Source organism: Streptomyces sp. NPDC049879 (assembly GCF_044461265.1).
GTDB lineage: Bacteria > Actinomycetota > Actinomycetes > Streptomycetales > Streptomycetaceae > Streptomyces.
On the sequence record NZ_JBITKT010000001.1, the window covers coordinates 1,012,847 to 1,126,050 of the forward strand.

Here is a 113,204-nt window from a genome sequence, read left to right on the forward strand (position 1 = left end):
CGGCCGCCGCCGCGCCCGCCGCGCTGACGGGCTGGACCGACTGGGCCGACCTGCGCAAGCCGCAGATGCGCGTCGGCCTCGTCCACGCGCTCGCCAACACGGGCGCGCTCGCGCTGTATACGACGTCCCTGTGGAAGCGGCTGCGCGGCCGCCGCATGGCGGGCAAGGCGTACGGCTTCGCGGGCCTGGCGCTCGTCTCCGTCGGCGGCGCGCTGGGCGGGCACCTCGCCTACCGGCAGGCCTCCGGCGCGAACCACGCCGAGCAGGTCCCCGCGCTGGCCGACTCCGAGTGGCACGCCATCGCCATGCTGTCCGACCTGCCGGTCGGCCGGGCCGTGAAGGCGGAGGTGGGCGACATCGCGGTGATGGTGGTGCGCGAGGCGGGCGGCCCCGTACGCGTCCTGGCGGACCGCTGCTCGCACATGGCGGGCCCGCTGTCCGAGGGCGAGGTCGCGGAGGGCTGCGTGGTCTGCCCCTGGCACGGCAGCACGTTCCGGCTGGACGACGGGTGGAACGTGCGGGGTCCCGCGACCGCGCCGCAGCCGGTGTTCGAGACGCGGGTGGTCGACGGCCGGGTGGAGGCCCGTTTCCCCGAGCATGCGAGGAAGAACGGCTGAGCGGGTACCCGCCCACCGGAACGACCGCGACACACCGAGGAGGCCGCCATGTCCGACCCGATGGGCGACGACGTGTACCAGCCGACCGAGAGCACCGACCGGGACGACCCCACCTACACCGGTGACCTGGAGAACTCCCTGGACGAGCCCGGCCTCGACGAGGTGCTCGACGAGGGCTACTCGCCGCCCGAGAAGCCCCTCGCGGTGACGGGCCACGGCCTGACCGCCCGCGAGCAGGAGGACGGCGAGACGCTGGACCAGCGGCTGTCCGAGGAGGTCCCCGACGTCCAGCCCCCGCCGGGGGACGGCATCGGGGACCAGCCGGACGCCTGGGGCGAGCCGGTGGCGGACGGCGAGGCGGGCGAGGACCGCTCGGGCCGCCTCGTCGCCTCCGACATGGACCCGGCGGCCAACTCGGGCTTCGACTCGGCGCCCGAGGGGGCGCGTCCCGTGCGGCCCGACGACGTGACGGCGCTGGACGTCGGCATCGACGGCGGCGCGGCCGGGGCGGAGGAGGCGGCGATGCACATCGCCGACATCGACGAGGACACGGACGTCGACACGGCGGGCGACCCGGACGCGGAGGACCTGTGACGGGGCGCGCCCCCCTCCGGGGGTGATCCGCCGGTCCGGCCGGTCCGTCCGATCAGTGGCTGCCGGGCCCCCTGCGAGGGGCCCGGCAGCCGCCGTGTCCGGCGCCGGTCAGGTGCCGCCGGTGAGCCGCGTCACCAGCAGGTCGATCCGTTCGGCCTGGTACGCCACGGGCGTCCTGCCGCCCGCCGCCAGCACCGTCAGGCCGTGCAGCGACGCCCACGCCGCCTCGGCCAGTGCCGCCCGCCGCGGGTCCGCCGGGGCGAACACGGCCGTGAACGCGTCGAAGCAGTCGCGCAGCGGCGGCGGCGTCTCCTCGTGGCCGAACACCAGGTCCGTGGGCATGACGAACATGGCCTGGTACAGCGCCGGGTGCCGGACGGCGAACTCCCAGTACGCGCCCCCCACCGCCCGCAGCGCCCGGGTGACGGGCGCGGGGCCCCCGCCGGGGACGGCCTCCCCGGCGCGCCGGAGCGTGGCGGCCAGCTCCGTGAACCCCTCCAGGGCGACGGCGCGGACGATCCCCTCCTTGCCGCCGAAGTGGCTGTAGAGGACGGGCTGGCTGTACTCGACACGTTCCGCGAGCCGCCGGGTCGTGACGGCCTCCCAGCCCTCGGTCTCGGCCAGTTCGCGGGCGGCCGTGATGATCAGCTGATGACGCTGTGCGCGCTCCCGGGCGCGGCGTGTGCTGGTGGTCATGCTCTCGACCCTAGCAGCGCTAGACAGGCTTGTCCCGCTAGTGCTAGCGTCTCCCTCGTTCGCTAGCGGCGCTAAGTCACCTGTCGCCGACAGTGCACCGTCATGTCAGCCCCGGACCCTGAGGAACCACCGTGCTCACCACCATCTCCCTCGTCCTCGTCGCCGTCGTCGCCGTCGGGATCATCGGCATCGGCATACGTTTCCTCGTCCAGCCGGAGCGCGCCGGCACGGACTTCGGCCTGCCCGCCGCGTACGGCGCCCCCCGGCCCTGGGCGAACATCAAGGGCGTCCGCGACATCACCTCGGGCCTCGTCCTCCTCGTCGGACTGCTCCACGGCGACGACGTCCTCCTCGGCTGGCTGACGCTCGCCTCGACCTTCACCGCGTGGGGGGACGCGGGCGTCGTCCTCGGCGCGAAGGGCCCCAAGGCCGCGGCGTACGGCATCCACGCCGCCACCGCCGCGGTCATGGGGGCCGCCTCGCTCGTCCTGATCCTGTCCTGACGCCCCAACGCGCCACGCAGCCCGGCCCGTTCGCCCCCGCCGCCCACCTGTCATCCCCTAGTGTTCAACCACAGGTGGCCGGGGGAGGGGCGCGCGGGATGCGGGTCATGCACGTCGTCACATTGCACACACCGACGCACGAGTTCGGCGGCCCGACGCGGGTGGCGTTCCACCAGTGCAGGGAGTTGAACGCCCGGGGCGAGCACGCTGTCCTCGTCGCGCTGGGGGACGGATTCCCCGCCGGGCCGCTGCCGCGCAGGGTGGACGGGGTGCCCGTACGGCTGTTCCCCGCCCGGCACGTGCTGCCGCGCTTCGAGGTCAGCGGCATCACATCGCCCGCACTGCTCGCCCGCGCCTGGTCGTTCGTCCGCTCCGCCGACATCGTGCACGTCCACCTGATGCGGGACCTCATCACCCTCCCCATCGCCCTGCTCGCACTCCAGGCGGGCACCCCGCTGGTCCTCCAGACCCACGGCATGATCGACCCGACCGACAAACCTGTCGCCCGCCTGGTGGACGCGCTGGGCATACGCCGCGTCCTCCACCGCGCCGACGCCGTGCTCCACCTCACCGAACGCGAACGCCACGAGACCGCCGCCGTCCTCGCGCCCCGCCCCATCGCGCCGCAGTACCGGCTGGTCAACGGCGTCCCCGCGCAGGCGCGCCGCCCCCGGCCGCCGGGCCCGCCCACCGTGCTGTACCTGGCACGCGTCCAAGCCGGCAAGCGCCCCGAGGACTTCGTGCGCGCCATGCCCGAGATCCTGGCCGAACGCCCCGACACCCGCTTCGTCCTCGCAGGACCCGACACCGGCGCCCTGGACGGCACGCTGGCCCTCGCCGACCGGCTCGGCGTGCGCGCCGCACTCCACCACCCCGGCGCGCTGGACGGCCCCGCCGTGCTCGAAGCGCTGCGCGCCGCCGACGTGTTCGTCCTCCCGTCGAGCCAGGACGCGTTCTCCGTCTCGGTGCTCGAAGCGATGTCCGTCGGCACGCCCGTCGTGATCCGGGAGGGCACCGGGCTCGCGCCCGACGTCGCGCGCGCGGGCGCGGGGCGCGTCGTCCCCGCGCCCGGGGCGATCGGGCGCGCCGTCCTCGACCTGCTCGAACCGGCCGCCCAGGAGGCCGCGTCGCTCGCCGCCTGGCGCCTCGTCAGGGACGAGTACACCCTCGACGCCGTCCTCGACACGCTCCGCTCGGTGTACGCCCGTGTCCTCGGCGGCCGGGCGTGACCGCCCGGGCACCCCGCGTGGCGGAGCGGTGCCCACGACCGTTACTCTCAGCTTTTCCGTGTGTGCGGGGGACGCGGGTCCCCCGACCGGCGAACGGACGAGGAGACCCGGATGACCGACCACGACGAGGCGCCAGGAGGCGACGCCGGGCAGGAGCGTGAAGGCACGCCCCCGCGGCCCCGGGTGGACCCGCGCGCCGGGTACGCCGGTCTCCCCGACCCGCCGCCCCCGCCGCCCGAACCCCCGACGGCCGCCCTCCCCGCGACCCCGCCCACGGCTCAACTCCCGGCGGCCCAACTCCCGGCGGCCCGCGCCGAGATACCGGCCGACGCCCCACCCCCCGGCGCCTTCGGCCCCCCGCCGTACGCGCCCCCGCCGCCCGGTGGCGGCCACGGCATCGGCCCCGTCGAGTACGGCGGCGGCTTCGGCGCCCACCTGCCGCCGCCCCCGCCCCCACCGGCCGCCCCGCGCCCGCCGCGCGACCAGCGCCTCGCCCTCACGGCCGCGCTGCTCAACCTCAGCGGCCTCGGCCTCGGCCACCTCTACCTGCGCCGCTGGTGGCACGTCCTGCCCAGCCTCCTGCTGACCGCCGCCCTCCTCGCGATGGCCCTCCCGGTGACGGCCGACGGCGTGTCCGGGCGGTGGGTCGCGCTGTACGCCGCCGGGGTGCTGCTCCTCGCCGCCGACGCCTGGCGGCTGGCGCGCCCGGCCGGTCCCGAACGCCGCCCGCTGCTCGCGCCGGTCGTCGCCGGGGTGCTGCTGCTGGCGATCCCGGCGGGCGCCGTCGTCTTCTTCGGGGACGCGCAGCGGCGCGCGCTGGAGAGCGACCTCCAGGACCGCCTGACCGCGACCGACGAGCTGGTCGAACGGGCCGCCGCCGATCCGTTCGGCGAGTCGGAGGACCGCTACCGGTCGGCCGTCACCGACTACCTGGGCGTGCGCGACGCGCACCCGGACACCGACGCCGCCGCCGAGGTGCCCGACCGCCTCGACGCCCTGTACGAGCGCGCCACCGCCCCGGCGGACGGCGCGGACGGGGCGGAGGAGACCGACCACTGCCGGGCCCTCGCGCCGCTGCGCTTCTTCCGCGACCTGCCGGACGACACCGGCGACGACCCGGAGACGCGGCGCCTGTCCGCCCGCGCCACCGACGCCCTGCCGGAGCCGCTGCACGGCTGCGGGCTGCGGCTCACGTCGCAGCGCGACATCGACGGCGCCGAGGTCCCGTTCACCGAACTGCTACGCGACCACGCGGACTCGCCGTTCGCCACCGGCCTGCCGGACGAGCTGGGCGGCATGCGGAACGCCGCGATCGAGGGCGTCGAGGGCGACGATCCGTGCGGCTCGCTCGGGCAACTGCGGGACTACAACGCGCTGTTCGCCGAACTGCCGGGCGAGGAGTTCCCGCGCATGGCGGCCGAGGGCGAGGAGCCGGTGCCGGACGGGCTGTGGGCGTGCGGCACGGCGCAGTTCCGCGACGGCGACTTCGCGGACTCCGAGGAGACGCTGCGCGAACTTCTCGATGTGGCACCCGACCACGAGGAGGCGGACTACGCGGGGGACGTCCTGATCGCCGCCCAGATCGCCGTCGACCTGCCGGCCGCGGGCGAGGACCTGCCGCCGCGGCCCGGCTCCGGCGCGGGCGGCGCCACGATCGAGGTCGAGATCTTCAACGACTCGCCCGACCCGCTCGAACTCCTGTGGACCGGCCCCCGGACCGGCAGCAGGACCATCGACGCCTGCGCCTCGTGCGACTACTACCCGAGCGTCACCGACGACGACGAAACGTGCGCCGAGGACATCGACTACCCGAGCACGACCCTCGAACTCCCGGCGGGCTCCTACCACTTCCTCCACCGGGCCCCGGAAACCGGCGTCAGCACGCTCGCCGAGACCGAGGTCTTCGAGCCGGACTACATCTACACCTGGTGCACCTACACGACTGAGGACCAGTCGCTGCTGCCGGGCGGTCCCGGCGGCACCGACGCCTGACGGCCCCGCCGCCCCCCTCACCGCCGCGCCGCCGCCCCCTCCCGGGCGGCGGCGCCGCCACGCGGCGCCACGACCCACCGCGCCGCCCGCCGCACCGGCGGCGACGCCAGCGCCGCCGACAGCGCGCACGCCATCACCGGCACCACCGCCTGCTCCGGCCACGACCGCACCCACGCCACGGCGCCCCACTCCAGCAGCGGCCGCAGCACGAGCGGATGCAGCACGTACACGTACATCCCGCCCGCCCCCAGCCAACTCACCACCGGTACGCGCCTCCTGGGCATCAGCCGCAGCAGCGCCAGCGCGCCCGCGACACCCACCAGCAGCACGCCCGCACGCGCCAACGGCCCCCAGGCGGAGCCGTACGCGCCCTCCATCCGCAGCCACGCGTAGGGGACTTCCTGCCGCGCGTACCAGCCCGCGACGCCCACGCCCAGCAGCAGCGCCACGGCCGCCCGTCCGCTCCACGCCACCCCCGGCCGCAGCGCCGCCGCCCCCCGCCGCCGGAGCTGCCACCCCACCAGGAAGAACGGCAGGAAGCACAGCGTCCGCGACAGCGCCAGCCAGCCGCCGATCCCGCCCGCGTACCCGGCCGCCAGCGCCGCCGCCACCGCGTACGCCACGGGCCACCGCAGCCGCGCCAGCCAGGGCAGCGCGAGCCGCCACACCAGCAGCGACAGCAGGAACCACGCCACCCACGCGGGCGTGTCCACGTGGAACCACCAGCGCCCGGTCATCCACCACCGCTGCACCGAGTGCAGCAGCCCGGCGACCAGGTAGGGGACCGCCAGCGTCCACGCCAGCCGCCGCACCGCCTCCCGGGTGAGCGGCGCGGCGGAGCTGAAGTACCCGGCGACGATGGCGAGGACGGGCACCCGCAGCGGCCACGTCGCGACATACAGCCACACCAGGCCGTCGCGGTCGTGCAGTTGGTCCACGAGGTGCCCGAACAGGACGAGCGTCCCCGACACATAGCGGATCGTGTCCCAGTACGGATCACGGACGGCGGCACGCCGCCACGGCAGGAGATCGGTCACACACCGCAACGTATGAACGCCCCGCCCTCGCGGTCGTCCGCGCCGCCGCGGATCTTCCGCCGTACTCCCGGAGTACTACGCGCCGACGCGCCCGATCCCGAGGTGGAAACGCAACAGCCGCGTCACGTCAGGACCGAACACCGCCTCGGCGTCCGGGAGTCGCGCGGCGAGCGCCGCCGCGACGGCCGGGGGCGGGGCCGCGTACGCCGTCGCCGCGTCGTGCGCCAGCCACTCCCTGACGTCGTTCCTGGCGCGGGCGCGCAGTGCGGGGAGGGGGTCGGTCAGGAGCCCCAGGTCGGTGAGCAGCCGGGTCGCGGTGTCCCGCTCGCGCAGCAACCGGTAGGCGGCGGTGCGGACATGGCCCGGCCGCGTCGAGGCGAGGAGGTCCCGCAGGTGCTCCGCGTCGACGCCGGACGCGTGGGGGTGCAGGGCGCGGGTGACCTGGCGGACGACCGCCCCGGACGGATCGGTGAGCAGCCCTGTGAGGACAGCCGGGTCGGCCGCGCCCAGGCGCCGCAGTGCCCGGACGGCCTCGGCCCGGCCGCGCGGCAGGGGGTGGGCGAGCCAGGGGCGGAGCAGGTCCGCGTCGGCGGCGCTGCCCGTCTCGCCGAGCCCGGCGACGGCTCCCGGCGCCGGCCCGGGGGCGGCGGCGAGGATGCGGTAGCGCGTCGCCGGGTCGGTCCCGTGGCGGCGCGCGGCGGCCTGCGCGACGGCGCGCACGATCGGACTGCGGTCGGCGAGCGCGGCCACGGCGGGGGAGGGGTCGCCCGCGACCGCCTGAGCCCACACCGCCGCCGCGCGGACGGCGGCCGTGCCGCTGGACAGCAGCGGCCGGACGAGCCCGGGAGTCCCGGCCGCGGCGGCGGCGCGGACGGCGGCCTCGGCGCACCGGACGCGGATCACCGGGTCGGCGTCGTACCGCGCCGCGCACAGCGCCCCGGCAAGGGCCAGCTGTCCGGTATCGAGCGCGATGCCGTACGCCGCACGGCGGATGCGTGTGTCGGGCGCGACGAGCGCGGCCTCCAGCACGCCGGGCGGGCCCGCCCGCAGGACGGCCTCCACGCGGTCGGCCAGCCAGCGGCCTTCGCCGCGCTCGCGCAGGGCGAGGGCGACGCCCGCGACCGCGACCACGACATCCCCCGAGGGCGCGGCGAGCCGCCGGGCCAGCGCCGACCGGGCGCGTTCACGCACGGGACGCACCCATTCGGCCGCCCGCAGCGCCAGTACGGGCAGGCCCGGCGCGCCGGTGGACGCGGCCAGCCGCGCGACGGCCGTCTCGCGGACATGGCCGTTGGGGTGGCACGCGGCGAGCACGAGACCCACGGGCGGGGACACGCCGTCGGCCAGCCGCCTGGCCGTCGCGGCGGACCGGTGCGGTGCCCCGCCCCAGGCGCGGCGCACCGCCGTGTCCAGCGCCGTCCACAGGCGGGCGTCCGCGTCCGCGAGGAGGCGTTCCGCCTCGGCGAGCACGGCCGGGTCGCCGTCGCGATCGGCGGCGAGCAGCAGCCCGGCGAGCGCGTCCGAGCCGCTGCGGGGCGCGGCCAGGGCGGCGGCCGTCGCGTCGCGCAGCTGCCGTGCGGTCGGCGGTTCCGGGAGCTGGTCGTACGGGGTCAGGGCCGCCCGGCGGGCGTACACGGCCTCCAGCGCGCGGACCCTCTCCACCGGTCCGGGCTTCGGAAGCCTCTCTTCCTGGCTGTCCGGCATGGCATGCCCCCTCTCGTCCCGGCGGTCCATGATCGCCGTGTGCGGTGGGGGAGCGCGAACGGTTTCGGGGGCGCGGTGGTCTGTCCGGTGCCGCGCCCCCGTTCTGCCGGTCAGGTGTCGTCGCGGCGCAACTCCCGTGTCTTCACGCCGATCTGCCAGCGGTAGAAACTCATCGCCAGCGCGTAGTCGAGCCCGGCGCGGCCGTCGAGGAAGCCGCGGCGTGCGACGTACGCCCAGCCGAACGACAGCAGCGGCTTCAGCGGCGCGCGGTGGAACAGCTGCCCCTGCCGCGTCTTCGCCGTCCTGATCTCCTCCCGCACCTCCGGGCGCGTCTCCAGCCACGCCTCCCAGTCCGAGTAGCGGTTGTGCCGCTCGAACCAGGTGCGCACCGGGTCGAGGTCCTGGTGCTCGATGGGCGCCCGGAGCCGGAACACCGGGTCCGCAAGCGGCTGGTAGTGCCCCTCCTGCTCGCCCATTCCCGGCGCGGCCAGGTCGTCCGGCTCGGGGAAGCGGACGCGGGTGCGGTCCACCAGCGCACGCTTCACGATGGTGTGCCCGTGCCGCAGCCTGCGGCCCCCGAACCAGTAGCCGAGCGGGATGTCGAACGCGGCCGGGCGCACCGTCCGCCCGTCCAGGAAGATCCGCCGCAGCTCGGCCAGGAGTTCACCGCTGACGGTCTCGTCGCCGTCCAGGAAGAGCACCCAGTCCGTGTCGCGGTGGACGTGGTCGAGGATCCACTGCTTCTTCTTCGGGTACTTCCCGTCCCACGTGTACGGGACGACCTCGGCGCCCTCGGCCTTCGCGAGCGCGCGGGTGTCGTCCGCGCTGTCCGAGTCCACGACCACGACGGCCGTGAAGTGGGCGGCGACGGAGCGGACGGCGTCGGCGATGTTCGCCGCCTCGTCCTTCGTCGGGATCGCCACGACGATCGGCAGGCGCGTCATCCCTCACCTCCGGCCGGTTCCGGCAGCAGGTCGGCGTACTCCGGGCACAGGTGCGCCACCGCGTCCTCGGCGCCGGGGATCTCCCCGTCGCGGACGGCGGCCCCGATGGAGGCGGGGTCGTGCCGCTGGAGGTAGCCGAGGCGGTCGCACGCCTCGGTGCCGAGGTCCAGGATGGCGCCGGGGTCCACGCCCTCGGGCACGCGGTCGGTCAGGTACTCCTGCTGCTCCTCGGTGAACTCCCCGCCGGGCGGCGCGAGTTCGTCGTCGGGAACGGTGGGGGTGTCGGGGGTGGCGCCGTCCCCGTCCCCCTCCCCGTCCGCGTTCTCGTCCGTGCCGCCGTCCGGCGCGGGCTCGGGCGCGGCCTCGGAGGCGGACGCGGAAGGGCCTGCTGACCCCGCCGCGCGCTCCCCGCCGTCCGTACTGTCGTCTCCGCCGCCACCGCATGCCGTCAGCAGCAGCGCCGCGCCCATCGCCAGGGCGGGCAGCAGCCGCCGCATCACGGCGCCCCGAACGTGAGGAGGAGCTGCGGCCGGCTCGCCGTCGCCGACGCCTCGCGGGAGCCGAGCCACAGGCTGTCGCCGCCCGCCCCGGTCACCGCCACGTCGAACTGACCGCCCAACGCCGCGCGTACCGTGCTCAGTTGCAGCGGCACGGTGTACGTCCCGTTCAGCGCGTCGGGGGCGGACAGCGTGCCGAGCGCCGTCGTGCCGAGCGCCGGTCTGGTCGTCCACGTCGTCGTGGTCTCGCCCCACGCGCCGTCCACCGGCAGCACCGTGAAGTCGTCCAGCGACCCCGCCGCCGCGTCACCGCTGACGCGCACGCGCAGCGACGCCGCCTTCAGCACCTGCCCGGCCGGTGCGGACGGCAGGTCGAACGCGAGGTAGCTCTCGTACGCGGGCGTGCCGCGCACCGCGAGCTGCTGGTGCGTCCCGTGGTTGGCGCTCGGCGCCGCGCCGTTGACGTACGTGTCCGCGACAGCGCCCAGCTGCGTCACCGAGTCGGCCGGTACGGACGCGGCGGCGTAGTGCGCCTGCACCCGGGACGCCGACAACTGCGCGGGGTACACGGCCGTTTCGTCGAGCTGCCCGGCGAAGTAGTCGCTGGTGGGCCGGTTCGCCCAGTTCGCCAGCGAGTCGCCGCCGGTGCGCAGGTAGCCGGAGACCGAACGGGCGGTGGTGAACAGGATGTTGGAGTTGACCTGCTGGCCGTCCACGTACAGCCGCATGCCGGAGCTGCCGACGGAGGCGGCGACGTGGTGCCACTGCCCGTCGTTGTAGCGGCGCGGCGTGGTCAGCGTGCGGTTGGCGCCGTTGATGATGCCGAACGTGAGCTGCCCGTTGTTGAGCATGTACAGGTTCGGGTCGCGGTTGCCGCTGTCCTGGAGGATCAGGTTGCCGAGGCCCATCAGCTTGCCGCCGCGCGTCGTCGTGGTGCGGAACCACGTCTCCATCGTGAACCGCTGCATGCCCGGCAGGCGCGCGTCGCTGTACGTGTACGCGTCCGTGCCGTCGTACCCGACCGACGCCGCGCCGACGCCCGGTACGGCCGCGGGCACCACGCCGCGCTCGGGGCCGCCCCGGTGCACGCCGCTCGCGCCGTTGCCGGACGCGTCGGACGCGTAGTTGTTCGCCGCCTCGTCGAACCGCCAGTACAGCAGCGGGTCGTCGGCCAGCACCGCGTTCGCGTACGCCTGCCCGCCGCTCGCCACCGTCACCGACACGGGGGCCGAGAGCGCGCTGACGTTGCCCGCGCCGTCGGTCGCCGTGACGCGGTAGCTGTGCGTCTCACCGGCCGCCACGGCCGGGTCGGTCCAGGTCAGCTGCGGGCGCACCCACGGCAGCGACGAGCCCTCCACCGTGTGCACCGGCGTGCTCCCGTTGTCCCGGTAGACCCGGTACGTCAGCAGGCTGTCGTCCAGGTCGAGGCTCGCCCGCCAGCTCACGTCCACGCGGCCCGCCGCCGGGCTCGCCACGTGCGTCTCCGGCGTCGAGGGGGTGCCCGTGTCCGGGGCGGTCGCGAAGCGCGTCAGGCCCCACTGGCCGACGCCGTTGACCGTCGTGAAGCCGCCGCCGACCCACAGGAAGTCCCGCTCGTCGTCCGGGTGGTCCGTCACCGGGAGCAGGACGCGCGGGCCGAGCGCCTCGCCGAGCCCGTCGTTCGTGTTGGGGAACCAGCCGAGCTTCGCCGTGCCCGTCACCGCCTGCGCGAACAGGTGGTAGCGCTCCTGGTTGGGGAACTCGCCCATGCTCGCGCAGTCGTGCGCGTGGTGCCCGCTGTAGAGCACCCCGCCGTGCACGGTCACGCTCTGCGTGGCGCCCAGGCAGGTGTCGCGCCAGCGCTGCTGGAACGTGTCGAGGCTCAGCGCGATGCGGCCGTCGAACACGCCGCCGCCCGTGCCCTCGTTGCCGGTGTAGAAGCTCGTGCCGTCCGTCGCGATGGACTGGACGGTGGAGTTGGTCTCGATGAAGCCTTCCGGGTACGTGCGGACGTTCGCGCCGGTCGCCGCCGAGACGACGGCCAGGGCGTGCGAGTTCGCGCCGTTCACCTCGAAGAAGTCGCCGCCCAGCAGGACGTTCTGGCCGTCCGGGGTGAGCGCGACGGCCTTGCCGATCTCGTCCGCGTCGGCGCGCCAGCCCGCCACGACGGCGCCCGCCGTCGTCACCGCGCCGAAGCGCGAGCGCGGCTGGCCGCTGAGCTGCGTGAAGTCGCCGCCCAGGTAGACCCGTTCGCCGCTCGCCGCGATGGCGCGCACGATGCCGTTCGCCGCCACCGGGAACGGCACGCGCGTGCAGCTCGGCAGGTCGAACGCCGCGACGCTGCTCGCGCCGGCGCCGTTCACCGAGCCGAACGTACCGCCCACATACAGCGTCGACTTGTCCGGCGAGACCGCGAGCGAGCGGATCGTCGCCGTGCCGGAGCCGACCGTGAACGACAGGTCGCAGTCCTCGACCGGCGCGCCCGTCGCCGCGTCGAGCGCGACGAAGTTGGCCACCGCCGTCTCCTGGGTCCCGGCCTCGGCGCCGGGCGGGCGGATCGTGGAGAACGTGCCGCCCGCGTACACCACCCCGTCCGCCTCGGCCAGCGCGTACACGATCCCGTTCGTCTGCCAGGTCGGCAGGTCCTCCGCCGTCATGGTCAGCGGCGGCGTCAGCGCTTCCGCCGGGGTCGGCGCGGGCTCCGCGCCGACCAGCAGTCCGGCCGTCAGCGCGGCGACCGCCCCGTACCCCACCGCGCGGCGGGCCCGCCGCCCGCGCAGCCGCGCCCGCAGGGCCCGTACCGCCAACGCGCCCATCGGCACGCCTCCGTCCGCCATGGCCTCACCCATCCCGTGCCTGTCCCGCACCTGTCCGCCCCGTCTCGCCCATCGTCCGGCCCGTCTCACCGGTCGATCCGTACGCTCGCGCCGCTCAACTCCGCGTCGAGCGCCGCCACATCGGCCGCCACCATCAGCTCGGCCAGCTCACGCCACCGCACCCGCGCCTCCCACCCGAGCAGCTCGCGCGCCTTCGACGCGTCGCCCACCAGGGCGTCCACCTCGCTCGGCCGCTCGTACTTGGGGTCGAAGCGCACGTGCTCCTCCCAGTCCAGGCCCCCGGCGGCGAACGCGGCGCCGAGGAAGTCCCGCACGGTCGCGGGGACTCCCGTCGCCACCACGTAGTCGTCCGGCTCGTCCCGCTGGAGCATGCGCCACATCGCCTCCACGTATTCCGGCGCGTAGCCCCAGTCGCGGACGGCGTCGAGGTTGCCCATCCAGAGCCGCTCCTGGAGCCCGGCCCTGATCCTGGCCACCGCGCGCGTGATCTTGCGGGTCACGAACGTCTCACCGCGGCGCGGCGACTCGTGGTTGAACAGGATGCCGTTGACGGCGTACAGCCCGTAGGCCTCACGGTAGTTGACAGCCGACCAGTAGCTGTACACCTTGGCGCAGCCGTACGGGCTGCGCGGGTGGAACGGCGTCCGCTCGTTCTGCGGCGGCGGCACCGAGCCGAACATCTCGGACGACGACGCCTGGTAGATCCGCGTCTCCACCCCGCTGGCGCGGATCGCCTCCAATAAGCGCAGCGTCCCGAGCCCTGTCACGTCCCCCGTGTACAGCGGCGCGTCGAACGACACCCGTACATGCGACTGCGCCCCCAGGTTGTACACCTCGTCCGGGCGCACCTCGCGCAGCAGGTTGACGAGCGCCACCCCGTCCGACAGGTCCGCGTGGTGCAGCACCAGCGTGCGGCCCGGCTCCTGCGGCCCCTGGTAGATGTGGTCGATGCGCTCGGTGTTGAACGACGACGAGCGGCGCACCAGCCCGTGCACCGTGTACCCCTTGGCCATCAGCAGCTCGGCCAGATACGAACCGTCCTGCCCGGTGACGCCGGTGACCAGCGCCGTCCGGCCCTGGACGTCCTCCGTCTCGCGTGGTGCCATCACGAACTCGCTCCCCCAACTCACTTGCTGAACAGATCTGTTGTGCCATCGCGCGTGACCTGTCACACGCTGCCGCGAACGCCCCCTGAGGGCTCCGCCGCGCTGGCAGAATCCGGGCCATGACGACCCTCCTGCCGCCCGCCGCCCGCGTGTTCGTCGCCGGACACCGCGGCCTGGCCGGCTCCGCCATCGCCCGCGCACTCGCGGACGAGGGACACGAGGTCCTCACCAGGACCAGGGACCAGCTCGACCTGCGCGACGCCGACCGCACCCGCGCGTGGCTGGCCGCCGTGCGCCCCGACGCCGTCGTCCTCGCCGCCGCCACGGTAGGGGGGATCATGGCGAACAAGCGGTTCCCCGTGCCGTTCCTGGAGGACAACCTCCGCATCCAGCTCAGCGTCGTCTCCGGCGCGCACGAGGCCGGCGTGGACCGGCTGCTCTTCCTCGGCTCGTCCTGCATCTACCCGCGCCACGCCCCGCAGCCCATCCCCGAGGAGGCGCTGCTGACCGGGCCGCTGGAGCCGACCAACGAGGCGTACGCGCTGGCGAAGATCGCGGGCATCATGCAAGTCCGCGCGTACCGGCGGCAGTTCGGCCGCGCGTACATCGCCGCCATGCCCACCAACCTGTACGGGCCCGGCGACAGCTTCGACCCCGAGACGTCGCACGTCCTGCCCGCCCTCGTCCGGCGCTTCCACGAGGCGAAGGCGGCGGGGCACCCGGAGATCACCCTGTGGGGCACGGGCACGCCGCGCCGCGAGTTCCTGCACAGCGCGGACCTGGCGCGCGCCTGCGTCACGCTGCTGCGGTCGCACGACGACGAGGTGGCGGTGAACGTCGGCTGCGGCGAGGACCTCACCATCGCCGAACTCGCGGCGACAGTCGCCCGGGTGGTCGGCTACGGGGGGCGGATCGCCTGGGACCCGTCCCGGCCGGACGGCACGCCCCGCAAGCTGCTCGACGTCACGCGGCTGCGCGCCCTCGGCTTCACGCCGCGCGTCCCGCTGGAGGAGGGGATCGCCGACACGTACCGCTGGTGGCTCGCCGACCAGGCGTAGCCGGCGGCGGGCCATCAGTACGCGCCCCGGCCGTCGAGGACCGCGCGGACGGTGCGCGCCAGCACGTCGAGGTCGCCGGTGACCGACCAGTTGTCCGCGTAGTCGAGGTCGAGCGCCAGGCCCTCGTCCCACGACAGGTCGGCCCGGCCGCCGACCTGCCAGGGCCCGGTCAGGCCCGGCTTGACGACGAGCCGCCGCCGCTCCACCGCGCCGTAGCGCGCCACCTCGTCTGGCAGCGGCGGGCGCGGCCCGACGAGGGCCATCTCGCCGCTCACCACGTTGACCAGCTGCGGGAGTTCGTCCAGGGAGGTGCGGCGCAGCAGGCGGCCGACGCGGGTGACGCGCGGGTCGCGGCGGATCTTGAACAGCGGTCCTGAACGGTGCTCGTTCGCCCCTTCGAGCGCGGGGCGGCGCAGATCCGCGTCGGGGACCATCGTGCGGAACTTCCACAGCGTGAACGGCCGCCCCCGGTGGCCGACGCGCGTCTGCCGGTAGAGGACGGGCCCGTTGGAGTCCAGCCGGACGGCGAGCGCGAGCAGCAGCATCAGCGGGGCGAGGACGACGAGCGCGAGGGCCGCCGCCGTCCGGTCGAAGACGCCCTTGACGACGGGCTGCGGGCCCCGGTGCAGCGGCGGGGCGACGTGCAGCAGGTTCAGCCCGGCGGCGGTGGAGACGGTGACGCGCCGCAGCGCCACGTCGGTCAGCCCGGAGGCGACGACGAGCGTGAGCCCGGCGTCCTGCACGGACCAGCCGAGGCGCCGCAGCCGCTCCCCGGTCAGGGCCGTGCCGGGGACGGCGAGGACGACGTCGGCGGCCTGGTGGCGCGCGGCGGCGAGTACGGTGGGCCCGTCCTGGGCCCCGGGTATCAGGTCGGGCGGCGGCGCGCCCGGCGTGCCGTGCGCGTGCGGAGGCGGGGGCGCGGTCGCGGGCGCGAGGTGGCCCATCCGCGGGACGCCGCAGGCGAGTTCGTCCGAGCCGCCGACGAGGACGCCGCCGATGACGACGTACGGGTGGTCCGTGCGGGCGGCGAGCTGCGCGGCCACGGCGTCCACCGGGCCCGGCTCCCCGACGACGAGGACGCGCCGCACGGCCTGCGCGCGGTGCCGTCTGCCGGTGAGGTGGCGGTGGATCGCGGCGCAGGTCGCGCCGGTGACGACGGGCGCGGCGGACAGCGCGAGGAGCGCGGCGGCGGGCGACGAGTCCTCGCCCGTGACCGCCCGCAGGGCCGCGAGGAGCCCGACGAGGAGGAGCCAGTCGTGCGCGGCGGCGCGGAGCCCGCGCCGCTCGCCGAGGGAGCCGGGCCGGTAGCGGCCGTGGACGGCGCGGACGGCGGTCCAGGAGGCGGCGGCGACCGTTGCGGCGGCCAACGGGTGTGCCTGAGCGGTCAGTTGATAGACCGTCAGGACTGGTAAGCAGGCCCCCGCCGCGTCGGCCATGACGGCGGCGGGGGCGTACCAGCGGGGCCGCCCCGGCCGGGGTGTGACCCGGCGTACGGGAACGGTCGGCTCGCGCACGATTCCATAGCGTGAAGAGTCCTGGCGACGCATGATCGACCCCCAAGGTGCGGAAACGGCGGCACGGGAACAGCGGCACGGGAACGCGCCGCCCGCCGCACCGGCGTCGGCGCCGTGCGGCGGGGCGCCCGGTGGGGACGGCCGATCACGGCGCGGGCGCGGGAGGTGGAGCTGTCCGGGACCGCGCGTGCCGTTCCGTGTGGACGGGGAACGGCCGGGCGGCGGTCTGCGGGTGGTCTGCGAGCGGTCGGGAAGCGGTGGTGGAGCGGAGGCGGAGTGGGCGGAACATGGGTGGAAAAGGTGAGGAAGGCGTGTCCTCATCTCCCCGTGAGTGCACACCCGGTGCCGCAGAAGAGGCTAGGGCATGGCGAAGGCGTTTGGCCGCTGTTTGTTGGAACTTTCCGAAACCGCCCGGTTCCCTGGCCGGAATCTCCGGTTCCGCCGCCGGGCGGTCACCCGGCGCGGCGCGGCAGCACCAGCCGCGTCCCCGTCCCCGGGTGCGGCAGCACCTCCACCGGATGCTGGTAGACGCGGCTGAGCAGCTCCTCCGTGAACACCTCGGCCGGCGGCCCGTCCGTCGCCACGCGCCCCTGGTGGAGGACGACGGCACGGTCCGCGTACGCCGCCGCGAGCCCCAGGTCGTGCAGCACCACCACGACGGCGCGGCCCGCCCGCGCCTGTTCCCGGCACACCCGCAGCACCAGCTCCTGGTGCCGCAGGTCGAGCGCGGCGGTCGGCTCGTCGAGCAGCAGCAGGGGCGCACGCTGCGCCAGCACGCGCGCCAGTGCGACCCGCGCGCGCTCGCCGCCGGACAGCGCCGAGAACGGCCGCCCGGCGAACGGCGCGACCTCCGTCGCCGCCATCGCCTCGGCCACCGCCGCGTCGTCCTCGTCCTCGGCACGCGTCCCCGCCCAGGGCGCGCGGCCCATCCGGACGACATCGCCGACCGTGAAGGGGAACGACAGCGTCGCCGACTGCGGCAACACCGAGCGGCGCAGCGCCAGTTCGGGCGCGGACCAGTCACCGGCCGGGTGTCCGGCCACCGTCACCCCGCCGCTGTCCGGCCGCTGGTCGGCCGCCAGGACGGACAACAAGGTGGACTTCCCTGCCCCGTTGGGCCCGACCAGCGCCAGCACCTCACCGGCGGCGACCGCGACGTCCACCCCGTCAAGCACCGCCCGGCCGCCCAGCGCGAGCGACACCCCGCGCGCGGCGGCGGCCGTCTCCCCGGGCGCGGGCGGCACCGGCAGCGCCGTGTCACGCTCCCCGAACAGCCCGCCGAACCACGTACCCAGCACGCCCGTCACGCCCCTCACGCCCAGCCTCCCTGCCGGTTGCGGGTCCTGCGCAGCAGCCAGAAGAAGAACGGGCTGCCGAGCAACGCGGTCAGCACCCCCAGCGGCAGCTCGGCCGGCTGCGCCGCCGTCCGCGCGAACAGGTCGGCCGCCAGCAGCACCAGCGCGCCGCCCAGCGCGGACACCGGGATCAGGAACCGGTGCCCGGGACCCGCCGCCATCCGCAGCAGGTGCGGCACGACCAGGCCGACGAAGCCGATGACCCCCGCCACCGCGACGGCCGCCGCCGTCAGCAGCGCCACCAGCAGCACGAGCACCAGCCGCAGCCGCTCGACGTCCACGCCGAGGTGGCGGGCGGGCCGTTCGCCCAGGGCCAGCAGGTCGAGCCGCCGCGCGTACAGCGGCGCGACCAGCAGCCCGGCGGCGGCGCACGGCAGGACGGCGAGGACCTTCGGCCAGGTCGCCTGCGCCAGCGAGCCGAGCTGCCAGAACGTGATCTGGGTGATCTGCGCGTTGTCCGCGAAGAAGATGAACAGGCCGATCAGCGCCATCGCGAACGCGTTGACCGCGATGCCGGTCAGGATCAGCGTCACGACCTCCGTCCGCCCGCCGGAACGCGCCAGGGAGTAGACGACCAGCACGGTCGCCAGCCCGGCGACGAACGCGAAGACCGTCACCGTCCAGTTGCCGAGGAAGTCGAGCCCGAACGCGATCGCCGCGACCGCGCCGACCGCCGCGCCGGGCGAGATGCCGATGACGGCGGGCTCGGCCAGCGGATTGCCGAACACGCCCTGCATCAGCGCCCCGGCGCAGCCCAGCGACGCCCCGACCAGCAGCGCCAGCACGACGCGCGGCAGCCGTACGTCCCACAGCACGCTCTCGCCCACGCGGTCGAGCGGCTCCCCGCCCAGGCCGAGCCGGTGCGCGGCCGACGCCAGCAGGTCGGAGAGGGGGATGTCGTACGCGCCGACCGACGCGGAGACCAGGGTGACGGCGACCAGGGCGGCCGACAGGCCGGCGATCAGCAGCGTCCGCCGCGCGCGCGGGCGCGCCGGGCCGGCCGGCGTACCGGCGGCGGGGGAGGCGGCGGGCGCTTCGGCGGGGGCGGGGGAGGGTTCGGTGCGGGTCATCCGGCCTGGCCGCCCGCGTGGATCTGCGCGGCGAGCGACGCGAGCACCTCGTCCGTGCGCGGCCCGTAGTTGAGGAGCATGCCGTCCTCGACCGACGCGATCCGCCGGTCCATCCCGGCGGGCGTCTGGGCGACGCCGGGGATCTCCAGCAGGCCGTCCACGCCGCCGACCGAGTCGAGCCCCTTGCTCATCACGAGGATCACGTCCGGCGCGGCGGCGGCCAGCGCCTCGCTGGTGAGGGGCGTGAAGTCCGTGTCCAGGCCCGACTCGTCGCCCGCGTCCACGCCGCCCGCCGCCTCGATCAGCGACACGGCCCCCGACCGGGAGCCGCCGAGCAGGTAGACGGACGCGGTGCCGCGCAGGTAGAGGAACGCGACGCGCGGCCGTTCGCCGTCCGCGGGGATGTCCGCCTGCGCGGCCTCGATGCGCTCCGCCGTGCGGGCGGTCAGCGCCTCGCCCGCGCCGGGCACGCCGAGCGCCGCCGCCACGGCCCCGATCCGGGGCGCCACGTCGTCCAGCGACAGGGCGGCGTCGAACACGACGACCGGCACGCCCGCCGCCCGGATCTGGTCGAGCGACTCGGCGGGCCCGGTGGTCGACTCGGCGAGCACGACGTCGGGGTGCAGGGAGAGGACGCCCTCGGCGGAGACGTCGTGGCCGCGCGTCACCACCGGGAGGTCCGCCGCCTGTTCGAAGGTGGCGGTGACGTCGCGGGCGACGACGCGGTCCCCGAGGCCGAGCGTCCAGACGATCTCCGAGAGCGAGCCCGACAGCGGGACGACGCGGTCGGCCGCCGTGACGGTGACGTCCTCGCCGTCCGCCGAGGGGACGGTGACGGGCAGTTCGGGCGTGGGCGCGGGCCCGTCGAGCGGTTCGACGCGGTCCACGAGCGCCGTCGCCGTGGCGGGACCTCCGTCCCCGCCGCCGCCCCCGCCGCTTCCGTCGCTGCCGCAACCGCCGAGCAGCAGGCCGACGGCCAGCAGCACGGCGAGAGTTCCCCGAGGGTGGCGCTTCACCGGTTCCGCACCTCTTCGCTTCCCGTCCCGCAGGGGGATCGTCTTCGCATCACGCAACTGTGAGGTTAGCCTAACCTCACTTGAATTAGGTTAGGCTAACCTCACTCCGCGTCCGGCGCTCCGTGGCCGGCTCCTCAGGGAGGACTCCTCGATGCTGCCCAGAAGCCTGCGGCTGTGCGCGTGCGCGCTGCTGGCCGTCCTGTTCGCCGCCCTGCTGCCCGGCACCGCGCACGCGGCCGAGCGCACCGTCGCGGGCGGACGTCTCGACTGGGGCGTCAAGTCCTCGTTCCAGACCTACATCACCGGCCCCATCGCCACCGGGAGCTGGAGCCTGAGCGGCGGCGCGTCCACGGTCGGGCAGAGCCAGTTCCGCTTCCACTCGGCGCAGGGCGCGTACGACCCGGACAGCGGCGCGTTCACCGCCTCCTACCAGGGCGGCGTCCGCTTCACCGGCCACCAGGAGGCGGACGGGAACTACCAACTCGACCTGACCATCAGCAATCCCACGGTCTCCGTCTCCGGCGGCTCAGGCACCCTCTACGCCGACATGCGCAGCAAGGACCGCGAGAGCGGCCGGATCACCGACAGCCGCCAGGTGCCCCTCGCGTCGCTCAATCTCGGCGGCATCGACCTGCGCGGCGGCACCGGCATCGCCGTCACGGGCGTCCCGGCGACGCTCACGGCCGAGGGCGCCGTCGCGTTCGCCGGCTACTACGCGGCGGGCGACCCGCTCGACCCGGTGACGCTCAGCGCCGACACGCTCGACCCCGAACCTTCCGAACCTTCCGAGCCGTCCGACGACCCCGACGAGCCGGCGGAGGCGGACGAACAGGAGCGCCCCGAGGCGTCGTTCGCCACCGCCGCCGTGGACTGGGGCATCCGCCGCACGTTCCGCGAGTACGTCACCGGCAACATCGCCCAGGGCGGCTGGGAACTGGGCGGCGGCGCGGCGGACGGCGGCGCGGTGTTCCGCTTCCCGGCGGGCGAGGGCACCGCCGACCCCGGAGCCGGCACGGTGGACGCCGCGTTCGCCGGGACCGTCCACTTCACCGGCACCGACCTGGACCTGGCGATCGGCGGCGTCACCGTCACCGTCGCGGACGGCACCGGCACCCTCGCCGCCGACATCACCACCGGCGAAGGCACGGCCGAGGACCAGCCGCTGGTCACGTTCCCCGCCGACACCGACGCGCTCACCCCGGACGACGGGCTGCTCCTGCTCGCCGAGGTGCCCGCCACGCTCACCGACGAGGGCGCCGAGGCGTTCGGCGGCCTCTACCAGTCGGGCGCCGAGATGGACCCGCTCACCCTCGCCGTCGCCCTCGACGACGGCGCCGAACTCCCCGCGCTCCCCGACCTCGGCAGCGACCCCACCGACGCCCAGGCCCCCGACCCCACCCCGACGGCCGACCCGGAACCCGCCGCCGCCGACGCCGGGAACGCGTCGGACGACACCGGCGGCACCCCCGTCGCCGTCCTCGCGACCGGCGCGGGCGCGCTGCTCGTCATCGCCGCCGCAGCCGCACTCATCACGCGACGCAACCGCCGTACGCCGCGCGTCGCCACCACACACGAGGAGAACGACCCGTCATGACCCGGAACAGATCCCTGCTGCTCGCCGCCGCCACGGCGACGGTGCTCGGCGTGACCGCCTTCGCGGGCCCGGCGCTCGCCGCGCCCGCCGAACCGGCCGCGCCCGGCACCATCGGGCTGGAGGACGGCACCCTGGACTGGGGACTGAAGTCCTCGTTCCGCAACTACATCACCAGCCCCATCGCCAACGGCACGATCACCGTCTCGGACGGCGCCCAGCGCAACGCGGACGGCACCTTCCGGTTCACCGACGGCGCGGGCAGCTACGACCCGACGACGCACGCCGTGGACACCGCCTTCGCGGGCGGCGTGCACTTCGAGGGCCACCACGGCGCGCTGGACCTCGGCCTGTCGGACCTGCACGTCGAGACCGAGGGCACGTCGGGCGCCATCGTCGCGGACGTCACCGTCGCGGGCGAGACGACCCAGGACGTCACGTTCGCCACGCTCGACCTGAGCGGCGTCCAGCCGGGCACGGGCGAGGGCGGGGCCATGGTGTTCGCGAACATCCCCGCGACGCTGACGGCGGGCGGCGCCGAGGCGTTCGAGTACAACGGCACGCCGATGTACGCGGAGGGAACCGTGCTCGACCCGGCGACGCTGACGGTCTCGCCGGTGGAGGTAGACCCCACGGACCCGACCGATCCGACGGACCCGACCGACCCGACCGATCCCACGGATCCGACCGACCCGACCGATCCGACGGACCCCACGGATCCCACGGACCCCACCGATCCGACGGATCCCACGGACCCCACCGATCCGACGGACCCCACGGACCCCACCGATCCGACGGACCCCACGGACCCGACTGACCCCACCGACCCGACCGACCCCGTTGACCCCGTTGACCCGGCCGATCCCGACCCCCAGGGCACCCTCCACGACGGCACCCTCGACTGGGGCGTCAAGGAGTCGTTCCGCTCCTACATCACCGGCCCGATCGCGGGCGGCAGCGTCGAACTCACCGGCGGCGCCACGGAGAACGCGAACGGCTACAGCTTCCCCGGCGCCGAGGGCACGTTCGACGAGGACGCCCCCGCCCTGGAGGCGGCCTTCGACGGCACGGTCCGCTTCACCGGCCACCACGGCGCGCTCGACCTGAGCTTCACCGACCTCGGCGTGGACATCGACGGCACCGAGGGCGCCCTCGTCGCCGACGTGTCGGCCACGGACGCCGAGACGGGTGAGGTCACCGAGTACGACGACCTCACCGTCGCCGAACTCGACGTGCCCGCCGGTGCCCTGGAGGCGGACGGCGAGACCCTCGTCCTCGACGCCCTGCCCGCCACGCTGACGGCGGACGGCGCCCAGGTGTTCGAGTACAACGGCACGCCGATGTACCCGGCCGGTACCGCGCTCGACCCGGTCAGCGTCCGCGTCTCCCTGAGCGACGACGCAGCCGTGCCCCCGGCCAACCCCGGCGGCGGCTCCGACAACGGAGGCACCGGCGGTACGGGCGGCACCGGTGGCACCGGCGGCGTCACCCCGCAGGGCGGCGCGACCGGCGGCGCCCTCGCCAGCACGGGCGCCGGCATCGGCGCCGCCGCCGCGCTGAGCACGGCGGCCGCCCTCGCGGCGGGCGGCGTCGTCCTGCGCCGCACGGCGGCCCGCCGCCGCACGGCCTGACACACCGCACCACCCCGGCAGCCCGCCCCTCACCGGGCGGGCTGCCCCGCGCCGCGTGCGGGACCGGTGCCCTCCCGTCACCCACCCCGCACGCGGCGCCTGCCGCGTCACCTCGCCGTGAACCGCGCCGTCAACTCCGCCTCGTCCGCCACGAACCACAGCTGGCGGCCCCTGTTGCTCTCCCGCACGAAGTCGGCCAGCGCAGAACTCGCCGCCACCTGCCCGGAGATGTCACCCACCACGGCGAGCCCCACCCCGTACTGCGCGAACTTCTGCACGATCCCGCCCGCCACGCGCGTGCGCAGCCGGAAGAAGTCGTCCGTCAGCCGCGCCACCGGCAGGACGACCCACGTCGCCCCGCGGCCGAACGCGTCCCCCAGCAGGTCCGTCCCGTCCCGCTCGTCCCGCACCGGCGCCCCCTCCGCCGCGCAGAAGAGCACCTCCACGCCCGCTATCGTCCCGACCCTGTCGCTCACCGTTCCGTGGTCCCCTCTCCCAGGGCGAGCAGGTCGATCATCCCGAGCAGTTCCCCGGCGGCCGCCGGACCGCCCAGGACGATGACCTTCAGCTCGCCGCGCTCCTCGTCGTACGCGCTCTCCACCCGCAGCCGGTCGGCGTTCTCCCGGCCGTGCCTGCCGACGGCGGCGGCCACGAGCGTGTTGGTGAGGCGGATCGCCTCGTCGGGGCCGATCGCCTCGACCCGCGCGACGCAGGACACCTCGGCGCGCCGCGCGCGGCGCGGGGGCGGCTCGACCGGGGTGCCGGTGAACGCCGCCAGGTCCTCCGCCGTGACGCGGTACAGCCGGCCGACCCGCGTCGCCCGCAGCCGCCCGTCCCGCACGTAACCGCGCACGGTGCGGACGTGCAGGCCGAGCAGCCCGGCGACCTCGTCCATCGAGTAGTACCGCTGCTCCACCCCGTACGCCCTCCCGCTCGCGACCCTTGCCTTCCCTCAATCTACCTCGCCACACCCGGCTGAGGTAATCCAAGGCAAGGAGAGGGAACGCTCACGGCCAGTCCGTCGCCCGCGCCTCCACCGCCGCCGTCAGCGCCCCGACGAACGCCGCGACCGGCGCCGGAGCGGGCGGCGCCCCGTAGTACGCCACCGAGATCCGCCGCCGGTCACCCGGCAGCCGGTCGATCCGCACGCCCTCCTGCCGGTGCGCCCGCAGCGCCAGCCCCGGCAGCACGCTCACGCCGAGACCGGCCGCCACCAGCGCCTGCACCGCCACATGGTCGTCCGTCTCGAACGTGATGTGCGGCGCGAAGCCGAGCCCGCCGCACATCGCCACCAGGTGCAGGCGACAGCGCTCGCAGCCCGCGATCCAGTTCTCGGCCCGGTATGTCGCCAGGTCCGCGGCCGGGCCGGGCCAGCGCCGTTCCGCCGGGGTGACGACGTACACCGGCTCGTCCAGCAGCGGCAGCACCGTCGTGTTCCGGTGCTCGCCCGGCGGCGGGTCGTCGTGCTCGAATATCAGCGCCGCGTCCACGTCCGCGTTCCGCAGCGCCGTCAGCGCCTCGGGCGGCTCCGCCTCGGTCAGCGCCAGCGCGACCCCCGGGTGGTCCGCCGCCAGCCGCGCCGCCGCGTCCGGCACCAGCGTGGCCAGCGCCGAAGGGAACGCGGCGAGCCGCACCCGGCCCGTACGCAGCCCCGCGTGCGCCGCCAGCTCCGCCTGCGCCGCCTCCACCTGCCCGAGGATCTCCTCGGCGCGCGCGACGAGCAGCCGCGCCGCGTCCGTCAGCAGGATGCCCCGCCCGGCCCGCCGCACCAGCGGCACCCCCACCTCCGCCTCCAGCTTGGCGAGGTGGTGGCTCACGGACGGCTGCGCGTAGTGCAGCGCCTCGGCGGCCGCCGTGACGGACCCCTCCCGGGCGACAGCGACGAGCACCCGCAGTCGTGTCAGATCCAGCATCCTCGCAGCGTAACCCGCATCCATAGACGGAATCGATGCCGAGCGAGAAAACAGGCATTGGATCTATCAGTACAGGTCATGCCACCGTGGCGGGTATGCGAGAACCGACCATCACCGACGCGCTCCGCGCCCGCCGCCTGCTGGCCGACCACCTCCCGCCCACCCCCATGTGGTCCTACCCGGCGCTCGACGCCGCCGTGGGCGCCACCGTGCTCGTCAAGCACGAGAACGTCCAGCCCACCGGCGCCTTCAAGGTGCGCGGCGGCCTCACCCTCCTCGCCGCGCTGTCCCCGGACGAACGGGCGCGCGGCATCGTCGGCTACTCGACGGGCAACCACGCGCAGTCCCTCGCGTACGCCGCCGCGCGCTTCGGCGCGCCCTGCGTCATCGTGATGCCGGCCGACCCCAACCCGGCCAAGGCCGCCGCCGTCCGCGCCCTCGGCGCCGAGCTGGTCGAGCACGGCGCCGACATGACCGAGGCCGCCGCCCACGCCGCGACGCTCGCCGACGCGCGCGGCATGCGGCTCGTCAGCGCGGGGGACGAGCCGGAGCTGGTCGCGGGCGTCGCGACCGCGTACCTGGAGATGTTCGAGCAGGCCCCCGACCTGGACACGGTGGTCGTCCCGGTCGGCGGCGGCAGCGGCGCGGCGGCGGCCTGCCTGGCGGCGGCGGCCGTGGCGCCGCGCTGCCGCGTGGTGGCCGTCCAGGCGGCGGCCTCGCCCGCCGCCCACGACTCGTGGCGCGCGGGCGAGCTGCTCACCCGCCCGAACCGCACCCGCGTCGAGGGCCTCGCCACCGGCTGCGCCTTCGCCCTCACCCAGCGCCTGATGCGCGACGGGCTGGCGGACTTCCTCCTCGTGACGGACGAGGAGATCGCCGCCGCGCAGTGGCGGATGATGCGGGACGTGCACACCCTCGCCGAGGGCGCGGGGGCGACCGCGCTGGCCGCCGTCCTCTCCCACCGCGACCGGGTCCCCGGCGACCGCATCGGCGTGATGTGCAGCGGCGGCAACGCGTCCCCCTCCGAACTCCGCACCTGCACCGCCGTTTCGGCCGCCTGACCACGGGGCGGCCCGGCAGCCGCCGCCCGCGCTCCTCCTGCTTGAATGGACCGCCGCCGTCGGCCGAACAAGGAGAAGAGCCGTGCCCCTGGTGTCCGTCGTGATGCCCGTGTACAACTCGGCAGCCACCCTCGGCGCCTCGATCCGGTCGGTGCTCGCGCAGACCCACACCGACCTGGAGCTGCTGGTCACCGACGACCAGTCCTCGGACGACTCCATGGACCTGCTCCAGGAGTTCGCCCGCCAGGACGAACGCGTCCTGCCGCGGTCGGCGCCCGAACGCGGCGGCGCGGGCCGCGCGCGCAACCTCGCCATCGAACGGGCCAAGGGCGACTACGTCGCCTTCCTCGACAGCGACGACATGTGGCTCCCGGAGAAGACCGAACGGCAGCTCGCGTTCGCCGCGTCGGGCACCGCGCCGCTGACGTTCACCTCCTACTACAAGATGGACGCCGACTACGCGGGCGAGAGCACGGACTTCACCCCGAACGGGCGCGTGGTCCCGGCGCGCGAGCACGTGGACTACCGCGCGATGCTGGTCAGGGACTACATCGGCGCGCTGACCGCCATGTACGACCGCACGGCCCTCGGCACGCGGCTGATGCCCGAGATGCTGAAGCGGCAGGACTACGCGCTGTGGCTGTCCATCATGCGCGACGGCCACGACGCGCGCGGCCTCACCGAACCGCTCGCCGTGTACCGGGCCCACCAGGCGGGATCGCTGTCCTCCAACAAGCTGTCGCTCGTCCAGTACAACTGGGCGCTGTACCGCAAACACGAGCACCTGTCGGTCCCCCGCTCGACACGGGCACTGGCCGGCGCGGTGTGGCAGTCACTGCGCAACTCGCGGATCTAGTCGCGCCGGTACCAGGTGCCCGGCGCGCCGCCGAGATCGGCGGGGTCCGCCGGGCCGACCGGGACGAACCCGGCCTTGGCCAGGACTCTCCGGGACGCGACGTTGGCGTCGGCCGCGGCCGCCCGCAGGGTACGCAGCCCGTGCCGCGCGGCCGCGATCCCGCACAGCTCCCGGACGGCCGCGGTCGCCACACCACGCCCGGCGACCCGCTCCGCGACCCGGTAGCCGAGCCTGGCGTCGCCGTCCTCCAGGTCGTACAGGTTGAACCTGCCGATCACCGAGCCGTCCTCGGCGACGAGCACGTAGAAGGCACAGACACCCCCCTCCTGCTCGGCCAGCGCGGCGCCGAACCACTCACCGAACCGATCGAAGAACTCATCCCCCCGGTCCCCGACCGAGGCGGCGAAGTAACCACGGTTCACCACCTCGAAGGCGAGAACCGCCGGGGCATGGTCAGCATGGAGCGGCTTCAGCTCGGGCATCGCCCGACCGTAGGCGGGATCGTGCTGCGCGGCCAACTGCATTTCCACTCAGTGCAGATGGCCCCGAGGCAGCCGCCGCGAACTCCCGTCTGCGGTCCGGGACATCTGCCCGGCAGGAGAGGCCGCCGGTCCGCCGCCGACGGCCCCCCCGCCTCCCGAATTCGGCCATCCGTCTGGGCAGCGGGCCGAAGGGCAGCGCACCCGCCTTCTCGGCCCGGGCCGCTGTCAGGCGGTGGGCCGGTCGGCCACGTCCCAGGAACACGGGCCGCCGTGCCCGGCGAAGAAGCAGCACACCTGCTCCTTCACCCCCGGCTCCCCGTCGCGGCAGGGGCAGTCCGGCAGGACCGTCACGCCCAGCGGCTGCCCCGCCTGCCAGGTCGCCCAGATCGAACCCGTGTGCCGCCCGTCGAGGTCCGTCACGTACGCGTGATGCGGTCCCTCCCCGTGCGCCCCCAACTCGCAGCGCACTACACCCGGCGGCAGCTCCTCCGCGTGCTCGCCCAGCAGCACACCCAGCCGCGCCGGTGCGTACGTCCAGCCACTACACGCCCGCACGCGCGCCCTCATCAACCCGTCCACTTTCCTGCCCCTTTCCTCACCGGTGAGCCACGCCAGGCGGCTCGTCCCCTGGATGCTCCCCCGCCTGAGAGTAGCGCAACCATTACAGTAAAAGTGCAATTGCACTTAGCGGGGGGGCGGGTGAGCGGCTCGGCGCTGAGCGACATACTGTGACCAGCCCTGGAGCAAGGGAGGTGACATGTTGGCAGCGGAACCGACTGTGACTCGTCGGCTGCTCGGCATGGAGTTGCGCAGCCGCCGGGAGGCCGCGGCACTCACGTCCGAGGCGACGGCGGAAGCCATGGGGTGGCACCCGTCGAAGATGACGAGGATCGAGGCAGGCCGAAGCGGGCTGACCGGCCAGGATGTGCGGGCGCTCCTGGACTTCTACGGGGTTCCGGCGGACGACACGGAGACCCGCGACACCCTGGAAGGGTTCGCCAGACAGGGGAAGCGGCGCACGTGGTGGCGGCCGTACAGCGATGTCCTCACGCGCCAGTACGCCGACCTGATCGCGTTCGAGTCGGAGGCCAGCTCGGCAAGGAACTATGAACTGGCCCTGATTCCCGGTTTGTTGCAGACCCCTGACTACGCGCGAGCCATCACGCGGGCCCTACAGCCCGGTAGCAGTCCCGAGGCCGTGAACGCGCTTGTCGATGTGAAGCTCCAGCGGCAGAACCAAGCACTTTCACGGGAGGACCCGGTGACTCTCCGGGCGGTCGTGGACGAGGCGGCGATCCGGCGAGCGGTCGGCAGCGAAGCTGTCATGGCGAGGCAGCTCCGGGCACTCCTGGATGCTTCCGAGCGGCCGAACATCACGTTGCAGGTGATCGCGTTCGACGCGGGCGCGCACTTGGGGATGCTGGGCGCGTTCGTGATCTACGGCTTTCCGATCCGCAGTGACCTGGATGTCGTGTACATCGAGGGACAGGCCGGGAGCCACTACCTGGAGCGCGCCCAGGACCGAGCGATTTACGACGACCATTTCGAGCACTTGGGGGCGACCGCGCTCGGGGTGGAACAATCGCGGGACAGGATCTCGCGCGTCTTGAAGGACGAAAGGTGATGGACGACTTCCCCGCCGATACCTCCCAAGCTGCCTGGCGTAAAAGTTCCTACAGCGGAGCGCAGGGGAACTGCCTGGAGGCGGCTGGCGACTTCCTCGGTGTCGTTCCTGTCAGGGACAGCAAGTCCCTGGATGGCCCGGTCCTTTGCTTCGCCGCGCCTGAGTGGGCGTCGTTCGTCACCGCCGTCCGGGACGGCGGGTTCCCGACCGTGATCTGAAGGGGTGTGCCCGATGACCGCACGTATCGATCTCGCGTCCGCCGAGTGGGCCAAGTCGTCCCGCAGTGGATCGGACGGTGGGCAGTGCGTCGAGTTCTCCAGGAGCTTCACGCCGTCCGGCGTGGTTCCTGTCAGGGACTCCAAGGGACCTGACGGGCCGGTTCTCACGTTCTCGGTGAACGGTTGGGGGGCATTCCTCGCCGTCCTCCGTGACGAGTTCCCCATCGGGGTCTGAGGTGAGGGGCCGCCGAGGTGTTGTCGGCGGCCCCATGTGCGGTTGGTCAGGCTGTGCGGGCGAGTAGTGATTCGATCTCTGCCATCTGGGCCGGGGTCAGTGGGCCGAACTGCAAGGCTCCCGCGTTCTGTTCCGCCTGGGCCACCGTTCTGATGCCCGGGATCGGGACCGTGTGCGGGCTGCGTGCCCACAGCCAGGCGAGTGCGCCCTGTGCCGGGGTGCGGCCGGCCGAGGTCAGGATGTCCCGTACCGCCTCGAAGCGCGCCTGCCATTCCGGCACGACCCGGCCGTTCTCGAAGAACGCCAGCCACGGCGGCGGTACCGCCCGGATGTCGCCCTTGTCCGTGACGGCCGCGTCCGTGTACTTGCCGGTCAGCAGGCCCATCGCGAGCGGCCCCCGGTTGACGGCCGCGAGGTCCAGCTCGTCGCACAGCGCCAGCATCTCCGGCGCGTCCTGCAGCACGTTGCAGTTGACCTGCACCGACGCGCAGTGCGGGCCCTCGGCGAACAGCCTGGCGCGCTCCGGGTCGTCCGTGGACCAGCCGTAGGCGCGGATCAGGCCCTCGCGCACGAAGTCCTCGCACAGGTCGCGCAGTGCCGCCGCCTCCGCGAGCGGGGCGTAGTTGACGTGCAGCTGGTACAGGTCCAGATAGTCCGTGCCGAGGCGCCGCAGCGTCGCGGTGAGCGCCGCCCGCGCGTACTCCGGCGTGAGGCCCGGCTCGTCCGCCGCCGTCTTCGCCGCCTCGTCGAAGACCGAGCCCCACTTGGACGCCAGCACCACCTCGTCGCGCCGCCCGGCGACGGCCTTGCCGAGGACCCGTTCCGAATGCCCCGCGCCGTACACGTCGGCCGTGTCGAAGAACGTCACGCCCAGGTCGAGCGCGCGGTGGATCGCGCGCGTGGACTCCGCGTCGTCCACCGGCCCCCACCCCAGGGGCTTCCCCGACGAGTCGTGCCACTCGCCGCCTATCGCCCAGCAGCCGAACCCCAGGGCGCTGACCTCGATACCGCTGCGCCCGAGCGTGCGGGCCGTCTGTGTCGTACTCATGTACGCAGTCTCGCCGCTGGAGCCCACTCGAAGGCAAGCCCCCGCGGGATGCGAGGGTGGGCGCGGCGAAAGGAGCGGAGGATGAAGGCGGCACGTTTCCGCAGGTTCGGCGGTCCCGAGGTGCTGGAGATCGCGGACCTGCCGGAACCGCACCCGGGCCCCGGCGAGGTGCGGATCGCGGTCCGCGCGGCCGGGGTCAACGCGAGCGACTGGAAGAAGCGCCAGGGGCTGATGGACGAGGAACTCCCGCAGACCCTGGGCTACGAGGCGGCCGGGGTCGTGGACGAGGTCGGCGAGGGCGTCACGGACGCGGCGGTCGGCGACCGCGTGTTCGGCTTCTGCGCCGAGGGCGCCGCCCAGGCGGAGTACGCGGTGCTGTCCTCCTACGCGCCGATCCCGCCGTCCCTCGGCTTCCCGGCCGCCGCCGCGCTGCCCGCCGCCGTCGAGACGGCCACCCGCGCGCTCGACCAGCTCGGCGTCAGGAACGGCAGCACCCTGCTCGTCAACGGCGCCTCCGGCAGCGTCGGCAGCGCCGCCGTCCAGCTCGCCGCCGCGCGCGGCGCCCGCGTCATCGGCACGGCGAGCCCCGCGAACCACGACCACCTGCGCGCCCTCGGCGCCGAGCCCGTCGCGTACGGCCCAGGCCTCGCCGAACGGGTCCGCGCGCTCGTGCCGGACGGCGTTGACCTGGCACTCGACGTGGCCGGGAGCGGCGTGCTGCCCGAACTGATCGGACTGGCGGGCGGCCCCGGGCACGTCGTGACGCTCGCCGACTTCGCGGGCGCGCGGGAGCACGGGGTGACGTTCAGCCGGGGCGACACCGGCCGCGCGCTCCACGCCCTCGCCTCGATCGGCGAACTGGTCGAGGCGGGCCGCTTCACCCTCCGCGTCGCGGGCACGTTCCCCCTCACCGAGATCGCCGAGGCCCACCGCGCCGGGGAGGAAGGCCACGTGAAGGGGAAGCTCGTCCTGCTGATCGACTGACACCCGCCGTACGGGTGGTGCGTCGTCGGTGGTGGACAGGGGTCCCGGGTGGTGGCGGGATGCGTGCGGATAGTGGGGGGCGTCATCCCGTTCCCCCATGCGAAGGGCACCCCCATGGCTCGTCACCGCGCAGTGCAGATTTCGGAAGCCGGAGGGGACTTCGCCCTCGTCGAGGCGGACACGCCGGAGCCCGGGCCGAATGATGTGCGGGTCGCCGTCGAGGCGTGCGGCGTGTGCAACTCGGACGCCGCCATGGTCGCCGGGCAGCTGCCCGGTGTGACGTTTCCGCTCACGCCGGGGCACGAGATCGCCGGGCGTGTGGACGCGCTCGGTGGGCTGGTCACCGGCTGGGACGTGGGGGACCGGGTGGCGGTCGGCTGGTTCGGCGGCAGCTGCGGCCACTGCGACGCCTGCCGCGCCGGGGACGGCATCCTCTGCCCCGAGCTGCGCATCCCCGGCGTCGCCTACCCCGGCGGCTACGCCGAGACCGTCAACGTCCCCGCCGCCGCCCTCGCCGCGATCCCCGACGACCTGCCGAGCGCCCAGGCCGCGCCCCTGGCGTGCGCCGGTGTGACCGTCTACAACGCGCTGCGCCGCAGCGCCGCGCGCCCCGACGACACGGTCGCGATCCTCGGGCTCGGCGGCCTCGGGCACCTCGGGGTGCAGTTCGCCGCCGCCATGGGCTTCGAGACGATCGCCGTCGCGCGCGGCGAGGAGAAAGGCGCCCTCGCCCGCGAACTGGGCGCGCACCACTACGTGGACAGCACGCGCGAGGACATCGGCGAGGCCCTGCGCCGCCTCGGCGGCGCCCGCGTCGTCCTCGCGACGGTCAACAACGCCGCCGTCATGTCGGCCGCCGTCCCCGGGCTCGGGCGGCGCGGGCAGCTGATCCTCGTCGGCATCACCCAGGAGCCCCTGGACCTCAGCCCGGCCACCCTGCTGGTCAACAACCGCACGGTCCACGCCCACGCGTCCGGCACGTCGCTCGACACCCAGGACACGCTGCGCTTCGCCGCCCGCAACGGCGTGCACCCGTGGATCGAGACGCGGCCGCTCGCGGAGGCGGGGGAGGCGTTCGCCAGGATGACGGCGGGCGACGCCCGTTTCCGCATGGTCGTGACCACCGGCCGCTGAGGGAGCGGACGGGTACGCGCGGTCCGGCGCGTACCCGTCCCGTACGGTTCCTTACGGTCAGGCCAGTTCGAGGACGGCCCAGGCGAAGCCGTCCGCGCGGATGCCGTCCTCGTCCACCGTCACGCCCGCGCCCTCCACCGGGCGGGCCGACGCCAGCGCCGGGCGCGGCAGGTCCAGCGAGGCGGCGTCGCGGCGCGGGTTGACGACCACGAGGTAGCGGTCCCCGCGCACGTACACCAGCGGGTAGCCGGTGTGGAGGACCTCGACCGAGCCGCTCGTGCCCAGTTCCGGCGTCGCCTTGCGCAGCGCGATCAGCCGCCGCACCAGGTGCAGCAGCGACCCCTCGTCGGCCCGCTGCGCGGCGACCGTGGGACGCCCCGGGTCGGGGTCGAGCGGCAGGTACAGCGTGTCGGCGGGGGCGGTGGAGAACCCGGCGTTGGGCGAGTCGTCCCACTGCATCGGCGTCCGCGATCCGGCCCGGTTGTACTCAGGGCCCAGGACGCTGCCCTCGTGGTCGGGCAGGCCCGGGATGTAGCGCATGCCGATCTCGTCGCCGTAGTAGACGGCGGGCAGCGTCGGCCACGTCATCTGGAAGGCGAACGCGGCGGGCAGCTGCCCGGCGGTGCGCGGGCCGCAGCACAGGCGGGAGAAGTCGTGGTTGGCGGTCGGCAGCGTGGTGAAGCCCCGGTCGCCGATCACGGCGGTGACGGACTGCCAGGCCGTGACGAACGGGCCCGCCGAGCCGCCGCCGTCCGCGCCGAAGTACGGGTCACGCGGCTCCCACTTCGTGTCCACCGTGCCGGTCCCGTTGTTCCACAGCGACCGCAGCGGCAGCCCGTCGGACGGGCCGCCGAACTGGAGGAAGAAGTCCGCGTGGAACCCGGCGGGCACCGACACGGCCGGGTCGCCCCACTCGGCGAGCAGCGCGGCCTCCGGGTGGGCGTCGTCCAGCCAGGCGCGCAGCTCGGTCCACAGCTTGCCGGTCTCGACCAGGTCGGGGTCGTCCTTGACGAGCGAGTGCGCCATGTCCACGCGGAACCCGGCCAGGCCGAGGCGCAGCCAGTGGTCCATGATCTCGCGCAGCGCCGCGCGGTTGGCGAGCGGTCCCGGCGCGTCCACCGGCTGCCGCCACGGCTCGGCCGGATCGGTGCGCGCGTAGCCGAAGTTGAGGGCGGGCTGGCTGTCGAAGAAGTTCGGCAGGTAGCTGCCCTCACGGCTGCCGGGGGAGAGGACGAAGCCGGGCGGCCGCCCCTCGGCCCAGATGTAGCGGCCGTCCGACGGGTCGTCCATCGCCGCGCGGAACCACGGGTGCTCGTCCGAGGTGTGCCCGGCGACCAGGTCGAGGAGCACGCGGATGCCCCGTTCCTTGGCGGCCGCGACCAGCGCGGCGAGGTCGTCGTCCGTGCCGTACCTGGGCGCGACCGACAGGTAGTCGGACACGTCGTAGCCGGCGTCGCGGAACGGTGAGGCGAAACAGGGGTTGAGCCAGACGGCGTTGACGCCCAGCCACGCGAGGTGGTCAAGGTGCGCCGTGATCCCGGCGAAGTCGCCGACGCCGTCACCGTCCGAGTCGGCGAAGCTCTGCGGATAGATCTGGTAGAGGACGGCGTCGGCCAGCCAGGACGGGGTGCTGTGCGGGGGCGGCATGGCGAACCTCATTCGTGAGTGCACCGGGCGTGCGGGTGCCGGGCGTACGGGAGCGGGTCAGCCCTTCACGGCTCCCGCGGTCAGCCCGGAGACCACGGCACGGCGGAAGATCAGCACGAGCAGGGCGATCGGCAGCACCGAGACGGTGGCGGCGGCGAAGATCGTCCCGTACGGCACGGTGAACTGGCTGCCGAACAGGGCGAGCCCCACCGGCATCGTGCGGTAGCTGTCGGCCGCGTTGAGCGTCAGCGCGATGAGGAACTCGGTCCAGCACGCGGTGAAGGTGAAGATGGCCGCGGTGAAGACCCCGGGCGCGGCCTGCGGCAGGATCACGGAGAGCACGGTCCGCAGGGGCGAAGCGCCGTCCACCCACGCGACCTCCTCCATCTCCTTGGGGATCCCCAGAAAGAAGTTCCGAAGAATCCATACGGCAAACGGTACGTTGAGCGCCGTGTAGACGAGGATCAGGCCCTGGTAGCTGTTCAGCCAGCCCAGGTCGCGCATCAGGAGGAACAGCGGCGCGGCCAGCGCGATCGTCGGGAACAGCGAGATCATCAGCAGCGAGATCATGATCGGCGCCTTGCCGCGCAGCGGCAGCCGCGCCAGCGCGTACCCGGCGAACGTGCTCAGGCCCAGCACCACGATCGTCGCCACGATGGACACGATCGCCGAATTGAGCAGGTACGTCCCGAAGTTGTTCTCGGCGAACGCGTCCCGGTAGTTGGACCAGGTCGCCTGGTCGGGCCAGACCGTGGGCGGGTTGGCGCCGATCTCGGTCTGCGGCTTGAAGGAGCTGGCGGCCATCCAGTACAGCGGCGCGGCGACGAACGCGGCGATCACCAGCGCGGCGAGGTGGACCCAGGTGAACCGCACCCTGAGGCGTGGCAGCGGCGTCATGACAGGGGTCCCTTCGAGACGGCGGTACGGACGGCGGGACGGGCGGGGGCGGCGCGGCGGGGGGCGTTCACGCGGTGGTCTCCTCGTCGCCCACCCGCGCGCGGAACGCCCGCAGGAACAGCAGGCAGCCCACCAGCACCAGCGCCGCCGTACTGGCCGCGACCGCCGCCCCCGGGCCGAAGTCGAGGTTGGTGAACATCACCTGCCAGCCGAGCAGCGCGAGCGACTCCGTCGCGTCCCCGGGCCCGCCGCCGGTGAGGACGAACGGCAGGTCGAAGATGCCGAAGGCCTGGAGGATGCGGAAGAGGACGGCGATCGTCAGCGCGGGCCGCAGCAGCGGCAGCCGCACCCGCCAGAAGGCCGTCCACGCACCGGCGCCGTCCACGCGCGCCGCCTCCACCACGTCGGTCGGCAGCATCATCAGGCCCGCGAGCACGATGATGGCGACGAACGGCGTCGTCTTCCACACGTCCGCGGCGGCCATGGACAGAATCGCCGGGAACGGCGTGCCGAGGAACTGCCGCGGCTCGCCCGTCAGTCCGTTCGACATCGCCGTCAGCACGCCGTACACGCCGTTGTACATGTACGCCCACAGCTGCGCGGAGACGACGGTGATCATCGCCCAGGGCAGCAGCAGCAGCGCCATCATCCAGCCGCGGCTGCCGGACAGCCGCTCCAGCACGAGCGCGATGACCGTGCCGAGCACCAGCTCCGCGACGACCGTGCCGACCGTGTACAGCACCGTGAACACCAGCGCGTGCTGCCAGCGCGCCGAGCCCAGCAGCAGCGAGTAGTTGTCGGTCGTGACGCCGGAGAGCCGGAAGCCGTCCGACGAGACCGACACGTTGCTCAGGCTCATCGCGACCGAGAAGGCGATCGGGAAGAGCGTCACGGCCAGCACCACCAGCAGCGCGGGCGACGCGAAGATCCAGCCCATGCGGGCGAAGCGGCGCTCCAGCGCCGAGTTGTGCCGGCCGGGGCGCGGCCTGCTCCCGCCGCCCGGCGGCTCGCCGGTCGCGACCGTGCTGCCCGCCGTGTGGCTGCCCGTCGTGCTGTTGCCGCCGGTGGAGACGTGGCGCGGCACGTAGGCGGTGCTGCCGGCCTCCTCCTCCGGTGGTCCTCCGGCCGGGGGCGTGCCCTCGGGGACGTCGTCGCTCACGGGGTCTCCTCGTGTCCGGGGCGCCGCCCGCGGGCGTCCGCCCGGCCGGTGGTCTTCACAGCGCCCGGCCGTTGAGTGCTCGTCTGATCTCGTCCGACGCCGCCCCCAGCGCCTCCCGCGGGGTGACGGAGCCGGCCAGGGCGCCGTTGAGGTTGGTGTAGACGCCGTGGCTGACCTGGGGGTAGCGCGGCGTGTCCGAGGGGCGGGAGACCACGGGGACGTCGGCCGCGGCGGCGAGCGCCGGGTTGTCCTTCTGGAGGCCGCGGTCGTGCAGCACCTCGTCGAGGGCGGGGATCACCCCGTTCTCGGCGAGGATGCGCTGGGCGTCGCGGCCGGTCATCCACTCCAGGAACGCCAGGGACGCGCCCAGGGCGTCGCTGTGCGGGTTGACCATCATGTTCCAGCCGCCGGCGGCGGAGGGACCGGGGCCCTCGGTGCCCTCGAACGAGGGCAGCGGCGACATGCCGACCTTTCCCACGACGTGCGAGACCTCGGGGTTGTTGGACTCGCCCAGGCCGTGCGCCCAGTTGCGGTGGAAGGCGGCGTCGCCCTCCAGGAAGGTCTGGAGGGACTGCGGCTCCTGGAAACTCGTGGTCGCCGAGGGGGCCACGCCGTCCTTGAGCATGTCCCGCATGAAGCCGAGGACGCGGGCGTTGGTGTCCGAGTCGATCGCGGGCCGCTCGCCGTCTGCTGAAACGGTCCTGCCGCCGGCCGCGGCGGACATCTCCGTCCAGTTGACGGTCAGGCCCTCGTAGTTCGCCCACTGGCCGACGTAGCCGTAGCGCACGTCGCCCGCGTCCTGCAGCTTCGCCGCCGTCTCCGCCAGCTCCTCCCAGGTCTTGGGCACCGGCAGGTCGTGCTTCTCCAGCAGGTCCTTGCGGTAGTAGAGGAAACCGGCGTCGCTGTACAGCGGCGCGGCGAGGTGCTCGCCGTTGTACTCGGTGGTCCGGGCGCGCTCCCCGGGGAAGCGGTCCCAGTAGTCGTCGGGGAGGTGCGCGTCCAGCGGCATCGCCAGCGAGGCGTCGCCGAACTGCGCCGGCCACACGAGGTCGCCGTTGTAGATGTCGATGGCGCTCGAACCACCCGAGATCTCGGTGGTCAGGGTCGCCCGCATGGTGTCGGTGTTGTTGGGCGCCGGCTGGTACTCGACCGTGATGCCGGGGTGCTTCTCCTCGAACGCGTCGATCAGTTTCTGGGGAAGCCCCTCAGGGCCGAAGTTGATGGCGTACCAGGTGATGGAACCTTTCGCCGGACCGACCGCCCGGGGCTCGACCGCTGCCGAACCGTCACCCGAGCCGCCGCAGGCCGTTGCCAGCAGGACCGTGATGACGCAGTACACGGGGATCCGTGCCCTGCGGATGGACGTGCCCAGGACGTACTCCTCGGGGATGCGGCGCGGAAGGAGACCTCAGCCTCCCGCGCCCGCACAGCTCACCCAAGGAGAAAACGCGCTTATCGTGAAAAGTCACCGGAAAGCAGGTCTCCGAAGAGCGCGGTGTTCAGTGCGAAGGCATGCTTGCACTCGTCGGCTATCCGCAGCCGCTCCGCGTCGTCCGCCGGTATGCCGTCGAGCCAGGAGCGGTAGTCGCGCTTGAACGCCGCCGGGTTCGCGATCTCCTCGAAGACGTAGAACCGCACCCCGTCGCCCTTGCGCGCGAAGCCCCACAGCTTCTCCGCCGTGCTCCTGATGACCTGGCCGCCGGACAGATCGCCCAGGTAGCGCGTGTAGTGGTGCGCCACGTACCCGCCGGGCCAGTCGCGCGCGACCTCCATGACGCGCGCCGCGTACCGCTCGGTCGCGGGCAGCGGGCGCAGCGTCGTCCGCCAGTCCGCGCCCCCGTGCAGGTGGTCCAGGTCCCGGCCGAGCGCGGTGGAGCGGAACAGCTCCGGGCGGATGAACGGGCCCGCCACCGGGTCGTCCGCCAGCCGGTCCGCCGCCCCTTCCAGCGCCCGGTACACGAACCACAGCTGCTCGGTGTAGCGGCGGAACGCGTCCACGCCCAGCTCCCCGCCGAGCAGCCGGCTCATGAACGTGGAGGTCTCGGCCTCCGTGTGCTGGGCGTGCGAGGTCTCACGGATCTGGACGGAGAACGGGACGGCCGCGGGCGCGGCGGAGAGCGCGGACATGTGGGACCTCCGGAAGGCAACCGGTCGGAACGCGACAGGCTGCCGCGCTCCGCCATGGTGTCTACTTAGGCTTGCCTAAGTCAAGGTTGTGTCCATCCTGTGGCGACCGGTCCGTCACCCCGCGGCGGGCCGCGCGGTCACGGCAGCGTGAGGACCTCCGCGCCGCCCTCCGTCACCACGAGCGTGTGCTCGAACTGGGCCGTGCGCCGCAGGTCCCGCGTGACGACGGTCCAGTTGTCCTCCCACATCTCCCACTCGTGCGTGCCCAGCGTCAGCATCGGCTCGATGGTGAACGTCATGCCGGGGACCAGCTCGGTCGTCGCGTCCGGGTCGTCGTAGTGGGGGATGATCAGGCCGGAGTGGAACGCGGTGTTGATGCCGTGTCCGGTGAAGTCGCGCACCACGCCGTACCCGAACCGCCGGGCGTACGCCTCGATCACACGCCCGATCACATTGATCCGGCGGCCGGGCCGCACCGCCTTGATCGCCCGGGCGAGCGCCTCCCGGGTGCGCTCCACCAGCAGCCGCGACTCCTCGTCCACCGCCTCTTCGCCGCCGACGAGGTAGGTCGCGTTGGTGTCGCCGTGGACACCGCCCACGAAGGCGGTGACGTCCAGGTTCACGATGTCGCCCGCGCGCAGCACCGTCGAGTCGGGGATGCCGTGGCAGATGACCTCGTTGACGGAAGTGCACAGCGACTTGGGGAAGCCCCGGTAGCCGAGCGTCGAGGGGTACGCGCCGTGGTCGCACAGGTAGGCGTGCGCCACCGCGTCCAGCTCGTCCGTGGTCACGCCGGGCGCGATGTGCCGCGCCGCCTCCTCCATCGCCCGCGCCGCGATCCGCCCGGCCTCGCGCATCCGCAGAACCGTCTCCGCGTCCTGCACATGCGGGCCTCTGTACGGCGCGGGCGCCTTCCGGCCCACGTATTCGGGACGCGGAATGGCCTGCGGGACGCTGCGCGGAGGGGAGATCTTGCCGGGAACGAGAAGAGACTGGCCAGACATGCATGCGAGTCTACGGGCGGGCAGGATGAAGGAATGGCCCCCAACTTCGGACGCATCTTCAGGAACAGGACCACCGGCAGCGAAGGCGAGTGGTTCTACTGCATCCGCCACCAGAAGGTCGAGGAAGGCCCGGACTGCCCGGCCAAGGACCGCCTCGGCCCGTACGCCACCCGCGACGAGGCCGAGCACGCCATGGACCTCGCCCGCGAGCGCAACGAGAACTGGCGCAACGACCGCCGCTGGAACGACCCCGACCCGGACGACCGGCCCCCCGGCCGCAAGGACGGCGACGACGACGGCCCCGGCCACCCGGGGCACCACGGCGACGGCCCGGTGGACTTCGGCGGCGGCTTCGGCGGCCACGGCGGGGACGGCGACGCGTAGACCGCCCGTACGCGGGGCGGGGCGCGGGACGGGCAAGTGCACGCAGTCGCCCCCGCCCCGCCGCCCCGCCGCCCGCGGCGGCGGGCGCAGTGGGAGGATTTCCCCATGACTGCGACTGCTGCCCCCAAGGACCCCTGGGACCTGCCGGACGTCTCCTCCCTCGTCGTCGGTGTGCTCGGCGGCACCGGCGACCAGGGCCGTGGCCTGGCCTACCGCCTCGCCCGCGCGGGCCAGCAGGTGATCATCGGCTCGCGCGCCGCCGACCGCGCCGCCTCGGCGGCCGAGGAGATCGGCCACGGCGTGCGCGGCCTCGACAACGCCGCCTGCGCCGCGGGGAGCGACGTCGTGATCGTCGCCGTCCCCTGGGACGGCCACCGCGCCATCCTGGAGAGCCTGCGCGGCGAACTGGCGGGCAAGCTCGTCGTGGACTGCGTCAACCCGCTCGGCTTCGACAAGCAGGGCGCCTACGCGCTCGTCCCCGAGGAGGGCAGCGCCGCCGAGCAGGCCGCCGCGCTGCTGCCGGAGTCCCGGGTCACCGCCGCGTTCCACCACCTGTCGGCCGTCCTGCTCCAGGACCCGGCCGTCGAGAAGATCGACACCGACGTCATGGTTCTCGGCGAGAAGCGCGCCGACTGCGAGATCGTCCAGGCGCTCGCCGGACGCATCCCCGGCATGCGGGGCGTCTTCGCCGGACGGCTGCGGAACGCGCACCAGGTCGAGTCGCTCGTCGCCAACCTGATCTCCGTCAACCGCCGGTACAAGGCCCACGCCGGGCTCCGCGTCACCGACGTCTGACCCGCGCCCACCCGATCCGCCCGCCCCACCACGGAGCCGCCCCATGCCCCCCGCCGCCCCCGCGACCAGCGACCCGGCCGCCGCCGCGACGGCGAAGCGCGCCCGCCGCCTCGCCGGTTACGCCCTGCTCGTCTGCGTCCTGACCGTCGCCGCGGCCGTCGTGTCCTTCGCCCAGGGCAACTGGCTCGGCGTCGTCTGGGTGCTGATGGCGGGCGTGGCGTCCAACATGGGCTGGTACTACGCGCGCCGCGCCAAGGCCCTGGCACCGCGCCGCACCGCCTGATCACGCCGCCTGACGGCACCGCCCCCGCCCCGCAGCACGCGGGACGGGGGCGGCCTGCGCCGTACCACCGCGGCTCAGTGGAAGCTGTGCTCCTCCGCCGGGTACACGCCGCCCACCACGTCCTCGGCGAACGACCGCGCCGCGTCGCCGAGCGCCGTCCGCAGCTGCGCGTACTCCTTCACGAACCGCGGCATCCGCCCGCCGGGCCAGTCCGTCATCCCGGCCATGTCCGTCCACACCAGGACCTGCGCGTCACACGCCGCCCCCGCGCCGATGCCCACCGTCGGGATGTGCAGGCTGCGCGTGACCTCCGCCGCCAGCTCCGCCGTCACCAGTTCGAGCACCACCGCGAACGCGCCCGCGTCCTGCACAGCCTTCGCGTCCCGAAGCAGCTGCTGCGCCGCCTCCTCACCGCGCCCCTGCACCGGGTGGCCGCCGAAGGCGTGCACGGACTGCGGCGTCAGCCCCACGTGCGCCATCACCGGGATGCCCGCCTCGACCAGCAGCCGGATCTGGTCGGCGGAACGCTCGCCGCCCTCCAGCTTCACCGCGCCGACACCGGCCTCCTTGACCAGGTGCGTCGCGCTGCGCAGCGCCTGCGTCGCGCTCTCCTGGTACGAGCCGAACGGGAGGTCCGCGACGATCAGCGCACGCCGCGTGCCGCGCACCACGGCGGCCGACAGCATCGTCATCTGCTCCAGCGTCACCGGGACCGTGCTGTCGTACCCGAGGTGCGCGTTGCCCATCGAGTCGCCGACGAGCATCACGGGGATGCCCGCCTCGTCGAAGACCGAGGCCGTCATCGCGTCGTAGGCGGTCAGCATCGGCCACTTCTCGCCACGCGCCTTGGCCGCGGCGATGTCACGTACGGTGACCCGGCGGCTGCTCCGGCCGCCGTAGAGGGCCGGTGTCGCCGACCGGTCGGCCGGCGCGCCGGCATGCGTGCGCTGCGTCATCACGCTGCTCCTGTTCCTGTCGTCTCGAGGCGCCAGGCGGCGTCCCCGGATCGGCTTCCATCGTCGCACCGACCGCCGGTGCCCGGAAGGGGGGTCGCGCGGGGCCCGCCGCCGCACGCCCTCCACCGACAACTGCGCGCCCTGGCAAGGCTGATATAACGGAACCCACCCCGAGCACCGCCGTGACCGTCTTGTGCTGCGACGCAGCCGGGGCTCGCGTAGGGTCCCGGGCGACGGCACGACGGTCAGCGAGGGCAGTGGATGGCAGGCGTGGACACCTCCGGTACGCAGCAGGGCGAGGGAGCCGGGGGCGACGAGACCGTTCCCGCCGACGGCGCCGCCGCCCCCGCCGGCGACACCGGGCGTGGCAGAGCGCGCTGGAGCGACCGCACGGGCCGCTGGCGCCGGGGCTGGTGGCCCGCGGCCTTCGCGCTCGCCCTCGCGCTGGTGATGACGCTCCACTCGCGCGTGCCGAACCGTATCGGCAACCTCGGCAGCCTCCTCCAGACCTTCCTGCCGTGGGTCGGCCTCCTGATCCCCGTGCTGGTGCTGTGCGCCGTGCTGCGGCGCTCGCTCACGGCCGTCGCGGCGCTGCTCGTGCCGCTCCTGGTCTGGCTCAACCTCTTCGGCGGCCTGCTCCTGGACAAGACCGGCTCGGGCGGCGCCCTCATGGTCGTCAGCCACAACGTGGACGCCGACAACGCCGACCCGGCGGCGACGGCGCGGCAGCTCGCCGACTCCGACGCCGACCTCATCGCCCTCCAGGAGCTGCCGCACGAGACGGTCGCCGAGTACGAGGACGCCCTGGCCGCCGACTACCCGTACCACGCCGTGCAGGGGACGGTCGGGCTGTGGAGCCGCTACCCGATGGGCGAGAGCGAGCCCGTGGACATCGGCATGGGCTGGACGCGCGCCATGCGGGCGACCGTCACCACCGACTTCGGCGACGTCGCCGTCTTCGTCGCGCACCTGCCGTCGGTCCGCGTGCAGTTCCGGGCCGGGTTCACGGCCGAGCAGCGCGACCGGGCCGCCGAGCTGCTCGGCGGCGCCGTCTCCGCCGAGCGGCAGGAGCGCGCGATCCTCCTGGGCGACCTCAACGGGACGATGAACGACGGCGCGCTCGCCCCGCTCACGTCCCAGCTGCGCTCCACCCAGGGCGCGGCGGGCGCCGGATTCGGCTTCTCCTGGCCCGCCGGGTTCCCCATGGCGAGGATCGACCAGATCCTCGTGCGCGACCTCGAACCCGTCTCGTCGTGGACCTTGCCGGGAACGGGCAGCGACCACCTCCCGGTGGCGGCCCGCGTCAATCCCTGACCCTCCTGGCGTCCCGCTCGCCGCCCCCGCCCCGGATCGTTCCTTCTGCCGCCTTTATGCCACCTGCCGTACGTTTGAGGTGGCAGGGCGGCCGCGGCACGGCGGTGCCGGACCGGGCGACCGGGAGGAGACGACAGAGAGCATGGCGCGTACCCGCTTCGCCCCCGACCGGGGGCTCACGAACCGCATGGTCCTGACCATGTTCTTCATCGGCCTGCTCTACGTCGTCTTCGTCGGCGTCCTGATCGTGGCCCTCGGCAAGGCCTGGCCGCTGATCGTGCTGATCGCCGGGGGAGTGTTCGTCGCGCAGTTCTGGTTCAGCGACCGGATCGCCGCGTTCAGCATGGGCGCCCGCGAGGTCACCCCGCAGGAGGCGCCCGAGCTGCACGGCGCCGTGGACCGCCTATGCGCCCTCGCCGACATGCCGAAGCCCCGCGTGGCCATCGCCCGCACCGACGTGCCGAACGCCTTCGCGACCGGCCGCAGCCAGAAGAAGTCCCTGGTCTGCGCCACGACCGGGCTGCTGCGCCGCCTGGAGCCCGACGAGCTGGAGGGCGTCCTCGCGCACGAGCTGTCGCACGTCGCCCACCGCGACGTGGCCGTGATGACCATCGCCGGGTTCCTCGGCGTCCTCGCCGGGCTCATCACCCGGATGGCCCTGTGGACCGGCCTCGGCCGGTCGCGGAACAACCAGAACCTCGCCCTCGTCCTCATCCCGCTGATCAGCGCCGTCGTCTACGTGATCAGCTTCCTGCTGACGCGGCTGCTGTCCCGCTACCGCGAGCTGTCCGCCGACCGCGCGGGCGCCCTGCTGACCGGCCGCCCCTCGGCGCTGGCCTCCGCGCTGACCAAGGTGTCGGGGCAGATGAGCCGCATACCGACCCGCGACCTGCGGCAGGCCGAGCCGTTCAACGCCTTCTTCTTCGCCCCGGCCGTCACCGGCGAGAGCCTGAGCCGGCTGCTCTCCTCGCACCCCACGCTCCAGCAGCGGCTCGACCGGCTGGCCAGGCTCTCCGGGGAGCTGGGGCGCCCGTGACGACCAGGACACCCGCACGGCACGGAGGGAGCGGCGCCCCGTGGGCATCCTCGACGTGATCCTCGGCCGGAGCCGGCCGGCCAAGCCGGACCTCGACCAGCTGTTCGCCGTCCCGTCGGCGGCCGTCACGCTCCAGGCGGCGGCCGGGTTCGTGCCGACCGGCCTCGGCTCGGTGTGCTTCGCCAGCGTGGAGGGCGGCGCCTTCGACCGCGTACGCGACGAGGTGCGGGCGCTGCTCGACGCCGACACCGCGACCGGCGGGACGCCCGTCGAGTTCAGCCAGGACTCGTACGGCTACACCTGGGTCCTCGCCCGGCACGCCCCGGACGACGTCGCGTCGCTGGTCAACGACCTGCACGCCGTGAACACCTTGCTCCAGGAGTCGGGCTTCGGGCCGCAGCTGCTGTGCTCCATGGTCGGCTTCCGCGCGGCGGCCGACGCGGCCCCGCTGGGCCTCGTCTACCTCTACAAGCGCGGCACGTTCTACCCGTTCGCGCCCCTGGCCGGGACCGCCGAGCGCCGGGACAACGGGCTGGAGCTGCGGATACGGGGCGTCCTGGCGGACGACCTGAGGATCGAACCGGACCTGACCCGCTGGTTCCCCATCTGGGGCGCCCCCGGCTTCTGACCACCCGCCCCGCCGCGCCCGGTAGGCAGTCCGCGCCGGACGCGCACGGCTGTCCGCCGCGGCGTCGTCACGCGCCGGAATCCCGGCCCGCCGGGCGGGCCGGGATTCCGGCGCGCCCTCGCCGTCACTGCTGCGGTCGGCCTCCGCACCACGCAGCTCCGGCCCCGCCGCGAGGGTCGGCGGCGCGACCGGCAGCAACCCGGCCCGATGGCTGCGCGCTACCGCCTACGGCGGCTGGGGACCAGAACGGCCGTGGGGTGCCGGAACACCCCCGCGTGTGCGCGGAGGAGACGGGGGCAGCGCAGAGGGGCGGTCATCGGGTCGGAACACCCCCGCGTGTGCGGGGAGGAAGTCGGCCAGACCCGACCGTCGCCTCTCTCCTGGGGAACATCCCCGCGTGTGCGGGGAGGAGCAGTCGCACCTGGGGTGCCGTGGGAAGCCGGCGGGAACACCCCCGCGTGTGCGGGGAGGAGTCGGGCGGCCCCAAGCCGAATATCGACCTGCGAGGAACACCCCCGCGTGTGCGGGGAGGAGGTCTTGCCGTGCGTCCCCGTCACCACCACCGACGGAACACCCCCGCGTGTGCGGGGAGGAGAGTAAGTGACCTGTGGGTTTATCGGCGGGTGTGCTTGATTTTGCTCGGCTTTACCTTTGTCGGTCCCGGCGGCCACGGGGGCTTCCGGCGTGTTGTGGTGGCGGGCGGTGGTCGTCCGTGGTGGCGACCGGCCGTCCCGCCTGCTCGCTTCTCCTCAGTTCGGGCGGCCGTCCTCGCGCCAGCGGTTGGTGATGGGGAGGCGGCGGTCCTTGCCGAAGCCCTTCGGGGAGATCTTCGTCCCCGGCGGGTACTGCCGCCGCTTGTACTCCGCCGTGTCCACCAGCCGCAGCACCCGCGTCACCAGCTCCGGGTCGAACCCGGCCGCGATGATCTGCTCGCGGCCCTGGTCGCGGTCCACGTACAGCTCCAGCACGCGGTCCAGCGTGTCGTAGTCCGGCAGCGAGTCGGAGTCCACCTGCCCGGGGCTCAGCTCGGCGCTCGGCGCCTTGCTGATGGAGTTCTCCGGGATCGGCGGGGTCTCGCCGCGTGCGGCCGCCGCGGCGTTCCGCCAGCGGGCCAGCTGGTAGACGCCGGTCTTGTACAGGTCCTTGATCGGCCCGTACGCGCCCACCGAGTCGCCGTAGAGCGTCGAGTAGCCCACGGCCAGTTCGCTCTTGTTGCCCGGCGCGAGGACGAGGTGGCCCTCCTGGTTCGAGACGGCCATCAGCAGCGTGCCGCGCAGCCGCGACTGGAGGTTCTCCTCCGCGAGGCCCGTCAGCTCCACCGACGCCATGTACGCGTCGAACATCGGTCCGATCGGGACGGTCCGCAGGTTCAGCCCCGTGCGGCGCGCCAGCTCGCCCGCGTCGCCGAGCGAGTGCTCCGACGAGTAGCGCGACGGCATGGCGAGCCCGTACACGTTCTCCGCCCCCACCGCGTCGCACGCGATCGCGGCGACCAGCGCCGAGTCGATGCCGCCGGACAGGCCGATCAGCACCGACCGGAAGCCGTTCTTCCGCACGTACGCCGCCAGCCCCGTGACCAGCGCGCGGTACATCTCCTCCGCGTCGTCCAGCGGTTCGGCCTGCCCGCCCGGGTACTCCGGCTCGTACGCGGGCACGGGCTCCGCCGACAGCGTCCGGTGCTCGATCCGCAGCCCGTCGTGCGTCAGCCCCGACGCGGGCGCGCCGTCCGCCGCCGGGAGGTCCAGGTCGAGCAGCAGCGACTCCTCCGCGAACTGCGGTCCGCGCGCCACCACCTCGCCGTTCCTGTCCACCACGATCGAGTCGCCGTCGAAGACCAGTTCGTCCTGTCCGCCGGACATCGCCAGGTACGCCAGCGCGCACCCCGCCTCCCCGGCGCGCTTCCGCACCAGGCCGAGGCGCGTGTCGTCCTTGTGCACCTCGTACGGCGACGCGTTGACGGCCAGCAGCAGGCCCGCGCCCGCCGCGCGCGCCGCCGGGACCCGGCCGCCGTCCTGCCACAGGTCCTCGCAGATGGCCAGCGCCACGTCCACGCCGCGCACCCGTACCACCGGCATGGTGTCGCCCGGCACGAAGTAGCGGAACTCGTCGAAGACCCCGTAGTTCGGCAGGTGGTGCTTGGCGAACGACAGCGCCACCTCGCCCTGGTACAGGACGGCGGCCGCGTTCTGCGGCGCCCCCGCGGGCTGGCCAGCCCGTTCCCTGAACCGCTCGGAGCGGTCCAGGTAGCCGAGCACCACGGGCACGTCGCCCAGGCCCTCGTCCCGCAGCCTGGCCGCCAGGTCGCGCAGCGCCGTGCGGCTCGCCTCGACGAACGAGGTGCGCAGCGCCAGGTCCTCGACCGGATAGCCGGTCAGCATCATCTCCGGGAACGCGACCAGGTGCGCGCCGCGCTCCACGCCGTACCGGGTCCGTTCGACGACGGTGTCCGCGTTGCCGGACAGATCGCCGACGGTGGAGTCGATCTGATGGAGAGCAAGTCGTAGCTGAGGCACGCGCCCGAGTGTAATCGTCCGAGTGACGCGATGGGCGGGCCGCCCGCGCGCGGCGATTTCCGGCCCGGCCGCCGCGGACGGCCCGTGCGACCGCGAACGCGCGGCGTCACCGCCGGTGCCGCCCCGGCCGCGCGTGTCACCCCGCGCGGCACCCGGGGGAGTGGCGGCCGTAACCGGCCGCCCCCGTCCGGCGTTACGGCATTCGGCCAGGATCGCCGCCGCCGGATTGCGGACTCGTGCCCGAGGGCAGAGCTACCCCGCTCCGCCGTGCCGGCCGGCGGGCCACCGGTCCTGCCCGTGCCCGCCCGCCCGCGCGCCGCACGGCCGGGCGCCCGGCAGCGCGGCCGGTGGCGCGGTCAACGGCCCTGCCAACAGAAAAAGCTGCCCACCGAGGCGGGTCCGGTGGAGAAGGGGAGCCTCGCCATGCCGCAGACAGTCGGTTTCTTCCTGCCGTTTCCCGTCCACCGCAACCCCGGTGCGGACCGGGCGCGCGAGCACCACGTGGACTGGGTCCGCGCCCACGGCCTCGTCGGGGGCGAGGCCGCCCTCGACCGCTACCGCGACTGGCGGCTCACCGACCTCGCCTCCTACGCCTACCCGGACGCCGCCGGGGACGACCTCGACCTGGTGACGGACGCCGTGTGCCTCGGCTTCCCGCTGGACGACCAGTTCGACGGGCCGCTCGGCCGCGACCCCGAGGCGGCGGCCGGATTCGCCACCGGCCTCGCCGTCATCCCGTACCAGCCGCCGGGCACGCCCCCCGCGCTCGACGCGCCCGTCGCCCGCGCCTACGCCGACGTGTGGCGCCGCAGCGCCGCCGGCATGTCCGCCGGGTGGCGCAAACGCGCGGCGGGCAACCTGGCGCGCTTCTTCCGCTCCTACGTGCAGGAGACCCTCAACAGGGCCCGTGACGTGCCGCTCGGCGAGAACGCCTACATCGCGCTGCGCCGGCACGCCGTCGGCACCGCGCCGTGCTTCGACCTCATCGAACGCGCCGGGCACTTCGAGGTCCCCGCCACCGCGTACTGGAGCCGCGAGGTGCAGCTCCTCACGCGCTGCGCGGGCGACGTCGTCTTCCTCTGCAACGACGTGCACTCCCTCGAACGGGAGGAGGAGCAGGGCGACCCGCACAACCTCGTCCTCATCCGGCAGCGCACCCGCGACTGCACCCGCACCCGCGCCCTGGACGACGTGATCGGGCTGGTCCGCGACCGCGTCGAGCTGTTCATGACGCTGGCCGCCCGCCTGCCGCGCATGGCGGCCGGGCAGTGGCGGCTCGACGCGCACGGCCGCGCCGCCGTCGCCCGCTACCTCGACGGGCTGCGCGCCTGGATGGCGGGCAACCAGCGCTGGGGCTCCGTCACGGCCAGGTACGCGGGCGGGGACGGCGGCGCGGGCGTCGGCCCGGCCGCCGACGCGCTCAGCGCCGTCGCAGCAGGGCGCGCAGCCCCCGCCGCGCCGGGGCGGCCGCCGCTGCCCGGTCAGGGACGCGGCGCCTGAGCCGGCCGCCCTCACCGGCCGCACCGCCGCCGCCGTCGCACGCGCCAGGCTCGCCCGCCGCGTCCGCCCGCGCGCCGCCCTCCGGGTCCGCGTCCGCGTCCGCTTCGGCGTCCCGCTCGGGCGGGCGCGGCCCGAACCGCACGGGCAGCGCGTCCAGATGCCGCGACCACGTGGACGCCGTCCAGCTCAGCCCCTCGGGCTCGACCGTCAGCCCCAGGTCGGGCAGCCGCGCCAGCAGCACCTCGATCGCCGTCTGCGTGATGGCGCGCCCGATGTCCTGCCCCGGGCACTCGTGCGGGCCGCTGGTGAACGCGAGGTGCGACCGGTTGCCGTTCATCGGCGCCCCCGGCGTGGGGCGTACGGCCGGGTCGGCGTTGGCCGCCGCGAGACCGAGGAGTAACACGTCGCCCTTCGCGATCGGCCGCCCGCCCAGCTCGACGTCCAGCGTCGCGAACCCGCCGGGGCACACGGCGATCGGCGGCTCGTCCCACAGCACCTGCTCGACGGCGGCCGGGAGCGTCATCCGCCCGCCGTGCAGCGAGCCGCGGAACTTCGGGTGCGTCAGCACGACCCGCAGCGTGTTGACGATGAGGTTGGTCGTCGTCTCGTTGCCCGCGACCAGGACGAGCCGCAGGTGGTGGACGACCTCCTCGTCCGACAGGTCGGCCGGGTGCCCCACCAGCCAGGACGCCAGGTCGTGCCCCGGGTCCTCGTGCTTGCGCGCGACGAGCGCCCGCAGCGCGTCCTGGATGTACGCGTCCGCCGTGACCGCCTTCTCCGTGCCGATCAGCAGCTGGCGGCTCGCCTCCACCAGCCGCGGGCCCTCCTCGTCCGGCAGCCCGAGCACCGTCGTGAGCGCCAGCATCGGCAGCTGCTGCGCGTACTGCGACAGCACCTCGGCCCGCCCGTCCGCCGCGAACCGGTCGATCAGCCCGTGCGCGTACCGCTGCACGTGGCGGCGCAGGCCGCGGCGGTCGAAGCGGTCCAGGCTCTCGTTGACCGCGCTGCGCAGCCGCTCGTGGACCGCGCCGTCCTGGTGCGTGCAGTCGGGGCCCCACAGCAGCACGGGCGCGATGGGCGAGCCGTTGCCGACGTGGCCCTCCTGCCAGGCGGCCCAGTTGCGGCCGTCGCGGCTGAAGCGGCGCGGGCTGCGGGCGACTTCGAGGACCTCGTTGTAGCCGATCACCAGCCACGCCGGGACGTCGCCCTCCAGCAGGACGGGCGCCACCGGCCCGTGGTCGCGGCGCAGCCGCTCGTACAGCCCCGCGGGGTCCTCGGAGGCGGCGGGCCCGTACAGCCGCTGCACCCCGTCGGGGCCGGTCGCGTGGGCGGGGCAGCCGGCGGGCGGCCGGTCCAGGGGCGAGCCGTTCAGCGACGAGCCGGGCGGGAACGAGTCGGGCAGGGACGCGGTCACGGTGCCTCCGAGGGGTGGTCCGGCGATGGATGGTCCGGAACGGGAACGGTGGTGGCGGAGTCGTAGAGGTGGCGCAGCAGCGTCAGCAGGACGTCCCGGCCCGACGCGCGGCGCCGCGCGTCGCAGGCGATCAGCGGCACGTGCCCCGGCAGGTCGAGGGCGGCGCGCAGCTCCTCCGGCGGGTGCGGGGCCGAGTCGGGGAAGACGTTGACGGCCACGACGAAGGGGATGCCGTCCTCCTCCAGCCGGTCCATCGACGGGAAGCAGTCGGCGAGGCGGCGGCTGTCCACGAGCACGACGGCGCCGAGCGCGCCCTCCAGGATGCCGTTCCACAGGAACCAGAACCGCTGCTGGCCCGGCGTCCCGAACAGGTAGAGCACCAGCCGCGCGTCGATCGTGATGCGGCCGAAGTCCATCGCGACGGTCGTCTCCGTCTTGTCCGCGACCCCGGCCAGGTCGTCCACGCCCACGCTGTCGCGGGTCATGGTCTCCTCGGTCGTCAGCGGCCTGATCTCGCTGACCGAGCCGACGAGCGTCGTCTTCCCCGCGCCGAAGCCGCCGACGACCGCGATCTTGACGGACCGCTCCGCCGACGCCGGCAGCAGGTCCTCGTCGCGGGGGCCGGGCGGCGCGGCGTGCTCAGAGCCGTTGGAGACCATCGATCAGCGCCTTCAGGGTGTCGGTGTCGGTGTCGGCGGTGTCCTGGCGGCCGTCGCGCGTCTGCCGCAGCTCGACGTGCCCGTCGGCCTCCAGCGCGGTGAGCAGGACCGTCAGCACGCCGAACGGCAGGCCCAGGTACGCGGAGATCTCGGCGGCGGACAGCGGGTACCGGCAGGCCCGCAGCAGCGCACCCGCCTCCGGCGCCATGCCGGACGGGACGGGCGCCGTCCTGGTGACGACGAGCGTCACCAGGTCGAGGACGAGCGGGTCACGCCCCCGGGGCGCCGCGCCGCACCCGCCGGTGACGACGTACAGGGGGACGGGCCGCCCGCCGCCCGGCCCGTCCTGCTGTGTCACCGGCCGGTCCGCTCGGGGGTCCTGGGGCCGCTGGACAGGTGCTCGCCGATGCGCAGGACCAGGTCGCGCATGCCCCGGCTGACCATCCCGGGATCGACGGTGCGTTCGGCGGTGACGGCGAGGTAGGACCGCTCGCCCGCCGACATGAGGTAGAAGTAGCCGCCCGCGAGTTCGAGCAGGACCAGGCGCAGCTCCTCGTCGGCGCCGGGCAGTTCGCGGGCGATGGAACGGGCCAGGCTCTTGATGCCGGACGCGGCGGCGGCCAGCCGTTCGCCGCTGTCCCGTTCGTCCCCGTGCTGGGCCATGCAGAGCCCGTCCGCCGACAGGACCACGATGTGCTGGATGCCGGGGACCGTGGCGGCCAGGTCCCTGAGCATCCAGTCCATGTCCTTGAAGCGTCGCTGTGTCACGTGCGTCTCACCCTCACCGATCCGACCTGCCTGGCTGGCTGCGCTGCTTGCTGTCCTGGTCACGCCCCCGGCCCCGGGGCGCCCGGGTGCGCCTCGTCCTCCGGGGCGCGCAGTCCGGCGAAGAAGGCGTCCACCCACAGCCCGGGGCCGCGGTCCGCCGCCGCGGGGGCCTGGGCGGGCCGGGACGGCGGCCTGCCCGGCGCCGTCCCGCCGGGCACCGAACCGGTGGGGCGGTCCTTCTGCGGCGCGCCGCCCGCGTCCGCGGCGGGCCGCGACCAGCGGGACGGCACGATCTCGGTCTGCCGCTTGCGCTTCCTGCGCTGCGGCAGCCCGTTCGCGCCCAGCTCGTACTCCGGGGCGTCCTCGTCCGCCCCGGCGGCCGCGACGGTGACGACGGGAGGGTGGCGCGGTCCCGGCCAGGCGGGGGACGACTGCGGGGGGCCGGGCGGCGAGTCGTACGGCGACGGCGGGACGGGGACGATCAGCTCGTCCGGCAGGAACACGACCGAGCGCACCCCGCCGCAGGTCGAGGGGCGCAGCGAGATCCGCACGCCCCAGTGCCCGGCGAGGATGCCCGCGACGCGCAGGCCGATCCGCGCGGTCTCGCCGAGGTCGGTCAGGTCCACGCCGTCCACGCCCTGGTGGAGCAGGAACTCCGCGCGCCTGCGCGACTCGGCGGTGAGCCCGGTGCCCTTGTCCTCGATGGAGATCTCGATGCCGAGGGCGACCTCCTCGCTGTTCATGACGACGCTGCTGCCCGGCGGCGAGTAGCGCGTCGCGTTGTCCAGCAGTTCGGCGATGAGCATGATCAGCGACTCGGCGGCGTGCCCGGGGACGGCGACCTCGATGACGCGGTGCTGCTCCACGCGGCGGTACTCGACGATGGGGCCGCTGCCCGCGCGCATGATGTCGAACAGGGTGATCGGCTCCTCCCACCGCCTGATCGGGCGCCCGCCGCCGAGCACGGACAGGGAGGTGGCGAAGCGGCCCGCCACGTTGATGCCGTGTTCGAGGCGCATCAGGTCGCCGAGCATCTCCGGGGTGTCGTGGCGGAACTCCATGGTGCGGATCTCGCCCTGGAGGCGGTGGATCTCCGTCTGGATGCGGTGCGCGATGTTGACGATGGCGCGCTTGCCGGAGTCGCGCTGGTACTCCTTCTCACGCAGCACGTCGAGCATGGCGCGGAGCATCGCGCGGTGGGCGGCGGTCAGGCGCGGGTCGGAGACGCTGGCGGGGTCGGGCGGCGGCATCAGGTCCTCCTCCAGGCGCCCGGCCGTGAGCTTGCGCAGGGCGACGGGGAGGTCCTGGTACGCGAGCACGTCGGTGTCGGCGATCTGCCGCTCGACCCGCTCCTCCAGCAGCGCGACGCGCAGGCCGCGGCGGATGGTCTCGCCGGAGGTCAGGGCGGCCGCGAGCGTGGCGGCGGCGCCGCACCACAGCAGGGGCGCGCGGGTCCCGTCCGGCACGAGGAACGCCGCCACGGCCACCCCGAGCGCGAGCACCGCGGGCGGCAGCAGCCACCGTCCCGTGGCGGGCGCGCGGCGACGGACGCGCTGTGACGAACCGGCGTGCAGCATGGACATCCCTCGTACCTCGCGACCGACCGTAGCGAGGGCAACTCGCTACGTGGCAGGGACAGTAGAGGCATCGCGGCCCGTGCCGCAGGCAGTTGCGGAAAGGTCCCCCGAACGGGCCCATCGGCGTGTGCGCGGGGGACGCGGCGGCCGGTGGCCGCGCCCGGGACCGGCGGCGACGCGGCCGGTCATTCCATGGCCAAAGATTAATAATGGGAGCGGGTGCGAGGTCCGGCGGTCGCGCATGTGCAACGCCGCGGAAATCCTGTGATGGGATGCTCAGGAGCCCCGAGTGCCCCGCGACGGGGGGACAGAGCCGTCTTGACCAGCGAGGATGGGTGTGGAAATGGAGAAGCAGCAGGAGTTCGTGCTCCGAACGCTTGAGGAGCGGGACATCCGTTTCGTGCGCCTGTGGTTCACCGATGTGCTGGGCTTCCTGAAAAGCGTCGCGGTCGCCCCGGCCGAGCTGGAGCAGGCGTTCGACGAGGGGATCGGCTTCGACGGCTCGGCCATCGAGGGCTTCGCGCGCGTGCACGAGTCCGACATGATCGCCAAGCCCGCGCCCAGCACGTTCCAGATCCTGCCCTGGCGCGCCGAATCGCCGGGCACCGCGCGGATGTTCTGCGACATCCTGATGCCGGACGGCTCGCCCTCCTACGCCGACCCGCGCTACGTGCTCAAGCGCGCGCTGGCCAAGAGCTCCGACCTCGGCTTCACGTTCTACACCCACCCCGAGATCGAGTTCTTCCTGCTGAACGACCGGCCCGTGGACGGCACGCGCCCCACGCCCGCCGACACGTCCGGCTACTTCGACCACACCCCGCAGAACATCGGCATGGACTTCCGCCGCCAGGCGATCACCATGCTCGAATCCATGGGCATCTCGGTCGAGTTCTCCCACCACGAGGGCGCGCCGGGACAGCAGGAGATCGACCTGCGCTACGCCGACGCGCTCTCGACGGCGGACAACATCATGACGTTCCGCCTGGTCATGAAGCAGGTCGCGCTCGAACAGGGCGTGCAGGCCACGTTCATGCCGAAGCCGTTCTCCGAGTTCCCGGGCTCCGGCATGCACACCCACCTGTCGCTGTTCGAGGGCGACAGGAACGCGTTCCACGAGACCGGCGCCGAGTACCAGCTGTCCAAGGTCGGCCGCTCGTTCATCGCCGGGCTGCTGAGGCACGCGGGCGAGATCTCCGCCGTCACCAACCAGTGGGTCAACTCCTACAAGCGCATCTGGGGCGGCACGCAGCGCACGGCGGGCGCGGGCGGCGAGGCGCCCTCGTACATCTGCTGGGGGCACAACAACCGCTCGGCCCTGATCCGCGTCCCGATGTACAAGCCGGGCAAGACCGGCTCCACCCGCATCGAGGTCCGCTCGCTCGACTCGGGCGCCAACCCGTACCTGGCCTACGCCGTGCTGCTCGCCGCCGGGCTCAAGGGCGTCGAGGAGGGGTACGAGCTGCCGCCCGGCGCGGAGGACGACGTCTGGGCGCTCACCGACCACGAGCGGCGCGCGCTGGGCATCGAGCCCCTCCCGCAGAACCTCGGCGAGGCCATCAACCTCATGCAGCACAGCGAACTGGTCGCCGAGACGCTCGGCGAGCACGTCTTCGACTTCTTCCTGCGGAACAAGCGCCAGGAGTGGGAGGAGTACCGCTCCGAGGTGACCGCGTTCGAACTGCGCAAGAGCCTCCCGGTGCTGTAGTCCCCGCCGCCGGGGGGCTTCCCGCCCCCCGGCCCTGCCGGGACGTGACGGCGTACGCTCTAGGGCGGGCGCGGCTGACGGGATCCGCGCGGGTCGGACCGGCCGTGACGGCCGTCGCCGTGGAAGGAGATGGTCCATCCGTGCCGGTCGAGGGACGGCGGGACAGCAGATCGGGACAGCTGCTGCGCCGGGGATTCACCGACGTGCGGACGGCCGCGCGGCTCCTGGACGACCCCGCCCTCGGGCCCGTCGGCGGGCAGGGCGTCCTCCTCGACGCCCTCGGCGCCACCGCCGACCCGGACCTGGCGCTGCGCGCCCTGCTCCGCCTCGTGGAGGCGCAGCCGGACGGCGACCGGGCCAGGCTCCTCGACACCCTCCTCGCCGCCAAGCCGCTGCGCGACCGGCTGCTCGCCGTCCTGGGTGCGTCCGAGGGCCTGGGCGACCACCTCGCGCGCCACCCCGACCACTGGCAGGCCCTCGTCGCGTTCGAACGGGCCGACCTGCACCCCGGCACCGCCGAGTTCGAGGCCGCCCTCGCCCCGGCCGCCGACCCCGACGCGCTGCGCGTGCGCTACCACCGCGCGCTCCTCACCATCGCCGCCCGCGACCTCACCGGCACGAGCGGCTTCGCCGAGACCGCCGCCGAACTGGCCGACCTCGCCACCGCCACCCTGCGCACCGCCCTGCGCCTCGCCGCCGACGAGGCGCCCGAGGACGCCGCCGCCTGCCGCCTCGCGGTCATCGGCATGGGCAAGTGCGGCGGCCGCGAGCTGAACTACGTCTCGGACGTGGACGTCGTCTTCGTCGCGGAACCGCCCCGGCCGCCCGGCGGCGGCGAGCCGCCCGAGGGCGCGGACGGCCCCGCCCTTCAGGCCGCGACCCGCCTGGCCGCCCGCATGATGCGGATCTGCTCCGACACCACCGCCGAGGGCACCATCTGGCCGGTGGACGCCAACCTCCGCCCCGAAGGCCGCAACGGCCCCCTCGTCCGCACCCTCTCCAGCCACCTCGCGTACTACCGCCGCTGGGCGAAGACCTGGGAGTTCCAGGCGCTCCTCAAGGCGCGCCCGGTCGCGGGCGACGCGGATCTCGGCGCCGACTACCTCGCCGCCGTCGCCCCCCTCGTCTGGCAGGCCGCCGAGCGCGAGAACTTCGTCCCCGACGTCCAGAGCATGCGCCGCCGCGTCGAGGACTCCCTGCCCAAGGCCCAGGCGGAACGCGAGCTGAAGCTCGGCCCCGGCGGCCTGCGCGACGTCGAGTTCGCCGTCCAGCTCCTCCAGCTCGTCCACGGCCGCACCGACCCCGAGCTGCGCAGCCCCACCACGCTCGACGCCCTGGCCGCCCTCGACGCGGGCGGCTACGTCGGCCGCCAGGACGCCACGTCCCTCGAAGCCTCCTACCGCTTCCTGCGCACCGTCGAGCACCACATCCAGCTCCACCGCCTGCGCCGCACCCACCTGATGCCCACCGACGAGGCCGACCTGCGGCGCCTCGGCCGCTCCCTCGGCTTCCTCGGCGAGCCCGTGCAGGAGCTGACCACCGCCTGGCGCCGCCACACCTCCGCCGTCCGCCGGCTGCACGAGAAGCTGTTCTACCGGCCGCTGCTCGACGCCGTCGCCCGCCTCGACGCGGGCCAGGCGGTGCGCTTCGGCCAGTCCGCCGCCCGTGAGCGCCTCGAAGCCCTCGGGTACGCCGACCCCGCCGCCGCCATGCGGCACCTCGGCGCCCTCGCCTCCGGGGTCACCCGCAAGGCCGCCATCCAGCGCACCCTGCTGCCCGTCCTCCTCGACCGCTTCGCCGACTCGGCCGACCCGGACGCCGGGCTCCTCGGCTTCCGCAAGGTCTCCGACGCCCTCGGCAGCAGCCCGTGGTACCTGCGCCTCCTGCGCGACGAGGGCGCCGCCGCCGAGAACCTCGCGCGCGTCCTGTCCGCCGGACGCTTCGCCTCCGACCTGCTGCTGCGCGCCCCCGAGGCCGTCGCCCTGCTCGGCGACCCCGAGGGCCTCGCGCCGCGCGGGCGCGCCGCCCTCACGCAGGAGGTCCTGGCCGCCGTCCGCCGCGCGGGCGACGCCGAGCAGGCCGTCACCGCCGTGCGCGGCGTGCGGCGGCGCGAGCTGTTCCGCACGGCGGCGGGCGACCTCGTGGGCGACCGGGGCCCCGACGAGGTCGGCTCCGCCCTCACCGACATCAACGCCGCCACGATCACCGCCGCCCTCGAAGCCGCCACCAGCGCGGTCTGCCCCGAGGGGCCCGCCTGCCGCCTCGCCGTCATCGCCATGGGCCGCTTCGGCGGCCACGAGCTGGGCTACGGCTCGGACGCCGACGTGGTCTTCGTCCACGAGCCGCTGGGCACGGACGGCGACGGCGACGGCGACCAGCGCGCCGGGCAGGACGCGTTCGCCATCGTCACCGAGATGACGCGCCTCCTGCGCCTGCCGAGCAGCGACCCGCCCCTCCTCATCGACACCGACCTGCGGCCCGAGGGCAGGAGCGGCCCGCTCGTCCGCTCCCTCGCCAGCTACGCCGCGTACTACCGCCGCTGGTCCCTCGTCTGGGAGAGCCAGGCCCTGCTGCGCGCCGAGCCCATCGCGGGCGACCCGGACCTGGGCGCGCGGTTCACCGCCCTCGTGGACCCGCTGCGCTACCCCGAGGACGGGGTGGGCGAGGACGCGGTGCGCGAGATCCGCCGCCTCAAGGCCCGCATGGAGGCTGAACGGCTCCCGCGCGGCGCCGACCCGACCCTGCACACCAAGCTGGGGCGCGGCGGCCTGTCCGACATCGAGTGGACCGTGCAGCTCCTCCAGATGCGGCACGGCGCCGCACTGCCCGCCCTGCGCACCACCCGTACGCGTCCCGCGCTGGCCGCCGCCACGGAGGCGGGCCTGCTCGGCGCGGAGGACGCGGCGGTGCTGGACGAGGCGTGGCTGCTGGCCACCCGGGTGCGGAACGCGGTGATGCTGGTCAGGGGCCGCCCGCTCGACTCGTTCCCCAGCGACGGCAGGGAGACGGCGGCGGTGGCCCGCTACCTGGGCTACGAGCCGGGGGCCGCCGGGCGCATGCTGGACGACTACCGGCGCGTCACGCGCCGGGCGCGGGGTGTGGTGGAGCGGCTGTTCTACGAGTACGAAGAATAGGGGCGTGAGGGGCGGCGCGGCTCACGGGTCGGGCGTGCCGGAGGCGCTGGTGCCGCCGGGGCCGCCCCGCCTGCCGGACCGCCCGGCGTCGCCCGTCAGGCCCGTCCGGCGCGCCAGGCGCAGCAGCGCGGGCGGCTCGTCCGCCACGTCGCGCGGCAGGCGGTAGCACCAGCGCCCGAACCACAGGTACGACACCAGGTAGCCGAACGCCAGGCAGGCGAGGCCGCCCACGGCGTCCATCCAGAAGTGGTTGGCCGTGGCGACGATCACCAGCAGTGTGAGGACCGGGTAGAGCGCGCCCAGCACCTTCACCCACAGCGGCCTGGCCAGCACGGCGATGGTGATGCCGCACCAGGTGGACCAGCCGATGTGCATGGACGGCATGGCGGCGAACTGGTTGGACACCTCCGACATGGCGCTGCCCTCGGTGGAGAGCGAGCCCCAGGTGTGGTGGACGCTGGAGGTGTCGATGAAGTCCATGCCGGACATCAGCCGGGGCGGGGCGAGCGGGTAGAAGTAGTAGCCGACGAGGGCCACGGCGGTGGTCGCGAACAGGACGAGCCGTGTCGCCCCGTACCGCCCGGGATGGCGGCGGAAGAGCCACACCAGGACGCCGATGGTCACGACGAAGTGCAGCGTGGCGTAATAGTAGTTCATCGGCACGATGAGCCACGTGACGCCGGCTATGGCGTGGTTCACGGCCAGCTCGAAGTCGAGGCCGAGGCTCCCCTGGAAGTCCCAGATCCAGTGCGCGTGGTTCTGCGCCTGCTCGACGCGGGCGGGGGCGGCGTTGCGGACGGCCGAGTACACGGCGTAGCTGACGGCGATCAGCAGCAGTTCGAACCACAGTCTCGGCCGCCGGGGTACGCGCAGTCCCGCCAGCCGCCGGGGGCGTTCCTGGGGACGTGCGGTCCCCTCCTCCCGCCGTGGGGGCAGTTTCGGTGCGTTCACCCGGTCATCTTTCGGCCTGACACTGATCTCCCCCATGGACGCACAGTCTGCCAGAGGGGTTCATCGACCCGATCATCCTCCCGTCCGGTCTTCACCCCCACGCGGATGGGGGCCGAACGGGGGAGGGGCGCGGCGCGTCGGTCAGGCGCGGGCGGCGGGGGGCGCGGCGGCCGTGGAGCCGCGTACGACCAGCTCCGGCAGGAAGACGAACTCGCTGGGCGGCGCCGGGGTCCCGCCGATCTCCTCCAGGAGCGCGCGGACGGCGGCCTGGCCCATCGCGGGGACGGGCTGCCTGATGGTGGTGAGCGGCGGGTCGGTGAACGCGATCAGCGGCGAGTCGTCGAAGCCGATGACCGAGCACTCCTCGGGCACCGCGAGGCCGCGCTGCCGCGCCGCCCGGATGGCACCGAGTGCCATCATGTCGCTGGCGCAGACGACGGCCGTGCAGCCGCGCGCGAGCAGCTCCGCCGCCGCGGCCTGGCCGCCCTCCAGCGTGTACAGGGAGTGCGCGATCAGCCCGCGCGCCTCCTCCTCGCCGACGCCCAGTTCCGCCGCCATCCCGGCGAGGAAGCCCTCGATCTTGCGGAGCACCGGCACGAACCGCGCCGGGCCGAGCGCGAGGCCGATCCTGCGGTGGCCGAGCGAGACGAGATGGGTCAGCGCGAGCCGCACCGCCGCGCGGTCGTCGGGCGAGACGAACGGGGCGCGGATGCGCGGCGACCAGCCGTTGATCAGTACGAACGGCACTCCGTGCCCGCGGAGTCGCTCGTACCGCTCCATGTCGGCGCTCGTGTCGGCGTGCAGCCCGGAGATGAAGAGGATGCCGGAGACGCCCCGTTCGACCAGCATCTCGGTCAGCTCGTCCTCGGTCGAGCCGCCGGGCGTCTGGGTGGCGAGGACGGGGGTGTAACCCTGACGGGTGAGTGCCTGGCAGATGACCTGGGCGAAGGCCGGGAAGATCGGGTTCTCCAGCTCCGGGGTGATCAGCCCGACGAGGCCCGCGCTGCGCTCCCGCAGCCGGGCGGGCCGCTCGTAGCCGAGCAGGTCGAGGGCGGTCAGGACGGAGTCACGGGTGGCCGCGGCGACGCCGGGCCTGCCGTTGAGGACACGGCTGACGGTCGCTTCGCTGACCCCCGCCTGTGCTGCGATGTCAGCTAGCCGCGCGGTCACAGACCGGGACTGTACCGGGCAGGACCGGCGCTGCCCACCGTGGCGGGAGAAGTGTGCCGGAATGTGGGCGTTCACCCCTTGCAGCCGGTGTGCAAGTTCTTCCATGCCCTGTCCGGCTCTTCCGGTCTGTCCATGTGCCGCCGCGACCCGTGCGGTGACCGGCTCCCGGGCCGGTTTCCACACGTGGGGAGGTCAGGGCGTGAGCGTGAACGGGACCTTGGGCGGGCGCCTTGCAGAAAGTTGCCGCAAGCTCTTTCCAAAAGATTGCCCCGCTGTTACGTTCCTCCTCGGCCCGGCGCCGCACCGGCGCGGCGCATAGGGTGGAAATGCCCCCGAAACGGGCGGAATGCTTGAGGGAGTTCACATGCGACGCAGCATAGGGACGACGGCCGTGGTGGCGGCCCTGGCGCTTGCCGCAACGGCTTGCGGCAGTGACGACGGGGACGGCGGCGGGGACGGCGGCGGCTCGGCCGGCGGCGAACTGTCCGGCACGGTCACCTTCTGGGACACGTCCAACGAGACCGAGGCCGAGGTCTTCCAGGCCGTCGCCGAGGCCTTCGAGGACGAGCACCCGGGCGTCACCGTCGACTATGTGAACGTCGGCTTCGACGACGCGCAGAACCGCTTCAAGAACGCCGCCGCGGCCAACGAGGCGCCGGACGTCATGCGCACCGAGGTCGCCTGGGTCGCGGACTTCGCCAGCCTCGGCTACCTCTACCCGCTGGACGGCACCGCGGCCGTCGAGAACGAGGACGACTTCCTCCCCACCGCCTGGGCCAGCACCCAGTTCGACGGCCAGACGTACGCCGTCCCGCAGGTCACCGACACCCTCGCGCTCTTCTACAACCGGGCGCTGCTGGAGGAGGCCGGCGTCGAGGTCCCCGAGTCCCTCGACGACGTCGAAGCCTCCACCGACGCCTTCGACGCGGTCGGCGCCACCCCGCTGTACGTGCGCGGCGACGACCCGTACTGGTTCCTGCCGTTCCTCTACGGCGAGGGCGGCGACATGGTGGACGCCGAGGCCCAGCGCGTCACCATCGACGACGAGGCCGGTGTCGCGGCCTTCGCGCGCATGCAGTCCCTGATCGACTCCGGCGCCGCCATCACCGACACCAGCGACGGCTGGGAGAACATGATGTCCACCTTCGCCGACGGCGAGGTGGCCATGATGGTCAACGGCCCCTGGGCCATCGCGGACGCCACCGCCGCCCTCGGCGAGGACCTCGGCGTCGCCCCGGTCCCGGCCGGCGGCCAGACCCAGGCCTCCCCGCTCGGCGGCTGGAACTACGGCGTGTACGCGGGCACCCCCGAGGCCGACGCGTCCTTCGAGTTCGTCCGCTACATGAGCTCGGCCGCCACCCAGCAGCGCGTCACCGAGGAGCTGAGCCTCCTGCCGACCCGCGCGTCCGTCTACGACGCGGAGTCCGTCCAGGCCAACGAGATGGTCCAGTTCTTCAAGCCCGCCGTGGACGTGGCGCACGAGCGCCCCTGGATCCCGCAGGCCCAGTCGCTGTTCGAGCCGCTGCGGATCTCCGTCCAGGCCATGCTGACCGGCTCCGCGTCCCCCGCCGAGGCCGCCGCCGACACCGGCGAGGCCTACCGCGACCTCCTCGAAGACTGGCAGTGAGGCGGAGCGGACCATGGCTGACGCCGTCACCCCGCCCAGCACGGTCCCGGCCCGGGCCGCGGAAGCGCACAGCGCCCGCGGCCCGCGCCGCCGTGCGGACGCGCCCCCCGGCCGCCTGCGCAGGAGGCTGAACACCTACTGGTACGCGTGGGCCATGGTCGCCCCGGTCGTCGCCGTCATCGGCGCGATCATCGGCTGGCCCCTCGTACGCGGCATCTGGCTGTCCCTCACCGACGCCGACGAGGCGAACGTCGAGCGGCAGATCGGGGTCAACCACATCGAGGCGACCTACGAGTTCGTCGGCCTCGACAACTACCGCGACATCCTCCAGGACGGCGCCTTCTGGGACCGCCTCGGCTGGACCGTGGTGTGGACGGTCGCCTGCGTCGGCATCACGTTCACCCTCGGCCTGACGCTGGCCACCATGCTGAACCGCGCCTTCAGGGGCCGCACCCTCTACCGCATGGCGCTGATCCTGCCCTGGGCCATCCCCGCCTTCGTGTCGGTCTTCGCCTGGCGCATGCTCTTCAACGAGCGCAACGGCATCCTCAACGGCGTCCTGGACAACGCGGGCATCGACGGCGTCCCGTGGCTGTCCGACCCGACCTGGGCCAAGGTCGCCGTCATCGGCGTCAACGTCTGGCTCGGCGTCCCGTTCATGCTCATCGCGATGCTCGGCGCCCTCCAGTCCATCCCCGCCGAGCAGTACGAGGCGGCCGAGATGGACGGCGCGAACGCCTGGCAGCGCTTCACCCACATCACGCTGCCCGGCATCCGCCCGGTCGCCATGACGGTGGTCCTGCTCAGCACCGTCTGGACCTTCAACATGTTCCCGGTGATCTTCCTGCTGACCCGCGGCGGTCCGGCGGGCTCCACCGACATCCTGGTGACCGAGGCGTTCCGGCTCGCCTTCGTCTCCAGCCCCCGCGACTTCGCGAACTCCGCCGCCTGGGGCGTCCTCATCCTCCTGCTCCTGGTGCTGTTCGCGATCGCCTACCGCAAGGCGCTCCGCAAGCAGGGAGAGGTGTGGTGACGATGGCCACCGACACGGCACAGGCACGCCCCGCCGGGCCCCCGCCCACCGGGCCCGCCGCCACCGCCGGGCAGCGGGGCCGCCCGCCCCGCAGGCGCGGGGAACGCGGCCGCGCCGCCTCGATCGGCCTGCACGCCGGACTGCTGGCCGCCGCGTTCATCGCGGTGTTCCCGCCGTTCTGGCTGCTGGTCACCTCGTTCAAGCCGAAGAGCGAGACGTTCTCGCTGAGCATCGTCTCGGACTTCACGCTCGGCAACTACGACCACGTCATCAACGACACCGAGTTCCTCACCTGGTTCGGCAACTCCCTGCTGATCGTGGTCGTCACGACCCTCATCGGCGTGCTCATCTCCTCCACCACCGGCTACGCGCTCAGCCGCTTCCGCTTCCCCGGCATGCGCCCGCTGATGTGGACCCTGCTGATCACGCAGATGTTCCCGGTCGCCGTGCTGATCGTCCCCCTCTACAACCTGATGTCGCGCTACGGCCTGCTCAACCAGCCGGTCGCGCTCGTCGTCACCTACCTGACGATCGCCGTGCCCTTCTGCGCCTGGATGATGAAGGGCTTCTTCGACACCGTCCCCGTCTCCATCGACGAGTCGGGACGCGTCGACGGCCTCAGCCCGTTCGGCACGTTCTGGCGGCTCATCATGCCGCTGGCCCGTCCTGGCCTCGCCGTCACCGGCTTCTACACCTTCGTGACCGCGTGGGCCGAGGTGGCCTACGCGACCGCCTTCATGACCGGCGAGGAGAACCTCACCCTCGCCGGGGGCCTCCAGACGTTCGTGAACCAGCACACCCAGGACTGGCACCTCATGACAGCCGCCGCCGTCCTCATCGCCGTACCCGCCACCCTCGTGTTCGGCTACGCGCAGCGCCACCTGCAAGCGGGACTGACCGCCGGCTCGACCAAGGCATGAGGCACCGCCGGGCCCCGGAGCACCACCCGCGCTCCGGGCCCGGGACCGCCCCGCACCGACCGACGACCAGCTAGCACCCACAGGGACGACATGACCCAGCACCTCGCCGACCGCCCGCAGCCCACCAGCGGCCCCGGCCGGTCCCAGGACCAGGCCCACGACTGGTGGCGCGACGCCGTCATCTACCAGGTCTACCCGCGCTCCTTCGCCGACGGCAACGGCGACGGCATGGGCGACCTCGCCGGAGTCCGCGCCCGCCTGCCCCACCTCGCGGACCTCGGCGTGGACGCCGTCTGGCTGAGCCCCTTCTACGCGTCCCCGCAGGCCGACGCCGGGTACGACGTCGCCGACTACCGCGCCATCGACCCCATGTTCGGCGACCTGCACGACGCCGACGCCCTCATCAGGGACGCCCACCGCCTCGGCCTGCGCGTCATCGTGGACCTGGTGCCCAACCACTCGTCCGACCGGCACGAGTGGTTCCAGCGCGCCCTGCGCGAAGGCCCCGGCTCGCCCCTGCGCGACCGCTACCACTTCCGGCCGGGCACCGGCGAGAACGGCGACGCCCCGCCCAACGACTGGGAGTCCATCTTCGGCGGCCCCGCCTGGACCCGCGTCGCCGACCCGGACGGCACCCCGGGCGAGTGGTACCTCCACCTCTTCGCGCCCGAGCAGCCCGACTTCAACTGGGACAACCAGGCGGTGCGCGACGAGTTCCGTTCCCTGCTGCGCTTCTGGCTCGACATGGGCGTGGACGGCTTCCGCATCGACGTCGCCCACGGCCTCGTCAAGGCCGCCGGGCTCCCCGACATGGGCCACCCGGGACAGCTCAAGCTGCTCGGCACCCAGGTCCTCCCGTTCTTCGACCAGGACGGCGTGCACGAGATCTACCGCTCCTGGCGCCAGATCCTCGACGAGTACCCCGGCCAGCGCATCGGCGTCGCCGAGGCATGGACGCCCAACGCGGGCCGCACCGCCCTGTACGTCCGCCCCGACGAGCTGCACCAGGCGTTCAACTTCCACTACCTCAACACCCCGTGGGACGCCCTCGCCCTGCGCGAGGTCATCGACTCCTCCCTCGACTCCATGCGCCCGGTCGGCGCCCCCACCACCTGGGTGCTGTCCAACCACGACGTCGTACGCCACCGCACGCGCCTCGGCGGCAGCCTCGCCCGCGCCCGCGCCGCGACCCTGCTGATGCTCGCCCTGCCGGGCTCCGCGTACGTCTACCAGGGCGAGGAACTGGGCCTGCCCGAGGTCGAGGACCTGCCCGACGACGCCAGGCAGGACCCCGCGTTCCTGCGGCGCGGCGCGCACGAGGACGGCTCGGGCGACGGGCAGGAAGGGCTGCGCGACGGCTGCCGCGTCCCCATCCCCTGGACGCCGGACGGCTCCTCGTACGGCTTCGGCGACGGCGGCAGCTGGCTGCCCCAGCCCGCCGGGTGGGGCGGCCTGTCCGTCGCGGAGCAGACCGGCGACCCGGCGTCCACGCTGGAGCTGTACCGCGCGGCCCTCGCCGTGCGGCACGCGCACCCGGCGCTCGGCGCGGGCGCCGACGTGGAGTGGCTGGAGGCGCCCGCCGGGGTCCTCGCGTTCCGCCGCCGGGCCGCCGACGGCACGGCGTTCGTCTGCGCGGTCAACACCGGCGGGGCCCCGGCCGACGTCTCCGCCCTGCTCGCCACCGGCAAGGCCCTCCTCGTCAGCGGCACCGGCCACGACACCGCGACCGACACCGTCACCGGCACGGACGCGCTCTCCGCCGGACTCCTGCCCGCGGACACCACCGTCTGGTGGCAGGAGTGAGCCAGGGCGGCGGGCCCGACGCCGCGCGCGTCCCCCACCAGCGGCACGCCGGGCCCGCCCGCCTCGCCGACATCGCCCAGCAGGCGGAGGTCAGCGAGGCGACGGTCAGCCGCGTCCTCAACGGCAGGACGGGCGTCGCCGCCGCCACCAGGCAGCGGGTCCTCGCCGCCCTCGACGTGCTGGGGTACGAGCGGCCGGTCCGGCTGCGGCAGCGCAGCGCGGGCCTGGTCGGGCTCGTGATCCCCGAGCTGACCAACCCGATCTTCCCCGCGTTCGCCCAGGTCATCGAGCAGGTGCTCGCCGGGCACGGCTACACGCCCGTGCTGTGCACCCAGTCGCCCGGCGGCGCGACCGAGGACGAACTCGTGGACCAGCTGGTCGAACGCGGCGTCACCGGCATCGTCTTCCTCTCCGGGCTGCACGCGGACACCACCGCCGACCCGGCACGCTACGCGCGGCTGAGCGGCAGGGGCGTCCCGTTCGTCCTGATCAACGGCTTCAACCCGCGCGTCAGCGCGCCCTTCGTCTCGCCGGACGACGCGGCGGCCACCCGCATCGCCGTCCAGCACCTCCGCGCCCTCGGGCACGAGCGGATCGGGCTCGCCGTGGGCCCGCGCCGCTTCGTGCCCGTGCAGCGCAAGGTCGCGGGCTTCCTCGCCGAGACGGGCGACGCGGGCCTCGTGCAGCACACGCTGTTCAGCGTCGAGGGCGGCCAGGCGGCCACCGTGTCCCTGCTCGACGCGGGCTGCACCGGCGTCGTCTGCGGCAGCGACATGATGGCGCTCGGCGCGATACGCGCGGTGCGGCAGCGCGGCCTCGACGTGCCGGCCGACGTGTCGGTGATCGGGTACGACGACTCGGACCTGTTCGCGTTCACCGACCCGCCGCTCACCACGCTGCGCCAGCCCGTGCGCGCCATGGCGAGCGCGGCCGTCAGCTCCCTGCTGGAGGAGGTCGGCGGCCTGGTGCAGCACACCGAATTCGTGTTCCAGCCCGAGCTGGTGGTGCGCGGCTCCACGGCCAAGGCGGCGCCCCGAGCGTGAACCCCGGGCGGCAGCGGCGTCACCGCGCGTGCAAGATCTTCCACAAGGCATTGCGGAACCTCTGACGCGCAGCTTTCCCCTCCCCGCGCGGGCCCTTGACCGCTCTCCCGGGCGGTCCTACGGTCCCCCGTGAAATCTCTTGCAGCAAGAGCCGGTTCCCCACTCTCCAGCCGAGCCGCACCGGAGGAGCCCCATGCGCAGAAGACCGAGAGCCCCCCACCGCCGCGGCGCCCTCACCATGGCGGGCCGCGCCGTCCTCGCCGGACTGCTGGCCGCCGCAGGGTCCGTCGTCTCCCTCACCGCCACCGCACCGGCGGCGCAGGCCGCGCCGCCCGGCGAACGGGACGTCACCGCCGTCCTGTGGAACTGGGACTTCCCCTCCATCGCCCGCGAGTGCACCGACCGCCTCGGCCCGGCGGGCTACGGCTTCGTCCAGGTCTCCCCGCCCCAGGAGCAGATCCAGGGCGGCCAGTGGTGGACCGCGTACCAGCCCGTCAGCTACCGGATCGACAGCAGGCTGGGCAACCGGGACGAGTTCCGCGCCATGGTGGACACCTGCCGCGCCGCGGGCGTCGGCGTCGTCGTGGACACGGTCGTCAACCACATGTCGGCCGCCACCGGCGCGGGCACCGGCACCGGCGGCTCGCCGTACGCCAAGTACTCCTACCCGAACGCCCCCTACGGCGACGGCGACTTCCACACCTGCCGCCGCGACATCGCCAGCTACCAGGACCGCTACGACGTCCAGGTCTGCGAACTCGTCGGCCTCGCCGACCTCGACACCGGCAAGCAGTACGTCCGCCAGCGCATCGCCGACTACATGAACGACCTGCTGAGCCTCGGCGTCGCCGGCTTCCGCGTGGACGCGGCCAAGCACATCGCCGCCGACGACCTCGCCGCCATCCGCGCGCTGGTGGACGACCCCGACCCGTACTGGAAGCAGGAGGTCATCTTCGGCGCGGGCGAGGCCGTCCAGCCCACCGAGTACACGGGCAACGGGGACGTGCAGGAGTTCCGCTACGGCCGCGACCTCAAGCGCGTCTTCGAGAACGAGAACCTCGCCTACCTGCGCAACTTCGGCGAGGGCTGGGGCTACCTCCCCGGCGGCGGCGCCGCCGTCTTCGTCGACAACCACGACACCGAGCGCAACGGCTCCACCCTCACCTACCGCAGCGGCGCCGACTACACCCTCGCCAACGTCTTCATGCTCGCCTGGCCCTACGGCGCGCCCGACGTGCACTCCGGCTACGAGTTCAGCGACCACGACGCCGGGCCGCCCTCGGACGGCCATGTCAACGCCTGCTGGCAGGACGGCTGGACGTGCCAGCACGCCTGGCCCGAGATCGAGAGCATGGTCGCCTTCCGCAACGCCACGGCGGGTCAGGCCGTCACCGACTGGTGGGACAACGGGAACGACGCCATCGCCTTCGGCCGCGGCGACCGGGGCTACGTGGCGGTCAACCACGAGGGCTCGTCCCTCACCCGCACCTTCGACTCGTCCCTCGCGGCGGGCACGTACTGCGACGTCCAGAGCGACCGCACCGTGACGGTCGACGGCTCCGGGCGCTTCACCGCGACCCTCGGGCCGAACACGGCGCTCGCCCTCCACACCGGCGCCCGCGCCTGCGGGAACGAGACGGTCGCGTCCGGCGCCTCGTTCGGTGTCACCGCGCAGACCCAGTGGGGCGAGAACGTCTACGTCGTCGGCAGTGTCCCGCAGCTCGGCTCCTGGGACCCGGCCCGCGCCGTACGCCTCGGCTCCGGCAGCTACCCCGTGTGGCGCGCGGACGTCGACCTCCCGGCAGGGACGGTCTTCCAGTACAAGTACGTCCGCCGCTGGGACGGCGCGGCGGGCGTCACCTGGGAGACGGGCGCCGACCGCACCGCGACCGTCCCGGCGAGCGGCCGCGTGACGCTCACCGACACCTGGCGCGGCTGACCCGCGCGCACGAGGGGCGGGACCGCCGCGCGGCCCCGCCCCTCACCCCGCCTCCGCCGTCAGCCGCCCAGCATGGCGAGCGTTCCGTCCTCGCCGAGGGTGCCCGTCAGTTCCGCCTGCGCGCCCTCCTCGGCGGGCAGGGCCAGCGTCCGGCCGTCCGACTCGCCGGTCACCCCGCCCCCGGCCCTGAGGGACGTCACCTCGTCGCTCCCGGCCGCGACCAGGTACCACGCGTCGGCGGGCGAACGCCACAGCACGCCGCTGAGCACCGCCGGGCGCCGCTGCCCGCACGACGACGCGTCCTCCGCGCTCGCCGTCATCACCCCGGGCTCACCAGGCCGCGCCGGCGGCGCCAGGAACTCCGTCAGCGTCTTCGCGCCGACCCCGCGCCACGTCTCGGCCCGCACGCACACCCACCGCGCCTCGCCGCCGCCGTCGGGCAGCGTCTGCCCGGCGAAGTCCCACAGGTTCACCGACCGCACGCCCGCGCCGCCGACCTGCGGCAGGTGGCACGCCGTACGGGCCCACCGGTCGCGCGCCTCGCCCGACGCGCCCGCCTGCCCGGGACCGCCCGGCTCGCCGTACGTCAGCTGCGCAGGGACCAGCTCGCCCAGGTCGGCGAGGAGGTACGGGTCCGGGCTGCCCTGGAGCGTCACCGACAGCGCCGGGTACTCGGCGCACAGCCCGTCCTGCGGCGCCGCGTCCGCGTCCTGCCCCTGCCCCGCCGTCGTGCGCACCGCGCCGGACACGCCCGCCTCGTCCACGTCGAGCGGCGCCGTGTCCGCCGACGGGTCCACCAGGTCGGCCGTCGCCGCGCCGGTGACCCAAGGGGCCATCAGATAACGGGTGTTGCCGTCGCCCCTGGCGATGACGACGGCGGCAGAACCCGCCGGACCCGCCCCGTCCACCCGCGCGAAGTCCAGCAGCGCCGCGCCGCTCGACGCGCCCGCCGCCTCCGCGTACCTGACGAGCCGCAGCCCGTCGTACAGCAGCACGACCGACGTGCCCGACGTCTCGCCCGCGTACAGCAGTTGCGCCGGTCCCGGGGGCGGACCCGTCTGCGTGCCGGGCGTCGCCGAGACGACCACCTCGTCGCCGGGGCGCGCCCAGACCGCGAGCGCGCGGCGCAGCAGACCGGTGTCGCCCGCCTTGTCGCCGCGCGTCGGCCACACCGAGAAGTCCGTGCGCGCCGACTGGCGCCACACCGTGTCGGGGATGCGGCGCAGGCCCTGCGGGTCGAGGGCGGCCTCGGCGGCGGCGTTGCGCGCGTAGGGCGGGGCGGCGGCGCCGTCGTCGCCCCAGCCGCCGGGGAGGAACGCCAGCGTGGCCGCGACCACGGCCAGCGCCGCAGCGCCGATCAGCGCGTTCCGGGTGACGCGGCGGCGGCGCAGCAGGTCGGTCGGCCGCGCCTGGAGGGTGCAGGGGTCGGCCGGTTCGACGAGGCTGCCGTTCGGGGTGGCGGCCAGCGCGGCGGCGGCGGTGACCGCCGGGCCGATGTCCGCAGGCTCCACGCCCGCCGCGCGCAGCAGCCCCCGTACCGCCGCCTCGTCCAGGCCGTCGAGCCGCCGCAGCGCGAACGCCGCGCGGGCCGCCGGGGCGAGACCGGCGAGCGCCTGGTCGAGCGCGACCTCGCGCTCGACGTCCGCCCCTTCCTGGCGCGGGAAGAGCCGCAGCCCGGCGACCAGCGGCAGCGGGCGCGGCCTCGGCAGGCGTACGTCGCGGCCGGCGAGGCGGGTCGTGCGGCCCTCCGCGAGCGCGGCGCGCACGACGCGCAGCCGCAGCCACGCGTAGCCCGCGTCACGCCCGGCGGGCCCCGCCACCCGCTGCGCGGGCACCGGCGCGGGGTCGTCGGCGGCCGCCTTGCCGCGCGGCAGCGCGCGCTGCGCGAGCGCGTGCGCCGTCAGCACGCGCCGGTGCCGGGAGAGGGTGCGCGGCAGGATCAGGTGGGCGAGCCGCACGAGGCGCGGGTAGTGCTCGACGAGCGCGGCCTCGGCCTGGTCGAGGGCCATGGCGTCGGGCGCGGCTTCGGGGGTGGTGACATCGCTGGCAGACACAAAGCCAGAACGACGGACCGCCGGTCAGGTTACGAGCGCGGCCCGGACTGCCGTACGGGTCATCGCTGTTCGAGGTACGCGAGGACCGCGAGGACGCGCCGGTTGTCGTCGTCGGACGGCGGCAGCCCGAGCTTGCTGAAGATGTTGGACGTGTGCTTGGCGACGGCCCGCTCGGTCACCACGAGCCGCTCGGCGATCGCCGCGTTCGAACGGCCCTGCGCCATCAGCTCGATGACCTCGATCTCGCGCGGCGTCAGCTTCTCCAGCAGCGAGTCCTGCGTGCGCTGCGCCAGCAGCTGCTGGATCACCTGCGGGTCCATCGCCGTGCCGCCGGACGCGACGCGGCGCACCGCGTCCACGAACTGGTCGGCGTCGAACACGCGGTCCTTCAGCAGGTAGCCCACGCCGCCGCGCCCGTCGGCGAGCAACTCCCGCGCGTACAGCTGCTCCACGTGCTGGGAGAGCACGAGCACGGGCAGGCCGTGCTGCTCGCGGCGCGCCTGGAGCGCGCACTGGAGTCCCTCGTCGGTGAACGACGGCGGGAGCCGGACGTCGACGACGGCGACGTCCGGCTTCAGCTCGGCCAGGGCGCGGGTGAGTGCCGGGCCGTTGTCCACGGCGGCGGCGATCTGGAAGTCGTGGGCTTCGAGCAGCCGCACGAGTCCGTCCCGCAGCAGGAACAGGTCTTCGGCGAGGACGACGCGCATGGCGGTCAGCTTAGCCGTCCCGGGGGACCCCGCGGTCAGCCGTGCGACACGACGGTGGACAGCACACCCGGCAGCGTGTGCCAGTCGGAACTGGCCACGGCCGCGCCGCCGTCCGCGAGCAGCCGTACGCGGGCGAGCGCCTCGGCCTCGGTCGGGGCGGTGGCCGAGATGGCGGGCGGGACGTTGTGCGCGTCCGTCATGACGAGGAGGTAGTGGCGGTCGGTGTACCAGGCGGTGTCGATGCCGCCGCCGAGGTACGCGGACGCGTCGCCGTCGAAGACGACGAACCACGGCCGCAGCGTCGCGTCCCCGTACCGCCCGGCGCGCGGGTCGCCGGCCTCCGCGCCGTGCACGGCGGGGAACGCGGTGGCCGACGCGAGCGTCCCGGCGGCGGCGCGGTCCCGCAGGTGGCGGGCGTACTCGACGTCCGTCCAGAGGCTGTCGAACGGGTTGCCCTCCTCGACGGTGCCCGGTATCAGGTGCACGAGGAAGCGGCCCGCCAGCGCGTCGCGGCCCGGCCAGCCGTCCGCGCGGACCGCCTCGTCGAGGGTGGCGTGGCCGCCGATCAGGTCGGCGGGGCGGAAGAGTGCGTCGCCGAGCGTGGCGTCGAGCAGGGCGTCGAAGTCGTCGGGGCCGCGGCCGAGGTTGTCGGCGAAGCCGTCCTTCAGCTCGATCTTGAGCTGGACGGGCCGGTGGCCGGGGTTCGCGTCGTGCCAGGCGCGGATGTCGGCGAGGCAGCCGGCCAGGCCCTGGTTCCGCGCGCCGGTGCGCAGCCCGGCGGCGGAGTCGGCGCCGACGCAGTTGCTGGAGTTGCCGAACGGGTTGTTGTGCGCGACGCGCCAGCCGCTGCCGAAGAAGTTGGTCCAGACGTCGATCTCCAGCATGCCGGCGCCGGAGTCGAGCGCGTCCGCGAAGTAGGGGAACGTGCCCTGGAGGTAGGCGTTGTGGACGCCGACCGAGGTGCTCGCGCCGTAGGAGGGCGCGTCGGCCGCCGTCGCCGCCCGGGCGGGCGGTGCCAGGGCGGGGAGGGCCAGGACGGTGAACGCCGCCAGTGCCGTGGGGAGGGAACGCCGGGGTCGCATGCGGTGCCGCCTTCGCTCGCGTGGGTGGGGGAGCGGTGTCTCAACGCGGCAGCAGCGTACGGGAGTTCGGTGACGCCGGGGATGGGCTGGGTGAGCCGGGGGCGAACGCCGGGCCAACGCCCGCCCCGCACCGCCGCGCCCGGGAGCGGCACCCCACCCGGTGCGACGGTACGGGCGGGCGGCTCAGCGGCGGCCCGCGCCCGGTTCGACGCGGGCGGCCGGGATCTCGATGGTGACCAGGGTGGGCCCGCCTTCGGGGCTGCTCAGCGCCAGCACGCCGTCGAACGCGCCGAGCCGCCGCTCCAGGCCGCGCAGCCCCGAGCCCGCTTCGAGGCTCGCCCCGCCGCGCCCGTTGTCCGTGATCGCGATACGCAGCGCGCTCTCGGGCCCGCTGTAGTAGATGTCCAGCCACACCTGGGACGCGCCCGAGTGCTTCGCCGCGTTGGTCAGCACCTCGCTGATCGCGAAGTACGCGGCCGACTCGACCGGCTCCTCCAGGCGCCCCGGCAGGTCCACGTCCACCTCCACCGGCATCTGCATGCGCAGCGCGAGCGCCCGCGCGGCGTCGCCGAGGCCGCGTTCCGCCAGCACCGGCGGGTGGATGCCGCGTACGAGGTCGCGCAGTTCCGACAGGGCCTCGGCCGAGTTCTCCCGGGCCTGGGCGAGCAGCTGCTTGGCCTTCGCCGGGTCCTTCTCGATCAGCGCCTCGACCGTGCCGAGGCTCATGCCCATGGCGACCAGCCGCGCCTGCGCGCCGTCGTGCAGGTCCCGTTCGATGCGGCGCAGTTCGGCGGCGGAGTTGTCCAGCGCGTCGTGCCGTGTCTCCTGGAGCCGCGCCACGCGCCGGGCGAGCTGCTGCTTCTCGGAGGCGCCGTTGAGCGCGCCCGTCATGAGGAAGTGGCCGCGCACCAGCAGCGGGTTGACCGCGAGGGCCACGCCGAGGAGGCAGACGCCGAGCACCGCCGCGAGCACCGCCGTGAACCAGCTGCTGACCGGCACGAAGGCGTACCAGTACGTGCCGCCCGCGTGGTACACGGGCACCCACACGCCGCACAGCAGCACGATGCCCCACAGGAAGTAGCCGATCAGCGCCCATGGCAGCAGCGCGACCACGAATCCGGCGACGGCGTCGACGAACAGCCAGCCCGCGTCCCGCCAGGTCGCCGGGTCCTTGAGCATCTCGACGCAGCGCGCCACCTGGTGCGCGATCCCGCCGGTGCGGGAGACGGGCTCGGGGCGGTAGGCGGTGGGGATCGTCAGGCCGCTCCAGCGCTGGGCCAGCTCGCGCCGCACGTTGGCGTGGGCGCGGACGGCGTCCACGACCATCGGCGTCGTGAACAGGCCGATGCCCGTCAGGATCAGCGCCACCGACACGACGAAGAAGACGAACAGCGCCAGTGAGACGACGATCGACAGCAGCGACAGGACGAGTCCCCGCCAGGCCGCCTCCAGGGCATCGCGTACCCGGTGTCTGTTCATGTCCATCGCCCGTCCATCTCCGTCGTGCGGTCGTTCGCCGTGTAGCGGTATCCGACCACAAGTCTGCGGCGTGGCCGTGCCGTGGTCACGGGGGGCGACAGCCCGGCGGGGGTGTAGCCAGATACACCACAGGCGCCCGCCGTGGGGCGGGCGCCTGTGGTGTCCCCCCGGAACCGTGCCCGAGCTGCGGCCACGGGCCGGGGAGACGTGCGGGGGACGCGCGCCGGGGCGCGTCCGTGCGGGAGGGGGCGGGGCTCAGACGAGGCCCGCGCCCTCCAGGTCGGCGCACACGGTGTCGGTGATCAGCCGCGTCACGATGTACGGGTCGCAGTTGGCGTTCGGCCGCCGGTCCTCGATGTAGCCCTTCTTGTCCCGCTCGACCTGCCACGGGATGCGGACCGAGGCGCCGCGGTTCGAGACGCCGTAGCTGTACTGGTCCCACGGCGCGGTCTCGTGCGCGCCGGTGAGGCGGTCCTCGACGTCCGCGCCGTAGTTCTTGACGTGTTCGAGGGGCTTGCCGTCCTTGCCCATGGACTCGCAGGCGGCGACGATCGCGTCGTACCCCTCGCGCATGGCCTTGGTGGAGAAGTTGGTGTGGGCGCCCGCGCCGTTCCAGTCGCCCTTGACCGGCTTGGGGTCGAGGGTCGCGGAGACGCCGAAGTCCTCGGCGGTGCGGTAGAGCAGCCAGCGCGCGATCCACAGCTGGTCGGAGACCTCAAGCGGCGACAGCGGGCCGACCTGGAACTCCCACTGGCCCGGCATGACCTCGGCGTTGATGCCGGAGATGCCGAGACCGGCCTTCAGACAGTTCTCCAGGTGCGCCTCGACGACGTCGCGGCCGTAGATCTCGTCCGCGCCGACGCCGCAGTAGTAGCCGCCCTGCGGGGCGGGGAAGCCGCCGCTCTCCGGGAAGCCGAGGGGGCGCGCGCCCTTGAAGAACGTGTACTCCTGCTCGATGCCGAAGATCGGCTCCTGGGACGCGAACCGCTCGGCCACCGGACGCAGGGCGGCGCGGGTGTTCGACACGTGCGGGGTGTCGTCCACGTTCCAGACCTCGCACAGGACGAGGATGTCGTCGCCGCCGCGGATCGGGTCCGGGTAGGAGGCGACCGGCTTCAGCACGCAGTCCGACGCGTGGCCCTCGGCCTGGTTGGTGCTCGAACCGTCGAAGCCCCAGGTCGGGGGCTCGGCGCCGTCGGCGAGGATCTTGGTCTTGGACCGCAGCTTCGCGGTGGGCGAGGTGCCGTCGATCCAGATGTACTCGGCCTTGTAGCTCACGGTCCGTGCTCCTCCATGAGGTCTTCGCGGGTGCTCCACAGCGCTGCGTCCACGCCGCGTCCACCCTCCCCACCAGCGGTTTCCCGGCAGTTGCCCGGTTGTTAAACCGGCGTGAACGGCGTTTGCCCCCGGTACCGCTCCCGCGCGCCCGGCGTCTTAGGGTGTCAGCGACCGGCCCTCCCGGCCGGTCGCCCCCGCGCGTTCCGTCCGCGTACGTCTGGAGAAGGGTCACCCATGAGATTCGGTCTGCTCGGCACCGGCCCCTGGGCGCGCAACACCCACGGCCCCGGCCTCGCGGAGCACCCCGGGGTCGAGCTGGCCGGCGTCTGGGGCCGCCGCCCCGAGGCCGCCGCCGAGCTGGCGGAGGAGCTGGGCACCCGCCCGTACGAGGACGCCGACGCGCTGTTCGCGGACTGCGACGCCGTCGCCGTCGCGCTGCCGCCCGACGTGCAGGCGCCCCTCGCCGTACGGGCCGCCCGCGCCGGCTGCCACCTGCTGCTCGACAAGCCGACCGCCACCACCGTCGCGGGCGCCCGCGAGCTGGCCGACGCGGCAGGGGCCGCGGGCGTCGCCTCGGTCGTCTTCTTCACCCTGCGCTTCACGCCGGAGACGGCCGCCTGGCTGGCCGCGCAGAAGGGCACGGAGGGCTGGCTCACCGGCCGCGCCGACTGGTACTCGCCCATCTTCGGCGGCTCGGACTCGCCGTACGCGTTCTCGGAGTGGCGCAAGGAGCACGGCGCGCTGTGGGACGTCGGGCCGCACGCGCTGTCCGTCCTGCTGCCCACGCTCGGCGACGTCACGGGCGAGGAGGCCCCCGAGGGCGTCGTGGCCGCGCTCGGCCCCGGGGACACGACGCACGTGCTGCTGCGGCACGTCTCGGGCGCGTCCAGCTCGCTCACGCTCTCGCACACCGTCCCGCCGCAGGCGGCGGGTGTCGCGGTGGAGCTGCGCGGGGCCGCCGGGGTCTCGACGCTGCCGGAGCGGCCGCCGGGCGGGGTGAAGCGCGCGTTCTCCCGGGCGGTGGACGCGCTGCTGGAGTCGGCGGCCACCGGGGAGCCGCATGCGTGCGACGTCCGGTTCGGCCTGCGGGTGACGGAAATCCTGGCGGCGGTGGAGTCGGCGCTCGGGATGCCGCCGCGCTGAGGTGCGGTCCCGGGACCGCCGGGCGGGTGCGCCCGGCGGTCCGGCACGTGCTGTGCGGTGGCGTGGGCCGGGTCAGTAGACCGTGGCGCCGTAGGCGTTCAGGGCTTCGACGACCGGCTGGAAATAGGTGGTGCCGCCGCTCGTGCAGTTGCCGCTGCCGCCCGAGGCGAGCCCCAGGCCGGTCGTGCCCCGGTACAGCGGGCCGCCGCTGTCGCCCGGTTCGGAGCAGATGTTGGTCCTGATGAGACCGGAGACGACCTCACCGGCACCGTAGTTGATCGAGTAGTGCAGCCCGGTGACGGTGCCGCAGACGTTCCCCGTGGCGCCGCCGCTGCGGCAGGCCGCCTGGCCCACCGTCGGGTTGGCGGCCCCGGTGATGTCCTGGACCGAGCCGTTGTACGGGTTGACGACGCCCTGGAGGTCGGCCGGCACGCCGTTGTAGCGCACGAGGCCGAAGTCGTTGCCCGGGTACGAGTAGGCCGCGCTCCAGCCGAGCGGCGGGTCCGGCGGGTTGGGCGGCGACGGCGGCTGGAACCAGGGATACCAGACGTACTGCGGCGGCAGTTCGAAGATGCAGTGCCCGGCGGTGAGGAAGTAGTACACGCCGTTGATCCGGACGTTGAAGCCGAGCGTGCAGGGCCAGAAGTTCAGGGCGTGGATGCCCTCCCCGCCCGAGGTGTACCGCTCGACGCGGCCCGGGGTCCGTTCGACGGCCAGGGCGTCCGCGAGCGGCCCGGCCGCCCGTTCGATCCGTGCGATCTCCGCGTCGGACACCGTCGTGTCGGCCACGACGGTGACGCGGCCCGCCGCCTTGTCGACGGCCCACGCGGTGCCGGGCACGTCGGCGGCCAGCACCGCGTCGGCCGCGGCGGCGAGCTGGGCGGAACCGAAGGAGCCGCCGGTACCCCGACCGGCGGCCTGGGCCGCGCCCGGCAGGAGGGCGGCGGCGAGGAGGACGAGCCCCGACAGCGCGGCGGTCAGCCGCGCTCTCCGGGGCCCGGGTCTGTCGGTGGCGCGGGCACGTCTCACGGCTTCCTCCCAGAGGAGAAGACAGGGATGGGGGAGTGGTGCGGGGTGGTGGCGTGAAGGCCCCCGCGAGGGCGGGGGCGAGCAGATCGTCCCACCGGGCGCGCGGGAGGGAAGACCGCTTTCCGGCCGCACCTGGCTTGTCAACTAGCCTCTTAAAAAAGGGAGTTGACCACTCTCCGCAGCTCCTGCCGCACCGCCGGTCCGCCGGCCGGACGCCGCCGGTGGCCTGGGACCGGCGCGTGGGGGAGGGGCCGCCGCGGGCCACGGACCGTCACCGGCGCTCCCCGCGCGACCGTATACGTTCCGGGCCCGCTGCTCCGAACGGGCGGGATGGCCCGGCCGAGCGGTGTGGACGCCCCGCGCGGCGCCGACCGCCGTGAGAACCCTGACTCATGTCGTATGAGACGTCCGGCACCCCGTCAGGCCCGTGCCCGCCACGGCGTCCCCCGCGCCGCCTGGTGGCGGGCGTCGCCGCCGGGCTCGGCCTGATCGCCCTCAACCGGCACCTCGTCGCGTCCGCCAGCGCCGGGGCCGACGACCCCGCCGCGACGCGGGAAGGTACCGGCGCCCACGGCGTCCGCGAGACGCTGCCGGGCACCGGCCGCCGCCTCGCCCTCACCTTCGACGACGGCCCGCACCCCGCCTACACCCGCGAGATCCTGGCCGTCCTGCGCGCCCACGGCGTCCGCGCCACGTTCTTCGTCGCGGGCGAGAACGCCGAGTGGCAGCCCGCCCTGCTGCGCGCCATCGCCGACGAGGGCCACCTCATCGGCAACCACACCTGGAGCCACCCCCGCCTCGACCGGCTCCCGCCCGCCGACGCCCGCGACGAGCTGGCCCGCACCAGCGACGCCGTCGCCCGCGCCGTCGGCACCCCGCCCGTCCTCGCCCGCGCCCCCTACGGCGCCTGGAGCGCGGACACCCTCCGCGCCGCCCGCGAGCTGGGCATGGCGCCCCTCGGCTGGTCGCTCGACACGGACGACTGGGCCCGCCCCGGCACCACCGCGATCTCCCGGACCCTGCTGGACGGGGCGCGGCCCGGCGCGATCGTCCTCGCGCACGACGGGGGCGGCGACCGTACGCAGACGGTCGCCGCCCTCGGGTACTGCCTCCCCCGTCTCCTGGACAGGGGATACGCGCTGGTGCTGCCGCCCGCCGGCTGACGCGCCGGCCGGCGGGCCGCCGCGCCGCTCAGGCGGCGGGCCTGCGGCCCAGCGCCGCCGCGATCTCCTGGACGTTGGCGAACCGCCGGCCGTCCGGCAGCCGCCGCACGCTGTCCACCAGGTCGTCGGGGGCGCTCACCTCGTCCAGCGTGGCCAGGAGCGTGCCCCGCTCGGCGGGGAACTCGGACGGGCGCAGATGGCGCGCCAGGTCGGAGCGGAACGCCTCGTCGGCCGCCTCCTCCTCCGCCGCCGAGCCGGGCGGCAGCACCGGACCCGCGGTGAGGTCCAGGTCCTCCTCGGGCACGGGCTCCGGCTCGCGCCACTCCTCGGAGCGCGTCGGGCCGTCCCCGCGCAGCATGCCCTGGAGCTCGTGCTTCATCTCGTCGTCACGGCGCGGGCCGAGCCGGTCGTTGCCCCGCTGCTGCATGGCTTCCCTCCTCGCCTCTGGACCCTCCCCGGCGGACGCGGGGGAGGAACGGTGGCCGCCGGGTACCCAGCGGCCACCGGGCCCAACACGCGCGGACGGCCGCCCCGCCCGCCCGCGCGGCGCGTTCTCCCGCGCGCGGGTGTTTCGGCTCCGGGGGCGGGGGCATCCGTAGGTCTCGGCTGGTGAGCGGTCAGCCGGGGAACACAGGGTTGCTGCCCCGGCCCTCTTCTGTTTTCAGGGAACGGGAGGGGGCCGGGGAGCATGGGGCCCGGCGGCGTCCGGCTCAGCCCGGCAGCAGCGACGCGATGACCGACTCCAGGTAGAGCCGTTCCTCTTCCCCCCGCGGCATCACCTCGGGCACGGCGTGCGCGAGCTGCACGCGGCCCAGGAAGCCGCAGTACGTGCGCAGCGCCCGGCGCCGCGCCTCCTCGGCGGGGATGCCCATCTCCACGAACAGCCCGGTCAGGTAGTCCAGTCGGTGCGTGGACACCCGGCGCAGCACGGGCGCGACCATCGGGTGTCCGGCGTGGGCGAGCAGCGCCGGTTCCGTGGGGTCGTCGCTCTCGACGAGCCGCATGAACAGCGCGCGTAGACGTTCCTCCGGACCGGCCCCCGCCTCGTCCGCGCCGGACACCTCGGCGACGCGCTGCTCCTCCCAGCGGCGCAGCGCCGCCTCGATCAGCGCGTCGCGGTTGGCGAAATGCCAGTAGAAGCTGCCCTTGGTAGCCCGCAGGCGTGTCGCGAGGGGTTCGATGGCGATCGACGCCAGGCCCCCGCCGTCACGCATGGCGGCGAGTGCCGCCTCGGCCCAGTCCGCGGCGGTGAGACGGCTGCGCGGGCCCCGCTGTTGTGGCATGGCAGTTACCGTAACGTACCGTTAAACCGTACGGTAGCGTATGGGTGGCTCAGCGGCCCGGACGGCCCGGATGTCGTACGCGAACTCCCCCGCATCACCTCTTCCTTCACAGCCGACGACGTAGCGCGCGTCCCTCAAAGGTCGCTCGCCTGCTCCTGCGGACGGATCATCACCATGGTGCTGCGGTCGGGATCGGGGCCCTCCTCGCGCACTTTCTCCACATGTGCGAGGGACCCGCGCAGATCGCCGAGCCAGCCGTCCACGTTCTGCTCCACGAGCCGGACGCACCACGAGAGCGCGTCGCTGCGGCTGCGCGCCACCCCGGCCGCGATGAGCGTGTCGAGCACCACGCGCTCCGGCTGCCGCAGCCGTGTCATCACCGGCGCCGAGACATGGGTGAACATCTCCCGCTCGTCGCCGCAGACCGCCCCCCAGGACACCTGCCGCCCGAAGCGCAGGCCCGCCTCCCTGGCCACCTCGACCCGCGCGCTCCTGGTGCGTTCGCGGAACTCGGTGATCCGCCCCTCGCAGGCCGCCCGCCGCTCGGCCTCGGACGCGTCGTGGCCGAGGCCGGGCTCGGCGACCCGGCCGATGACCGTGATCTCCTCACGGTCGGTGGTCACCTCGACCAGCTCGGTGAACCACGACGTGGGCACGCGCCCCACGATCCAGCCGCGCACTTCCTCGCGGCTCCGCTTCGTAATCATGTAATCAAGATTACAGCGCGCTGACCAGGCGCGCGGCCATCCTTTACCTCTGATTTAAGGACTGAGGTCCCGCTGGATTACCCAAATGGGGCATTCCGCGCATACTGGAAGAGTCCGTAGACAGATCGAAGGAGGCTTAGTCGCATGACCGACGTCTCACACCGCCAGAGGGGCGACCTTTCCGGACACCCCGACGAGATGGAAATGCGGGAGCGCTACTCCCGCGTCATGGGCGGGCGCGATGTTGTGTTCGTCGATGGGCCGGTGTTCCTGGCCGGTCTGTACGCCGCGATCTCGCCGTGGATACTCCACTTCCACAACGCGCACCCGGACCTGACGGTCAACAACCTGGTCCTCGGCATCGCCGTCGCCGTACTGGCTCTCGGCCTCAGCCGCGCCCCGGACCGGATGTACGGGCTCAGCCACGCCCTCATCCTGATCGGCGCCTGGCTGATCGTGGCCCCCTGGGTCATGGGCAGCAACCTCGACGCCGGGATCATCGTCAGCAACATCATCGTGGGCGGTCTGATCGCCCTCCTCGGTCTGGCGAGCGCCGCAGCGGCCCTCAAGGCACGCAGCTCCGCTCACCGGGCGGCCAAGCACGACGCCCGGCACGACACCAGGCACGACACCAGGCATGACACCCGGAACGACGCCCGGAACGACCTCAGGCGCTGACCCGGCGTGCCCACACAGCAGGGGCGGCCCCCCACCGGTTCCCACCGGCGGGGGGCCGCTTCCTGTCGCGCGCCGTCTCCCGCGGCGCCTACACCTGCTCGCGCAGCGCCTGGCCGACCGTCAGCAGCAGCGACCGCACCGCGCGGTCACGCACTCCGGCCGCCCTGTCCTCGAACCGGTCGAGGGCGCGCAGCGCCTGCGCCTCCTTGCCGCGGTGGCTGTACATCTGCGCCTCCGCCAGCTCCTTGACGAGCTGCCGCTCGTTCGCCGCCGTGATCCGTTCCTCGGCCGCGAAGCGCTCCACGAGCGCGATCGCCGACTCGAAGTCCGCCACGACACGGAACGTCCTGACGGCCTGCGCGCTGTTCCCGGCGACATCCGTCACCGTCAGCGTCAGGCGGTGCAGGCCGAGGCCGAGGGCGGCCGGGTCCAGCTCGGCCGGCACGTCCACCTCCCGGCCGTCCACCAGCAGCCTGACCGCGCCGACGCCCGACGTCGCGTCCTCCGTGACCGCCCTGACCTCGGGCGCGTCCACGAGGCCGATCTCCTCGCCGGCCGCGACGCCCCGCAGACGGGCCGTCGGTGCCGTCGCGTCGATCCGCACCGTGCGGGACACCGTCTCGGAGACGTTGCCCGCCGTGTCGGAGGCGCGCACCTCGACGGTGTGCTCGCCGTCGTCCGCCAGCTCGACGGGCGCGGTGTACTCCGCCCAGTCGCCGCCGCCCACGCGGTACTCCGTGTACACCTGGCCGTCCCCGGCGTCCTCCGCCGTCGCGGTCAGCGTCACGGGACCGGTGAACCAGCCCTCCTCCCCGGACGGTTCGCCCGGCTCGGTGGCCAGCTCGACGGTCGGCGCCGCCGTGTCGGACAGCACGCGGAACCAGTCGAACAGCGCGGGCTTGGACTCCTGCTGGTCCGCGCCGTAGGCGTAGATCCCGAAGCGGGGCGACGTACCGGCGAGTGCCTCGTTCGTCACCTCGCCGAGCTCGGTCCACTCCTCGCCGTCCGCGCTGTACCAGCCGGTGTACGTGTCGCCCGACTTGCCCAGCCGCAGGTGCCAGACGCCCTGGTCGGGCGGCGGGGACGCGTTCGGCTGCGGGCTGAGCACCGTGTCGTCGGCCTCCGCGCGCAGTTCGATGCCGCGCGTGACCGCCGAGCCCGGCGCGTTGGTCACCAGGTAGTCGAGCTTGACGTAGTGGGCGTCGTCGCCGTACACCATCAGGCCCGCCTGCTGGTACCGCTCGTCGAAGGCGGACGCGTCCACCTTCGTCTCGATGGTCCAGTCGCCCTCCGGCGCGGGCTGGAGGATCAGGTTGGCCGGGTCGGTCGCGGTGCCCTGGTAGATGTCGCCCGCGCTGGTGTCGATCCGCAGCTGCCCGTCCGCGACGGCGCGCGCCGACGCGTCGGGCCGCACGACCGCGGTCCAGCGGCAGGCGTCCAGCTCCGTGCCCTCGAACTCGTCCGACGCCTCGGGGGCCTCGGCCGTGTCGTCGGGCGTCAGCGTGAACCAGTCCACCTCGGCGGACACCGGCAGGGCCTCGGCCCGGTTGGTGAGGCCGAACAGCCCGATCCGCGGGTTGTCGATGCCCGCCAGGCTCTTCGTCTGCGGCATGTCGGTGAACGTGCCGCCGTCCGCGCTCCACGACGCGCGCAGGTCCTCGCCGTCACTGGTGAACCGCACCCAGTACGTGTCGGGGAAGTCCGCGCCGAGGTCGGACGTGTTGCTGTCGGCGACCTCGTTCGGGACGCCGTCCTCCTCCCTGATGAACTGGAAGATGCGCGCCGCCGCCGAGGGGCTGCCGGTCGAGCGGCCCTGGAGCACCATCTTCGCGTAGTTGTCGTCGTCGCCGTAGACGATCAGCCCGGCCTGCTGGTACGCCAGGCGCGCGGGCAGGGTGACCTTGGCGGTCGCCTCCCAGGCGCCGTCGGGCAGCGTCTGGAGCACGATGTTGGGCGTGTCCGAGTTGCCGGTGCCGTAGATGTCGGTGGCGGTCAGCGGCAGGACGAGGTTCCCGTCGCGTACGGCCAGGTCCTGGTTCAGCCGGACGGAGTCCGACCAGCGGTCCGTGTCCAGCTCCGACCCGTCGAAGCCGTCCGAGCGGCCCGACAGGCAGGGGTTGGACTGGTCCGGGCCGTCCACCTGGATGGCCACGCTCCGCGAGGAACGCGCCCCGCGCTCGTCGGTCACGGTGACCTGCGCGCGGTGCTCGCCCGGGGTGGTGTAGGTGTGCTCGGCCGTGGCGCCGGTGGCGGTGCCGCCGTCGCCGAACGTCCAGGCGTACTCCAGCGCGTCGCCCTCGGGGTCGGTCGCCTCGGCCGTGAAGTCCACGTCGAGCGGCGCGGTGCCGCTGGTCGGGTCGGCCGTCACGGTGACCACGGGACGCTGGTTCTCGGTGACGCCGCGGCCCCCGAACTCGACCCAGTTGACGTTCAGTTCACCGGTCGTCTTGACGAAGTACAGCGGACCGCTGTCCGTCGCCGTGTCCCCCTCGACGTCCGCCGAGAAGTCGCCGTACGTCTGCCAGGCGCCCGTCGCGTCCACGTCGATCGTCGCGACCGTCTCACCGGTGTCCGGGTCGCCGGTGCGCACCTCGACGGTCGCCCCGAGGGTCGGGGAGGCCGCGCGCAGGCCGATCGTGTCGATGTTCGTCAGGTTGGCCGGGTCCCAGGACCACCAGTCGCCGTCCTCGATGTGGCCGATGTTCTGGCCGCCGCCCGCGGTGTCGCCGGTGGCCTCGGTCTGCACGCCGGGGTTGCCGCCCGCCGTGGAGCCCTCCAGACGCCCTGTGCCGTCGAAGTACTCTGCCTCGCGCAGCTTCGGCTGGAGGACGATGACCTCCTGCGTCGTCAGCGGGGGCGCGTCACCGTTGCCCCGGTCGGTGTAGGTGACGGTCACGGTGCCGAAGATGTTGGCGCCCGTGTGCCCCTCGTCGCCCTGCAGCGGGAAGACGCCGCTGCACCCGTGGTACTGCTCGTACCCGTGGGCGTGCTCGTCGTGGCCGAGCGCGGGCTGCACGACGACGTCGTCGCAGTCCACCTGGCCGTCCTCCGCGTCGGTCACCGACACGTCGTAGGCGATCGTGTCGCCGAACTCGAAGAACCCGCCGTCCACCGGCGCGGCCACCTCGATCTCCGGCGCCGTGTTGCCCGCCGTGATGTCGAGGTTCGACACCGCCGCGCGGCCGTCCGCGTCCGTCACGGTGAGCCGCGCCGTGTACCGGCCCGCCTCCGTGTAGGTGTGCGTCACGACCGGCTCGGTGCTGTCCTCGGTCCCGTCGCCGTCGAAGTCCCAGGAGACCGTGACGGGCGTGCCGTCCGGGTCGAAGGAGTCCGTCGCGTCGAAGGCGACCTCGAGGGGCAGCGGGCCCGAGGTGCGGTCCGCCGTGAAGCGGGCGATCGGGCTGCGGTTGCCCTCCACGTAGTCCACGCGGTAGACGCCGGAGTCGGCGTTGTTGCCGCCGAAGCCGCTGCCCCAGTCGATGAGGTACAGCGCGCCGTCGGGGCCGAACTCCATGGCGTGCGGCCGGGTGAAGTCCATGCCCTCCAGGAAGCGCGACACGTCCGAGACGCCGGTGCGGTCCTCGTCCGGCTGGACGGTGAACAGGCGCCCGTCGTTCCAGTCGCCGAAGATCGCCATCCCGTCGAAGTAGGCGGGCCACTTCCGCTCGGACGCCAGCTCGGAGTCGTACACGTACGCGCCGCTGGTCATCGGCGCGCCGCTGCCGCCGATCTCGGGCACGCCCGAGGCCGACTTGCCCATCCACAGCTCCGCGGGGATCGCGGCGGGCAGCTCGGCGACGCCGGTGTTGTTCGGCGAGTCGTTGACCGGCGCCGCGCAGTCGAACTGCTGGCCGGAGGTGTTGGTCGCGAAGTCGAAGTCGTTGTACGGGGTGTTGGCGCCGACGCAGTACGGCCAGCCGTAGAAGCCTGGCTCCGACAGGATGTTCCACTCGACGCGTCCGTCCGGACCCCGGTTGGGGTTGGCCGAGCCCGCGTCGGGGCCGTAGTCCGCGACGTACAGCCGGTTCGTCAGCGGGTCGAGGCCGATGCGGAACGGGTTGCGGAAGCCCATCGCGTAGATCTCGGGCCGCGTGTCCTCCGTGCCAGGGGCGAAGAGGTTGCCCTCCGGGACGGTGTAGGTCCCGTCCGGCTGCGGGGTGATGCGCAGGACCTTGCCGTTGAGGACGTTGCTGTTCGCCGAGGTGCGCTGCGCGTCCCAGGGGGCGCGGCCCTGCCGCTCGTCGATCGGCGTGTAGCCGCCCGAGTCGAACGGGTTGGAGTTGTCGCCGGTGGCGATGTACAGGTTGCCCTCGGTGTCGAACTCCAGCGCGCCGCCCGCGTGGCAGCACTCCTGCCGCTGGGTCGCGATCTCCAGCACCACTTCCTCGCTGCCGGGCACGATCGCGTCACCCTCGACCGTGAACCGCGACACGCGGTCGATCGCCGCCGAGCCGCTGGGCGAGTAGTAGAGGTACAGCCAGCCGTTCTCCGCGAAGCCCGGGTCCAGCGCGATGCCGAGCAGGCCGAACTCCTGGCCCGTGTACACCGGCACCGTCCCGGCCGTCACCACCGACCCGTCGGTGCGGACGAGGCGGACGGACCCGTTGCGGTCGATGTAGAAGACACGGCCGTCGTCGGCGATGTCCAGCTCCATCGGGTTGCTCGTGTTGTCGTCGAGCGTGACCTTCTCGAAGCTGTCGGTCAGCGACGCCGAGCAGTCGGCCGGCAGCACACCGGCCGCCGTCCGTATGCCGTTCAGCAGGTGTTCGAGGAACTCGGGCTCCTGGAACGACTCCTGGGTGTGGCCCATGCCGGTGTACCAGGACCGGCCGCCCTCGATGTCCTGGCACCAGGCGATCGGGTGCTCGGCGCCCATGGTGCCGCCGTCGTAGGACGTCTCGTCCAGCGAGGCGAGGACGTGGACGTCGCCGCGCGGGTTGTCGCCGTAGCTGTACCACTCGTCGTACCGCTCCCAGCGCGTGGGCAGGTGGGCGGTGGAGGGGTGGGCGTGGTCCTCGACCTTGACCGCGGCCTCCTGCGGCTGCGGGTGGTTGTCGAAGTACGCGCCGACGAGTTCGCCGTACCAGGGCCAGTCGTACTCGGTGTCGGACGCGGCGTGGACACCGGCGTAGCCGCCGCCGCCCTCGATGTACCGCTCGAACGCGGCCTGCTGGTCGCTGTTCAGGACGTCACCGGTGGTGGACAGCCAGATGACGACCTCGTACTGCGCGAGGTCGGCGTCGTTGAAGACCGACGCGTCCTCGGTGGCGGTGACCTCGAAGCCGTTCTCCTCGCCGAGCGCCTCGATCGCGCTGATCCCCGCGGGGATCGAGTCGTGGCGGAAACCGGCGGTCTTGCTGAACACCAGCGCGTTGAACGTCTCCTCACCATGGCCGGGATGGGCGGCCGCCGTGGTGGCGCCGGTCAGGACCGCGAGTGCCGTCGCCACGACACAGGCCGCGGTTCTTCGCAGGCGTCTTGGTGCTGCTCTCAACACGTGCTCCTCACTGGACGGATGGGCTGAGTGCGTTACCGCCCTCCCGGCGACGACGGGTCACCGGGAGGGCGGGATCGGGGCCGTGGGGCCGTGGACGGGGGAGACGACACCGAGCGGGGCGGTGGCCACCCGCCCGGTGCCGGACCGGGGTCATGGGCCGGATCTTCACGCGTCGAAGGGGTGCGGATTCCCGCCCGGGCGCCCAGAGCGTACGAGCGCCGACAGGAGCCGTCCATACTGACGGCAAGGAAATGACAGTGCGTCGGAAAAATAGCCGCGACAATGGAAAGAAAGTGACTTCCACACCGCAATTCCCCGCCCACCGCAAACGGTCCCCACCCGCCACGCCGGCCTCACACCATGACTCGAACTCCCGGTTCTCGCACAGGACATGCCTGGTCACTCCCTCACCGGGGGCGACGGGACCTCAGCATGCCATCGATGTCCACGGAATCACCCTCCCATGAACACACAATTTCTCCGCCTCGCCCACCCCTTCGGCACTGCAAATACCGGTGATCATTTGCAGAGGGTCTGCACTCGCCGACGACGAGCGGCGATCCCTTTCCGCCGACATGGACAAAGTGTTCGCGAAGAGTCGCCACACGCGACTCTTTCGACAGGTCCTGCCGGATCGCACGCCTGCCGGGCTGCCTCGCCCCTCGCGACATCTGAGGACGCCGCGTGCACGGGTACCGCCCCGCCGCCGGGCCTGTGCCCGCGGCTTCACCGTCTCTGGCTCCGCGGTCTCTGCGGGCTCGAATTCGGTCGATGCAGAGGACAAACGCCTTTTCCGCCTCCCCGGCGGCAGGGGCGGGTGTCCTGCGCCTGTACCGGGGCCTCAGCGTGCCTGGCGGCGTGTACGGGAAGAACGCTGCCTGGCACGCTTTCGGCGCCTCGCTCTCCGCGCCTGCCCTGGCCGAGGCGTACCCCGACGGGCTGCTGATCGCCGTCCATGCGCTGGCCCCCCCCAGCCGACTACCACCCGGAAGTGGCTGCGCTCGCCATCGACGCCTGGCTGCACGAGGAGTTCGCCCTCCCCGCGACCGGCGCGACGATCCCCCCAGCGCCAGACGGCCTCGCTTTCCACTGGCCCACCTCTGACGCGCCCGAGAGGGAGCCGTCAGCTATGAGGGGATCCGGCCCCTGCAGAGACACACCTGATCGTGCTGTCCGTCCGGTCAGCTTTCGTCCTGCCGCGCTCCGGACTTCCCCTGGGCATGGGCCCCACGGGTTGGAGCGACCGTGCCGCCACCAGGGTCAGCGTCTGATTTCGCGCGCAGCTCGTGCTGTACCCGACGCCACGCGCGGATGATCTGCGGCAGTCTGGACAACACGTCGCTGATCTGCGTGAGCAGCAGCGTCACGAGCCCGAACGCCGCTAGGACGACGAGGCTGATTCCATCCCACGTCACGGCGTGACCTCGCACATGATCCTCAACATAGTGATACCTCATGCCTCCCGGCTGGTCTCTGGGACACCGATTCGGTGACCGCTTCTCATCACTGTGCGGAGTCGGGGAGAGACCCCTGTGCGGCCTTCCCGGGGCCGGGCTCCGGGACAGTCACCGCCTTCCGGTCCTCCGCGAACCGGGTGTTCCGATGGCCCGCCCCTGGCCGGGGCAGGTGCCGGATAATTCAGCGGTCGACCGTGCCGGTGTCCCGGACGAACACCCCCTGACGAACCATCCAGTCGAGCGCGTCCACTCCCAGCCGGTCGGGGGCTTCACGAAGGGCGGTTTCCACCGCCGCGAGGTCGGCCAGCTGCCCTGGCGCGTCCGACAGGTCCAGCTCCGCCAGCCGTTCCATCGCTCCGGCGACGGCATCCTGCCAGCCCGGCATGCCGAACTGGTCCGAAGCCTTGAACGCGGCGGACATCGCTCTGTGCAACAGCGCCGCCCGCCAGTCGTGGTGCCGGATCACCTCTCCGGTGAACCAGACCCGGTCGTCGACATGCTTGACGAATTCCGCCGCCGGGCCGGACATCGTGCGCAATGTGAAGGCTGTACCACCGGCCCAGGGCAGGTCCAGGTCCGAGGCGACCGCCACGAACCCGAGCAGTGCATCGGGGCCGTCGTCCCGCGCGGTCACCAGCGCCGTGCGGGCCCTGCGGTAGAGATCGACGCTCTGCGCGAAGATCTCGCCGTCGGTCGGCCCACCCTCGGCCGCATGGATGACCTCCAGTGGGCCTTCACGCCAGGCGTCGGCCACCAGACCCACCGCGGCGGCGTCCGTGAGGGCTTCCACATCATCGGCGTCGATGCCGTACGGTGCGAGAAGAGCGGGGGCCACATCGTGGATGCCGGTGAGGAACTGCTGCGCCTGCCCGGCCTCTGTCCCGGTGCCAGACTCGCCCAGCAGACCCGTGAGCAGATGTGACGTCGGCTCGGGAGCAGGCCGTTCGACTGCGATGCCGTGTTCCGTGAGGTCATCGAAAATGGCATCCGGTCCGCAGTCGATCTCCGAGACGTCATGGCGTCCCGAGCAGTCCGCCGGGCACTCCATCTCCCCGCACATCTCCGGTTCGTCCGGCTGGGCCTCATTGATCAGGTGGTAGGCGAGCCGTTCGGCGACCGTTTCCCGGGCCGTCACCATGGCCAGGTCGAGGCGGAACTTTTCGTCCCTCAGCGCGGGGTCCTCCTGGTCCATCGAGGCAGGTGGCTCCGGGGCGTCCGGGACCCAGGCGTACGCCGACTCCAGTGAGACCAGGAGCGCGGCGACCCGCAGCGGTCTGACCCCCTCGTCCGGCACCAGCGCGGTGACGGCCTCCGCGGCCTGTCGTACGCGGTCGAGCCGAGCGAGATGGCGCTCACGCACCGGCGCCCAGGCGGCCGCTTCGGTCCCGGCTCGCTCGGCATCCTGAGCGAGCGCGGCGTCACGGGTCCGTCGCGCGCGGGCGACGAGGCGTGTCAGGCAGGAGCGGCAGCCGAACAGACCCGACTCGGGAGTCGGTCCGAGCGGTATGGGCGTGCTGTCCTCGAAGGGCTTGTCGCAGAGGCAGCAGTCCAGCATCTCGACGTGGCGTGCGGTGGGGAGGCCCGGCAGTGCGGAGCGGATTGTGGTGTAGGCATAGGCAGGGATGTGCACAGAACGACTCCTCCGAGTTCGGCGCCCTTTCCTCATGACGCTGAGTCCATGCTCCAAGTCGTCCTGGAATCCTTGTCGTTGTCTGACGGGCGGCGCCGGTAAGTTGGCATAATCTGACACGCGCAGCTTCGCCTGCACATTTGATGCTCTTGGCGCTATCTGACGGTCAGCGCGACCGTCGCCCGACGGCTGAAGGGATGCACCGTTCCGTGACCGCAGACAGCGTCTCCCTACCGAACGAAGCCCATCAGGAGTTGGTACGGGCTCTGGAAGAACTGCACCGGGCCGCAGGCCGCCCCGGCATGCGGAAGGTGAGTGCCCTGATCGCCGAGGGCGACCACCCCGCGGTCGTCAGCCATGAAGGGGTCCGTACAGCCATCAAGGGCCTGACCGTCCCCCGCTGGGAAACGGTGAAGTCGATCGTGGCGGTGCTCGCCGCCGCCTGTGTTGATCCGCCTCGCGACCCCACAGCTGAGGTGACGCGGTTCCTTCCCCTGTGGCGGGCCGTGCGGGAGGGCGAGCCAGGAGGCATGAAGTCGGCCCGGGAACTCGCGCTGTCCCAGGGGTGGGGCGCCGATGACGGGCGATGGACCGCCGATGCCCTCGTTGGGATGGTCATGAACCCCGTTCTGGCGGTCGAGATCGACCCCTCGCTCGCCGTACCGCACAAACCCCTGATCACGGAGGACGAGTGGGTACAAGGCGGTGTCCGCCTCATAGAAGACCACGGTGCCGAGTTCGCCCTCCGTGCTCTCCTGCGCGTCCTGAAGGGCGATTACCTGGGTGCCGAGGAGGGCAGCCCATTCGGCTACCGCTATCCCGATCAGGAAGCGGTCGACATGCGCACGGCCTTCCTCTTCGGATGCGACCGGATACTCCAGCGTCTGGCGGCCGAGCCGAATCTCCTCCAAAGGTCGATCAGTGCGATGCATGCCGACGACACCATGGACCGCGAAGAACGCATCGAGATGCTGCGCGCCGAAGCCGACCCGTCCCTGGTGCGGGAGATCATGACGGCGACGCCCGAAACATGGGACGAACTCTCCGAGGAGGCCCACCATCAGATCTTCGGCTACCTCGTCAAGGAGATCCGTCCCGTGGGCCGGTTCGGGCTCCCGCCCGAACAGCGGTACCGGATCACATGGCGTGTCCCCGAGCCGACCGTGTGACGGGTCCGCGGGCTTCGGCGACTCCGAGTCGTCCAGTTGTGAGGCGGTCCAGGGCGAGCTCTCTGCGGGAGGTCTGCGGGCTCGAATCCGGTTGATCCAGGGGGAGAACGCCTTGTCGCGCACCTGCCGGTTCCGCTTCCGCCTGCCCGGCGGCCGGGGCGGGCTGGCGGCCGATCTGGTCGCCGCCGTCCTCCCGGTGGCCGCGCCCGGCGCGCCGGGTGTCCTGTGGCTGCACCGGGGGGTCGGCCTCGGTGTGCCGGGCGGCATGTACGGGGAGGACGCCGCCTGGCTCGCGTTCGGGGCCTCGCTCTCCGCGCCCGCCCTGGCCGGGGCGCACCCGGACGGGTTGCTGATCGCCGTCCACGCGCTGGAGTACCCCCTCGCCGACTACCGCTCCGAGGTGGCGGCGCTCGCCATCGACGCGTGGCTGCACGAGGAGTTCACCCTCCCCCCGACCGGCGCGGGCGTGACCGCGTCGGCCACCGGCCCGGTGTTCACCTGGGGCGCGGGCCGCCCGCCCTTCGCCTGACGGCGTCAGGGGCGGCGGGCGGCCCAGAGGGTGCGTTCCGTGCGGACGCCCAGGTCCGTGCGGCGCAGAACGCTCTGCGGGCTGCCGGTGTCCAGCAGGCGGTCCAGCGCGGCCAGGTCCGTGGGTGTCAGGGCGGACGCCGCGCCCTCGCGCAGGCGGCGCAGGCTGCCGAGCGCGTAACGGGCGACCGCGTCCGTGGGCGGCGGGCCGATGTCCACGGTGACGGTGTGCTCGGCCTCGACCGTGAAACCGGCCGCCGTCAGCGCCGCGCCCCAGTCGTCGCCCCGGTGGGGCACGTGCTCGGCGTGGTGCCGGTCGAGGGCGGCGTGGCAGCGTTCCTCCAGGCCGGGCGCCTCCGCCGGGGCGTCCGCCGGCAGGAAGCGGGGGAACCCGGCCAGCTCGACCACCGCGAGCAGCCCGCCGGGCGCCAGCAGGCGGTGGACCCGGCGCAGGGCGGCGGCGGGGTCGGCCATGTGGTGCAGGGACGCCGAGGCCCAGACCAGCTCGGGCGTCCCGAGATCCGGCCACCGGTCCGCGTCCAGGTCGGCCCGTACGACGCGCACGCGGTCGGCCGCCCCGGCCTCGGCGGCCTTCTCCCGCAGCCGGTGCAGGTGGGGGGCCGACACGTCCACGGCCGTCACCTCCGCGCCGGGGAAGCGGCGGAGGAGGGCGAGGGTCCCGGCGCCCGTCCCGGCGCCGAGGTCCACGATCCGGCGGAGCGCGGTGGTGACGGGCAGCCGGTCGGTGAGGGACGCGAGGTGGCCGGCGAGCACCTCGGCGTCCAGGTCCAGGATCTCCACCTGGTCGCGGTCGTGCTCGTGGCTGTGGTGCGGGGAGTGGCTCATGCGGCCACGCTAGGCGGGCCGCCCCCGTACGGCCCGGCGGTTCCCCGGATGCGCAAGGCGATGCCCCGCCGGGCTGCCGGAGGCGCAAGCGGTCACGTTCACGTACGGTCCGGCCGCTGCCCCGCGTCGTCCCCGCCCTGGTGGCCGCGGCGGGCGTCGTGGTCGAAGATGCCGAGCGTCTCGCACGGCCCGCCCGCCGTGCCGATGGCGTGCGGCAGCATCGTGGGGAACTCCGCCGCCTGGTTCGCCTCGATCCTGAACCGCCGGTTGCCCAGCAGCAGGATCGCGGTCCCCGACAGGACGACGAGCCACTCATGGCCCGCGTGGGCGCGCAGCCGCGTGGGGCTGTCGGGCGGCGGCTCGGTCATGCGCTGGCGGACGACCGTCATGCCGGGGTACGCGCCGAGGGGCCAGCGCAGCTGGCCGCGGGCCCGGTCGACCACCGGGTTGGAGACGACGTCGTCCGAGCCGGTCTCGACCAGCTGGTCGAGCGAGGTGTCGAGGGCGCGGGCCAGGGTGACCAGCTGGTCGAGGGCCAGGCGGCGCCGCCCGTTCTCGATGCGGCTGAGCGTGGACTGGCTGATCCGCGCGCGGGTCGCCAGCTCCTCCAGGGACAGCCCCTGGGCCACGCGCAGGGCGCGGATGCGCTTGCGCACCAGGCCGTCCAGCTCGCCATCCTCTTGCGTCATGGGCAACATGCTATGCGCCTCGGGCAAGGCCCGCTTAGCGTCGGACGGCGTACGGCCCCCCCGACTGGCGGGGCCGGAAAGAGAGAGGAGACCCCATGCCCACCGACGTGGACGCCGTCGTGATCGGCGGCGGCGCCGCAGGACTGAACGGCGCGCTCATGCTGGCCCGCTCCCGCCGCTCGGTCGTCGTGATCGACGGCGGCGACCCGCGCAACGCGCCCGCCGAGGGCGTCCACGGGCTGCTCGGCCTGGACGGCACCCCTCCGGCGGAGCTGTACGCGCGGGGCGGGGAGGAGGTCCGCCGGTACGGCGGCCGGGTCGTGACCGGCCAGGTGGTACGGGCCGCCCCGGCGGAACCGACCCCCGGCGGCGACCCGCGCTTCGCCGTCGCCCTCGCCGACGGCACCACCCTGCGCGCCCGCCGCCTCCTGGTCGCCACCGGCCTGCGCGACGTCCTGCCCGGCATACCCGGCCTCGCCGCGCACTGGGGGCACGGCGTCGTGCACTGCCCCTACTGCCACGGCTGGGAGGTGCGCGACGAGCCCATCGGCGTCCTGGCGGTCGGCCCCGCATCGGTCCACCACGCCCTGCTGTTCCGGCAGTTGACCGACGACCTCGTCTACTTCACCCGCGGCACCGATCTGGACGCGGACACCCGCGCCCGCTTCGCCGCCCGCGGCATCCGCGTCGTGGACACCGGCGTCACCGAGGTCGCCACGGCGGAGGACGGCGGCATCGCGGGCGTGCGCCTGGCGGACGGGCGGCTCGTGCCGCGCCGCGTCCTCGCCGTCGCCACCACCCTGTGGGCGCGTACCGAGGGCATCGGCGACCTGGGCCTGCCGATGCGCGACCTGCCCGGCGGCATGGGCCGCCACTTCGCCACGGGCATGGCGGGCACCACCGACGTCCCCGGCGTCTGGGTGGCGGGCAACGCCGCCGACCCCATGGCCCAGGTCGGCGCCGCCGCGGCGGCGGGCGCCCTGGCCGGGGCGCACATCAACGCCGACCTGGCCACCGCCGACACCGACGCGGCCCTCGCCGCCGCACGCCGCGAACGCACCCCCGCCTGACGCGTTCCCCGCACCGGGAGGCACCCGCCCCGCGCCGCCGAAGGGGGGCGGCGGCGCGGGGCGGGAGTCGTGCGGCCTCAGCCGGCGGGGGTCGCCGTCCTCCGCTCGGTGACCGTGATCCGGCCCTTCGCGATGCGGGCCACCCGCTCGGCACGGCGCGCGATGCCGCTGTCGTGCGTCACGAGGACGAACGTCAGGCCGTGCTCGCGCCACTGCGTCTCCAGCACCTCCATCACCTCGTCGCGCGTGGTCTCGTCCAGGTTGCCGGTCGGCTCGTCGGCGAGCAGCACCTCCGGGCGCTTCACGAGCGCGCGGGCGATGGCGACGCGCTGCTGCTGGCCGCCGGACAGCTCGCCCGGTATGTGGCCCGCGCGCTCCGCGAGGCCGACCGACGCGAGGGCCTCGGCGGCGCGGGCGCGGCGTTCGGCGGGGCGCACGCGCAGGGGCACGAGGGCGGTCTCGACGTTCTCCTGCGCGGTGAGCGTCGGGATGAGGTGGAAGCCCTGGAAGACGAAGCCGATCCGCTGGGCGCGCAGCCTGGTCAGCTTCGCCTCGGACAGCCCGCCCAGGTCCTCGCCGTCGAGCAGGACCGAGCCCGACGTGGCGCGGTCGAGGCCGCCGAGCAGTTGCAGGAGGGTGGACTTCCCGCCGCCGGTGGGGCCCTGGACGACCAGGCGGCTCCCTGCGGGAATGGTCAGCGAGACCTTGTCGAGCGCGGCGAGGGTGGCTTTGCCGCGCCGGTAGGTCTTGCTGACGTCGGTGAGTGCGTACACGGGGTTTCCTCTCCCGGGTCGACGGGTCAGGCGATACGGCGGAAGGCGTCGGCGGGGCGCAGCCGGGAGGCGCGCCAGGCGGCGAACGCGCCGGAGACCAGGCCGCCGGTGACGGCGAGCGTGACGGCGAGCAGGACGATGCCAAGACCGACCGGGGCGGTGAGGCCGATGTCGAGGGACTGCCCGGCGGCCTCGGCGGCGTCCGGGGCCCGGCCGCCCATCCCGCCGGGGCCGCCGCCCATCCCGCCGGGGCCCATCCCCATGCCGGGGCCGCCCGCGGCGGTCGCGGGGAGTTCGGCGGTCAGGGCGGGGCTGGCCCAGGTGATGAGCCACGCGGCGGCCAGGCCGACGCCCAGGCCGAGCGCGCCGCCGAACAGGCCGGTGACCAGCGACTCGCCCACGACCTGCCGGGTGACGCGGCCCCGCGTCCAGCCGATGGCCTTCAGCGTGCCGAACTCCCTGACCCGGCGGCCGACCGACGAGGCGGCGAGCAGCCCGGCGACGAGGAAGGACGAGCCGAGCACCAGCCACGACAGCCAGCGGCCCACGCCGTCCGCGAGATCGGCGGCGGTGGAGAGGGAGCCGGACACCTGGTCGGCCAGGTCGTCCGCGGTGGTGACGTCGGCGTCGGCGACCCGCTCGCCGATGGCGGCGGCGATCGCGTCGATCCGCTGGGAGTCGGCCGCCGTCACATAGACGTCGGTGACCTTGCCCTCCTGCTCGGCGAGGGTCTGGGCGGTGGCCAGCGGCAGGTAGACGTCGGAGGCGGCGTCGCCCTCGGCGGTCTCGTTCAGGCCGATGATCTCCAGGTCGGTCCCGGCGAGGGTGAGCGTGTCGCCGACGGCCAGGTCCTCGCCGGCCGCGTACTCGGCGTCGAGCACCGCCACCGGCGCGTCCGCCTCGCCGGTCTCGAACGTGCGGCCGTCCGTCACCTCGGTGCCGGCCAGCGGGCCGATGCCCGGCTGGGTGACGTCGGCCCCGAGCACGCGGTACTGGTTGATGTCGAAGTCGGCGCCGCCGCCCCCGATCCGGGGCCCGCCCTCCTCTCCGCCCTCGCCGCCCATGCCGCCGGGGGGACCGCCCGAGCCGTCGTCCTCCATGAACTGCCCGGGGTCGAAGTTGCCGTTCACGCCGATGTTCCGGAGGCTGAGGGCACCGGCCGCGCCGGTCACGTCCTCGATCCCGGCCACGGCGGCCACGTCGTCGGTGGTGAGGGTGTCCTGACCTTCGAGGACGAGCATGTCGCTGCTCTGCTCGGCGTCCTGGTCGGCGTCGAACCGGAAGCCGGGACGCTGCCGTTGCCCGCCGCCCTCGCCTTCCTCCGGCATGTCGAACGCCTTGCTGACGGTCATGTCCGTGCCCAGCCCGTACAGGGACTCCAGCACGTCGTCCTGGGCCTCGCGCATCCCGGCGGACACCGCGTTCACGACGAGGACGAGGGCGATGCCGAGCGCGAGCCCGGAGGCGATGACGAACTGCGCCTTGTGACGTCTGCGCAGTTCGCGGCGCAGGTAGGTGAAAAGCATGCGCGGGACGCTATGGGCGGGGGGTGAGGCGTCCGTGAGGAGTTGATGAGAGCCGCATGAGAAAGCACGCCCGGCCGCCCATACCCCGCACACCGTCCGCGTCCACGGGCACCCGCGCGCGGAAGTCCCGCGCACAGCACCGCACCCCGCCGCGGCCCGCGTGCGCGCGGGCCGGACGGGGTGCGGTGAGGGGTACGGCTCAGATGTCGAAGTACAGCTCGAACTCGTGCGGGTGCGGGCGGAGCTGCATGGGGGCGATCTCCTTCTCCCGCTTGAAGTCGATCCACGTCTCGATCAGGTCGGCGGTGAAGACGCCACCGGCCTGCAGGTACTCGTTGTCGGCCTCCAGGGCCTCCAGCACGGCGGGCAGCGAGGTCGGGACCTGCGGCAGCTCGGCGTGCTCCTCCGGGGCCAGCTCGTAGAGGTCCTTGTCGATCGGCTCGGCCGGCTCGATCTTGTTCTTGATGCCGTCCAGGCCGGCGAGCAGCAGCGCCGAGAAGGCCAGGTACGGGTTGGACGACGGGTCGGGCGCGCGGAACTCGACGCGCTTCGCCTTCGGGTTCGAGCCGGTGATCGGGATGCGCATGGCCGCGGAGCGGTTGCGCTGCGAGTACACCAGGTTCACGGGGGCCTCGAAGCCGGGCACCAGGCGGTGGTACGAGTTGACCGTCGGGTTGGTGAACGCCAGCAGCGACGGGGCGTGCTTCAGGATGCCGCCGATGTAGTAGCGCGCCATGTCGGACAGGCCCGCGTAGCCCTGCTCGTCGTAGAACAGCGGGGTGCCGCCGGACCACAGGGACTGGTGGACGTGCATGCCCGAGCCGTTGTCGCCGAAGATCGGCTTCGGCATGAAGGTCGCCGTCTTGTTGTTGCGCCAGGCGACGTTCTTGACGATGTACTTGTACAGCATCAGGTCGTCGGCCGCGGCGAGCAGCGTGTTGAACTCGTAGTTGATCTCGGCCTGTCCGGCGGTGCCCACCTCGTGGTGCTGGCGCTCCACCTTCAGACCGGCCTTGATCAGTTCGAGGGTGATCTCGGCGCGCAGGTCGGCGAAGTGGTCCACCGGCGGGGCGGGGAAGTAGCCGCCCTTGTAACGGACCTTGTAGCCGCGGTTGCCGCCCTCCTCGATGGCGCCCGTGTTCCACGCGCCGGCGACGGAGTCGATGTGGTAGTAACCGGCGTTCGACTTCGTCTCGAAGCGCACGTCGTCGAAGACGTAGAACTCCGCCTCGGGGCCGAAGTACGCGGTGTCGGCGATGCCGGAGGACGCCAGGTAGGCCTCGGCCTTCTTCGCCACGTTGCGGGGGTCGCGGCTGTACGCCTCGCCCGTCACCGGGTCGTGGATGAAGAAGTTGACGTTGAGCGTCGAGTCCTTGCGGAACGGGTCGATCCGGGAGGTGCCGAGGTCGGGGACCAGCGCCATGTCCGACTCGTGGATGGCCTGGAAGCCACGGATCGACGAACCGTCGAACATCACGTTCGCGGTGGGGTCGAAGACCTCCGCCGGAATCGTGAGGTGCTGCATGATGCCCGGCAGGTCGCAGAAGCGGACGTCGACGAACTTCACGTCCTTGTCCTTGATGTACTTGTTGATCTCGTCGGCGTTCTGGAACATCCGGTGTCCTCCTAGCCCCGCCGTGGAGGGACGGGGATGTGCAGCTCGGGAACGGCCCGTGCGTGGGCCTGCCGGGGCGACCCTATGGACAGGCGATTTCTCGGGCGTGACTCAGTTGTTTCGCTGATGTTAACCGGACTTCTCGCCCGATACCGGTGACGGCCCGTCCCGGCGGCCGCGCTACCGTGGAGACGTGGACAATCGCCAGGCAATCGGCTCGTGGCTCTCGGGACCCCGCGCGGCGGCCGAGGAGATGGGCGTCGACTTCGGCTATCGGGGTGAGCGCCTCGGCCTGCCCGAGGAGGGCCCCGGCTCGGCGGCCCGCTTCGGCAGGCGCCTCGGCGCCCTCGTCGTCGACTGGGCGCTGTGCAACCTGATCGCATACGGTCTGCTCGCCGACGGCGGCGCGGCCTCCGTCAGCAACTGGGCGCTGGCCGTCTTCGTCGTGATGGCCCTGCTCACCGTCGGCACGCTGGGGTTCACACCCGGGAAGCGGCTGCTGGGGCTGCGGGTCGTCGCCGTCGGCGGGGGGCGCCTCACGTTCCCCCGCGCCGCGCTGCGGACGCTCCTGCTGGCGCTGGCCGTTCCGGCGCTCGTGTGGGACCGCGACCAGCGCGGGCTGCACGACCGGCTCGCCCGCGCCGTCCAGATCCGGATGTGACGGACTCCGGCGGAGGTGACACCCGCCGCCGCACATGCCTCGGGGCCCCTGGCAGACAGGGGCCCCGAGGCGTAGAGGTCGTCGTGTGTACGGGCGCGGGGGCGGGGATCAGCGCCCGCGGCGCGGGGAGTTCCCCTTCGGCATCCGCATGCCCTTGGGCAGCGGACCCTTCGGCACCGGCATGTTGTTCATCAGGTCGCCCATCGCGCGCAGGCGGTCGTTGACCTCGGTCACCCGGGGCCCGGCCAGCACGCGCGGGTACTTCATGATCGTGGTGCGCAGCTTCTTCAGCTCCACCTGCCCCGGTCCGTCGCCGACGATCACGTCGTGCACCGGCACGTCCGAGACCACGCGGTTCATCCGGCGGCGCTCGGCGGCGATCAGGCCCTTGACCCGGTTCGGGTTGCCCTCACCGACCAGCACCACGCCGTACTTGCCGACCGCCCGGTGCACGACGTCCTGCTGCCGGGTGATCGCCACGGCCGGGGTGAACACCACACCGCGCCGCATGTTCTCCAGCACCGCCGCCGCGGCCCCCGGCTGGCCCTCCATCTGCCCGAACGCCGCCCGCTCGGCCCGCCGCCCGAAGACGATGGCCGTCACCAGCAGGGCCACGAGGGCACCGAGGATGCCCAGGTAGACCGGGTGTCCGAGCAGGAAGCCGATGAGGAGGAACACCGCGAAGGTGCCAAGACCGACCGCTGAGATGATCCAGCCGATCCACCGGTCCGACCGCCGGGTCATCTTGTACGTCAGAGCGATCTGCTTGAGCCGCCCCGCGCTCTCGGGGTCCTTCGGCTCCTTGTCCTTCCGCGCCATGCGCGCAAGCATACGGGGCGCCGGAGGCGGCCCCGCGCCCGGTGGCCCCCAGCCGGGCGGCGGGGGCCGTGCCGGGCGTACGTCAGGCGCGCGGCGCGGGCAGCGCCGCCGGGCGCGCGTCGGCCGTGACGGCGCGCAGCGCGCGCTCCGCCTCGCTCCTGGCCGCCGCGCGCTCGCGGTCGGCCTGGACGGCCGTCCACGCGTTCTCCAGCGCCGTACGGCGTCCCGCGCGCAGCAGCATGCCCTCCAGGACGCGCAGCGTGCCGGTCACGGACGGCCGCGTCTGGACCGCTCCCGCCGTGCCCGCCGTAGTCATCGTGTCCACCGTGCTCACAGGATGTGCCATGATTCGGACCCCTCCCAGGGCGGCCAGGGCCCCCCGGCCCCGGCCATGCGTCCGCGGCTCGCGCCCGGACACCGGATCTTCCTTCCGCACCGCGTCGTCCTCGCCACGGTGCCGGTCCCGCCGTCCCATCGTCGCCGGACGGTGTTACGCCGCCATGACCCGCGGGTCAAGGCCGCCGAAAGCGCGCGCCACGGAACGGGTCACGCCGCCGGTACGCCCGCGCGCCGGTCGATCGCCTGCCGGTAGAGCCGCCCCGCGCGGTACGACGAGCGGACCAGCGGCCCGGACATCACGCCCGCGTAGCCGATCGCCTCGGCCTCCTCGCGCAGCTCCACGAACTCCTCCGGCTTCACCCACCGCTCCACCGGGTGGTGCCGGGGCGTCGGCCGCAGGTACTGCGTGATCGTGATCAGTTCGCAGCCCGCCTCGTGCATGTCCCGCAGGGCCTGGCCGACTTCCTCACGCGTCTCGCCGAGGCCGAGGATCAGGTTCGACTTGGTGACGAGCCCCGCCTCCCGCGCCAGCGTGAGGACGCGCAGCGAGCGGTCGTAGCGGAACGCCGGGCGGATGCGCTTGAAGATCCGCGGCACCGTCTCGACGTTGTGCGCCAGCACCTCGGGCCTGCTGCCGAAGACCTCGGCCAGCTGCTCGGGCACCGCGTTGAAGTCCGGGATGAGCAGCTCGACGCCGGTGCCGGGGATCATGCCGTGGATCTGCCGGACGGTCTCCGCGTACAGCCAGGCGCCGCCGTCCGCCAGGTCGTCGCGCGCGACGCCGGTGATCGTCGCGTACTTCAGCTCCATCTGCTTCACCGACTCGGCGACGCGCCGCGGCTCGTCGCGGTCCAGGTCCGCCGGGCGGCCGGTGTCGATCTGGCAGAAGTCGCAGCGCCGCGTGCACTGCTCGCCGCCGATGAGGAAGGTCGCCTCGCGGTCCTCCCAGCACTCGAAGATGTTGGGACAGCCGGCTTCCTGGCACACCGTGTGCAGGCCCTCGCGCTTCACGAGGCCGTGCAGCGCCTGGTACTCGGGGCCGAGTTTCGCCCGGGTCTTGATCCACTCGGGCTTGCGCTCGATGGGGGTCTGGCTGTTCCGGACCTCGAGACGCAGCATCTTGCGACCGTCGGGTGCGACAGCGGACACGTCCGGCTCCCTACCACTTTCGATTCTTCGGCGAACACCAGCGTACGCCTGTGCATCGGGGGTCATCGGCCCCCGGCCGCCCGCAGGCAGCGCGGGCGGAGCTCAGACGGCGCGCGGCAGGGGGACCGCCGTGTCCAGGACCTCGCGCAGATGCCGCTCCACCACGGGAAGCACCTCCAGGACGGAGATCCCACGCCCCAGTTCCTGCGTAAGCGACGTCACACCGGCGTCGCGGATGCCGCAGGGCACGATGCGGTCGAACGAGGTGTTGTCCGGGTCGCAGTTGAGCGCGAAGCCGTGCATCGTCACGCCCTTGGCGACGCGGATGCCGATCGCGCAGAGCTTGCGGTCCTCGCCGCGCTGCCCCGCGTTCGACGGCGCGTACTCGGGGCCGCTGAGCCGCGGGTCGAACTCCTCGTCGTGCAGCCGGGGGTCGAAGTCGAGCGACAGGCCGCCGAAGCCGCCCGCGTGCCCGCCGGGCGCCCCGGAGTCCGGGTCGCCGAGCACCCACACGCCGCTGCGGCCCTCGACCCGCGTCGTCGCCAGGCCGAACTCGGCGCACGCCCGGATCACGGCCTCCTCGATGCGGCGCACGTGGGCGATCACGTCCACGGGCCGCGGCAGCTTGAGGATCGGGTAGCCGACGAGCTGCCCGGGGCCGTGCCAGGTGATCTTCCCGCCCCGGTCCACGTCCACCACCGGCGTGCCGTCGAGGGGGCGCTCGCTCTCCTCCGTACGGCGGCCCGCCGTGTACACACTCCGGTGTTCGAGCAGGAGACACGTGTCCGGGACCTCGTCCGCGAACCGGGCGGTGTGGACCCGCCGTTGCTCCTGCCACGCCGCGTGGTACTCCACGGCGTCCGCCCCGAAACCGAGATGGACAAAGCGCAGCTCGCTCACCGCGACCGCTCCCCTTTTTTCCGGTGCTTTCCGGTTCCCGCCGGTATCGGCCCGGCGCGTCCCGCGGGGTACGTCCCGCCCGTCCGGCCGCACAGATGCCCTGTGTTCCGCATCCACTGTAAGCCCGTGCACCAGCTAATCCCGGGGCGGGCTCCCCCTCACACCTTTGGATGAACTCTGCGCCCACGCCGCGAGGCGGCATGGCTGGACCGTTACATTCACGCCGTTCCAGCCGCACAGCCGTAAGGCAGGAGACCGCATCGCCGATGTCCACGGAACGACCCGGAGGCACCGCCTCCCCGCAGACCGCCTCCCCGCGTACGCCGAACCGCCAGCTGGCCGCCCTCATCACCGAGGCGGGCTTCTCCCACGCCGGTCTCGCACGGCGGGTCGATCAGCTCGGCCTCGAACACGGCCTCGATCTCCGCTATGACAAGACGTCCGTCACACGCTGGCTGCGCGGCCAGCGTCCACGCGGCACCACACCCGCCCTGATCGCCGAGGTGTTCACCCGGCGCCTCGGCCGCAGACTCTCCGCCCAGGACCTCGGGCTGGAGGCCTGCGCGCCGGTCTACGCGGGTCTCGAGTTCGCCACAGGACCGGCCGAGGCCGTCGACATCGTCGCCGGCCTGTGGCGCAAGGACTCGGGCAGCTACGCCGAGCTGCGCAAGATCGCGTTCACCCCCGCAGGACTCGTCGTCCCGAGCCGCGACTGGCTCATCGGGCGGCCGGACGAGCGGGTGGCGCGCGGCGAGCCGCCCGAGGCGCCGCCGGGCGCGCCCGCCGTCCGCGTCCCCGAACAGGGCCGCGGCCCCGCGCGCCCGCTCCCGCCGGGGGCGGCGGTGCGGCCCGGCCTGGTCCCGCCCGGCCGCGTGCCACGGCCCGCCCAGCCCGACCGGCCCTCACCGGCCGACCGGGTGGAACGCGGCCCCGGCCAGCGCGTCACCAGCGGCGACATCGCCGCGCTCCGCTCGGTCGCCGAACTGTTCCGCGGCCTCGACCAGGCGTACGGCGGCGGCCACGCGCGGCAGGCCCTCGTCCGCTACCTGGAGCACGAACTCGAACCGATGCTGCGCGGCACGTACGGCGAACAGGTCGGCCGCCGCCTCTTCGCCGCCGCCGCCGACCTCACCCGCCTCGCGGGCTGGACGGCGTACGACATCGCCGCGCACGGCCTCGCCCAGCGCTACTTCGTCCAGGCCCTGCGCCTGGCCCAGGCGGCGGGCGACCGCGGCTACGGCGGCTACGTCCTGGTCTCCATGAGCAGGCAGGCCGTCTACCTCGGGCACGGCCGGGAGGCCGTGCAGCTCGCCCGCGTCGCGCAGCAGGGGATGGGCGGCTCCGTGCCGCCCGTCGTCCAGGCGCTCCTGCACGCCGTCGAGGCGCGCGGGCACGGGCTGATGGGGGAGGTGCGGGCCTGCACCGCCGCGCTGGCCAGGGCGGAGCGCGCCCTGGAGTCGGCGCGGGCCGGGGACGACGTGCCGCCGTGGGGGCGGTTCTTCGACGAGGCGCAGCTCGCCGACGAGTTCGGCCACTGCCACCGCGACCTCCAGCAGTACCGCTCGGCCGCCCGGCACGCCGAGCGGTCGCTCCAACTGCGGGCACCCGCGTTCGCCCGCAGCCGCCTGTTCTGCCGGGTGGTGCTGGCGTCGGCGCGGCTCGGGCTCGGCGACGTCGAGCAGGCCTGCACCCTCGCCGCGGAGGCCGCGGCGCAGGCGGCGGAGATGCGGTCGGCGCGGGCGCACGAGTACGTCCAGGACTTCGAACGGAGACTGGAGCCCTTCCGCGACGCCGCGGCCGTGCGCATGTACCGGGAGAAGGTGGCCGCGCTGGTCTGAGAGGTCCTGAACGGTCCTGAACGGTCCTGAACGGTCCTGAACGGGCCGAGGACGCCGTACGCCCCCGCGCCGTCGCGGGGGCGGGGCCCACCCGGGCGGGACTACCGGGACGGCGCGCAGACGGGCGGTTCCTCCGGGACGGGAGCAGGGTCCCGGGGGAGCCCGGCGTCGGCGAGCAGCGCCCGCGCCGCCCGCCGCGCCGACGCGAGGTCGCCCGCGAGCCCCGGCAGGTCGCGGTGGTCGCCGCAGACGTACAGCCCGTCGATCAGCCTGGCCGGCCGGCCGCCCGTCCACGGCGGCGGCACGACCGGCACGGCGTACGGGTCGTGGTGCGCCGCCAGCAGCCGCCAGTCGTCGGCCGGGGTGCCGTACAGCTCGGCGAGCTGCGGGCGCGCGGCCTTGTCCAGCAGCTCGGCCGGTTCGCCCGCCCGCGGCCCGGTGACCACGGAGGTCACGAGCGTCCGCCCGGCCGGTGCCCGTGACGGGTCGGCCGCCGAGGCGGGCAGGGAGTACGCGAGCGGGCCGCGCGCGGCCGTGTCCACCAGCAGCGTGGCCCCTGTGGCGAGGCCGCCTGGCGCGGCGTGGTGAAGGACCGTCACGGCCCGGAAGTCCGGCACGCGCAGGCCCGGCAGCAGGCGCGCCGCCTCGTGTGCCCCCGTCGCGACGACGACGGCGCGGCAGGGAAACGTACCGTGTGCCTCCGTCGTCACGGCCGAGGTCGCGACCGACACCGCGCGCACCCCCGTGCGTACGGTGCCCTCGGGCAGCCCGGCGGCCAGCAGCCCCGGCAGTGCCGCCGCGCCGCCCGCCGGGAGCGCGACGCCCTGCCGGGCCACGGCGCGGAGGGTCACGTCGTGCGGCAGCGCGTCGAGGAGGGGCCGCAGGGCGTCCTCGGCGGACTCCTGCCGGGGGTGCGGTACGCGCCCTGGCGCCGTCTGGTCGGGCGCGGCGCCGCCGATGCGGTGCCGCTGGGTGGTGCCGTGCAGGAGGACGCCGCCGGTGAGGCGGCGCAGGAGGAGCGGGCGGGGCAGCCGGGCGAGGGCGGGCGAGCCGGGCAGGGTGAGCCGGCTTCCCCGGTCGAGGCGGTAGCCGTCGCGGTGGTCGGTGGCCATGCGGCCGCCGATGCGGTCGGTGGCTTCGAGTACGGTCACGGCGAGTCCGGCCGCGTGCAGGTGGTGGGCGGCGGCGAGTCCGGCCGTCCCACCTCCCACGACGACGACGTCGGACTCCGCGTGGTGCGGTCGGCTGCTGAGCACGTGGCCTCCTGGTGAGGTGGTCGGTGCGTCCGAGCGGCGGCTCAGGGGCGGGGTGGGCCTGAGAGAGGTGATGCCCGCTCACGGCGCGGGCGACGCCCGAACCGCATGTGACCCTCTCACGCCGGGCGGATTCAGACAGAGCGCACGGACCGGGCACGGTCGCACGGCGGGTCGCACACGTACCGTGCCGCCCCGGTGCCCCAACGGCCCCCGGGACAGGGGGGAACGGGCGCGCCGGGGCGGTGGCGGGCGGGCGCGGCCCGGCGCGCGAGGTCGCCCGGTTGCAGATCCCCCGTCGCCGGCTCAGCCCAGCGCGGCGCGGACCGCGTCCTCGACGGTGGGGTGTTCGAACGTGAAGCCCGCGTCGAGCAGCCGCCGGGGCAGGACGCGCTGGCTGCCGAGGACGTCCTCGGAGAACTCGCCGAGCGCCACCTTCAGCACCGGCGCCGGGACCGCGAAGACCGCGGGGCGCCGCAGGACACGGCCCATCACGCGCGTGACCTCGCGGTTGGTCACCGGCTCCGGACCGGTGAGGTTGACCGGGCCGGACAGGCCGTGCGCCTCGTCCAGCAGGAACCGCAGCGCCGCCACCTCGTCGCGCAGCGAGATCGCCGACCAGTACTGCCGCCCGTCGCCGAGGCGCCCGCCGAGACCGGCGCGGAAGATCGGGAAGAGGCGGCCCCACGCGCCGCCGCCGCGCGCGACGACGAGACCCGTACGGGCGAACACCGTCCGCACGCCCGCCGCCTCCGCGGGCCGCGCCGACTCCTCCCACTCCACCGCCAGGTCGGCCAGGAAGCCGCTGCCGCGCGGCGCCGTCTCGTCGACGGCGCGGTCCGCGGTGTCGCCGTACCAGCCGATGGCGCTGCCGCACACGAGCGTGCGCGGCGGGGTGTCGAGCGACGCGATCGCGGCGGCGATGGCCGCCGTGCCCAGCACGCGGCTGTCGCGCAGCACCCGCTTGTAGTGCGCCGTCCAGCGGCGGTCGCCGACGCCCGCGCCCGCCAGGTGGACGACGGCGTCGCAGCCGTCGATCGCCGCGGCCGTCAGCTCCTGCGCCCGCCCGGACGGGTCCCAGCGCGCCTCGTCGGGCCGGGACGGCTCGTGCCGCACCAGCCGCACCACCCGGTTGCCCTCCGCCCTGAGGGCGAGGACGAGCGCGCTGCCGATGAGGCCGGACGAACCGGTGACCGCGATGCTTGGCATGCCGGCCATCCTTCCCGATCACGCCCCGCCGCTGCCAGTCGGCGGCGCGCCGCGGAAGCGCGCCCACAGCCGGGGGTACGCGGCGGCCAGCACGGCGGGGTCGGCGAGGTCGGGCCGTACGCCCTCCGGCTCCGGCGGCGGCTCGGGCAGGCCGAGGTCGGGCAGCTCGTCGCCGGTCAGCCGCTCGTACGCGTCGTACGCCGCGAAGCCCACCTCCTCGGCCTCGCCCTCCACCACCGGGTCGAAGCCGGGCGGCAGCAGGTCCGCCAGGGCGTCGGGGTCCTGGAGCGTGCCCTCGAAGACGTCGCGGCCCTGGGCGATCAGGGCGCAGCGGAAGTTCTCGAACGCCTCGTCGTCCACCTCCTCGTCGCGCCCGAGGAGGACCTGCGCGGCGCCCCACACGTCCCACCGGAAGGCCCGGTTGAAGCGGGACTCGAAGTGGCGCGCGTAGTCCGTGACGCTCTCCGGGTCCAGCTCCGCGAGCCGGCCCACGAGCAGGTCGGCGAGCGCGTCGGGGTCGCCGTCCGCCCCGGCGCGCGCGCCGTCGACCGTCTCCCAGAAGCCCGATTCGTACATCACGGCACCAGCATCCGCGCCGCGCGACCGGCGCGCACGCCGAGCGCGCGCCGCCGGGTGGGCGCCGTACGGCCGAGCCGGGAGAACTCGTACGGAAAGCCGGACAGGAGATGTCGGGTATCGCTGCGAATCTCGTCCCCGTACCGCAGAACCGAGGGAAAGGCACCCATGGAACAGGGAAAGCAGCTGGCGGGACGGGTCGCGCTGGTCGCGGGGGCGACCCGGGGCGCGGGGCGCGGGATGGCGGTGGAACTGGGCGCGGCGGGCGCGACGGTGTACGTCACCGGCCGCACCACCCGCGCGTCCGTCAGCGAGGTGGGGCGGTCCACCGAGACCGTCGAGGAGACCGCCGAGCTGGTGACGGCGGCGGGCGGCGAGGGCATCGCCGTCCCCACCGACCATCTGGAACGCGACCAGGTGCGCGCGCTGGTCGAGCGGATCGACCGCGAGCAGGGGCGGCTCGACGTCCTGGTGAACGACATCTGGGGCGGCGACCACCTGTGGTGGCCCGCCGGGGCGCGGATGTGGGAGTTCGACCTCGACCGCGGTCTGCGGATGCTGCGCCTCGGCGTCGAGACGCACATCGTGACCAGCCACTACGCGCTGCCGCTGCTGACGCGGCGGCCGGGCGGCCTGCTGGTGGAGATCACGGACGGCACCGCCGAGTCGAACGCGTCCTACCGCGACCACTTCTTCTTCGACCTGGCCAAGTACGCGCCGATCCGCATGGCGCTCGGCCTCGCCGAGGAGCTGAAGAAGGAGGGCTGCACGGCCGTCGCGCTCACCCCGGGCTTCCTGCGCTCGGAGACGATGCTGGACACCCACTTCAAGGTGACGGAGGAGACCTGGCGGGAGGGCATCGCGAAGGACCCGGTGTTCGCCATCTCCGAGTCACCGGCGTTCATCGGCCGCGCGGTGGCCGCCCTGGCGGCCGACCCCGAGGTGGCGCGCTGGAACGGGCAGTCGCTCAACAGCGGGGATCTGGCGAAGGTCTACGGCTTCACCGACACGGACGGGTCGCGGCCCGACGCGTGGGGGTACATCCGCGACGTCGTCCTGGGGGACAGCACGGCCCCCGCCGACGACTACCGCTGACCGCCCCCGGGCACGGCGGCGCCGTACAGCGCCGCCGTGCGCCGCGCCGCCTCGGCCATCCGCGCGCGCAGCTCCGGCGGCGCCAGCACCTCGCACTCGGGGCCGAGGGCGCGCAGCTGCTCCTCGGCGACGTCGAGCGCCTCGACGGCGAGGGTGAGCGTGGTCCTGCCCTCGCCGTCCGGCGGGCCCGCCGCGGCCAGCGCCTCGCGGGCGGCGTCCCGGTCGGTGACGCGCGGCAGCGCCCGTGCGCCCGCCGCCGTCACCCGGATGTCCACCCGCTCCCGCAGCAGCGACCTGGCGAACTGCGCCGCGCGCTCCGCCCAGAAGCCCGGCAGGTCGAACGACTCGTCCCGCGCGAAGCGCCCCCCGTCCGCCTCGGCACGGGTGAAGCGGTCCACGCGGTAGACACGGTGGACACCGCGCCCGCCTTCCCCGCCGGCGACGCGCGCCGCCAGGTACCAGACACCCGCCTTCAGCACGAGCCCGTACGGCTCCACCGCGCGCGTCACGCCCGCGCCGTCCCGCCGCGCGTAGTCCACGGTCAGCAGCAGGTCGTCCCACACCGCGTCGGCCACGGCGGGCAGCAGCGGGGGAGTGGTGTGCGGGCGCCACCAGCCGGGGGCGTCCAGGTGGAAGCGCTGCGCCGCGCTGAGCGGGGCGTCGCTGAGGTCGGGCCGCAGGGCCGCCGCCACCTTCAGCCGCGCCGCCGACGCCGCGTCGGCCAGGCCCATGTCCCGCAGCGCGGTGGGGACCCCGGAGAGGAACAGCGCCTCGGCCTCGTCGCGGCCGAGGCCGGTGAGCCCGGTGCGGTAGCCGCCGACGAGGCGGTAGCCGCCCGTACGGCCGCGGTCCGCGTAGACCGGCACGCCCGCCTCGGACAGCGCCTCGACGTCGCGGGCCACGGTGCGTGCGGAGACGCCGAGTTCGGCCGCGAGTGCGTCCGCCGTCATCGCGCGGCGTGACTGGAGCAGCAGGATCATCCTGATCAGACGGGCGGCGCGCATGCCCCCATCATGGGGCGGCGGCCGGAGCCCGTGAGGGCCGGGTCCCGTCGTTGGCGCGACATTCGGGACCCGGGCCTCCAGTGGGAACCTCGCCGCGGGGCAGGACAGGAGCTACGCGGCGGGGCTCGCTTGCAGGGGACCGCAGCGGACTGCGGAGCCACGGGAAGACTGTAAGCCGATGATCGATGATCGATCAAAGGGTTCGGGACAAAAAATCATCGAATCGGAAAAATTGGCACTCCATGCCAGCGATTCAGGCACGCGGTGCACAGCCGAGGACGTGCTCCCTGACGATCCGCCCGATCTCCGGGTCACGCCGCCGGAACGCGTCCACCAGCTCCTGGTGCTCCTCCGCGTACGACCGCTGCCGCGTCCCCAGCCAGCGAATCGCCAGGCCCGTCCAGATCTCGATCCCCAGCGACTCCCAGGTGTGCAGCAGCACGCTGTTCCCCGACGCCGCCACCAGCAGCCGGTGGAACGCGACGGTGTGCCCCACCTGCGCCTCCGCGTCCGCCAGCCGGTCCGCCTCGTACAGCGCCGCCACCTCGGGCTCCAGCGCCGACACGTCCTCCGCCAGCCGCCCCGCGGCCAGCTCCGCCGCGACCTGTTCGAGCCCGGCGCGCACCGGATAGATCTCCTCCAGGTCGGCGGCCGTGAGCGCGCGCACGCGCACGCCCTTGTTCGGCGCCGACTCGATGAGCCGCAGCGCCTCCAGCTCCCGCAGCGCCTCGCGCACCGGCGTCTGGCTGACCTCCAGCTCGACGGCGATGCGGCGTTCCACGATCCGCTCGCCCGGCTGCCAGCGCCCGCTGACGATGCCCTCCACGATGTGCTCGCGGATCTGCTTGCGCAGCGAACGCACGACGGGTGGACTCATCCCGCTCGCTCCTGTCGTTGATGGTGCCGTTGGTTGTGCCGTTCGCCGACGATAAGCGCTCACAACAGCCCGCGCCCCGCCCGGAGGCTCCGGGCGGGGCGCGGGGTGGAACGGCCGGCGGGCGGCGTGGGTCAGAGACCCAGCTCACCCTCGAACTGGCCCGCCTCGAGACGCGCCTTCACGTCCCCCAGATAGCGGGCGGCGTCCGCGCCGTCCACCAGCTGGTGGTCGTACGAGAGGGTCAGGTACACCATGTCCCGGACGGCGATGGTCTCGCCGAGGTCGGGGTGGTTCACCACGACGGGACGGCGCACGGTCGCGCCGATCCCCAGCTCCGCGACCTGCGGGTAGTTCACGATGATCGTGTCGAACAGCGCGCCGCGCGACCCGGTGTTGCTGATCGTGAACGTGCCGCCGGACATGTCGTCCGGGGTCAGGCCCTTGCCGCGGACCTTGCCCGCCAGCTCCGCCGTCTTCTTGGCGATGCCGGCCAGGGACAGGTCGCCCGCGCCCTTGATGACCGGGACCATCAGGCCCTTCTCGGAGTCCACGGCGATGCCGACGTTCTCCACGTCGTGGTACGTGACGGTGCCGTCGTCGTTGATCTTCGCGTTGATCGCCGGGTGCGCCTTCAGCGCCTCGGCGGCGGCCTTCACGAAGAACGGCATCGGCGACAGCTTCACGCCCTCGCGCGCCAGGAACGCGTCCTTGGCCTTCGCCCGCAGCCGCATCACCCGGGTCACGTCCACCTCGACGACCGTCGAGAGCTGCGCCTGGTTGTGCAGGGCCTTCAGCATGTTCTCGCCGATGACCTTGCGGATGCGGCTCATCTTCACCGTCTGGCCGCGCAGCGGCGACGGCTGGACCGGGGCGGGGCCCGCGGCCTTCGGGGCGGCGGCGGCCTGGGCGGGCTGCGCCGCGGCGGCCTTCGCCGCCTCGGCCGCGTCCAGGACGTCCTGCTTGCGGATGCGGCCGCCCACGCCTGAGCCCTTGACCGACGTGAGGTCCACGCCGTTCTCGGACGCCAGCTTGCGCACCAGCGGCGTGACGTACGCGCCGTCGGCCGCCGGGGCGGCCTCCTGCGTACGGCGCGCGGCCGGGGCCTGGGCCTGCGGCTGCGCGGGCGCCCGGGTGGGCTCCGGCGCCTGGGCGGGCGCCTGCTTCTGCTCGGGCTCGGGCTTCGGCTCCGGCTTCGCCTCGGGCTGCGCCGGGGCCTGGGCACGGGTCTGGGTCTCGGGCGCCTTCGCCGGCTCGGGGGCGGCGGGGGCCTGCTCCTGCTGCCGCGCCGGGGCCGCGCCCGCGGCACCGATGACGCCCAGCTTCGCCCCGACCTCGGCCGTCTCGTCCTCGCCGACCGTGATCTCCAGCAGGGTGCCGGAGGTCGGGGCGGGGATCTCGGTGTCGACCTTGTCGGTGGACACCTCAAGCAGCGGCTCGTCGGCCTCGACCGAGTCGCCGACCTGCTTCAGCCAGCGGGTGACGGTGCCCTCGGTGACCGACTCGCCCAGCGCGGGCAGGGTGACGTCGGTGCCCTCGGCGGCGCCGCCGCCGGAGGACTGCGCCGGGGCGGCGGGGGCCTGCTCCTGCTGCTGCGCGGGCTCGGGCTGCGCGGGGGCGGCCTGCGGGGCCTCCTCCTGCTGCTGCTCCTGCTGCTCCTGCTGCTCCTGCTGCGCCGGGGCGGGCGCGGCGGCCGGCGCGCCGGAACCGTCGTCGATGACCGCCAGCTCGGCGCCCACCTCGACCGTCTCGTCCTCGGCCACCTTGATGGACGACAGCACACCCGCGGCGGGCGCGGGAATCTCGGTGTCCACCTTGTCGGTGGAGACCTCGAGCAGCGGCTCGTCGGCCTCGACGTGTTCGCCCTCGGCCTTGAGCCAGCGGGTGACGGTGCCCTCGGTCACGCTCTCGCCGAGCGCCGGAAGGGTTACGGAAACCGCCATGGTTTCTGTTGCTCCTTACGAAAAGTGGCGGATGGAGACGCGCTCCGGTGGTGACGCGCCAGGGTCGGTCGTACTGCGGTCGGTCATGCCACGGCCAGTCGTGCCGAACTCAGTCATGCGAGTGCAGCGGCTTGCCCGCGAGGGCGAGATGGGCCTCGCCCAGCGCCTCGTTCTGCGTGGGGTGGGCGTGGATGAGCTGCGCCACCTCGGCGGGCAGCGCCTCCCAGTTGTAGATCAGCTGGGCCTCGCCCACCTGCTCACCGAGCCGGTCACCGACCATGTGGACGCCGACGACGGCGCCGTCCCTGACGCGTACGAGCTTGATCTCCCCCGCCGTCTTCAGGATCTTGCTCCTGCCGTTCCCGGCCAGGTTGTACCTCAGCGTCACCACCTGGTCCGCGCCGTACCGCTCCTTGGCACGGGCCTCGGTGATGCCGACCGAGGCGACCTCGGGGTGGCAGTAGGTGACGCGCGGCACGCCGTCGTAGTCGATCGGCACCGGCGACAGACCGGCGAGCCGCTCGGCCACCAGGATGCCCTCGGCGAAGCCGACGTGCGCCAGCTGGAGGGTGGGGATGAGGTCGCCCACGGCCGAGATCGTCGGCACGGAGGTGCGGCAGTACTCGTCCACCACCACGAAGCCGCGGTCGAGGGCGACGCCGTTCTCCTCGTAACCGAGGCCCTGCGACACGGGGCCGCGGCCGATGGCGACGAGCAGCAGCTCCGCCTCGAAGGTCTTGCCGTTCGCCAGCGTGACGCGCACACCGTCCGCGGTGTACTCGGCCGACTGGAAGAAGGCGCCGAGGGAGAAGTTGATCCCCCGCTTGCGGAAGGCGCGCTCCAGGAGCTTGGAGCTGTCCTCGTCCTCGGCGGGCACCAGGTGCGGCAGCCCCTCGACGATGGTCACGTCGGTGCCGAACGACTTCCACGCCGAGGCGAACTCGACGCCGATCACGCCGCCGCCCAGCACGATCGCCGACTTCGGCACCCGGTCGAGGACCAGCGCGTGGTCCGAGGAGATGATCCGGTCGCCGTCGATCGTCAGCCCCGGCAGGGACCGGGGGACGGAACCGGTGGCCAGCACGACGTGCCGGCCGGTGTAGCGCGTGCCGTTCACGTCCACGGAGGTCGGGGACGACAGGCGGCCCTCGCCCTCCACGTACGTGATCTTGCGGGAGGCGACCAGGCCCTGGAGGCCCTTGTACAGGCCGGCGACCACGCCGTCCTTGTACTTGTGCACCCCCGCGATGTCGATGCCCTCGAAGGTGGTCCTGACCCCGAACTCGCCGCCGTCCCGCGCGGCGTCGGCGATCTCGCCGGCGTGCAGGAGGGCCTTGGTCGGGATGCAGCCGTTGTGCAGACAGGTGCCGCCGAGCTTGTTCTTCTCGATGAGGGCGACGTCCAGACCGAGCTGGGACGCCCGCAGGGCCGCGGCGTATCCACCGCTGCCCCCACCGAGGATCACCAGGTCGTAAACGGTGCCGGCGTCGTTCGCCACGTCACGTTCCTCCAAGATGGGGTTGTCGGCCGCCGGGGGGATACGGCGGTGTGCGGCTCGCCTGGATGGGCTAGCCGGGCCCTGTCCTGCCGGACCCCATCTTCGCACGCTGCGCCGAAAGGGCGGACGCCG

98 protein-coding genes, 1 pseudogene and 1 CRISPR repeat array (1 of these 100 cut by a window edge) are annotated in these 113,204 nt (G+C 73.8%); of the genes and pseudogenes, 39 read left to right on the plus strand and 60 right to left on the minus strand.

Annotated elements, in window-relative coordinates:
* A protein-coding gene (locus ACIBPC_RS04790) for a Rieske (2Fe-2S) protein (protein ID WP_362962793.1) crosses the window boundary here: on the plus strand, positions 1–617 show its 3' portion. It extends 325 nt beyond the left edge of the window; 617 of the gene's 942 nt are visible here — the last part of the coding sequence; the start codon falls outside the window, past its left edge; the stop codon is at positions 615–617.
* A 48-nt stretch (positions 618–665) separates the two neighbouring features.
* The gene (locus tag ACIBPC_RS04795) at positions 666–1,211 is read left to right on the plus strand and encodes a DUF5709 domain-containing protein (protein ID WP_398841300.1); all 546 of its coding nucleotides are present in this window, start codon (positions 666–668) and stop codon (positions 1,209–1,211) included.
* Between the two features lie 108 nt (positions 1,212–1,319).
* On the opposite strand, the gene ACIBPC_RS04800 is transcribed toward ACIBPC_RS04795, so the two are convergent.
* Positions 1,320–1,907, minus strand: a complete 588-nt coding sequence (locus ACIBPC_RS04800) for a TetR/AcrR family transcriptional regulator (protein WP_398841301.1) — start codon at positions 1,905–1,907, stop codon at positions 1,320–1,322.
* 131 nt (positions 1,908–2,038) lie between these two features.
* On the opposite strand from ACIBPC_RS04800, the gene ACIBPC_RS04805 reads away from it, so the two are divergent.
* From ACIBPC_RS04805 to ACIBPC_RS04815, 3 genes are all read left to right on the plus strand, one after another.
* Positions 2,039–2,410, plus strand: a complete 372-nt coding sequence (locus ACIBPC_RS04805) for a DUF4267 domain-containing protein (protein WP_362962799.1) — start codon at positions 2,039–2,041, stop codon at positions 2,408–2,410.
* Positions 2,411–2,508: 98 nt separating this feature from the next.
* Entirely contained in the window at positions 2,509–3,639 is a 1,131-nt protein-coding gene (locus ACIBPC_RS04810; RefSeq protein WP_398841302.1) for a glycosyltransferase, read from the plus strand.
* A gap of 111 nt (positions 3,640–3,750) precedes the next feature.
* The gene (locus tag ACIBPC_RS04815; RefSeq protein ID WP_398841305.1) at positions 3,751–5,631 is read left to right on the plus strand and encodes a hypothetical protein; all 1,881 of its coding nucleotides are present in this window, start codon (positions 3,751–3,753) and stop codon (positions 5,629–5,631) included.
* 17 nt (positions 5,632–5,648) lie between these two features.
* On the opposite strand, the gene ACIBPC_RS04820 is transcribed toward ACIBPC_RS04815, so the two are convergent.
* The 6 genes from ACIBPC_RS04820 to gmd form a co-directional block, all read right to left on the minus strand.
* Positions 5,649–6,668, minus strand: coding sequence for an acyltransferase family protein (locus ACIBPC_RS04820; RefSeq protein ID WP_398841307.1), 1,020 nt, complete (start codon positions 6,666–6,668; stop codon positions 5,649–5,651).
* Between the two features lie 75 nt (positions 6,669–6,743).
* Positions 6,744–8,330 (minus strand): hypothetical protein, encoded by a 1,587-nt coding sequence (locus ACIBPC_RS04825; RefSeq protein WP_398841309.1) that lies wholly within the window; start codon positions 8,328–8,330, stop codon positions 6,744–6,746.
* A gap of 152 nt (positions 8,331–8,482) precedes the next feature.
* Complete coding sequence (locus tag ACIBPC_RS04830) at positions 8,483–9,316, minus strand: glycosyltransferase family 2 protein (protein ID WP_398841311.1); 834 nt, start codon at positions 9,314–9,316, stop codon at positions 8,483–8,485.
* A complete protein-coding gene (locus ACIBPC_RS04835) occupies positions 9,313–9,813 on the minus strand; it encodes a hypothetical protein (RefSeq protein ID WP_398841312.1) in 501 nt (166 codons plus the stop codon). Before ACIBPC_RS04835 ends, ACIBPC_RS04830 begins: the two co-directional genes overlap by 4 nt.
* Positions 9,813–12,629, minus strand: coding sequence for a LamG-like jellyroll fold domain-containing protein (locus ACIBPC_RS04840; RefSeq protein WP_398841314.1), 2,817 nt, complete (start codon positions 12,627–12,629; stop codon positions 9,813–9,815). Before ACIBPC_RS04840 ends, ACIBPC_RS04835 begins: the two co-directional genes overlap by 1 nt.
* Before the next feature lie 65 nt (positions 12,630–12,694).
* On the minus strand, positions 12,695–13,735 hold the full coding sequence (gene gmd / locus ACIBPC_RS04845; protein ID WP_398841316.1) for a GDP-mannose 4,6-dehydratase: 1,041 nt from the start codon (positions 13,733–13,735) through the stop codon (positions 12,695–12,697).
* Positions 13,736–13,854: 119 nt separating this feature from the next.
* On the opposite strand from gmd, the gene ACIBPC_RS04850 reads away from it, so the two are divergent.
* Positions 13,855–14,793 (plus strand): GDP-L-fucose synthase, encoded by a 939-nt coding sequence (locus ACIBPC_RS04850; RefSeq protein ID WP_362963594.1) that lies wholly within the window; start codon positions 13,855–13,857, stop codon positions 14,791–14,793.
* A 14-nt stretch (positions 14,794–14,807) separates the two neighbouring features.
* On the opposite strand, the gene ACIBPC_RS04855 is transcribed toward ACIBPC_RS04850, so the two are convergent.
* The 4 genes from ACIBPC_RS04855 to ACIBPC_RS04870 all read right to left on the minus strand — a co-directional run bounded on the left by ACIBPC_RS04855 (position 14,808) and on the right by ACIBPC_RS04870 (position 19,748).
* Positions 14,808–16,307: an exopolysaccharide biosynthesis polyprenyl glycosylphosphotransferase gene (locus ACIBPC_RS04855; protein WP_398841318.1), complete on the minus strand. Its 1,500-nt coding sequence runs from the start codon at positions 16,305–16,307 to the stop codon at positions 14,808–14,810.
* Between the two features lie 452 nt (positions 16,308–16,759).
* Positions 16,760–17,614, minus strand: a complete 855-nt coding sequence (locus ACIBPC_RS04860; RefSeq protein WP_398841772.1) for a heme ABC transporter ATP-binding protein — start codon at positions 17,612–17,614, stop codon at positions 16,760–16,762.
* A gap of 5 nt (positions 17,615–17,619) precedes the next feature.
* Positions 17,620–18,732 (minus strand): FecCD family ABC transporter permease, encoded by a 1,113-nt coding sequence (locus ACIBPC_RS04865; protein WP_398841320.1) that lies wholly within the window; start codon positions 18,730–18,732, stop codon positions 17,620–17,622.
* Entirely contained in the window at positions 18,729–19,748 is a 1,020-nt protein-coding gene (locus ACIBPC_RS04870) for a hemin ABC transporter substrate-binding protein (RefSeq protein ID WP_398841322.1), read from the minus strand. The genes ACIBPC_RS04865 and ACIBPC_RS04870 overlap by 4 nt, the downstream gene beginning before the upstream one ends.
* A 151-nt stretch (positions 19,749–19,899) precedes the next feature.
* Here ACIBPC_RS04870 and ACIBPC_RS04875 point away from each other — a divergent pair, with 151 nt between their 5' ends.
* Positions 19,900–21,342, plus strand: coding sequence for an HtaA domain-containing protein (locus tag ACIBPC_RS04875; RefSeq protein WP_398841323.1), 1,443 nt, complete (start codon positions 19,900–19,902; stop codon positions 21,340–21,342).
* Entirely contained in the window at positions 21,339–22,970 is a 1,632-nt protein-coding gene (locus ACIBPC_RS04880) for an HtaA domain-containing protein (RefSeq protein ID WP_398841324.1), read from the plus strand. Before ACIBPC_RS04875 ends, ACIBPC_RS04880 begins: the two co-directional genes overlap by 4 nt.
* A gap of 107 nt (positions 22,971–23,077) precedes the next feature.
* Here ACIBPC_RS04880 and ACIBPC_RS04885 read toward each other — a convergent pair whose 3' ends face one another.
* The 3 genes from ACIBPC_RS04885 to ACIBPC_RS04895 form a co-directional block, all read right to left on the minus strand.
* Positions 23,078–23,446 (minus strand): DUF4180 domain-containing protein, encoded by a 369-nt coding sequence (locus ACIBPC_RS04885; RefSeq protein WP_398841325.1) that lies wholly within the window; start codon positions 23,444–23,446, stop codon positions 23,078–23,080.
* Positions 23,443–23,886, minus strand: coding sequence for a helix-turn-helix domain-containing protein (locus ACIBPC_RS04890; RefSeq protein ID WP_398841327.1), 444 nt, complete (start codon positions 23,884–23,886; stop codon positions 23,443–23,445). Before ACIBPC_RS04890 ends, ACIBPC_RS04885 begins: the two co-directional genes overlap by 4 nt.
* A gap of 91 nt (positions 23,887–23,977) precedes the next feature.
* Positions 23,978–24,883: a LysR family transcriptional regulator gene (locus ACIBPC_RS04895; RefSeq protein WP_398841329.1), complete on the minus strand. Its 906-nt coding sequence runs from the start codon at positions 24,881–24,883 to the stop codon at positions 23,978–23,980.
* A gap of 95 nt (positions 24,884–24,978) precedes the next feature.
* On the opposite strand from ACIBPC_RS04895, the gene ACIBPC_RS04900 reads away from it, so the two are divergent.
* Complete coding sequence (locus ACIBPC_RS04900) at positions 24,979–25,944, plus strand: threonine/serine dehydratase (RefSeq protein WP_398841331.1); 966 nt, start codon at positions 24,979–24,981, stop codon at positions 25,942–25,944.
* Positions 25,945–26,026: 82 nt separating this feature from the next.
* Complete coding sequence (locus ACIBPC_RS04905; protein WP_398841332.1) at positions 26,027–26,800, plus strand: glycosyltransferase family 2 protein; 774 nt, start codon at positions 26,027–26,029, stop codon at positions 26,798–26,800.
* Here the strand turns inward: ACIBPC_RS04905 and ACIBPC_RS04910 are convergent.
* Positions 26,797–27,282, minus strand: a complete 486-nt coding sequence (locus ACIBPC_RS04910; RefSeq protein ID WP_398841334.1) for a GNAT family N-acetyltransferase — start codon at positions 27,280–27,282, stop codon at positions 26,797–26,799. The genes ACIBPC_RS04905 and ACIBPC_RS04910 overlap by 4 nt on opposite strands.
* A gap of 225 nt (positions 27,283–27,507) precedes the next feature.
* Positions 27,508–27,861: a hypothetical protein gene (locus ACIBPC_RS04915; RefSeq protein WP_398841336.1), complete on the minus strand. Its 354-nt coding sequence runs from the start codon at positions 27,859–27,861 to the stop codon at positions 27,508–27,510.
* Positions 27,862–28,081: 220 nt separating this feature from the next.
* Here ACIBPC_RS04915 and ACIBPC_RS04920 point away from each other — a divergent pair, with 220 nt between their 5' ends.
* Genes ACIBPC_RS04920 through ACIBPC_RS04930 form a run of 3 tightly spaced genes read left to right on the plus strand, consistent with a single transcriptional unit; the run spans position 28,082 to position 29,359 of the window.
* On the plus strand, positions 28,082–28,906 hold the full coding sequence (locus ACIBPC_RS04920; RefSeq protein WP_398841338.1) for a helix-turn-helix domain-containing protein: 825 nt from the start codon (positions 28,082–28,084) through the stop codon (positions 28,904–28,906).
* The gene (locus ACIBPC_RS04925; protein ID WP_398841339.1) at positions 28,906–29,124 is read left to right on the plus strand and encodes a DUF397 domain-containing protein; all 219 of its coding nucleotides are present in this window, start codon (positions 28,906–28,908) and stop codon (positions 29,122–29,124) included. Before ACIBPC_RS04920 ends, ACIBPC_RS04925 begins: the two co-directional genes overlap by 1 nt.
* Positions 29,125–29,137: 13 nt before the next feature.
* Positions 29,138–29,359 (plus strand): DUF397 domain-containing protein, encoded by a 222-nt coding sequence (locus ACIBPC_RS04930; RefSeq protein WP_398841340.1) that lies wholly within the window; start codon positions 29,138–29,140, stop codon positions 29,357–29,359.
* A 46-nt stretch (positions 29,360–29,405) separates the two neighbouring features.
* On the opposite strand, the gene ACIBPC_RS04935 is transcribed toward ACIBPC_RS04930, so the two are convergent.
* Entirely contained in the window at positions 29,406–30,407 is a 1,002-nt protein-coding gene (locus ACIBPC_RS04935) for an aldo/keto reductase (protein WP_398841342.1), read from the minus strand.
* Between the two features lie 81 nt (positions 30,408–30,488).
* Between ACIBPC_RS04935 and ACIBPC_RS04940 the strand changes: the two genes are divergently transcribed.
* Both ACIBPC_RS04940 and ACIBPC_RS04945 read left to right on the plus strand, forming a co-directional pair.
* The gene (locus ACIBPC_RS04940) at positions 30,489–31,391 is read left to right on the plus strand and encodes an NADP-dependent oxidoreductase (RefSeq protein ID WP_398841343.1); all 903 of its coding nucleotides are present in this window, start codon (positions 30,489–30,491) and stop codon (positions 31,389–31,391) included.
* 114 nt (positions 31,392–31,505) lie between these two features.
* Positions 31,506–32,525, plus strand: a complete 1,020-nt coding sequence (locus ACIBPC_RS04945; protein ID WP_398841344.1) for an alcohol dehydrogenase catalytic domain-containing protein — start codon at positions 31,506–31,508, stop codon at positions 32,523–32,525.
* A 57-nt stretch (positions 32,526–32,582) separates the two neighbouring features.
* Here ACIBPC_RS04945 and ACIBPC_RS04950 read toward each other — a convergent pair whose 3' ends face one another.
* The 6 genes from ACIBPC_RS04950 to map form a co-directional block, all read right to left on the minus strand.
* Positions 32,583–34,172, minus strand: a complete 1,590-nt coding sequence (locus ACIBPC_RS04950) for an alpha-amylase family glycosyl hydrolase (RefSeq protein ID WP_398841346.1) — start codon at positions 34,170–34,172, stop codon at positions 32,583–32,585.
* Positions 34,173–34,229: 57 nt separating this feature from the next.
* Positions 34,230–35,069 carry a carbohydrate ABC transporter permease gene (locus ACIBPC_RS04955; RefSeq protein WP_398841347.1) on the minus strand — a complete coding sequence of 280 codons (840 nt, stop codon included), beginning with the start codon at positions 35,067–35,069 and terminating at the stop codon, positions 34,230–34,232.
* Between the two features lie 67 nt (positions 35,070–35,136).
* On the minus strand, positions 35,137–36,228 hold the full coding sequence (locus ACIBPC_RS04960; RefSeq protein ID WP_362963536.1) for a sugar ABC transporter permease: 1,092 nt from the start codon (positions 36,226–36,228) through the stop codon (positions 35,137–35,139).
* Between the two features lie 55 nt (positions 36,229–36,283).
* Positions 36,284–37,567, minus strand: coding sequence for an ABC transporter substrate-binding protein (locus ACIBPC_RS04965; protein WP_398841350.1), 1,284 nt, complete (start codon positions 37,565–37,567; stop codon positions 36,284–36,286).
* A gap of 113 nt (positions 37,568–37,680) precedes the next feature.
* Complete coding sequence (locus ACIBPC_RS04970) at positions 37,681–38,355, minus strand: heme oxygenase (biliverdin-producing) (protein ID WP_398841351.1); 675 nt, start codon at positions 38,353–38,355, stop codon at positions 37,681–37,683.
* 137 nt (positions 38,356–38,492) lie between these two features.
* Positions 38,493–39,359 (minus strand): type I methionyl aminopeptidase, encoded by an 867-nt coding sequence (map, locus tag ACIBPC_RS04975; protein ID WP_398841353.1) that lies wholly within the window; start codon positions 39,357–39,359, stop codon positions 38,493–38,495.
* A 33-nt stretch (positions 39,360–39,392) separates the two neighbouring features.
* Here map and ACIBPC_RS04980 point away from each other — a divergent pair.
* The 3 genes and pseudogenes from ACIBPC_RS04980 to ACIBPC_RS04990 form a co-directional block, all read left to right on the plus strand.
* Positions 39,393–39,635, plus strand: a pseudogene (locus tag ACIBPC_RS04980) (hypothetical protein); the annotation flags it as partial.
* A gap of 213 nt (positions 39,636–39,848) precedes the next feature.
* On the plus strand, positions 39,849–40,538 hold the full coding sequence (gene npdG, locus ACIBPC_RS04985) for an NADPH-dependent F420 reductase (protein ID WP_362963528.1): 690 nt from the start codon (positions 39,849–39,851) through the stop codon (positions 40,536–40,538).
* Between the two features lie 43 nt (positions 40,539–40,581).
* Entirely contained in the window at positions 40,582–40,821 is a 240-nt protein-coding gene (locus ACIBPC_RS04990) for a hypothetical protein (RefSeq protein WP_398841355.1), read from the plus strand.
* Positions 40,822–40,895: 74 nt separating this feature from the next.
* Here ACIBPC_RS04990 and panB read toward each other — a convergent pair whose 3' ends face one another.
* A complete protein-coding gene (gene panB / locus ACIBPC_RS04995; protein ID WP_362963526.1) occupies positions 40,896–41,777 on the minus strand; it encodes a 3-methyl-2-oxobutanoate hydroxymethyltransferase in 882 nt (293 codons plus the stop codon).
* A gap of 261 nt (positions 41,778–42,038) precedes the next feature.
* On the opposite strand from panB, the gene ACIBPC_RS05000 reads away from it, so the two are divergent.
* From ACIBPC_RS05000 to ACIBPC_RS05010, 3 genes are all read left to right on the plus strand, one after another.
* Positions 42,039–43,091, plus strand: coding sequence for an endonuclease/exonuclease/phosphatase family protein (locus ACIBPC_RS05000; RefSeq protein ID WP_398841357.1), 1,053 nt, complete (start codon positions 42,039–42,041; stop codon positions 43,089–43,091).
* 142 nt (positions 43,092–43,233) lie between these two features.
* Complete coding sequence (htpX, locus tag ACIBPC_RS05005; RefSeq protein WP_362963522.1) at positions 43,234–44,127, plus strand: zinc metalloprotease HtpX; 894 nt, start codon at positions 43,234–43,236, stop codon at positions 44,125–44,127.
* A gap of 40 nt (positions 44,128–44,167) precedes the next feature.
* A complete protein-coding gene (locus tag ACIBPC_RS05010) occupies positions 44,168–44,755 on the plus strand; it encodes a hypothetical protein (protein WP_398841359.1) in 588 nt (195 codons plus the stop codon).
* A gap of 262 nt (positions 44,756–45,017) precedes the next feature.
* Positions 45,018–45,350: a CRISPR direct-repeat array (repeat unit 27 nt; unit sequence GGAACACCCCCGCGTGTGCGGGGAGGA).
* A 154-nt stretch (positions 45,351–45,504) separates the two neighbouring features.
* On the opposite strand, the gene ACIBPC_RS05015 is transcribed toward ACIBPC_RS05010, so the two are convergent.
* Complete coding sequence (locus ACIBPC_RS05015) at positions 45,505–47,268, minus strand: NAD+ synthase (protein WP_398841360.1); 1,764 nt, start codon at positions 47,266–47,268, stop codon at positions 45,505–45,507.
* A gap of 423 nt (positions 47,269–47,691) precedes the next feature.
* On the opposite strand from ACIBPC_RS05015, the gene ACIBPC_RS05020 reads away from it, so the two are divergent.
* The gene (locus ACIBPC_RS05020; protein WP_362963516.1) at positions 47,692–48,768 is read left to right on the plus strand and encodes a terpene cyclase; all 1,077 of its coding nucleotides are present in this window, start codon (positions 47,692–47,694) and stop codon (positions 48,766–48,768) included.
* Here ACIBPC_RS05020 and ACIBPC_RS05025 read toward each other — a convergent pair.
* The 5 genes from ACIBPC_RS05025 to ACIBPC_RS05045 are packed head-to-tail and all read right to left on the minus strand — an operon-like array spanning position 48,689 to position 53,192.
* Entirely contained in the window at positions 48,689–50,182 is a 1,494-nt protein-coding gene (locus ACIBPC_RS05025) for a cytochrome P450 (RefSeq protein WP_398841362.1), read from the minus strand. The two genes, ACIBPC_RS05020 and ACIBPC_RS05025, sit on opposite strands and share 80 nt — an antisense overlap.
* The gene (locus ACIBPC_RS05030; protein WP_362963512.1) at positions 50,179–50,841 is read right to left on the minus strand and encodes an ATP/GTP-binding protein; all 663 of its coding nucleotides are present in this window, start codon (positions 50,839–50,841) and stop codon (positions 50,179–50,181) included. Before ACIBPC_RS05030 ends, ACIBPC_RS05025 begins: the two co-directional genes overlap by 4 nt.
* The gene (locus ACIBPC_RS05035) at positions 50,822–51,199 is read right to left on the minus strand and encodes a DUF742 domain-containing protein (protein ID WP_398841364.1); all 378 of its coding nucleotides are present in this window, start codon (positions 51,197–51,199) and stop codon (positions 50,822–50,824) included. Before ACIBPC_RS05035 ends, ACIBPC_RS05030 begins: the two co-directional genes overlap by 20 nt.
* Positions 51,196–51,609 carry a roadblock/LC7 domain-containing protein gene (locus ACIBPC_RS05040; RefSeq protein ID WP_362963510.1) on the minus strand — a complete coding sequence of 138 codons (414 nt, stop codon included), beginning with the start codon at positions 51,607–51,609 and terminating at the stop codon, positions 51,196–51,198. Before ACIBPC_RS05040 ends, ACIBPC_RS05035 begins: the two co-directional genes overlap by 4 nt.
* A 59-nt stretch (positions 51,610–51,668) precedes the next feature.
* Positions 51,669–53,192, minus strand: a complete 1,524-nt coding sequence (locus ACIBPC_RS05045) for an ATP-binding protein (RefSeq protein ID WP_398841366.1) — start codon at positions 53,190–53,192, stop codon at positions 51,669–51,671.
* Between the two features lie 337 nt (positions 53,193–53,529).
* Between ACIBPC_RS05045 and glnA (ACIBPC_RS05050) the strand changes: the two genes are divergently transcribed.
* Both glnA (ACIBPC_RS05050) and ACIBPC_RS05055 read left to right on the plus strand, forming a co-directional pair.
* Positions 53,530–54,891, plus strand: a complete 1,362-nt coding sequence (gene glnA / locus ACIBPC_RS05050; protein WP_052849456.1) for a type I glutamate--ammonia ligase — start codon at positions 53,530–53,532, stop codon at positions 54,889–54,891.
* Between the two features lie 140 nt (positions 54,892–55,031).
* Positions 55,032–58,025 (plus strand): bifunctional [glutamine synthetase] adenylyltransferase/[glutamine synthetase]-adenylyl-L-tyrosine phosphorylase, encoded by a 2,994-nt coding sequence (locus ACIBPC_RS05055; RefSeq protein ID WP_362963506.1) that lies wholly within the window; start codon positions 55,032–55,034, stop codon positions 58,023–58,025.
* Between the two features lie 21 nt (positions 58,026–58,046).
* Here ACIBPC_RS05055 and ACIBPC_RS05060 read toward each other — a convergent pair whose 3' ends face one another.
* Both ACIBPC_RS05060 and ACIBPC_RS05065 read right to left on the minus strand, forming a co-directional pair.
* On the minus strand, positions 58,047–59,012 hold the full coding sequence (locus tag ACIBPC_RS05060) for a phosphatase PAP2 family protein (RefSeq protein ID WP_362963504.1): 966 nt from the start codon (positions 59,010–59,012) through the stop codon (positions 58,047–58,049).
* 105 nt (positions 59,013–59,117) lie between these two features.
* Positions 59,118–60,146, minus strand: a complete 1,029-nt coding sequence (locus ACIBPC_RS05065; RefSeq protein WP_362963502.1) for a LacI family DNA-binding transcriptional regulator — start codon at positions 60,144–60,146, stop codon at positions 59,118–59,120.
* Positions 60,147–60,510: 364 nt separating this feature from the next.
* On the opposite strand from ACIBPC_RS05065, the gene ACIBPC_RS05070 reads away from it, so the two are divergent.
* From ACIBPC_RS05070 to ACIBPC_RS05095, 6 genes are all read left to right on the plus strand, one after another.
* Positions 60,511–61,773, plus strand: coding sequence for an extracellular solute-binding protein (locus ACIBPC_RS05070; protein WP_398841369.1), 1,263 nt, complete (start codon positions 60,511–60,513; stop codon positions 61,771–61,773).
* Positions 61,774–61,786: 13 nt separating this feature from the next.
* Positions 61,787–62,806 carry a carbohydrate ABC transporter permease gene (locus ACIBPC_RS05075; protein ID WP_398841371.1) on the plus strand — a complete coding sequence of 340 codons (1,020 nt, stop codon included), beginning with the start codon at positions 61,787–61,789 and terminating at the stop codon, positions 62,804–62,806.
* Between the two features lie 2 nt (positions 62,807–62,808).
* The gene (locus ACIBPC_RS05080) at positions 62,809–63,726 is read left to right on the plus strand and encodes a sugar ABC transporter permease (protein WP_398841372.1); all 918 of its coding nucleotides are present in this window, start codon (positions 62,809–62,811) and stop codon (positions 63,724–63,726) included.
* A 90-nt stretch (positions 63,727–63,816) separates the two neighbouring features.
* Entirely contained in the window at positions 63,817–65,529 is a 1,713-nt protein-coding gene (locus ACIBPC_RS05085; protein ID WP_398841374.1) for a glycoside hydrolase family 13 protein, read from the plus strand.
* Positions 65,526–66,572, plus strand: coding sequence for a LacI family DNA-binding transcriptional regulator (locus tag ACIBPC_RS05090; protein ID WP_398841774.1), 1,047 nt, complete (start codon positions 65,526–65,528; stop codon positions 66,570–66,572). The genes ACIBPC_RS05085 and ACIBPC_RS05090 overlap by 4 nt, the downstream gene beginning before the upstream one ends.
* Positions 66,573–66,810: 238 nt before the next feature.
* Positions 66,811–68,511, plus strand: a complete 1,701-nt coding sequence (locus ACIBPC_RS05095) for a carbohydrate-binding module family 20 domain-containing protein (RefSeq protein ID WP_398841776.1) — start codon at positions 66,811–66,813, stop codon at positions 68,509–68,511.
* Positions 68,512–68,570: 59 nt separating this feature from the next.
* Here the strand turns inward: ACIBPC_RS05095 and ACIBPC_RS05100 are convergent, their stop codons facing one another.
* The 5 genes from ACIBPC_RS05100 to glnII form a co-directional block, all read right to left on the minus strand.
* Positions 68,571–70,565, minus strand: a complete 1,995-nt coding sequence (locus ACIBPC_RS05100; RefSeq protein ID WP_398841375.1) for a hypothetical protein — start codon at positions 70,563–70,565, stop codon at positions 68,571–68,573.
* Positions 70,566–70,624: 59 nt separating this feature from the next.
* Complete coding sequence (locus tag ACIBPC_RS05105; RefSeq protein WP_398841377.1) at positions 70,625–71,272, minus strand: LuxR C-terminal-related transcriptional regulator; 648 nt, start codon at positions 71,270–71,272, stop codon at positions 70,625–70,627.
* A gap of 35 nt (positions 71,273–71,307) precedes the next feature.
* A complete protein-coding gene (locus tag ACIBPC_RS05110) occupies positions 71,308–72,354 on the minus strand; it encodes a phosphatidylinositol-specific phospholipase C domain-containing protein (RefSeq protein WP_398841379.1) in 1,047 nt (348 codons plus the stop codon).
* A gap of 183 nt (positions 72,355–72,537) precedes the next feature.
* Complete coding sequence (locus ACIBPC_RS05115) at positions 72,538–73,833, minus strand: sensor histidine kinase (RefSeq protein ID WP_398841381.1); 1,296 nt, start codon at positions 73,831–73,833, stop codon at positions 72,538–72,540.
* A 255-nt stretch (positions 73,834–74,088) separates the two neighbouring features.
* Complete coding sequence (gene glnII / locus ACIBPC_RS05120; protein ID WP_362963484.1) at positions 74,089–75,111, minus strand: glutamine synthetase; 1,023 nt, start codon at positions 75,109–75,111, stop codon at positions 74,089–74,091.
* Positions 75,112–75,345: 234 nt separating this feature from the next.
* On the opposite strand from glnII, the gene ACIBPC_RS05125 reads away from it, so the two are divergent.
* Positions 75,346–76,254 carry a Gfo/Idh/MocA family protein gene (locus ACIBPC_RS05125; RefSeq protein ID WP_398841383.1) on the plus strand — a complete coding sequence of 303 codons (909 nt, stop codon included), beginning with the start codon at positions 75,346–75,348 and terminating at the stop codon, positions 76,252–76,254.
* A gap of 72 nt (positions 76,255–76,326) precedes the next feature.
* Here ACIBPC_RS05125 and ACIBPC_RS05130 read toward each other — a convergent pair whose 3' ends face one another.
* Positions 76,327–77,283, minus strand: a complete 957-nt coding sequence (locus ACIBPC_RS05130) for a S1 family peptidase (RefSeq protein ID WP_398841384.1) — start codon at positions 77,281–77,283, stop codon at positions 76,327–76,329.
* Positions 77,284–77,675: 392 nt separating this feature from the next.
* On the opposite strand from ACIBPC_RS05130, the gene ACIBPC_RS05135 reads away from it, so the two are divergent.
* Positions 77,676–78,446 carry a polysaccharide deacetylase family protein gene (locus ACIBPC_RS05135; RefSeq protein ID WP_398841386.1) on the plus strand — a complete coding sequence of 257 codons (771 nt, stop codon included), beginning with the start codon at positions 77,676–77,678 and terminating at the stop codon, positions 78,444–78,446.
* Between the two features lie 28 nt (positions 78,447–78,474).
* Here the strand turns inward: ACIBPC_RS05135 and ACIBPC_RS05140 are convergent, their stop codons facing one another.
* From ACIBPC_RS05140 to ACIBPC_RS05150, 3 genes are all read right to left on the minus strand, one after another.
* Complete coding sequence (locus ACIBPC_RS05140) at positions 78,475–78,873, minus strand: DUF2795 domain-containing protein (RefSeq protein WP_398841388.1); 399 nt, start codon at positions 78,871–78,873, stop codon at positions 78,475–78,477.
* 283 nt (positions 78,874–79,156) lie between these two features.
* Positions 79,157–79,729, minus strand: a complete 573-nt coding sequence (locus ACIBPC_RS05145) for a TetR/AcrR family transcriptional regulator (RefSeq protein WP_362963474.1) — start codon at positions 79,727–79,729, stop codon at positions 79,157–79,159.
* A gap of 134 nt (positions 79,730–79,863) precedes the next feature.
* A complete protein-coding gene (locus ACIBPC_RS05150; protein WP_398841389.1) occupies positions 79,864–80,436 on the minus strand; it encodes a hypothetical protein in 573 nt (190 codons plus the stop codon).
* 144 nt (positions 80,437–80,580) lie between these two features.
* On the opposite strand from ACIBPC_RS05150, the gene ACIBPC_RS05155 reads away from it, so the two are divergent.
* Positions 80,581–81,114 carry an SPW repeat protein gene (locus ACIBPC_RS05155; protein ID WP_398841390.1) on the plus strand — a complete coding sequence of 178 codons (534 nt, stop codon included), beginning with the start codon at positions 80,581–80,583 and terminating at the stop codon, positions 81,112–81,114.
* 88 nt (positions 81,115–81,202) lie between these two features.
* Here ACIBPC_RS05155 and ACIBPC_RS05160 read toward each other — a convergent pair whose 3' ends face one another.
* The 3 genes from ACIBPC_RS05160 to ACIBPC_RS05170 all read right to left on the minus strand — a co-directional run bounded on the left by ACIBPC_RS05160 (position 81,203) and on the right by ACIBPC_RS05170 (position 89,698).
* Positions 81,203–86,563: a ThuA domain-containing protein gene (locus ACIBPC_RS05160; RefSeq protein ID WP_398841392.1), complete on the minus strand. Its 5,361-nt coding sequence runs from the start codon at positions 86,561–86,563 to the stop codon at positions 81,203–81,205.
* Positions 86,564–87,792: 1,229 nt separating this feature from the next.
* On the minus strand, positions 87,793–88,068 hold the full coding sequence (locus tag ACIBPC_RS05165; protein WP_398841393.1) for a hypothetical protein: 276 nt from the start codon (positions 88,066–88,068) through the stop codon (positions 87,793–87,795).
* Between the two features lie 181 nt (positions 88,069–88,249).
* On the minus strand, positions 88,250–89,698 hold the full coding sequence (locus ACIBPC_RS05170; RefSeq protein ID WP_398841395.1) for a hypothetical protein: 1,449 nt from the start codon (positions 89,696–89,698) through the stop codon (positions 88,250–88,252).
* Between the two features lie 209 nt (positions 89,699–89,907).
* Between ACIBPC_RS05170 and ACIBPC_RS05175 the strand changes: the two genes are divergently transcribed.
* Together ACIBPC_RS05175 and ACIBPC_RS05180 are read left to right on the plus strand one after the other, a co-directional pair.
* Entirely contained in the window at positions 89,908–90,867 is a 960-nt protein-coding gene (locus tag ACIBPC_RS05175) for a hypothetical protein (protein ID WP_398841397.1), read from the plus strand.
* Between the two features lie 112 nt (positions 90,868–90,979).
* Positions 90,980–91,396, plus strand: a complete 417-nt coding sequence (locus ACIBPC_RS05180; RefSeq protein ID WP_398841398.1) for a hypothetical protein — start codon at positions 90,980–90,982, stop codon at positions 91,394–91,396.
* Positions 91,397–91,401: 5 nt separating this feature from the next.
* Here ACIBPC_RS05180 and ACIBPC_RS05185 read toward each other — a convergent pair whose 3' ends face one another.
* A complete protein-coding gene (locus ACIBPC_RS05185; RefSeq protein WP_398841400.1) occupies positions 91,402–92,241 on the minus strand; it encodes a class I SAM-dependent methyltransferase in 840 nt (279 codons plus the stop codon).
* A gap of 98 nt (positions 92,242–92,339) precedes the next feature.
* Entirely contained in the window at positions 92,340–92,930 is a 591-nt protein-coding gene (locus ACIBPC_RS05190) for an XRE family transcriptional regulator (protein WP_362963462.1), read from the minus strand.
* A gap of 95 nt (positions 92,931–93,025) precedes the next feature.
* Here ACIBPC_RS05190 and ACIBPC_RS05195 point away from each other — a divergent pair, with 95 nt between their 5' ends.
* Entirely contained in the window at positions 93,026–94,000 is a 975-nt protein-coding gene (locus ACIBPC_RS05195; protein WP_398841401.1) for an NAD(P)/FAD-dependent oxidoreductase, read from the plus strand.
* Positions 94,001–94,077: 77 nt separating this feature from the next.
* Here the strand turns inward: ACIBPC_RS05195 and ACIBPC_RS05200 are convergent, their stop codons facing one another.
* The 3 genes from ACIBPC_RS05200 to glnA (ACIBPC_RS05210) all read right to left on the minus strand — a co-directional run bounded on the left by ACIBPC_RS05200 (position 94,078) and on the right by glnA (ACIBPC_RS05210) (position 97,914).
* The gene (locus tag ACIBPC_RS05200) at positions 94,078–94,773 is read right to left on the minus strand and encodes an ABC transporter ATP-binding protein (RefSeq protein ID WP_398841402.1); all 696 of its coding nucleotides are present in this window, start codon (positions 94,771–94,773) and stop codon (positions 94,078–94,080) included.
* Positions 94,774–94,799: 26 nt separating this feature from the next.
* Entirely contained in the window at positions 94,800–96,299 is a 1,500-nt protein-coding gene (locus ACIBPC_RS05205) for an ABC transporter permease (protein ID WP_398841403.1), read from the minus strand.
* Between the two features lie 199 nt (positions 96,300–96,498).
* On the minus strand, positions 96,499–97,914 hold the full coding sequence (glnA, locus tag ACIBPC_RS05210) for a type I glutamate--ammonia ligase (protein WP_362963454.1): 1,416 nt from the start codon (positions 97,912–97,914) through the stop codon (positions 96,499–96,501).
* Positions 97,915–98,107: 193 nt separating this feature from the next.
* Here glnA (ACIBPC_RS05210) and ACIBPC_RS05215 point away from each other — a divergent pair, with 193 nt between their 5' ends.
* Positions 98,108–98,575, plus strand: a complete 468-nt coding sequence (locus ACIBPC_RS05215; RefSeq protein ID WP_362963452.1) for an RDD family protein — start codon at positions 98,108–98,110, stop codon at positions 98,573–98,575.
* Between the two features lie 108 nt (positions 98,576–98,683).
* Here ACIBPC_RS05215 and ACIBPC_RS05220 read toward each other — a convergent pair whose 3' ends face one another.
* The 4 genes from ACIBPC_RS05220 to lipB all read right to left on the minus strand — a co-directional run bounded on the left by ACIBPC_RS05220 (position 98,684) and on the right by lipB (position 101,782).
* Entirely contained in the window at positions 98,684–99,394 is a 711-nt protein-coding gene (locus tag ACIBPC_RS05220; protein WP_362963450.1) for a DUF4191 domain-containing protein, read from the minus strand.
* Between the two features lie 82 nt (positions 99,395–99,476).
* Positions 99,477–99,740, minus strand: coding sequence for a hypothetical protein (locus tag ACIBPC_RS05225; protein ID WP_398841405.1), 264 nt, complete (start codon positions 99,738–99,740; stop codon positions 99,477–99,479).
* Between the two features lie 200 nt (positions 99,741–99,940).
* Positions 99,941–100,882: a lipoyl synthase gene (lipA, locus tag ACIBPC_RS05230; RefSeq protein WP_398841407.1), complete on the minus strand. Its 942-nt coding sequence runs from the start codon at positions 100,880–100,882 to the stop codon at positions 99,941–99,943.
* A 102-nt stretch (positions 100,883–100,984) separates the two neighbouring features.
* On the minus strand, positions 100,985–101,782 hold the full coding sequence (gene lipB, locus ACIBPC_RS05235; RefSeq protein ID WP_398841409.1) for a lipoyl(octanoyl) transferase LipB: 798 nt from the start codon (positions 101,780–101,782) through the stop codon (positions 100,985–100,987).
* 266 nt (positions 101,783–102,048) lie between these two features.
* Between lipB and ACIBPC_RS05240 the strand changes: the two genes are divergently transcribed.
* Positions 102,049–103,620, plus strand: coding sequence for a regulator (locus ACIBPC_RS05240; protein ID WP_362963444.1), 1,572 nt, complete (start codon positions 102,049–102,051; stop codon positions 103,618–103,620).
* 101 nt (positions 103,621–103,721) lie between these two features.
* Here ACIBPC_RS05240 and ACIBPC_RS05245 read toward each other — a convergent pair whose 3' ends face one another.
* The 3 genes from ACIBPC_RS05245 to ACIBPC_RS05255 all read right to left on the minus strand — a co-directional run bounded on the left by ACIBPC_RS05245 (position 103,722) and on the right by ACIBPC_RS05255 (position 106,658).
* Positions 103,722–104,876, minus strand: a complete 1,155-nt coding sequence (locus ACIBPC_RS05245) for an FAD-dependent oxidoreductase (protein WP_398841411.1) — start codon at positions 104,874–104,876, stop codon at positions 103,722–103,724.
* Between the two features lie 303 nt (positions 104,877–105,179).
* Positions 105,180–106,091: a TIGR01777 family oxidoreductase gene (locus ACIBPC_RS05250; protein WP_398841412.1), complete on the minus strand. Its 912-nt coding sequence runs from the start codon at positions 106,089–106,091 to the stop codon at positions 105,180–105,182.
* 9 nt (positions 106,092–106,100) lie between these two features.
* A complete protein-coding gene (locus ACIBPC_RS05255) occupies positions 106,101–106,658 on the minus strand; it encodes a DUF4240 domain-containing protein (protein ID WP_362963611.1) in 558 nt (185 codons plus the stop codon).
* A gap of 168 nt (positions 106,659–106,826) precedes the next feature.
* Here ACIBPC_RS05255 and ACIBPC_RS05260 point away from each other — a divergent pair, with 168 nt between their 5' ends.
* A complete protein-coding gene (locus tag ACIBPC_RS05260; RefSeq protein ID WP_362963438.1) occupies positions 106,827–107,753 on the plus strand; it encodes an SDR family oxidoreductase in 927 nt (308 codons plus the stop codon).
* On the opposite strand, the gene ACIBPC_RS05265 is transcribed toward ACIBPC_RS05260, so the two are convergent.
* From ACIBPC_RS05265 to lpdA, 4 genes are all read right to left on the minus strand, one after another.
* Complete coding sequence (locus ACIBPC_RS05265; RefSeq protein WP_398841414.1) at positions 107,744–108,757, minus strand: helix-turn-helix transcriptional regulator; 1,014 nt, start codon at positions 108,755–108,757, stop codon at positions 107,744–107,746. The two genes, ACIBPC_RS05260 and ACIBPC_RS05265, sit on opposite strands and share 10 nt — an antisense overlap.
* Positions 108,758–109,010: 253 nt before the next feature.
* Entirely contained in the window at positions 109,011–109,634 is a 624-nt protein-coding gene (locus ACIBPC_RS05270) for a GntR family transcriptional regulator (protein ID WP_362963434.1), read from the minus strand.
* 131 nt (positions 109,635–109,765) lie between these two features.
* On the minus strand, positions 109,766–111,574 hold the full coding sequence (gene sucB, locus ACIBPC_RS05275) for a 2-oxoglutarate dehydrogenase, E2 component, dihydrolipoamide succinyltransferase (RefSeq protein WP_398841416.1): 1,809 nt from the start codon (positions 111,572–111,574) through the stop codon (positions 109,766–109,768).
* A gap of 109 nt (positions 111,575–111,683) precedes the next feature.
* Positions 111,684–113,072, minus strand: coding sequence for a dihydrolipoyl dehydrogenase (gene lpdA, locus ACIBPC_RS05280; RefSeq protein WP_362963430.1), 1,389 nt, complete (start codon positions 113,070–113,072; stop codon positions 111,684–111,686).
* Positions 113,073–113,204: the final 132 nt, after the last annotated feature.

Bases quoted from the DNA above. Each gene is read 5' to 3' on its own strand.
- ACIBPC_RS05000 (WP_398841357.1), top strand. From the start codon at position 42,039: ATGGCAGGCGTGGACACCTCCGGTACGCAGCAGGGCGAGGGAGCCGGG.
- ACIBPC_RS04950 (WP_398841346.1), bottom strand. From the start codon at position 34,172: ATGCCGCCCCCGCACAGCACCCCGTCCTGGCTGGCCGACGCCGTCCTC.
- ACIBPC_RS05080 (WP_398841372.1), top strand. From the start codon at position 62,809: ATGGCCACCGACACGGCACAGGCACGCCCCGCCGGGCCCCCGCCCACC.
- gmd (WP_398841316.1), bottom strand. From the start codon at position 13,735: ATGGCACCACGCGAGACGGAGGACGTCCAGGGCCGGACGGCGCTGGTC.
- ACIBPC_RS04910 (WP_398841334.1), bottom strand. From the start codon at position 27,282: ATGCCCGAGCTGAAGCCGCTCCATGCTGACCATGCCCCGGCGGTTCTC.
- ACIBPC_RS05020 (WP_362963516.1), top strand. From the start codon at position 47,692: ATGCCGCAGACAGTCGGTTTCTTCCTGCCGTTTCCCGTCCACCGCAAC.
- ACIBPC_RS04945 (WP_398841344.1), top strand. From the start codon at position 31,506: ATGGCTCGTCACCGCGCAGTGCAGATTTCGGAAGCCGGAGGGGACTTC.
- ACIBPC_RS04795 (WP_398841300.1), top strand. From the start codon at position 666: ATGTCCGACCCGATGGGCGACGACGTGTACCAGCCGACCGAGAGCACC.
- panB (WP_362963526.1), bottom strand. From the start codon at position 41,777: ATGACGCAGCGCACGCATGCCGGCGCGCCGGCCGACCGGTCGGCGACA.
- ACIBPC_RS05135 (WP_398841386.1), top strand. From the start codon at position 77,676: ATGTCGTATGAGACGTCCGGCACCCCGTCAGGCCCGTGCCCGCCACGG.
- ACIBPC_RS04840 (WP_398841314.1), bottom strand. From the start codon at position 12,629: ATGGCGGACGGAGGCGTGCCGATGGGCGCGTTGGCGGTACGGGCCCTG.
- ACIBPC_RS05190 (WP_362963462.1), bottom strand. From the start codon at position 92,930: ATGACGCAAGAGGATGGCGAGCTGGACGGCCTGGTGCGCAAGCGCATC.
- ACIBPC_RS05110 (WP_398841379.1), bottom strand. From the start codon at position 72,354: ATGCGACCCCGGCGTTCCCTCCCCACGGCACTGGCGGCGTTCACCGTC.
- ACIBPC_RS05115 (WP_398841381.1), bottom strand. From the start codon at position 73,833: ATGAACAGACACCGGGTACGCGATGCCCTGGAGGCGGCCTGGCGGGGA.
- ACIBPC_RS05185 (WP_398841400.1), bottom strand. From the start codon at position 92,241: ATGAGCCACTCCCCGCACCACAGCCACGAGCACGACCGCGACCAGGTG.
- ACIBPC_RS05250 (WP_398841412.1), bottom strand. From the start codon at position 106,091: ATGGCCGGCATGCCAAGCATCGCGGTCACCGGTTCGTCCGGCCTCATC.
- npdG (WP_362963528.1), top strand. From the start codon at position 39,849: ATGACTGCGACTGCTGCCCCCAAGGACCCCTGGGACCTGCCGGACGTC.
- ACIBPC_RS04900 (WP_398841331.1), top strand. From the start codon at position 24,979: ATGCGAGAACCGACCATCACCGACGCGCTCCGCGCCCGCCGCCTGCTG.
- ACIBPC_RS04810 (WP_398841302.1), top strand. From the start codon at position 2,509: ATGCGGGTCATGCACGTCGTCACATTGCACACACCGACGCACGAGTTC.
- ACIBPC_RS04815 (WP_398841305.1), top strand. From the start codon at position 3,751: ATGACCGACCACGACGAGGCGCCAGGAGGCGACGCCGGGCAGGAGCGT.
- glnA (WP_362963454.1), bottom strand. From the start codon at position 97,914: ATGTTCCAGAACGCCGACGAGATCAACAAGTACATCAAGGACAAGGAC.
- ACIBPC_RS04920 (WP_398841338.1), top strand. From the start codon at position 28,082: ATGGAGTTGCGCAGCCGCCGGGAGGCCGCGGCACTCACGTCCGAGGCG.
- glnA (WP_052849456.1), top strand. From the start codon at position 53,530: ATGGAGAAGCAGCAGGAGTTCGTGCTCCGAACGCTTGAGGAGCGGGAC.
- ACIBPC_RS05195 (WP_398841401.1), top strand. From the start codon at position 93,026: ATGCCCACCGACGTGGACGCCGTCGTGATCGGCGGCGGCGCCGCAGGA.
- ACIBPC_RS05075 (WP_398841371.1), top strand. From the start codon at position 61,787: ATGGCTGACGCCGTCACCCCGCCCAGCACGGTCCCGGCCCGGGCCGCG.
- ACIBPC_RS05165 (WP_398841393.1), bottom strand. From the start codon at position 88,068: ATGAGGTATCACTATGTTGAGGATCATGTGCGAGGTCACGCCGTGACG.
- ACIBPC_RS05030 (WP_362963512.1), bottom strand. From the start codon at position 50,841: ATGGTCTCCAACGGCTCTGAGCACGCCGCGCCGCCCGGCCCCCGCGAC.
- htpX (WP_362963522.1), top strand. From the start codon at position 43,234: ATGGCGCGTACCCGCTTCGCCCCCGACCGGGGGCTCACGAACCGCATG.
- ACIBPC_RS04940 (WP_398841343.1), top strand. From the start codon at position 30,489: ATGAAGGCGGCACGTTTCCGCAGGTTCGGCGGTCCCGAGGTGCTGGAG.
- ACIBPC_RS04895 (WP_398841329.1), bottom strand. From the start codon at position 24,883: ATGCTGGATCTGACACGACTGCGGGTGCTCGTCGCTGTCGCCCGGGAG.
- ACIBPC_RS04990 (WP_398841355.1), top strand. From the start codon at position 40,582: ATGCCCCCCGCCGCCCCCGCGACCAGCGACCCGGCCGCCGCCGCGACG.
- ACIBPC_RS05060 (WP_362963504.1), bottom strand. From the start codon at position 59,012: ATGGGGGAGATCAGTGTCAGGCCGAAAGATGACCGGGTGAACGCACCG.
- map (WP_398841353.1), bottom strand. From the start codon at position 39,359: ATGTCTGGCCAGTCTCTTCTCGTTCCCGGCAAGATCTCCCCTCCGCGC.
- ACIBPC_RS05150 (WP_398841389.1), bottom strand. From the start codon at position 80,436: ATGATTACGAAGCGGAGCCGCGAGGAAGTGCGCGGCTGGATCGTGGGG.
- ACIBPC_RS04925 (WP_398841339.1), top strand. From the start codon at position 28,906: ATGGACGACTTCCCCGCCGATACCTCCCAAGCTGCCTGGCGTAAAAGT.
- ACIBPC_RS05105 (WP_398841377.1), bottom strand. From the start codon at position 71,272: ATGCGCGTCGTCCTCGCCGAAGACCTGTTCCTGCTGCGGGACGGACTC.
- ACIBPC_RS05270 (WP_362963434.1), bottom strand. From the start codon at position 109,634: ATGAGTCCACCCGTCGTGCGTTCGCTGCGCAAGCAGATCCGCGAGCAC.
- ACIBPC_RS05205 (WP_398841403.1), bottom strand. From the start codon at position 96,299: ATGCTTTTCACCTACCTGCGCCGCGAACTGCGCAGACGTCACAAGGCG.
- ACIBPC_RS05140 (WP_398841388.1), bottom strand. From the start codon at position 78,873: ATGCAGCAGCGGGGCAACGACCGGCTCGGCCCGCGCCGTGACGACGAG.
- ACIBPC_RS05220 (WP_362963450.1), bottom strand. From the start codon at position 99,394: ATGGCGCGGAAGGACAAGGAGCCGAAGGACCCCGAGAGCGCGGGGCGG.
- ACIBPC_RS04850 (WP_362963594.1), top strand. From the start codon at position 13,855: ATGACGACCCTCCTGCCGCCCGCCGCCCGCGTGTTCGTCGCCGGACAC.
- ACIBPC_RS05145 (WP_362963474.1), bottom strand. From the start codon at position 79,729: ATGCCACAACAGCGGGGCCCGCGCAGCCGTCTCACCGCCGCGGACTGG.
- ACIBPC_RS05125 (WP_398841383.1), top strand. From the start codon at position 75,346: ATGAGATTCGGTCTGCTCGGCACCGGCCCCTGGGCGCGCAACACCCAC.
- ACIBPC_RS05240 (WP_362963444.1), top strand. From the start codon at position 102,049: ATGTCCACGGAACGACCCGGAGGCACCGCCTCCCCGCAGACCGCCTCC.
- ACIBPC_RS04830 (WP_398841311.1), bottom strand. From the start codon at position 9,316: ATGACGCGCCTGCCGATCGTCGTGGCGATCCCGACGAAGGACGAGGCG.
- ACIBPC_RS04880 (WP_398841324.1), top strand. From the start codon at position 21,339: ATGACCCGGAACAGATCCCTGCTGCTCGCCGCCGCCACGGCGACGGTG.
- ACIBPC_RS04935 (WP_398841342.1), bottom strand. From the start codon at position 30,407: ATGAGTACGACACAGACGGCCCGCACGCTCGGGCGCAGCGGTATCGAG.
- ACIBPC_RS05045 (WP_398841366.1), bottom strand. From the start codon at position 53,192: ATGTCCATGCTGCACGCCGGTTCGTCACAGCGCGTCCGTCGCCGCGCG.
- ACIBPC_RS05265 (WP_398841414.1), bottom strand. From the start codon at position 108,757: ATGCGCGCCGCCCGTCTGATCAGGATGATCCTGCTGCTCCAGTCACGC.
- ACIBPC_RS05260 (WP_362963438.1), top strand. From the start codon at position 106,827: ATGGAACAGGGAAAGCAGCTGGCGGGACGGGTCGCGCTGGTCGCGGGG.
- ACIBPC_RS04835 (WP_398841312.1), bottom strand. From the start codon at position 9,813: ATGCGGCGGCTGCTGCCCGCCCTGGCGATGGGCGCGGCGCTGCTGCTG.
- ACIBPC_RS05070 (WP_398841369.1), top strand. From the start codon at position 60,511: ATGCGACGCAGCATAGGGACGACGGCCGTGGTGGCGGCCCTGGCGCTT.
- sucB (WP_398841416.1), bottom strand. From the start codon at position 111,574: ATGGCGGTTTCCGTAACCCTTCCGGCGCTCGGCGAGAGCGTGACCGAG.
- ACIBPC_RS04970 (WP_398841351.1), bottom strand. From the start codon at position 38,355: ATGTCCGCGCTCTCCGCCGCGCCCGCGGCCGTCCCGTTCTCCGTCCAG.
- ACIBPC_RS04930 (WP_398841340.1), top strand. From the start codon at position 29,138: ATGACCGCACGTATCGATCTCGCGTCCGCCGAGTGGGCCAAGTCGTCC.
- ACIBPC_RS04800 (WP_398841301.1), bottom strand. From the start codon at position 1,907: ATGACCACCAGCACACGCCGCGCCCGGGAGCGCGCACAGCGTCATCAG.
- ACIBPC_RS05255 (WP_362963611.1), bottom strand. From the start codon at position 106,658: ATGTACGAATCGGGCTTCTGGGAGACGGTCGACGGCGCGCGCGCCGGG.
- ACIBPC_RS05085 (WP_398841374.1), top strand. From the start codon at position 63,817: ATGACCCAGCACCTCGCCGACCGCCCGCAGCCCACCAGCGGCCCCGGC.
- ACIBPC_RS04875 (WP_398841323.1), top strand. From the start codon at position 19,900: ATGCTGCCCAGAAGCCTGCGGCTGTGCGCGTGCGCGCTGCTGGCCGTC.
- ACIBPC_RS05155 (WP_398841390.1), top strand. From the start codon at position 80,581: ATGACCGACGTCTCACACCGCCAGAGGGGCGACCTTTCCGGACACCCC.
- ACIBPC_RS05225 (WP_398841405.1), bottom strand. From the start codon at position 99,740: ATGGCACATCCTGTGAGCACGGTGGACACGATGACTACGGCGGGCACG.
- ACIBPC_RS04865 (WP_398841320.1), bottom strand. From the start codon at position 18,732: ATGACCCGCACCGAACCCTCCCCCGCCCCCGCCGAAGCGCCCGCCGCC.
- ACIBPC_RS05095 (WP_398841776.1), top strand. From the start codon at position 66,811: ATGGCGGGCCGCGCCGTCCTCGCCGGACTGCTGGCCGCCGCAGGGTCC.
- ACIBPC_RS04955 (WP_398841347.1), bottom strand. From the start codon at position 35,069: ATGACGCCGCTGCCACGCCTCAGGGTGCGGTTCACCTGGGTCCACCTC.